This is a genomic window from Mycobacterium sp. 663a-19 (genome assembly GCF_035616495.1).
Taxonomy (GTDB): Bacteria; Actinomycetota; Actinomycetes; order Mycobacteriales; family Mycobacteriaceae; genus Mycobacterium.
Window position 1 is genome coordinate 1 of sequence record NZ_JAPJAV010000005.1, and the last position, 114460, is coordinate 114460.

The window sequence follows — 114460 nt, forward strand, 5'->3', positions numbered from 1 at the left end:
CCCGCAAACGGGGCATACCCGTTGACCAGTGCCCCCAGGCTGGTGGGCGCGGTGGTCTGGCCGGTCAGCAAGTACCACAGCGCCGAATACGACGACGTGGGCGGCCCAGACGTCGCGGCCTTGGGGGTGGCCAGGCTTGCCAGCTGGTTCGGGGTGGAGGTGACCGCCTGCTGCAGCGTGGACTGCGCCGTGCCCGCCGAGGTGGCGCCGGCCGAGGCGGTCGAGGCGCCCTGCTTGGCCGGCGCCGACGGGTCGGAGATCTGCGGCGCCGCGGTATACGGGGTCACCTTGGTCGCCGCCGCCGACTGGCCGGCATAGGTGTACATCGCGGTGGCGTCTTGGGCCCACATCTCGCCGTACTGGGCCTCCAGCTGGGCGATGATCCCGCTGTTTTGACCCAACACATTGGTGGCCACCGCCTGGGCCAGCTGGGCGCGGTTGGCCGCGATCAACGGCGGGGGCACCGTCGAGGCGAACGCCTGCTCAAAAGCCGCCGCGGCCGCGTTGGCCTGGGCGCCGGCCTGCTCGGCCTGCGCGGCGGTGGCGCTCATCCACGCCACATACGGTTGCACCGCGGCGGCCATCGTCGCCGAGGCCGGCCCCAACCACTCCTCACTGGACAACTGGGCCACCACGTTCTCATAACCCAACACCGCCGAATTCAGCTCGGCGGCAAGGGCATTCCACGCCGAGGCCGCCGTCGTCAACGACGTCGACCCCGCACCGGCATACATCCGCGCCGAATTGAACTCCGGCGGCAACGCACCAAAATCAAGCATCACAAACCCCTCAACCCGCCGCCACCGCGTTCGCGGCCTCGGTCAACGCGTACGACCCCGAGCTCATGCCCAGGGTGTTGACGAACATCTCGTGAATCGCCGCCGCCTGAGCGCTGACGGCCTGATACATCTGGGCATGCGCGGCGAATTGTGCCGCGGTCAGCGCCGACACCTCGTCGGCCGCGGCGGGCACCACGCCCGTCGTCGGGGCCGCCGCGGCGGCGTTCTGGGCGCTCAACGTCGAGCCGATCCCCTGCAAGGTGCCGGCCGCGGCGGCCAGAGCCTCCGGCTGCGTCGTCACGAAAGACATGTGATTTCCTCCTCGACAACCTTCCGGCTCAAGACCTTCGGGAATGTGGTTGCTGACAACGTTAATTCGATCGCGGTCGCGGCGCCTCTCCGCCGCGAAATACTCGTTAACGGACGACTATTGTTCATTTGTTGTCCACCGTGAATTTCCCGGTGGTCTGGATGGAACGTCGCTGCGGGCATGGTTTTATCCTGCCGATGGTGGTCGGGTGAGCACGTTGTAGCGGAATCCGTAGCGCACGCCCAGGGCGCCGGCGCGTTGGGCGCCGCGCCCGCCGACCAGCGGCACGCCGCGCATGGCGGCGTTGACGCCGCCACCGTTGGCCGCCTCGGGGTTGCTAAGCAGGGTGGTGCTGACCAGTTTGGTGGCGGCTGGTTCTTCGACGCCGGTGGCGGCGGCCCAGCTCTGCGGCACCGAGAGCCCGCCGATCTTGGTCGCCGACGACAGGCTTGCGGTGGCCGCCGGCAGGGCCGCCGGGTGCCAGGTCCAGCCGCCGGCGCCCAGGGCGGCGAATTGCGGTGTGACGAAGAACGCGCCCTGGGCACCGGCCGTGGTTCCCACCGGGCCGTTGAACAACTGCTGCCCGATGGCCACCCCGAAAGTCCCCAGTCCCTCCGAGAAATAGGGCAGGCCGGTCATCCGTTTGAGGACCGTGTCGTAGTTGGCGGGGCTGAGCTGCCACCACGGCGTCTGGGGGTTGGGCACCCCCAACGCGCCGGTGGCGGTCGTCAACGATCCGGTGGTGGTCGTCGCCGGGGCCTGCGTCGCGGGTGCGGCGGTGGTCGACGCCAGTTGTGGGGTGATGCTCGCGACGGTTTGCCCGGAGTTGCCGGCCGGGGTGGCCTGGGCCTGCGCGACCGCCACGGCCTGGTCGGCCGGGGCCTGCGGGGTGGTGGTGTTCGGCGGTGAGCGAAACGGCGCCAACCGCGAGGCCGCTGCCGACGAGGCCAAATAGCCATACATGGTGGTGGCGTCTTGGGCCCACATCTCCAGGTACTGGGCCTCGGTCGCGGCGATCGCGGGGGTGTTTTGCCCGAAGAAGTTGGTCGCGATCAGCGTGGCCAACAGGACCCGGTTGGCCGCGATCACCGGCGGGGGCACCGTCATCATGAACGCCGTCTCATAGGCGGCCGCGGCCGCGCGGGCCTGGTTGGCCGTCTCCTCGGCCTGCCCGGCCATGGTGTCCAGCCAGCTGACATACGGGGTGACCGCCGACAGCATCGACGCCGACGCCGGACCCACCCAGGGCGCGCCGGTCAACTCCGAGACCACCGAGCCATAACCGGCGGCCGCCGCGGCCAACTCAGCCGCCAACCCGTCCCAGGCCGCGGCCGCGGCCATCATCGGCCCCGACCCCGGACCGGCATACATCAGACCGGAATTGATTTCGGGCGGTAACGCCGCGAAGTCCAACACCGTGTTCTCCTCAGTCGGCCATGATCGCGATTTGGTCGACAGGCGTCATCGCCAATCGCCACGTCGGGGGCTGCGCCAGCCCTAAGCAAGCCGCTGACCCGGTCTTTCGGCTCAGCAAACCGAACGGCCGGACTGCCGGACCATTCGGGCGCGTCCCTCCACCGTGTCCAGATAGGCGGCCCGCCACCGGCGTTCCCGCATATCCGGTCGGGAAAGACGTGCGCATCCTGCCTCGTTCACCCCCACTGTCAGCAACCGAGCGACAGCTCACGTTTTTGCCGAACTGCCGCTCGCACAAGACATTAACTGGTTGTCACCTGGCATGCCGACCGCCAATGCCGACTATTCACAACTGGCCAACCACTATTCATTCGAGGCCAGCTGCTGTTCATTTACGACGGTCGATTGTTCATCTGCAGTTTGCTTTTCGGTGGCGCTCGACAGCCACCTTGCACCCCGCGACGGCAAATCAGCTACAGAGCCGCGCCGTCAGTCCTCTTCGATGATCAGCGCCATTTCCGGGCACGACGCCACGCCGTCGCGAGTCGCCTGCACATCCTCGGGCGCCACCTCGTGCTCCTCGAGGATCGAATAACCCGACTCGTCGATGGGGAACAGTTCCGGATCGACCGCGTAACACTGTGCGTGGCCCACGCATCTGGAGTTTTCGAGACGGACCCTCACAAGGTTTCCTCCCCCGGAATCCGACGGACGCGGTCGCTAAAGTCTAGAAGATTGCGCGCCGTTCGCCGCCGGTGACCGGGAAGCGAAAAACCAACAACACAAGCGGAGATCAGAGCGGATGAGCACCCTCGGCGAGTGGCAGCCAGGCTCGTTCCATCTGCCACGGCTCGAGTTCTCCGAGTTGCCGTTGGCGCAAGACCGCGGGGTGGGATGGAAGGCGCTGCGCGACGCCGGGCCCGTGGTGTTCATGAACGGGTATTACTACCTGACCCGACGCGAGGATGTGCTTGCCGCGCTGCGCAATCCCAAGGTGTTCTCGTCGACGATCCTGCAACCGCCCGCCGATCCGCTGCCGGTGATCCCGCTGGCCTTCGACCCCCCGCAGCACACCCACTACCGCCGGATCCTGCAGCCGTACTTCAGCCCGACCGCGCTGAGTAGGTCGCGGCCGGTGCTGCAGCGGCACGCGACCGAGATGATCGGGACGCTCGCCCCCCGCGGCGGGTGCGAGGTGATGGCGGATTTCGCCAGGCTCTACCCCTTTCAGGCCTTCCTCGACCTCTACGGCCTGCCGCTGCAGGACCGTGACCGACTGATCGCCTGGAAGGACGCGATCATCGGCGACACGGAACACCTCGGCATCGCCGAGATGCAGGCCGCGCAGGTCGGGCTGCTGGAATATCTCGTCGAGGCGATCCAACAGCGCCGGGAAAACCCGGGTTCGGACATGCTGTCGCGGGTGATGACCGGCCCGGGCGAGTTCACCGACCTCGAGTTGCTGGGCATGAGCCACCTGTTGATCCTCGCGGGCCTGGACACCGTGACGGCGATCATCGGATTTTGCCTGTACGAATTGGCGCGCAGGCCCGAATTGCGCGCCGAGCTGCGCGACAATGCCAGGCAGATAAGGGTTTTCGTCGAGGAGATCATTCGGCTGCAGCCGCCCGCCCCGGTGGCGCCGCGGATCACCACCGAGTTCGCCGACGTCGGCGGCATGACGCTGCCGCCGGGGTCGCAGGTCCGGTTGTGCATGGCCGCGATCAACCGCGACGGCAGCGACGCGTGGTCCACCGACGACCTGGTCATGGACGGAAAGGTGCACCGGCACTGGGGATTCGGCGGCGGGCCGCACCGCTGCCTGGGGTCGCACCTGGCGCGGATCGAGCTGACGGTGATCGTCGGCGAGTGGCTCGCGCAGATCCCCGACTTCGAGGCGCCCGGGGACTATGCCCCCGAAATCAAATTCCCGTCGAAATCCTTCGCGCTCAAGTCATTACCGCTGCGCTGGGCCTGATGCCGCCGCCCCCGGCGTCCTGCTCACCAGGTCGGTCGCCGCCACCTGTACGAACACCCCGGTGTCCTCGGCCATCAGCAGGCCCCGGCCGCGGGGCAGCGGGCCGCCCTTCATCTTGCCGCGGATGAAGCCCTCGTCGGGGTCGGCGTCCATCACCAGCAACGGCGCGTTGGCCTGGTGCAGCGCCCGCAGGATGGGGTCGCTGCCCGCCGACGACCAGCCGCCGAACGTGCGTGTCACGATGACGTGCAAGCCGACGTCGGCGGCCCTGGTCACCCACGGGGCGGCCTGGTGCAGCGGCGAATCGAAGCCGGGCGGCAGCTGTTGGATGTCGTCGACGATCAAGAAGATCTCCGGACCGCTCCACCACGACCGCGACAACAGCTCCTCCGCGGACAGGCCGGGCGGGGGCTGGCGGCTGGCCAGCAGGGCCGACAGCTCGCCCATCATGGCCTGCACGCCGTCGAGGTTGTAGGCGAATTTCTCGACGTACTCCGGACCCAGCACGGTCAGCAGCTGGCGGCGCGGGTCGACCAGCCAGACCTGGGCCGACGGCCGTCCCGGCGGGGGCGGCGGGGCGCTGGTGGCACCGGGCGCGTACAGCCGGCCGATCTCGGACATGATGGTGGCCAGCGTTGTGGTGCGCCCGCATTCGCGACGGCCCGTCACCATCAGGTGCGCGTTCTCGGCGAAGTTCAGATAGACCGGCTGCAGGTCCAATTCCGATATCGCCCAGGCGATTCCGCCGACGCCGACGCCCTCGCGGGTGTCCCGGGCCGCCAGTTCGCGCACCTGTTCCACACCGAACCGCGCGGGCAGCCGGCGCACCGGGCGGGCCTGGCCGGTCGCCAGCCGGCTGACCGCTTCGACCACGCTGTCGGATTCGAAGATGTTGTTGGCCGTGTTGTGCAGTGCCGGCCGGGCCACCAGCGTGTGCAGGCCCGCCTGCGGATCGCTGTCGAGCCGGACGTAGTTGACCGCGACCATGCCGCGCCCGGGCTTGGGCGGAACGTCCTTGGCGAACCGCGAGCGCACCAGCTTGGCGTCTTCGACGGCGGCCAACCGCAACTCGACCCGGGAGCCGAAACCGCTGCGCACCGGCGGGCGCAGCTCGGACTCGCGGTCGGCGGTGACCACCACGTGCACCCCGAACGACGGGCCCTGGTTGATGATCAGGTTGACCTGCTCGATCAGGACCTCGTTTTCCTCGGCCAGCGCGCGATAGTTGTCGATCACCAGGTAGACATCGCCGAAGACGTCGGGCACCGGGCCCGGGTCCTCGCCGGACTTGCGCCGCCGGAACACCTCCATCGACGGGATGCCGTATTCGAGGAAGCTACGTTTGCGATCGCGCACCAGCGCCAGCAGTTCGGCCACCGTGCGGCGCACGCCGTACGGGTCCGTCGGGCCGACGACCTCGCCCACGTGGGGCAAGCCGGCGACGGTCGTCAGGGCGGTGCTGCTGTAGGCCAGGCAGTAGAACTGGACCTGCTCGGGGGTGTGGGTCAGCGCGGCCGAACAGATCAGCGTCTGCAGCGCAGTCGTCTTGCCCGAGCCGCCGGCGCCCAGAATCAACACGTTGGAACCGGGCCCGGAGGTGTCGACCGTCCACGGTGGCTGGTCATGCTTGAACGGGCGGTCGATGATCCCGATCGGGAACATCAGGTCCCGGGACGAGCCGTAGTCCCGGTGCCAGTCGCGACCGAGGAACCGGTTGACCAACTCGTCGATGGGGACGGGCTGGGTCAGCGGCGGCTGCCACAACCGGTAGGGCTCGAACTGGATCTTGCGGAGCTGGTCGATGATCACCGTCCCGACCTTCGGCGTCCTGATCCCCTCTTCGTCGTCGTCCTCGCTCTCGACGCCCTCGGCCTCGAGCACCTCGCCGTTCGATTCGACCGGCGCCTCGACATCCGGCCCGCCGACGCTCACCTCGAGCGGGGTGAACGCGTTGGTGAACAGTTGCGGGCGCACGTAGTCGATGCTGTGCACCAACCGGGGCGCCTCCTCGCCGTCGACGTCGACGCCGCGGGGGTAGTAGTCCCGCCACAGGAATTCGGCCTGGAACCGGATGATGTCCTCGAGGCTCTTACGGAAGTAGCCGAGGCCGGCCTGGGCCGGCAGGTTGACCGCGTTGGGCACACCGGCGGCCTGCGCCGCGCCCGCCGTGCGCGCCTTCAGCACCAGGCGATAACCCATGTTCTCCATGAGCTTTTCGGCCCGGCTCTCGATGGTCTGCGAGGCCATCATCAGGTGGATCCAATACGCGCGGCCCTGCCGGCCGATCGAGTCCAGCACGTCGACCGCGGTCGGCATGATGCGGAACCACTCGTAGAACTCGTCGATGACCACCACCAGCATCGGCAGCGGCGGCATGTCCTGGCCGCGGGCGCGCATCCTGGCCCGCACGGCGTTGTACTCCTTGGCGTCGTCGACGCCGGCGTTGTCGCACACCGCCTTTCGGCGGGCGATCTCGCCCCACAGCGCATCCAGGAAGCGCTCCATCAGCGCCTGGTCCTCTTCCAGGTCGGTGATGATCCGCGACACGTGCGGGACGCCGGCGAAGGGCTTCACCGCGGACCCACCCTTGAGGTCGGCCAGCACGAACTGCAGCTCCTCCGGCGGGTGGCTGAGCATCAGCGACTCGATCACGGTCCGCACCAGCGTCGACTTACCCGAACCGGTCGTTCCGGACATGACGCCGTGCGGCCCGTCGCCGCCCTCGTCGAGCGACTTCATGTCCAGGAACAGCAGCTCGCCGTTGTCGGAGCGGTTGCCGAACGGCGCGCGCAGCCGCGACCGGCCCATCGTGTCGGTGCGGCTGCCCCACAGCGCGTCGAAGTCGATTTCGGCCGGATCGTCGATTCCGTAGTAGGACAAGATGTCCCGGGCTCCGATGTGGGCGACCCGCTGGCCGATCTCCTCGTAGGCCTCGGCGAGCCGCCAGCGCGCCATCTTCTGCGCGAACTCCTCGGCCTCCGAGGTGCTGAGCTGGTCGGTGAGGGCGAAGAACCACGGCTTCTCGTCGATCACCATCCAGGTGTCGCGGTCGCGGGGCAGCGCCTCGATCACGCCCTTGTCGTCGAACCGCAACGCCCGCTCCGGTACCGACGCCCACATCGACGAGCCGGTCAGGTCGAAGAACGTCACCCCGTCGACGCCCTCCGCGCTGATCACGTACTCCCATTGGGGATCGACGGCATCGGCGATGATCACCGTGTGGGGGGTCGGGGTCTGCGCCGACGAACTGGCGTGCCGGGGCGTGAAAGAGCCACGGCCGGCGAACAATTCCGCCTGCTCGGCCGCGAATTCACGCACCGACGCATACACCATCCGCGCGTTGCCCGCAGCGTCCTGGCGTCGGGGGTCGCCGAAGTGTGGCAGCCATTTCACCCAGTCCCACTGCTCCAGATCCGAACTGACCACGACCATCTGCACGTGGTCGGGGCCGTGGGAGAACGCCAGCTGGCAGACGATCGCCCGCATCAGCGCCAGCACCTGCTCGCGCTCCCCGATCAGCGAGTACCAGGGTTCGACCAGCAGGGAAATCATCTTGGGCAGGTTGTAGACGACGCTTTGATAGCGCCCGAATTCCTGTAGCGCCTTACCGGTCACCGGCTCCAGCTCGATGTCGGTCGGCATGTTCTGCGGCTCACCCCAGGTCACCTCGGGGCGCGTCATGCCCACGCCGACCCGGACGACACCGAAGTTGAGGTCCTTGCCGTCGGGCTTGCGTTCCCACATCCGCGGCGACCCCACCGCGGCCGCCAGCGTGTCGGGTGCCGGGTGGAACCACCGGTAGTTGGCGTCCATGCTGTCGGCCGACTCGTGCGCGGTCTCGCGCAGCATGTCGAGCATCAACATGAACTGGGCGCGCATCGAGTCCAGCTTCGGCCGGCTCATCTGCTGCTGGCCGCCGAACCGGCCGCTGAACATCATCATCGCGACACCGCCGATCATGAAGATCGGGAAAATCGAGCCGGCGCCGCCGAACACGTGTGAGCCGCTGGCGAAGGTCATGGCCACCATGCCGATCAGCAGGCCGACGACCAGGATCCCGACCACGATCAGCCAGACGGGCTTGCCCTCCGGCGGCGGGATGCTCAACGGCGTTGGGAGGACGATGTTTTCCGGCTTGATTACCGGAGGCTTCTCCGGTGTCGGCCGGGCAAAACCACGCTTCACTTCGGTACCACCAACTCTGCTGGGGACATATCCATCGGTAGGGTGTCGTGCTGAACCAACGCGTCCGCTCGTGACAGCGTCGGCCCCTGCGGCAGCAGGCGCAGCGCCACCCACGGCGCCTGACTCGGTTTCGTCTGCAGGCCCAACGCCTCGCGCACATCGCGGGTGTCGTCCACCCCGAACCGGGCGCCCGCGTCGGTGAGCCACCACAGCGATTCCGTTGTCTTGGCCCCCGGATCGTTGCCGGTGACGGCCACGAAGTTGGCGTAGTTGGGGCCGAAGTAGACCTGGTCGGCCTCGCGGCCGGTGGTGTCGGCCTTCACCAGCGACACCACCTTGTTGGTGTTGGCCTGGGCCACCGGGATGGTCGGCCCGGAGATGACCTCGACCCGGGCCCGGTTCTCGCCGCTGGTCTTCTCCCACCACCAGCAGGTCGCCGGGTTCTCCCGGATGTCCATCACGTTCAGCGGGTTGTCCGGATAGGACGACAGGTCCAGCTTGTTGACCACCGGCATCCTTGCCAGCGCGGCGGGTTCCACCGTCACCGGTTTGGTGTTGCCGGGGCCCCCGGCGTTCTGCAAGATCTGGGCGACCAACGGGGGCAACGTTTGCACGCCATCGGCCAGCACCAGCGAATACTGTTGCGGCCCACTGATTTGCGGCGTGACGAGCACGGTGCCGATGGGTCCGGGTGCGCCCGGGAAGGTCGCCGGCGCCCCCGCGTTCTGGATCTCCGGGACCGTCAGCTCGGGCCCCACCGGCAACGCGTCGTACAGGGCGCGGCTCATCGGCTTGGCCATGCTGACCTGTTCCGGCGTCATGCCGAGCGGCAGCAACACCGCACGGTTCGCCCCGTCGACGCGCGACCGGCGTCCCTGCCGGATGACCCACGCGTCGCCGCCGTAGCTGAGCACCACCGCGTCCGACCCGGTCAGCACCCGTCGGTGAGAGCCGAGGTCCGGGCTACCGTCGATGACGGTCACCGTCACCCCCGACGGCGACCCGGCTCCGGGCGAGGTCACGGTGTCGCACACCAGCCACGACGACGAGGACGGGCTCGTCGGCCCGAAAGTCGATGGCGCGCCCGGGATCCCCACCATCGGGCCGCGCGGAAGCTTGGCGATCTGGCCCGACCGAACCAGGTGCGGGTTGTCGGGCCGCCCCGTGATCAGCCGCGCCGACGCCAGATTCAGTGCCGGGTACAACTTGTCGCCGACGCGGACGTACAGCGCGCCGGAGTCGCGGTCGGCGATGATCGGTGACTCGTTGATCTGGCCCGACGGACTGATGAACGACCACAGCAGCGCGCCCAGGCAGATCACCGCCGCCGCGGAGATCGACGCGACCACGGCCAGGTTCTGCCGCCGCCCCGGCTCGATCTCCATGCGAACCCGCCACCGGGTCAGCGCCATCGCGGTCCGCCGGGCCAGGAACTGGTAGCCGGTCACCTGGGTCCGGGTCGACAACCCGAGGCCGTACCCCGACCCGCGCTGCCCGCGACTTTCCTCCGCCACGCTATTTCACCGTCCGGTCTGCTAGAACGCCCACATATTGCCCGCGCGCATCTCCCGCGCGCTGATCACTTTGATAACGGTAAGGCACCCGCAAAGACATCGCCACGTGGCGAGATTCGTGTTCGCGTTTGCGTATCGATATGTCCCTGATCCGGCCGTCCTCAAGTCGTCGGTACGGCCGCCGGTGGCAGCGCCCGCCCGCATCATTGAGCTGGCAGTTTCCGTCTCCCTCGCTGGTTCCCGGGCGGATTCCCGGTGTCCTCAACGGTCCTCGAAGGTCCTCGAAGGTCCTCGAAGGTCGTCGAAGGGTCCTTAAAGGGCATGGTAGTGGCTGCGGGCCGCCGCGTCCTGTCGAGCGCCGCCCCCGCGTCGCAGCGGCCGGGCCCTGCACGCAAGATGGGCGGCATGACTGAGCCCGCGCCCTCGCTGGTCGAACTCGCCCGGCGATTCGGGATCGCGACGGGCTACGAGGACTGGACCGGACGGCAGGTGCGGGTCGGCGAGGGCACCCTGGTGGCGGTGCTGGCCGCTCTCGGCGTGGCGGCCGGGACCGAGCGGGAGCGCAACGAGGCCATGAGCGCGCAGCTGCGGTCGCATTGGGAACGTGCGTTGCCGGCGACCATCGTGGGGCGCACCGGCGCGCCGACGCGGTTCTGGGCCCACGTGACGCACGGTGACCCGGCCGAGGTGTGGTTGCAGCTCGAGGACGGCACCGTGCACGGCGGCGTGCAGCAGGTCGACAACTTCACCCCGCCGTTCGATCTGGATGGCCGCTGGGTCGGGGAGGCCAGCTTCGTCGTGCCGGACGGCCTGCCGCTGGGCTACCACCGCGTGCATCTGCGGTCCGGCGACTCCGAGACCAGCACGGCGCTCATCATCACGCCCGACTGGCTCGGGTTGCCCGAGCACCTCGGCGCCCGCCGCGCCTGGGGCCTGGCCGCCCAGCTCTACAGCGTGCGGTCCCGGCACTCGTGGGGCATCGGCGACCTCACCGACCTGGCCGACCTCGCGGTGTGGTCGGCCTCCCGCCACGGCGCCGACTACGTACTGGTCAATCCCCTGCACGCGGCCACCCCGACGACGCCGATGGAGCCCTCGCCGTACCTGCCGACGTCGCGCCGCTTCTTCAACCCGCTCTACCTTCGCGTCGAGGCGATCCCGGAATTCGCCGAGCTGACCAAGCGTGGCCGGGTGCGCAGGTTGCGCTCGGAAGTCCAACAGCGGGCCGCCGAACTCGACGCCATCGACCGCGACGGCGCCTGGCGGGCGAAGCGGGCGGCGCTGCGGTTGCTGCATCGGGCGCCGCGATCGGCGGGCCGGGAACTGGCCTATGCCGCCTTCCGTGACCGCGAAGGCCGCGCGCTCGACGACTTCGCCACCTGGTGCGCGCTGACCGAGAAGTACGGCGGCGACTGGCATCATTGGCCCAGTTTCCTGCAGCATCCCACGGGTGCCGGCGTCGCCCGATTCGTCGAAAAGCATTCCGACACAGTCGATTTCCACCGCTGGATGCAGTGGCAACTCGACGAGCAGCTCGCCATGGCGCAGTCGCAGGCGCGTCGGGCCGGGATGGCAATAGGCGTCATGCACGACCTGGCCGTCGGCGTGCATCCCAACGGCGCCGACGCCTGGGCGCTGCAGGACGTGCTGGCACTGGGCGTGACCGCGGGGGCGCCGCCCGACGAGTTCAACCAGCTCGGCCAGGACTGGTCGCAACCGCCGTGGCGACCGGACCGGCTGGAGGCCCAGGAGTATCGGCCCTTTCGCGCGCTGATCAGGGCGGTGCTGCGGCACGCCGGTGGGGTCCGCATCGACCACATCATCGGGCTGTTTCGGCTGTGGTGGATTCCCGACGGGATGCCGCCCACCCAGGGCACCTACGTGCGCTACGACCACGAGGCGATGATCGGCATCGTCGCCCTGGAGGCGCACCGGGCGGGCGCCCTCGTCGTCGGCGAGGACCTCGGCACGGTCGAACCCTGGGTTCGGGACTACCTACTGTTACGCGGCCTGCTGGGGACGTCGATCCTGTGGTTCGAATTGGATCGCGACGGTAACGGCGGTCCGCTGCCGGCCGAGCGCTGGCGGGAGTACTGCCTGTCGTCGGTCACCACCCACGACCTGCCGCCGACCGCCGGCTACCTGGCGGGCGACCATGTGCGGCTGCGGGAGTCGCTGGGGCTGCTCACCCGGCCCGTCGAGGCCGAGCTCGAGTCCGACCGGGCCGAGCTGGCGGCCTGGCTGGCCGAACTGCGCCGGGTCGGGCTGCTGGCCGCCGGGGAGGACAACCCCGAAGAGATCGTCGTGGCGCTGTACCGATACCTGGGGCGGACGCCGTCGCGCCTGTTGGGGGTGGCGCTGACGGACGCGGTCGGTGACCGCAGGACCCAGAACCAGCCCGGCACCACCGACGAATATCCGAATTGGCGGGTTCCGCTGACCGGCCCCGACGGCCGGCAGGTGCTGCTCGAGGACGTGTTCACCGATCGCCGGGCGGCCGCCCTGGCCGAGGCGGTGCGCGCCGGGATCGCGCCTCCGGCCGTCTGAGGTGGCCACCTGTTAGCTTCGGGTGCCATGAAGGTTTCCGTCGTCGCCCCGGTTGCCGACGGCGTCACCGCGGACCCCGGTTGGATGGTGAGCTTCGCGAGTCACCTCGAGCGGTGCGGGTTCGAATCGATTGTCGTCGTGGAGCACACGGTCCTGGTCACCCGCTACGACAGCGTCTATCCCTACGACAGTTCCGGTCGGGTCGGGCTGTCCGCCGATTGCCCCATCCCCGACCCGCTCGACCTGTTGGCGTTCCTGGCCGCCCACACCAGCCGGCTCGGCTTGGCCACCGGCGTTTTGGTGCTGCCCAACCACCATCCGGTGGTGCTCGCCAAGCGGGCCGCGACCGTCGATGCGCTCTCCGGCGGCAGGCTGCGGCTCTGCGTCGGCGTGGGCTGGCTCAAAGAAGAGCTCGAGGCGTGCGGCGTCGATTTCGACAGCCGGGGCAGGCGGGCCGACGAGCAGCTGGCCGTCTTGCGCACGCTGTGGGCCGACCAGCCCGCGGGCGTGTCTCATCACGGCGAGTTCTTCGGCTTCGACGACGTCATGTGCTACCCCAAACCCGTTGCGGGCGAACGACTCCCGATCCACATCGGGGGACACAGCCGTTCGGCGGCCCGCCGTGCCGGCCGATTCGGCGACGGCTTTCAGCCGCTCGGTGTGGCGGACCCGAAGCTCGCATCGCTGATCGCGCTGATGCGCGACGAGGCAGCGGCGGCCGGCCGTGACCCGGCGGCCCTCGAGGTGTCCCTGGGCCACACGGTCACCAAGATCGACGCCGACCGCGCGGGCACCCTGGCCGATCAGGGCGCCGACCGGATCGTGCTGGCGATGCCACCGACCACCGATATCGAACAGGCCAAGGACATGCTGTCGGCCTGTGCCCAACGGCTGTCCCTGCTCCCGTGATCTCGGCGACCGACCGCGCGGCCCTGAGCGATCTGGTGCACCGATATGCGGCCGGTGTCGACGACCGTGAATTCGACGCCGTCGCAGCGCTTTTCGCCACCGACGGCCAGCTGATCGTTCCCGACCCGCCGGGCGAGCTGCGCCCGACGCATCCGCACCGGGGCCGGGAGGCGATCGCGGCGGCGGTTGGCGCGGTCGCGGCCGTGCCGCGCACCGAGCACGCGATCGTCGGCGAGGTCTACGACGTGTATGACGACATGTATGACGACATGTATGACGACGCCGGCCGGCACGGCGCCGCGCGGGGGCGCATCGCCTGCGTCGCGCACCACTGGGACCAGCGCGCCGGCGAAGTCGTCGACGTGGTGTGGCATCTGCGCTACGACGATGACTACAAGTTGACCGACGCGGGTTGGCGGATAGCCCGCAGGGCGCTGACGATCAACGCCATCGAAACCCGGCCGGTCCGACGATTGCTGCCACGCGACTCGGCCTAGCCGAGCTGGCAGGAGAATATGCCCAAACTCACAGCGCCCTTTCAGGTCCGCGTTTGCGGTGGGAATCGAGTGTTCCCGAGGCAGGTGCGGAAAGGGCTATTGGCGGCGGAGCGGGTTCTGCCCTCTGGCAACTGTTGCTGACGACCACACTGCCCCGACTGGGCCGCGGTGGCGGACTTTCTCCAGTCCCACTTGGATTTATCCATGTCTTTTCGTGTATTTTTGGGCGCGTGACGCATGCCGAAAGCAAGCAAGTTGATCCGGTGGGGAATGGCTCAGTCTCGACGTTGACGGTCGGCGCGCCGCTGCTGACGGACCCCGACTTCCGCAGCGAGATACACACCGCCGAGGACACGATCGATGTCGAAACCTACGGCGGCGGCTTCGACCTCACCAGGCGGGCGACCGCTCCCAAGCTGCGCATCGGCCGCGACAAGTGGTTCAACCTGCTGTGGCTGATCCCGATCGGCTTCGCGCTGCTGGTCGTGGCGGTGGCGATCGGCAAGGGGCTGTACAACATGCCCTCGGTGCAGGCGTTCATCCAACGTTATCCGGGCGCCGACATCCCCGAGAAGGTTCCCGGCGTTCCCGCCTGGCTTGGCTGGACGCACTTTTTCAACCTGTTCGTGATGATCTTCATCATCAGGAGCGGGATCCAGATTCTGTGTGACCACCCGCGGCTCTACTTGAGCCGCAATGCCACCCCCGGCAAGGACGAGTGGTTGCGCGTGGGTCCCCCGGTCCCCGACGACGAGCTGTGGACCGCCAACGCCGACACCGTCGCCCTGCCGCCACAGCTCGGACTGCCCGGGTTCCGGCACTCCATCGGGCTGGCCCGCTGGTGGCACCTGGGCATGGATGTTCTATGGCTGGTCAACGGTCTGGTCTTCTACGTGCTGTTGTTCGCCACCGGGCAGTGGCGGCACATCGTGCCGACCAGTTGGGACGTGTTTCCCAACGCCCTGTCGGTGGCCATTCAGTACCTGTCCGTCGAGCACTGGCCGGCGGACAACGGCTGGGTCGCCTACAACGGCCTGCAGATGCTGGCGTACTTCACCACGGTCTTCATCGCCGCGCCGGCGGCGTTGATCACCGGGCTGGGCATGTCGCCCGCGCTGTCGCAGCGGGTGCACTGGCTGAGCACGCGGTTGAGCATTCAGCACGCGCGTTCGCTGCACTTCCTGGTGCTGGTGTACTTCCTGTTCTTCATCATCGTGCACGTCACGCTGGTGTTCGCGACCAGCGCGCTGAGGAACCTCAACCACATGTTCGCCGCCCGCGACGACAACAGCTGGATGGGGTTCTGGGTCTTTGCCGCGGCCATGGTGGTGTGCGCCGTCGCCTGGGTCTGGGCAACCCCGTTCACGATCAAGCACCCGCGCGTGATCCAGCGTGTCGGATACGCACTGGTCGGCCCGTTCCAGCGGCTGCTGGAGCAGTTGAACCCCCGGCCGGGCGCGTTCACCGAGGAAGACATCTCGCCGCATCACTGGCGCAACGGCCGGCTGCCGGAGACCGTCGAGTACAAAGAGTTGGAGGCCAACGACTTCCGTGACTGGCGGCTGAAGGTCTACGGCCTCGTCGAGCACCCGATGGAGTTCTCGCTCGACGACCTCAAGGCGCTGCCCTACCACGACCAGATCAGCCAGCACTTCTGCATCCAGGCCTGGTCGGGTGTGGCCAAATGGGGTGGCGTGCAGATGAAGACGATCATGGACATCGTCAAGCCACTGCCCGAGGCGAAATGGGTGGTGTTCTATTCGATGGGCCTCGGCGCCACCGGCGGCATCTACTACAACGCCCATCCCCTCGACCAGATGGGCAACCACATGACCATGCTGGCCTACAACATGAACGACCAGCCGCTGCCCTACATGCACGGCAAGCCGCTGCGGTTGCGCAACGAGTTGCAACACGGCTTCAAACTGGTCAAGTGGATCAAGGGCATCGAGTTCGTCGCCGACTACCACGACATCGGTAGCGGCTATGGCGGCTACAGCGAAGACCACAAGTACTTCGGGCGCCACCAGACCCTGTAGGGGTCCTCGAAAATCCCTCCCTCGAAAACCCCTGTGGTATCGGGATTTTCGGCCTACCGGAGCGCGGCCAGATTGTTCACCGATTTGCGCACGTCTGATCGCACCACCCTGGCGACGACCCGTCCGAGCGGCCCGGAGAGCACGCCGCCCGTCAGGTCCGCGGTGAGGTTGAAAGTCGACCCAGGATGGTTGTCGGCGACGTCCATCGCCACCGCGATGCGGATTCCGCCGCGGCCCCGCCCCTGCAGTTCAATCGATTTCGGCTCGTCGTACCGGGTGACCGTCCAGTGAATGATGTTGCGAAAGCCCTTGACCTTGACGCACGACGAAACCCGGGTGCCCTCCCCGATCGTCGACGGCACCTCGCTCCGCCATCCGCCGAAGATCGTCATCCACTCGTCGAGTCGACTCAGGTCTGACGCCAGCTTCCAGGCCGCTTCCGGTTCCAGGTCCGACGACGTCGAAACATCCACTCGTGCCAAGGCTTACCCCCGCTTTTCGCTTGAGGGGTTGCATACCCGGGTGGGCGCGGCCGATAAACGCGGCGGATGTGTGGCTCCCTAGGGCCAGGCCTTGTCCAACTGGTGCGCCACGTCGATGACCTGCGCGGCCTGCGATTGCGGCGAGTCGATCTCCTCGGCGACGTACTGGGCGATGAATCTGCGGATCTCACCGTCGACGCCGGCAAGGATGCGCAGCACCTCGCCGCGGAAGGACTTGGACGACACGTTGACGGTGATGTCGGACGGCCGCGGCTTCGCGACGTCGACGATCAGAAGCAGCGGCTCGGCGGCTCGTGCCGTGGCGCGCAGGGCGATGTCCCCGGACACCACGAATCGCTGCTTGTCGAGTCGCAGGTCCAGGAGCAGGTCGATGGACAGCGGGATGTGTATGACGAACGTGATGGCCTCACCCAGGCGCCGCGTGACGCGCGCATCGTGGATCTTGACGTTGGCGCTGACCTTGGCGATGCCACCGGGCCCCTGAGCGATCGGCTCCATGGCGAACTCGTTGCCCGCGATGTCGGCAAACGCGGCGGCGACGCGCTCGGGCGTCACGGCGACCTCGAAGAACCTGCGGCCGAACTCCTCGTAGGTGACATAATCGTGGGTCTGCATAGGCTTATACAGTCTCACGTCACCCGCCGGAACGGCCGCTGATCTGCTCGCGTCGCAGGAATTTCGCGTCAGACGCAGGCCGACGGGGCCCGCGGCGTCGGCCTGCGTCTGTGAACAACACCACACCCAGTCGCTTCGATTCGGTGTGTCGGCCGGCGGCCTGGGAGGCTTGGAGGAGTTGGAGGTGTTTGGGAGTCCTATGAGCGCCCACGAGGTTATTGAGTCGCGCTCGGCCGCGTCCCGGGTCGCGGGGATGCTCACCTGGCTCGGCGGTGGGCACCGGCCCGAACTCGCCGAGCGTCACGAGCGGTCCACCCATGCCGTGGCCGGCGCCGTCGTGCTTTTCGGGGCCCTGCTGGCCTGGCTGGTGGCGAGCCTGGCGGTTTCCGGGTCGACGAGCTGGCCGGTGCCGGCCATTGTGACGCTGACCCTCGTCTTCGGCCTGCTGGTCGGCGCGGTGACGCGCAGCATCGCCGGCGGGCCGCACCGCGGGTGGGCCGGCATCGCGGGCCGTGCGGGCGTCGCGCTTGCCGTCGGCGCCGTCGTCGGCGAGCTGGCCGCGCTCGTGGTGTTCTCCGCCCCGATCGAGCGTCGCCTGGACGAGCGGGCCCTGCGCGCCGCCGAGTCGTCGCCCGCGGTGGCGCAGGCGTCGGCGGCGCTGCAGCAGACGCGGGATGCGCGCGCCGCGCTCGACAACGCCGTCGAACAGGCCCGCCTGCACCAGGACCAGGCCCTGGTGGTGGCGCGCTGCGAATTCAATCCCACCCCGGCTTGCCCGCAGACCCGCATCACCGGGGTTCCCGGTGCCGGGCCCGAAACACGAACGGCGAACCAGCTTCTCGCCGACGCGCAGCGCGAGCTGGACAACGCGCTGGCGGCCCGCGACCGCCAGGCCCCCGGGCTGGACGCCGAGATCTCCCGCGGGCAGCAGGCGCTTGCCGTGGCCCGCCGGCACGTGGTGGCGGACGCCGGGCGAGGGCTCGGTGCGCGCTGGGTCGCGATGAACGACGTCACGTTCGTCGGCGCCGGCGCCCTGACGCTGCGGCTGCTGACGATCGGGTTCTTCGCGCTGCTGTATCTGCTGCCGCTGATCCTGCGGCTGTGGCGGGGCGAGTCGACCCAGGATCGCCGCGCGTCGGCGCGCGCCGAGCGCGAGCGCGCCGAACTCGACGCGGACACCGCGATCGCGATCAAGCGGGCCGAGGTTCGCCGTGAGGCCGAAATGCTTTGGGCCGAGCACCAACTCACCCAGGCCCGCCTCGCCATCGAGGCCCAGGCCCAGATCGACCGCGAGCAGCAGCGGCGCCGGGTCGCGGAGGCCCTGGATGCCCCGGTGCGCGCGTCGGCGCGGCGTACCTTCGAGCCAGTGGAGGAAGACATGTACCTGCCGATCGCCGCGGAAGCCGAGGCGGCCAGCCGCGCACTCACCCAATTGCCCGCCGGCGCACCGGAAGAGCGCACCGGCGACGAGCCGGGTCGCGAGGTCGAAGTCCACGACGAGCGCGGTGCGCCGTTGATCCCGTCGATTCCGGACGCGACCAGGGCCGCGGCCCGGTGGATTCGCCCGCTGGTGCCGCCCATCGTGGCGCGGGTGATCGACAACACGACCCAGCCCCTGCGCACCGCGCGGCAGGTGTTCGAAGAGGTTGAGGAGATCACGTTTTCGCTCAAGCGCACCCGCAAGGTCACGGTCGACTCCGAGACCTCCGAGGCCTCCGAGATCTCGGAGCCCGCGGACGAGCCGTCGCACCCAAGCCGGATTCATTCGTCGCGCGCGGGTCGCCGCCACGACGAGTCGTCACACCGGGCCCACCACGGGGTGGGGCGCCTGTCCGCCGGCGACGACCAGGACCGGTCGCTGGCGGAGCGCGACCGCGGTCTCGAGTTGACGGAGCGCGGCGGGTTCCGCGAGGTCCGTGCGCCCGAAGGCCCCCGCGAACTACCGCCACCGAAATGATTGCGAGATAAGCCGCTTCAGCCCACGGCCAGCTCGAGCCGGTCCAGGCGGCGCACCAGGATGCTCGGCAGCCACCGGCCCACGTCGACCGCCGCGATCTCCGATGTGCGATCCAACAGCAGGCGCAACACGATCCGTGCCTCCAGGCGTGCCAGGGCGGCGCCGACGCAGAAGTGCGCTCCCTTTCCGAAGCTGATGTGCCCCTTGGCTTCTGCCCGGTCGAGGCGGAACTCGCCGGGCGTCTCGAAGTGAGCCGGGTCCCGGTTGGCCGCCCCCCCACAACAGCAGCAGGCGCGAGCCGGCCGGCAGGTCGACGCCGCCCAGGGTGGCGTCGTTGCGCACGTGCCGGTAGTGGCCGCGGAACGGCGGTTCGTAGCGCAGGGTCTCCTCGATGAACGCCGCTAGCAATTCCGGCCTTTCGCGCAGCTGCCGCTGGACGTCGGGCCGCTGCGCCAACATCCACGCCGCGCTGCCCAGCAGCGACGCGGTGGACTCTCCGCCCGCGGCGAACAGGATCACCAGCATCGCCTGGGCGGCGAAGCTGTCCAGCTCGCCCGAGGCGCAGGCGCGCGCAAGCTTGCCCAACAGATTGTCCTGCGGATCGTCCGTGGCGCGCGCGAATTGCTCGCCGATGTAGCCGCTGAGCTCCATCACGGAGACACCCGCGGCGGCGAGTTGCTCCTCGCTGACCAGACCCTCGACAAACTGGGTCGCCGCGTACCCCCATTGCTCCAGCTTCGCGACGTCGACGTCGGGCACGCCGATCAGCTCGGCGACGACCATCATGGGCAGCCGGTTGGCCATGGCGCCCATCCATTCGATGCGCCCGTCACGAAGCCCGTCGCTCCACAGCCGCTCTGCGGTCTGGGTGGCGAACCGCTCGAGCGCGCCGATGCGCCTGGCGGCCAGGTGGCGCGCCAACAGCTTGCGATGAATCGCGTGGGCGGGATCGTCGGCGGTGGCCAGCACGTGGGTCGGGCCGCCGAGGGCGTCCATCTCGAACGCCTTGACTGCCCCCTCGGGCGTATACGTCATGGTTGCGGTCAGGTTCGACGAAAAGTCCTCGGGCCGGTTGATGACGTCGTTGATCGCGTCCCAATCGCACACCGCATAGAACCCGGAGTCACCGATCCGGTGCACCGGCCCGGCCGCGCGCATCCGCTCGTAGAGCGGGTACGGATCCTGCAGGGATTCGGCGCTGAAGAACGCGTCCGCGGCGACTGTCACACTCCACAGCGTGCTGGCCGTGATATTCGCACGTCAACGCCGCCGCGCGAGGTTGAAACCCGCCGGCCGGAGCCGGTGGCCCCGGCCGTCTCAGCATGGGTCCCGGAGCTGCGGCTAAGCTGAGAAAAGTAGCGGAATCTGTCTCACAGTGAGATCGCGATGTGGGTGCTTCTCGAGCGGGAGGTCAAGTGCCGGGTAACGACTGGTTGGTCGGGGGCGATCGCCGCGAGGTCGCCGTCGAACGCATCTATGCCGCCGCCACCGACATGATCACCCGCGAAGGCCCGGACGCCTTCGACATGGACCGGCTGGCCAAGCGGGTGCACTGTTCCCGGGCCACGATCTACCGCTATGCCGGCGGAAAGGCCGCCATCCGCGACGCGGTCGTCGCCCGCACGGCGTCGCGCATCATCGAAGCGGTGCGCCAAACCGTCGACACGATGAGCGGGCCCGAGCGAGTGGTCACCGCAATCACGGTGGCGCTCAGGCTGATCCGGGCCGATCCTCTGTATCCGCTGATGGTCAGCTCGGTGCGGGCCAACGAGATGCTGTGGCTCACCGGGTCGCCGCTGTTGGCGCGTTTCGCCACCGAACTGACGGGGCTGACCGACCGCGACCCTCAGGCCGCCCTGTGGGTGGTTCGCGTTGTGCTGTCGCTGATGTACTGGCCCGTCGGCGACGACGAGACCGAACGCCAACTCGTGCAACGATTCGTCGCGCCGGCCTTCACCTGAGCCCGTCGGTGCCGAGCGCGTCGTACAGCTCGGGCAGGAAACCCGCCAGGTGGTTCATCTCCTGCGCGCAGTGCACCAGCAGATTGCGGGCGGTGGATTCCGAGCCGCCGAGTACCCGCGACGCGAGGGGACGCACCGCCCGCGACGCCAGGCCGGGAGCCTGGCGCACCGCGATGTGCGGCCCGCCCATCCAAAACCGTGACCGCATTTCGGCCCCGCCCGCCGTCGACCGGATGTGATGGACGAACCAGCCGGCTTCCACCGGGGCGTCACCGGACCCCAGCCGCGCGCAGATCGACACGGCATCGTCGCTGTCGGCGGGTAAACCGACGCTGGCCGGCGCGACGAATTGGATTGCCGCACTGACCATGGTCGAGCCGATGTACTCCCTGATCATCGACGCCCGCCCGATGTAGCGCTGCCCGCCCCGGCCGCCGTCGTTCCAGCGGGCGGACAGGTGCGCCCGCGGATGCCACAGCTTGTAGCGGCGGGTGTCGCCGCCATGCCAGCCGAACCACCACACCCACATCGCGGGGGTTACCCCGGGCATGTCGGTGCGCACGGAGACCTGCATGCTCCCGTCGTCGAGCATTCCGTAGCCGTTCTCGGTCCGGTGGTAACCCTCGTCGGCGAGGCTCGCCGTGTCGTCGAAAGCCAGCAGCGCCGGCCCGGCCTGCGGGCCATGGTGTAACGCGTCGACGACATGGCTTGGCAGCGCAGCCATCTCGGGTTTGAAGAACTTGCCGAACGGTGTCTGGGCGTCGTCGCCGCGGTAGCCGAGGTAGAGCTCGCCGGCCATCTACAGTCGTCCCATCCAGCTGTGGAACAGGCCATCCGGGTCGTAGGCGGCCCGCACCCGGTCCAGGCGAACCATGGCTTTGTCGGTGGCGAACCGCGCCGGCCGCTGACCGAGGTTCTCGTCGGCGAGCTGAATTCCGGTGGCCAAGTGGGACATCGCCGCCATGTTCGACCGCGCCCAGTCGCCGTACCTCTCGTCGTCGGCCGCGTTCTTCCATCCGCCGTAGAGCGCCAGGTAGACCTCGTCCTCGAGGCTGTAGGCCATGTCCGGGCGCGGCGGGGACGGTCCCCAGTTCAGCCACAGGAAGTGCGACGGGTGGTCGGGGATCGTGTCGATGATGTCGTGGATTCCGGGCAGCAGGTCTTCGGCGGAGGCCGACGTCCACATGTTGTCCGCGGCGTAGCGATGGTCGGGCAAATAGTTGCCCATCACGGCGTCGTACCAGGTGGGCATATCGGTTGGCATATAAGGAATCTTGACCAGAGTCCGGTCGACGACCGGGACCCTGCCGAAGATCGCCAGGGCCTTCTCAGCTTCCCTCTCGGAGTCGGCGAATGCCGGGGACGCGAACGTGATGGCCGGGCTGTCGATGTTCATGTTCGGGACGCTCTTGGTCGCGACGATTTGCATCTCGACGCGACGGTCCACCTCGGCGCTGACGTTGCGGGCCCAGGTGTAGATCTCGTCGGCGAGCTCGATCGGGTAGATGTAGAAGCTGGTGCCGCAGGCGGCCGGGCGTGGGTAGAGCTTCAGGTGGAACGACGTCACCACGCCGAAGAAGCCGGGGCCCGCGCCGCGTGCTGCCCAGTACAGGTCGGCGTGATTGTCTGCGTCACAGTGGATTTGCTCGCCGTCCGCGGTGACGACGTCCAGGCCGACGACGTTCTCGCACGCCGGGCCCCAGACGCGGCTGTTCCAGCCGTAGCCGCCCTGCAGCAGGTAGCCCCCGACGCAGACGCCCCTGCAGTGCCCCGCGGGAAAGAACAGGTTCTGCGCCTCCAGCTCGTTCATGAGCACGCTGCCGCCCTTACCCGGACCGACCACCGCCACTCCCCTTTCGGCGTCGATCCTCGCGTGGTCGATGCGGCTCACGTCGAGCAGCACCGCCCCGTCGCGCAGATGGTTGGCGGCCCAGCTGTGCCCGCCCGACCGGATGCTGACCTTGAGGCCGTTGGCCTTGGCATACCGCAGGGCGTTGACGACGTCGTCGGCGTCGACCGCCTGAACGATCACGTCCGGGAATCGCGGGGGAACACGCTGGTTCCACACGGTGGCGCGGCGAGCCGCTTCATACCCCTCGTCGCCGCGGAAGTAGTGCCGTCCCGCCGGCAGTGACGCGGGGCCGACGGGGGTCACCGGAAGAAGCCCACCGCGGGATCGTCGATCACGGACGAGATTTTCGCACCTTTTCGGTGGTGCCTGATGCCTCGCGATCGCGCCGGCCAGTGCAGGCGGAGCGGGAAAACATCGTGCTCCGAGGGCCTTTGGTCGACGGCGGGTCGATGAGAGTTGGCAACGGCCGCGGCACCCCCCGGGACCCCGGCCGTGCCAAGTTTCTCATCGTCACTCAACAGGTCACCACTCAACAGCTCACCGCAGACGACTCGGCGAACAGCGGTCCCCACTCGCGGCGGGCCGCGGACTGCGCATCGGTGAAGCTGGTCGTCTTCTCGCCGTCGCCGGCCAGGTGAACCAGCGCCCACGCCATCGCGAACACCGGCACCCTGTGACGCACTGCCGCGCTGTGCAATTCGTCGAAGGCCGCGTCCGAGCGGCAGCGCCGAAGTCCGATGAGAATGCCCCTCGCGGTGTCGAGAATGCGACCGGAGTTCGGGCCGCACGTAGTCTGGGCGGGAACCCAGTTCGCCATCATGCTGTGGATACCTCCTGTTGACGCCTTGACGAAATCCGCCAACCCACATAGCGGAGCCGAGATCACCGCGAGTCCCCGCAACTCGCGACCCGATCCCGAAAAGGTGCCCTGTGCAATGATTTGTGGATCGAACCCGTTGTGCCAGACCGTCGCCCGCATCGATACGCGGTTGTGATCGTGTTGAGATCGCCCGGAGATTTCGGTCGCCGGATTGCGCCCGTCAACGATTATTCGAAGGTTATTCGAATCAGCCTGTAAGCGAGAGCAATTCGTCGAAGCTGGCAACGAGGGCGTCATGGAAGACGTCGTAGTCGGGTATCGCCGCGGTGTCCACGTTGATGCCCAGGGCGCACACGTCGACGTAGGTGAGCAGTGTGACGTTGACCGCGGAGCCGATGGTCGGGCCGAACGCGTACTGCGCGCGAACGGGGGCGCCCCCCAGGAAGACCGGGACCGGGACGCCCGGCACGTCGCTGGCCACAAAGTCCACGTGGCGCAGGACCGAACCGATGTACCACCGCGGCACCAGGTTCAGGGCGCCGGCGATCAACTGGGTGAACGGCAGCGACCTCTCGTCGCGCACCGCGGCGGTGCGCTCATGTATCGCCCTGATCCGCGCGGCCGGGTCGGCCTCGCCGACGGGCACGTCGAACCGCATCAGCGTGATCCGGTTGCCGCCCATCTCGTCGCCCTTTGCCCGCAGGCTGATCGGCATCGAGAGGTGCAGGTCGCCGACCTCGACGCCGTGCTTTTCGTGGTATCGGCGCAACCCGCCGGCCACACCGGCGACAAACGCGTCGTTCAGCGCCCCGCCGCACCGGTGCGCCGCCTCCCGCAACGGCGGCATCGGCACTTCGTGCACCCCGAGGCGCCGGATCAGGCCGCGATCCGAGATCAACGGGGACCCGGCCCGGCGTATCGGCCGCACCGTGCGGTACACCGACGCCCCGGTGGCCGCGGCCGAGCGGATCGTCGCGGCGGGCCGGCGCACGCTGTCGTACACGACTCGCGGGGCCAACTTGGCCGCGGCGGTCACGGCGCCACCGAGTAAGTGCGCGTCGTATCGCCAGCTGTCGCGGTAGCCGCCGAGCAGCGGGGGCCTGGACGGCTCGGGCGCCGGCGGCAGGGGCTCGCGCTCGTGGAGATCCTCGGAGAGGTGGAAGAGGTTCATCGCTATTTGGACGCCGCCGATTCCGTCGGTGAGCGCATGGTGGAACTTGCAGACCATCGCCGCGGCGCCGTTCTCCAGCCCATCGATGAACGTCGTCTCCCAGAGCGGCCGCGCCCGGTCGAAGTCCTGCATCTGGGCCAGCCGGGCCAGCTCGAGGACGTCGTCGAACGCCCCGGACCCCGGAGCGGCGGCGCGCCGGATGTGGTAGTCCAGGTCGAAGTCCCGGTCGTATTCCCACCGGGGCGGGGCCGGCGGCGGCGACGGCACCACCCGCTGCCGAAACACGGGCAGTTTGCGGCTGATCCGGTCGAAGCGGTCGCGCACCCAACCCCACTCGGGGGATCGGTCCAGCACCACGACGCTGACCACGGTCGATCGCAGCCGTGGATCGTCTTCCATCGCCCAGGTGAAGGCGTCGCTGTTGCGCATGAATGCAGTCATGGTGTGCTCCACGCACAAACCTACGACCGGTCGGGGCAAAGGTCAGTAGCTTATTGGCAGCCAATGACTTTGGTCCCCACGAATGGTGTCATTCGTCGCCCGCGCCGGGGACCGACGGGCTACGACGGCGCGGCGTCCGCGAATTCGCGGAATGCGGTGTAGGCCCGGGCGCCGTAAATCGTGGCGGGTCCCCCATGCATCAGGATGGTGACACCGATCGCCTCGGCGGCCTCCTCCGCCGTGGCGCCGGCCCGCGCGGCCGCCTGGGCGTGCGACGCGATGCAGCCGTCGCAGCCCTGCACGACCCCGATCGCCATCGCCATCAGCTCCTTGACCTTGCGGCTGAGCGCTCCGTCGGCCAGGGCGGCGCCGCTGAGGGCGGCAAACCCCTGGTAAACGTCGGGGATCTGCTTGCGCAGGGCGCGATGCTGGGACAGTAGGTCGTCGAGGACCTCATGATGCTGCTGCTGTTCCGACATGATCCCCCGGGGCTACTTTCTGGCGCTCGCGGTCTCGCTGTGCTTCAGCGAGTCGATCGCCGCCTGCAGCCTGCCGGTGACCTCCTCGGCGACGGGGCGCAGCTTCGGCTCGCCGCTGACCTCCACCATCAGCTCGGGGTTCATCGCCTCGACCAGCACCGTGCCGTCGTGGTCGGGGTCGGTCCGCACGACGACGTTGCACGGCAGCAGCAGGCCGATCTGCCGGTTCGCCTCCAGCGCGCGATGCGCCAGCGGCGGGTTGCAGGCGCCGAGGATCAGATAGTCCTCCATCTCCTGGCCGATTTTGGCCTTCAGCGTGGCCTTCACGTCGATTTCGGTCAACACGCCAAAACCCTGCTCCGCGAGTGCCTCCCGGGTCCGCGCGACCGCGTCTTCGAACGAGGTGTGCAGCGGCGTCGCGATTGCGATGTCCATCGTGGTTTTCCCTTTCTGGTCGTGTTCTCGTCGTGTCCCCCGGCCTCAGGCGAGCGCGAGGAACAGCTTCTCCAGCTCGGCCTCGCTCATGGGTGGCCCGCCGTCGGCCGTGACACCCGTGAGGCATTCCCTCAACCCGGTCGCCACGATCTTGAAACCGGCCCGGTCGAGGGCGCGCGAAACCGCGGCGAGCTGGGTGACGACGTCCTTGCAGTCGCGGCCCTGCTCGATCATCGAGATCACCCCGGCAAGCTGTCCCTGGGCGCGGCGCAGCCGGTTCAGCACCGCCGCGATGCTGTCTTGATCAGCCGTCACTGGATCCTCCGTATCGTTGTACCACTGCCATGGAATATACCCCCATGGGTATCAGTTGTCACCTGTACAGGTCCGTACCGGCCCTGAGTGGGCCCAAACAGCTAAGGAAGCAAGGTGACGACGACCAACCTGACGCAAGAGACGTTCGAGTCGACCATCACGGAGAATCCCATTGTGCTGGTTGACTTTTGGGCCGGATATTGCCGGCCCTGCCAGGCGTTCGCGCCGGTCTACGACCGTTCGGCGCGGGCGCACCCCGACGTCGTGCACGGCAAGGTCGACACCCAGGCCGAGCCCGGGCTGGCGGCCGCGCTGGGGATTCGCTCCGTGCCGACCATCATGGCGTTTCGCGACGGCGTGCTGGTCTACAGCCAGGCCGGCGCGATGGCCCCGGCCGTGCTGGACAACCTGATCAGCCAGGTGAAATCGCTCGGCATGAACGCGGTGCGCGCCAAGATCGCCGCCCGCCGCGCCGGCGCGGCCCGCTGAAATTCGGCGACCGGCCGACCATCAGAGGATGGCCCGCAGGTCCTTCGCCCTGGCGATGTCGTCCCAGTCGACGTCCAGCTCGAGCAGGATCTCCTCGGTGTGCTGGCCGTGCTCGGGCGCCCGCGCGGGGCGCGGCGGGGTTTCGTCGAACTGGATCGGCGCCGCGACGATCCTGTATTTCTCGCCGTGGTCGTCGACGTTGGTGATCACGTACCCGTTGGGTTCCACTTGCGGGTCGTTGAGCGTCTCGCGCGGGGTGGCCAGCGCGCCCCACACCCCCGGCTCGTCCTCGAGCACCTTCTGCCAGTGCGCAAGGTCGTGGGCGGCGAAGGCGTTGGCCACGATCTCGGTCGCCGCTGCGGCGTTGGCGATCAGGTTGCTCGACGGCACAAACCGCTCGTCGGTGGCCAGTTCGGGCAGGCCGATGCGCTCGCAGAAGCCGGCCCAGAACTTGTCGGGTTGCAGGAAGACCAGCTGAATCCACCTGCCGTCCTTGGTCTTGTACCGGTTCACGAGCGGATTGATGGCCAGCCCGGGCGGCGCGCCTGGAATGCCGTCGATGTCGAAGAAATCGGCCGCGCAGATCGAGGGCGCGATGGCCCACATCGCCTGGGCCAGCAGCGAAGAGTCGACGATCGTCGGCTCGCCGGTCCGCTCCCGGTGGAACAGCGCGGCGCACACACCGCCGGCCAGGGTCGCCCCGCCCTGCAGGTCCCCGAATCCCGGCCCCTGGACGGCGGGCGTCTCGGACCCGAACGGGGTCAGCGTGTACGCCACCCCGCCGCGCGCCAGGTAGGTGGCGGCGTCGAAACCGCCGCGATCCCGGTGCGGGCCGCGCACCCCGAGCCCGGTGCCCCGCGCGATGATGATCTTCGGGTTGAACGCGCGGATGTCCTCGACGGTGAGCCGGGCCCGTTCCAGCGCCCCCGGCAGCCAATTGGTCAGAAACACATCCGCACTGGCCAACAGCCGGCCGAACAACTCCCGCCCCGTTTCGGACTTGATGTCGATGGCGATGCTGCGCTTGCCGCGGTTGCCCAGCTCGAGGATGAAGTCGGCGTCCGGGCGCGCGGCTTCGCGGGTGAAGCCGCCGACCACCAGCGCCCGTCCCGGATCCCCGGAGGCGACGCCTTCCGCCTTGATCACGTCGGCGCCCCAGTCCGCGAGGGCGGCGCCGGCCGACGGCACGTATGTCCACGACGCCAGCTCGACGACCCGGACACCTTGGAGGACACCGCGGACCCCTGACATCGTCGACCCCCTGCCGCGACCATTTCTTGCTATTTTAAGTATTCTAGCTACTCTAAGGGATATTGATAGCCCGGCCGCAGCCACGGGCAGTTTTCGTGGCGGGGATGCGATGGAGCCGACCGTTGGTCCGATTCGAACGACGTTGGGCCCCAACGGGGGTCGTTGACACAGCCGCTGGCATAGACGCGCGAACGAGGGGCGGGCGATGGGAAGGGTAGCCGGCAAGGTCGCCGTCATCAGCGGCGCCGCGCGCGGTCAGGGGCGATCGCACGCGCGGATGCTGGCCGCCGAGGGCGCCGACATCATCGCGGTGGACCTGTGCGCGGACATCGAGACCAACGAGTACCCCTTGGCGCGGCCGGAGGATCTGGAAGAGACGGCGCGGCTGGTCGAGAAGGAGGGGCAGCGCGCGCTCACCGCGATCGCCGACGTCCGCGACCGGGTGGCGCTGGCCAAGGCGATCGACGACGGCGTCGCGGACTTCGGGCATCTCGACGTCGTGGTCGCCAACGCCGGCATCTGCCCGCTCACCGCGGGCCTACCACCCCAGGCGTTCGCCGACGCGGTGGACGTCGACCTGCTCGGCGTGCTGAACCTGGTGCACGCGAGCCTCAAACACCTGCACGCCGGGGCGTCGATCATCGTGATCGGTTCCAACGCGGCGTTCATGTCGTCGATGAACACCAGCGGGATCGACGGCGGCCCCGGCGGGGCCGGGTACGCCTTCGCGAAACTGGCTGCCGCACACTACGTCAACGACTTTGCCTTGGCACTGGCCAAGTTCTCCATCCGGATGAATGCCGTGCACCCGACGAACGTCAACACCGACATGCTGCACAGCGCCCCGATGTACCGGGCCTTCCGGCCCGACCTGAAGGACCCGAAGCGCGAGGACGCCGAACCGGTCTTCCCGGTGGTGCAGGCGATGCCCATCCCCTACGTCGAACCCGAGGACATCAGCGAGGCGGTGGTGTTCCTCGCCTCCGACGCGGCCCGGTACATCACCGGCCAGCAGTTGCGGGTGGACGGCGGAGGTTTCCTCAAGGTCAAGCCCTGGTCGGGTGCGTGACGGCAGTGGCACCAATCGGACCGCACCGCAACGGAACTCCGCGATGACCGACGCCGTGTCCCCCGACGTTCAGCGCGACATCTATGCGCTCATGGTGCTGATGAAGGCCGCCGACGATCGGCTGTCCAAGGGCATCGGCACCGGCGAGTTCATGTGCGTGTACTGGCCCTCGCGCGGCCAGGAGGCGATCGCCGCGGCGATGGGTGTGTCGCTGCGGCCCGACGACCAGCTGGTGACCACCTACCGGGGCCTGCACGACCTGATCGGCAAGGGGGTTCCGCTCGAGGAGATCTACGGCGAGATGATGGGCCGCACCGTCGGCGCCGGCCGCGGCAAGGGCGGCACCATGCACATCGCCAAACCCGACAGCGGCGTGATGCTCTCGACCGGGATCGTCGGCGCCGGTCCGCCGGTGGCCGTCGGGCTGGCGATGGCCGCCAAGCGCAAGGGCATCGACCGGGTCACGGTGGTCAGCTTCGGCGACGGCGCCACCAACACCGGCTCGTTTCACGAGGCGGCGAACATGGCCGCGTTGTGGGACCTGCCGCTGGTGTTCGTGTGCCAGAACAACCTCTACGCCGAAATGACGCCGACGTCGGACACGATGAAGCTCGAGCGCGTCGCCGACCGGGCCGCCGGCTACGGCATGCCCGGCGTCCGGGTCGACGGCAACGACCCGCTCGCGGTGAAGTCCGCGCTCGACGACGCGCTGCGGCGGGCCCGCGACGGCGCCGGCCCGACCTTCATCGAGTGCGTGACGTTCCGCTTCCGCGGCCACTATTTCGGCGACCGGATGCCCTACATCCCCAAGGAGCAGCTGGCCGCGGCGATCGACGCCGACCCGGTGCCGCGGTTCCGCGCCCTCCTCGCCGAAACCGGTGTCTGCGGCGAGGACGAGCTCGGCCGCATCGACGAGGAGGCCTCGCGGACAGTGGAATCCGCGCTGCAGGCCGTCATGGGTGCCGACTCCCCATCGATCGACGAACTCGACCGCGACGTGTACGCGACGCCGATCAGGTTCCCGGTATGAATGCGCAAGAGAAAGAGATGACGATGCGCGAGGCGCTGAACCTCGCGCTGGACGAGGCGCTGCGGGCCGACGACCGAGTCTTCCTGCTGGGCGAGGACATTGCCGACCCCGGGGCGTCGGGCCCCACCGCGGGACTGTCCACGAAATACGGCCACGACCGCGTCCTCGACACCCCGATCTCGGAGGCCGCGATCGTCGGCGCGGCGATCGGCGCGGCCATCGACGGGCTGCTGCCGGTGGCCGAGATCATGATCATGGACTTCATCGGGATCGCCGCCGATCAGCTGATCAACAACGCGGCCAAGCTGCGCTTCATGACCGCCGGGCGCACATGCGCGCCGATCACCATCCGCACCCAGGTGTACGCGGGGCTGGCCACCGGCGCCACGCACTCGCAGAGCCTGGAGGCGTGGTTCATGCACATCCCCGGGATGAAGGTGATCGTGCCCTCCACCCCCCGCGACGGCAAGGGCCTGCTGACCTCGGCGATCTTCGACGAGGACCCCTGCCTGTTCGTCGAGACGATCCGCCTGCAAAGCAAGAAGGGACCCGTCCCCGTCGACCCCGGGTTCTCGATTCCGCTCGGGCGGGCCGACATCAAGCGACCGGGATCCGACGTGAGCCTGATCGGCTACGGACGTGCCGTGCACGACGCGCTGGCGGCGGCGGCCACGCTGGCCGAGCAGGGGGTGAGCGCGGAGGTCGTCGACCTGCGCACCCTCGTCCCGCTGGATGTCGAGACCGTCGTCGATTCCGTGCGCCGCACCCGCCGGGCCGTGATCGTCCACGACGCGGTGCAATTCGCCGGGCCCGGAGCGGAAGTCGCCGCGATACTGCAATCGGAGCTGTTCGGCGAGCTGGCCGCGCCCGTCGAGCGGGTCGGCGCCAGGTTCGTCCCCAACCCGGCCGCGGCCGCGCTGGAGGCGCAGGTGTACCCGTCGCCGGCCCGGATCGTCGCGGCCGCGCAGCGAACCCTGGATAGGGCGGAAGCCCGTGGCTGACTTCATCATTCGCATCCCGCGGGTGTCGGTGGCCGTCTCGGAGGCCGAGCTCACCGACTTCCTGGTCGACGCCGGTGAGCGCGTCGAAGAGGGCACCCCGATCTACGTGATCGCCACGGAGAAGGTGGAACAGGAGATCGAGGCCGGGGCGTCGGGCATCGTGCAGTGGACGGGCCAGATCGGGGCCACCTACGACATCGGCGCCGAGATCGGCGTCATCACCTCATAATCAGAAAGCGATCAGAAAGCGAAAGGTAAGGGCAGACAATGGATCTCAACGAGACCCGCGAGAGAATCATCTACGAAAAGGAAGGCCCCATCGCCCGCGTCACGCTGAACTGGCCCGAGAAGGCCAACGCCCAGGACCAGAAGCTGGCCGAGGAGGTCGACGCGGCCCTGCTGGACGCGGACCGCGACTACGACATCAAGGTGCTGATCCTCAAGGCCAACGGCAAGGGCTTCTGTTCCGGGCACGCCATCGGCAACAACTCGGTCGACTACCCGGAATTCGTTGCGGGAGCAAAGGTCATGGGTACGCCCTGGAAGCCGCAGACCGACCTGTTCGTGAAGCCGATCCTGAACCTGTGGGAGTTCTCCAAGCCGACGATCGCCCAGGTGCACGGCTACTGCGTCGGGGGCGGCACCCACTACGGCCTCACCACCGACATCGTCATCGCCTCCGAGGACGCCTACTTCTCCTACCCGCCGCTGCAGGGCTTCGGCATGCCCTCGGGCGAGTGCTCGATCGAGCCGTGGGTCTTCATGAACTGGCGGCGCGCCGCGTACTACCTGTATCTCGCCGAGGTCATCGACGCCAAGAAGGCGCTGGAGGTCGGCCTGGTCAACGAGGTGGTGCCCCGAGAGCAACTCAACGACCGCGTCGAGGCCATCGCCCGTCACATCGCCCAGGCACCGATGACGACGCTGCTGGCCACCAAGGCGAACCTCAAGCGGGCCTGGGAGCTGATGGGCATGCGGGTGCACTGGCAAAGCTCCAACGACCTCGTCGCGCTGGCGTCGATCAGCAAGGACGTGCAGGAGCTGATCCAGCAGGTGTTCAAGGACAAGGTGCTGCCATCCGAGCAGGCCCGGCGCCAGGCCGCGGCGGCCGCCCAGACCGACGGCGCCCCAGCAACTTAGGCCCGCCGGTGAACATCGCCGATCACGCGAGCACCGACCCCCGCGCGCCGGCCTTGATCATGTCCGGGGGCGGCACGGTCTCGTTCGGCGAGCTGCACGCCCGCAGCCTGCGGGTCGCCGCGCTGCTGCACGGCGCCGGACTGCGCCGCGGCGACGGGGTGGCACTGGTCCTGCCGAACCGGCCCGAGTTCCTCGAAATCACCTGGGGCTGCCAGCTTTCCGGGCTCTACTACACCCCGGTCAACACCCACTTCACCCCCGAGGAGGTCGCCTACGTCATCGACGACTCCGACGCGAAGGCGGTGTTCGTGGACGCGTCGAAGGCCGACCTCGCGTCCCACGTCCGCGACGTCAACGCGGCGGTGGGGGTCCACGTAATTGTTGGGGACGTCGTCGGGGGTGACCTGCCCGGCTGGCGGGCCTACGAGGACGCGCTGGCCGGGGCGGGCGATCCGCCGCCGCTGTCGGACGGCTCGGAAATGCTGTACTCGTCGGGAACGACGGGGCGGCCCAAGGCCGTTCGCCGGCCGCTTCCGACCGACGGCAACGGCTCGTGGGCCCAGTCGGTGCTGGAGCGGGCGCTCACCCACAAGTACGGGATGGGCCCGTCGAGCGTGTACCTGTCCCCCGCGCCGCTCTACCACGCCGCCGGGGTGAACTACACCATGGCGATCAATCGGGTGGGCGCCGCGTCGATCGTCATGCCCAAGTTCGACGCCGAAACCGTGCTGCGGCTGATCGAGACCCACCGCGTCACCCACGCCCAGTTCGTGCCGACGATGTTCGTGCGGATGCTCAAGCTGCCCAGGGCCGTCCGGGAAAAATACGACGTCTCGAGTCTGCGGTGCGTCATTCACGCCGCCGCGCCCTGCCCGGTGGACGTCAAGCACCACATGATGAAGTGGTTCGGGCCCATCATCCACGAATACTACGGCGGTACAGAGGGATTCGCCGGCACCACGATCGGGCCCGAGGAGTGGCTGGCCCACCCCGGCTCGGTGGGCATACCCATGAGCCCGGTGCACGTCCTCGACGAGGACGGGCGGGAGCTTCCCATCGGAGAGCCCGGCGAGCTTTACTTCGAGGGTGGCCCCGACTTCGAGTACTTCAAGGACCCCGCCAAGACCGCGTCGGTCTACAACGACCGCGGGTGGCGCTCGCTGGGCGACGTGGGTTACGTCGACGAGGACGGCTACATGTATCTGACCGACCGATCGACGTTCATGATCGTCTCCGGCGGGGTGAACATCTACCCGCAGGAGGCGGAGAACGTGCTGATCATGCATCCCAAGCTGGTGGACGCGGCGGTGTTCGGCGTCCCCAACGACGAGTTCGGCGAGGAGGTCAAGGCCGTCGTGCAACCCGTCGAGGGCGTCACACCGGGTCCCGACCTCGAGGCCGAGCTAATCGAATACTGCCGAGCGCACCTGGCCGGCTACAAGTGCCCGCGCACAGTCGATTTCGAGCCGGAGTTGCCCCGGGACCCGAACGGAAAGCTCTACAAGAGGCGCATCCGCGAACGCTACTGGCAGGGGCGGGTATCAGGGATCCTATGAACGAGGAATGGCCATGAGTATGGACGTGCACTGGGCGCCGCTGCCGGTGCCGTGGGCAGTGCAGACCGCCGACCGGATTCCCAAGCAGCGCTACTACGACCCGGAGTTCTACGCGCTGGAGAAGGAGATGTTCTGGCCGCGGGTGTGGCAGATGGCCTGCCGGCTCGAGGAGATCCCCAAGCCCGGCGATTTCGTGGAGTACGAGATCCTCGACGAGTCGATCATCGTGGTGCGAGTCGACGCGCAGACCGTCCGCGCCTACCACAACGCCTGCCGCCATCGCGGGGTAAAGCTGGTGGAGGGCAACGGGAATCGGCGCACGTTCGTCTGCCCGTTCCACGGCTGGTGCTGGGGCATCGACGGCCGCAACACCTTCGTGCTGCGGCCCGAGGAGTTCGCCGAGGAGAACCTACGCCCCGACGACCTGCAGCTCGTCCCGGTCCGGTGCGAGCTCTGGGGCGGGTGCGCGTGGATCAACCTCGACGACGGCGCGCCCGCGCTGCGCGACTGCATGGAGCCGTTCGCGTCGACCTATGACGCCTGGAAGGTGGAATCCCTGCGCGTCGAGTGGTGGCAATCCTGTCGGCTGCCGGTGAATTGGAAGCTGGCGACGGCGGCGTTCATGGAGGGCTACCACGTCCCGCAGACCCACCCGCAGTTGCTGCCGTCGGCGCAGACCGGCACGCCGTCCGAGGCGGTGCATCCCGTCGTGGCCAGCAGCCTGTACTTCATGCGCACCCTCGGCGACGGCATGGGCGGCATGACCCACGAGAACGACGTCCGCATCGCCGAGGGCCTGCAGAACATCACGCTGCCGTCCGATCCTGCCGAGGCGATGACCGCCTGGCGCTCCGCGCTCAACGACGCCGTCGTCGCCTGGCACCGCGCCCGGGGCAGCGACATGCCCGACCTCAACGAGCTGGTCCGGCGCGGCATCACCGACGCGATCGGCTTCTGCTTCCCGCACCACTTCATCCTGCCCACCTACAGCAGCGCGTCGTCGTACCGGATCCGCCCGCTGGGGCCCGAGGAGACCCTGTTCGAGATCTGGTCGCTGACCCGATTCCCCGGCGACCGCTCCGCGGGCAAACCCACACCCCCGGATCCGATGGCGCCCGACGATCCGCGCTGGCCGCCGATCCCCGCCCAGGACTTCTCCAACCTGCCGCGGCAGCAAAAAGGGCTGCGCTCAAGGGGATTCGAATACATGCGCCTGTCGGACCGGATCGAGGGGCTGATCTCGAACTTCGAACGCGTCGTCGACGGCTTCCTCGCCGGCCTGCCGTACGAGTCGCTGGTGCCCGCGATCCAGAAGACCAACACCACCATCGACGTGCCGGTGGCCGACCTGGGATTCGGCTCGGAGGCACGATGACGACCCGCTGGGACCGCTCCGTCGACCTGCTGATCGCGGGCAGCGGCGGCGGCGGCATGGTGGCCGGGCTGGCCGCGCTCGACTGCGGGCTCGAGCCGCTGATCGTCGAGAAGCAGGCCCTCGTCGGCGGTTCGACCGGGCTTTCGGGCGGCATCGTGTGGCTCCCGAACAACCCGCTGATGCGGGCCGACGGGATCGCCGACACCCACGAGGACGGCCTGGCCTACCTGGCCGACGTGGTAGGTGACGTCGGCGCGGCGTCGACGCCCGCGCGCCGCGAGGTCTTTCTCACCGTCGGCTACGAGATGATCAACTTCCTTGTCCGCAAGGGTGTTCGGCTGATCCGGTGCGCGGGCTGGAGCGACTACTACCCAAATCACAAGGGCGGCAACGAGGCCGGCCGGGCGGTCGAGGGGATTCCGTTCGACGCCGCCGAGCTGGGGAGCTGGCGCGACCAGGTGCAGCCGCCGCTGGCCAAGAACTACGGGTACGTGGTGCTGACCAACGAGCTGCGCTCGGTTCAGTATTTCAACCGCTCACCGCGCGCATTCGCGGTCGCGACAAAGGTGTTCCTGCGCACCGCGGCGGCGCGGGCGCGCCGCCGCCAGATCCTCACCAACGGCGCCTCTTTGATCGGGCAGATGCTGAAGGCGCTGATCGAGCTGGGTGACGGCCGGCCACCGCTGTGGACGAACACGGCGATGGAAGACCTCGTCGTCGAGGACGGCCGGGTGGTCGGCGCGCGCGTCCGCCGCGACGGCGAGACGCTGAACATCGAGGCGCGCAGGGGCGTGCTGCTGGCCGCGGGCGGCTTCGGCCACAACAAGGAGATGCGGCGCCGATACAGCGGCGACCAGCCCAACGAGGGGCAATGGTCGATCGCCAACGCCGGAGACACCGGCGAGGTGCTGCAGACCGCGATGCGGCTGGGCGCGAAGACCGATCTGCTCGACGAGGCGTGGTGGCTGCCTTCGGTTTTCATCGCCAACGGCGGCGCCGCCGCGGCGTCGCTCGGTTCGGGACGACAGCGGCCCGGGGCCATCTACGTCGACTCGACGGGCCGCCGGTTCTGCAACGAGTCCAACTCCTACGTCGAGGTCGGCAAGGCGATGTACGCCAACAAGGCGGTGCCCTGCTGGATGATTTTCGACGACGGCTACGTGCGCCGCTACGTCACCAGCGCCAACCCGTTCAAGCGCAATCAGCACCTGCCGCCCGGGCTGATCGACAGCGGCGCGGTCAAACGGGCCGACACCATCGGCGACCTGGCCCGCCAGATCGACCTTCCCGCCGAAGAACTCGCGCGCACCGTCGAGCGGTTCAACCGGTTCGCCGCCAAGGGGCTCGACCCCGACTTCGGCCGCGGGCAGTCGGCCTACAACGACTGCCTCGGCGACCCCGGGTATCGGCCGAACGCCGCCGTGGGCCCACTCGACCGGGCGCCGTACTACGCGACCCGTGTTTTGCCGGCGGACGTCGGCACCTGCGGGGGCGTGATCACCAACGAGCACGCGCAGGTGCTCGACGAGGACGACTGCGTGATCGACGGCCTCTACGCCACCGGCAACACCACCGCGACGGTGATGGGCCGAACATATCCGGGCGCCGGGGCCAGCATCGCCAACTCGATGGTGTTCGGCTATGTCGCCGCGCGGCACGCCGCGGGCCGCAAGATCGCCGGCGAGAAAGGTCGCCAGTAACCGCGAGCAGACGTAAAAGCCCCTATTTCGTGCCGAAATTGGGGGCTTTTACGTCTGCTCACCCTCGTCGCGGCCGACGAATTCGCGCGGCTTCATGCCCGACTGCATCAGCTCGGCCCGCCGCGCCTGAACATCGGACGCGGCGCCGACCATGTTGGTCAGGATGTGGCTGACCTGCAGGTGCACCCGCATGCCCATCAGCTCCCAGGCCCGCTTGACGTTGCTCTTCACCGCCATCAGCGTGGTCAACGGGATCTGGGCGATCCTGCGCGCCATCTCCTCGACGGTGGCCTCGAGGTCTTCGCGTGGCACCACCCTGTTGAGCAGACCCCAGTCGAGGGCCTGCTGCGCCGACAGGGTCGGCGCCAGCAGCAGCCAGTCCATGGTCCGGTGCCAGTTCATCATCAGCCACGGCTCGATCATGGTGTGACCGCCGGGCTCCCCGAGGCTTTGGGCAAGGGGCATCTGGAAATACGCGTCCTCGGACGCCACGCAGAAATCGGTCAGCAGCCCGAGGTAGATCCCGCCGCCCATGCAATACCCGTGTATCTGCGAGATCGTCGGCTTGGGGAACTCCCACAAATACAGCGTCGGCCACAGGAACAGGTCGGCGGTTCCCTTGTACAGGTCCTCGAACGTATCCCCGAAATCCGGATACGGGTTTTCCTCCGGACCCCAGCGGGCCACGTGGCCGCCGCAGAAGCCCTTCCCGTTGGCCTTGAGGATGACGACCTTGATCTCCTTGTCGCGGTCCGCCTCGTGCAGGCAACTGTCGACTTCGGTGACCAGGACGGCATCCTTGGTGTTGGCCTTCTCGGGCCGATTCAGAATGATCCGCGCAATCGGCGGTTCGCGTTCGTAGATGACCGCTTCGAGCTCGCGCCGCTCCATCTTCGTGACCCTACCGGACCGCGGAATCCCCTTAGTGGTTGCGCGATCTCGCCGCTAGGAGTGAGCTATATCCGACGCGACCGACGACGAATGGAGCGCGATGACGACTCCGCGGGAGCGGGTGGCCCATCTGGACCTGGTTGCCCGCCTCAAATCCTCGTACCCGGAACTTCCCGACGCGCCCCCGCCGGATCTGATCGACCATGAGCGATTCACGGCCTACACCAAGACCCCGCACGACGTCGGCGGCGAGCCGGATGCGCCCATCCCGTGGGAAAACAAGCAATACGAGGCGTGGGAAGAGAACACCTACGTCATGTGCGAGGTGCTCGGCTGGCGCGGAATCTGGCTGTCCGAGGAACGACGCCGGATGGGCAACGTCGACGTGGGCCGCACGATCTATCTCGGGCTGCCCTATTACGGAAGGTGGCTGCTCGCCGTCGCGCGCGTCCTCGCCGAGAAGCACCACATCGGGCTGACCGAGCTGGCCGAACGCATGACCGAGGTCAGGGCGCGCTACGACGGCGGCCTGCGGGGCAAGCGCCTGGAGGCCAAGCCGAAGTTCGAGGGCGATCCCGCCAGGGTCAACCGCAACCGGCACCACGAGCACGCGGTGGGCAAGGGCGACCCGCAGGTGTATGCCGGACAGGCGGGCGAACCGAAGTTCCGCGTCGGCGACAAGGTTGTCGTTCGGGAACTTCCCGTCCTGTTCTACACCCGCACCCAGGAGTACGTCCGCGGCGCCACGGGCGAGATCGCGGTCGTGTCGTACGAGAGCCCCGTCGCCGAGGACGAAACCTTTGACGGGCCCGACCAAAAGCCCGAGTGGTTCTACATCGTTCGGTTCAACCTCGCCGAGCTGTGGCACGGCTACACCGGGCCGGACAACGACACGGTGCAGACCGAGATCCCCGAGCGGTGGCTGGAAGCGGCACGGCCAGAAAGGAACCCGGCATGACCGCTCACGACGACGACCACGACCACAACCATGACCGCACCGCCGCCCCGATGGTGGACGAGATCACCGACTTCGAGGTTCTCGAGATCGCCCTTCGCGAATTATGCATCGAGAAGGGGATTTTCACCGCGGAGGACCATCGCCGCTTCACCGAATTCGCCGAGCAGATCGGCCCCACCCCGGCGGCACGCCTGGTCGCCCGGGCATGGCTTGATCCCGAGTTCAAGAAGCTTGTCCTCGCCGATCCGATGGCCGCCAGCAAGGAAGTCGGCGTCGACTGGCTGCAGCCGACGGGTTTCGGAACGCCGAGCGATTTCACGGCCTTCCACATCCTCGAGGACACCCCCACCCTGCACCACGTCATCGTCTGCACGTTGTGCTCCTGCTACCCCCGTCCCATTCTCGGCAATTCGCCCGAGTGGTACCGGACACCCAACTTCCGCCGCCGCATCGTGCGCTGGCCGCGGGAAGTGCTCGCCGAGTTCGGGCTGTACCTGCCCGAAGAGGTCGAGATCCGGGTGGAGGATTCCAATCAGAAGCATCGCTTCATGGTGATGCCCGTGCGTCCCGACGGCACCGACGGCTGGACGGAGGACCAGCTCGCCGAAATCGTCACCCGCGACTGCCTGATCGGCGTCGCATTGCCCAGAGTCGGGGTGACGACGAACGCGATCACCGCGACCCGCCCGGCCATCCATCCCGTGGAGCACCGATGAGCACCGGGATTTCTCCGTTGGCCAAAATCGTTGAGCGCGACCAGGTCTGGAGTCGCATGGCGGCCAAGTACGGCGTCGACAACCCCGTGCCGCCGTGGAAGACGAGCCTCGACGGCATATGCGATGCGCTCGATCAAAGCGCCTGCGGCCCAGAGATACTCAGCCTCGTCGACCGGCGCAAGGAAGAGGACATGCTGTCGGCCACCGTCTATTCGGAGCTGCCGTACCCGGAGAACCGGCTGGTCGCGCTGGCGCACTCGCTCCTGGCCCGCGGCGTCATCGACGAAGCGGAGCTCGAAGCGCGAATGGCGATCGTCCGGGCCAGGCTGGAGGCCTGAACCTCAGGCCCGCGCCAACAGCCAGGCGCAGCCCTCCCCTTCGTCGGCGGCGATCACGTCCAGGCCGGCGAAAGCCGCCGGCAGCTCGCCGGCCGCCGCGCGGAACGGACCGGGGGCGGCCCCGACCTCGCTGAGCACCGCGATCGCGAGTAACCCGCCCGGCGCGAGCCGCCCCATCATCGCCCGGTCCAGGCGCCGGTCCCGGAACTTGTGGCACAGGATGACGTCGACGGGCGGCCCGTCGGGCAGGCCCCCGTCGAGGTCGACCACGTCGAACCGGCAGCGGTCGGCGACGCCGTTGCGCTCGGCCAGATCCCGCGCCTGGTCGATCGCCACGGCGGAGACGTCCACTCCCCAAACGTGCAAGCCGCGCCGGGCAAGCCAGACCGCGCCGCGCCCCTGGCCGCACGCCACGTCGAGGGCCCGCCCCGCGGTGGGGAACTCCTGGGCGTGGCCGGCGAACACCGCGGGCGGCTCGACCGCGCCGGCGGGTGCCGGGCCCTGACTGGTGTGCCGCTCGTCCCAGCGGCGCCGGTCCTCCCAGGTCACGCCCACAACCCTAGGACCCTTCCGGGCAGCGATCACCCGAAGCGTAGCCGGGGTTACGTTTATCCAAGCCGACGTCGAACCGAGAAGGAGTTGACGTGACCGGTCTGGGACAAATCGCGCTGAACAGTGCGCCGGTTTTCGGCGGCGCCATGCTGGCCATTGCGGCCGGGCAATTCAGGGGACCGGACTATCGAGGGCTGATCAAGCAGGACATGGACCTGCTCGATCGACTGCCGCCGGAAGCCGCCCAGCGGCGCGCCGAGCTGCAGCGGACGATCGATGCGCGCATCGACGACCTGGTGGAGGCCGCCGACCGGGGCCGTAGGCTGCGCCGGGCCGCGATGTCCTACCACGGCAATTGGCGCGACGTCGTGCTGTTGCTCTGCGTGCTGTTGTTCATGGTCATCTGGTGGGACGTCGACCACAGCCGGGCCAATTGGCTGCCGATGTTCATCCTGCTGATCCTGCTGTCGGTGGTGGCCGCGGTTTACACACTGCGCGGCCTGCTGCGGACCGCCCTCTCGCCCACGAGGTGGCGGCGTCGTCACGACCGGCCCTAGGCGCCGACGTACCGTAACGGCCGAATGTGTTGCGCTGCCTGACGATTCCGGCCCGCCATCAGAAGCGCGGCGCCGCCTCGAGCACCTCGAGGGCCGCATCGATGTTGGGAAGTATCGTCGGGCCGTAGCTGCCCGCCACCTGCCCGAGCGCGCGGGCGATGTGCGGACCGACGGCGCCGGCGGCAAGAACCTCCTCGGCAAGCACGATGCCGTTCACCACGTGGGCCGCGCCGAGCCGGCCGTCGGCGGTGAGCTCATACCGCCAGTCGCCGATCTGGATCCGCTCCGGCTGCGACCGGAAAACGCCCCGCCGCGCCGGGGTCAGGATCACTCCCGGAACGCCGCAGAACACCCTGACCACCAGCCCCACTCCCCCGGGACCGGCCAGAGCCGCTCCGATGGCACGGCTGACCCGCTCGTGGTCGAAGCCTGTCATCATTCACCCATCATTCACTCATCGGCAGAACGAACGACGGTGTGATGGTTTGCGCTTCGCCGTTGCGGCGCACGGCGGTTCCCGCGACATAGAACTCCACGGTGTGATGCCCCCAGGCGTAATTCGAGATGGCGAAATGCACGCCGACGACACCGCTGCCGCCGTCTCGCTCGGCCTCGCTCTGCATGCGTGACATCGCCAGTTCACGGGCTTGATAACTGCCCTGCGTCCACTGCGGCATCTCCGCGTTGCGGCCCACCTGACTGAGAGTTCGCAGGAATCCCTGCACGGCGATGTGGAACACGCAGTTGCCCATCACGAAAGCGACCGGCGCATACCCGGACCGCAGCAGCGTGGTCAGATCCTGCCCGGACAGGTGGCTGGTGAATGCTTGACCGTTGGCGCGGCGAAACGCCCCGGGCTTGGCCGTGAAGCGCACGGCCGTACCCACCGCGATGAACTCGAGGTGTTCGCCCTCCCCTTGATGACGCCATTCGAGGCGGACACCGACCACGCCGTCGGCGCCCAGCGAATCGGCCTCGGCCTGCATCCGCGACATCGCATTCCAGCGCGCGCGGTACGTCGCGTCGGTGAGTACGGGCAACTCCGACTGCTGCCTGATGCCGGTGAACTGGTAGCCGACGTGATAGACGGAGACGCCCATCACCAGCTCGATCGGTTCGAATCCCGCCCCGTGCAGCAGCGCGAATTCGTTGATCGACAGGTCGGACGTGAACACACTTCCGGCGTGCGACAGTCGTTCGCTGGCGACGGGGTCGAGCGGGTTCGGTTGCATCGTTGAATACCCTCCTGAGGTCCCGCACAGCGTAGGACGCGGGAGCCCGCCGCACACCCGTAACGCGCAACGTCAGCAACCACCCCGGCATCGGGCAGCCCGGCTCAGGAATCCGGCGGAACCCCACCCTCCGAACGGCCGATGCGGCATTCCAGCAGCTCCTTGAGCGCGTCGGGAAAAGCATCGGCGATCCCCCACAGGTCCGGCAGCAGCTCGGAACAGGCGATGATGCCGACGCCGAGCGCCCCGTTGAGCGACATGACGGTGATGTTGAGTCCCGCGCCGCCGAGGATCGGACCCAGCGGATACATCGCGTCGAGCTTGCAGCCCAGGAAGTACAGCTGGGCCTGCGGGCCGGGCACGTTCGACAGGATCAGGTTGTAGACCGGGCCGTGGCTGATCGGGATCCGCGGCAGGATCCGCATGGCGGTGCCGAACATGGTGGGGTTGCCGAACTGGGTCCAGTCGTGCAGCAGGTTGGCGCCCAGCGCCGCGGTGTGGTCCTTCGCGGCGGCGTTTCCGGCGGCGATCTTGCGGATGCGCTCGGCGGGGTCGCCGATCTGGGTCTCCAGCCGGCAGAACATCCAGGTGGTCTGGTTGCGCCCGGGCCGGCCGGACTTGCCACGCACCGACACCGGCACCGTGGCGATCAGGGGGTCGGCGGGCAGCTCGCCGCGCTCGAGCAGGAATCGCCGCAACACCCCGGAACACATCGCGACCACCACGTCGTTGACGGTCACCCCGAAGCGGTCCTTGACCCGCTTGACGTCGCGCATGTCGAGCTGGGTGTAGGCGATGTTGCGGTAGGCGCTGACGGTGCCGTTGAACGGCGTGGGTGGCGCCGAGAACGGCGCGGCCATGGTGCGGCCGTCGCGGGCGCGAAGAGCCGTCCGGGCCAGCGTCAGCATCGTCGCCGGCAGCACGGTCGCCAACCGCAACGGCCGCATCGCGAAGCCCATCAGCCCGCTCGCCGCGATTTGCAGCGGGTTGCCGCCGCCCGCGCCCCGGGCGGCAGCACGCGGCGCCGGCGCGCCGGGCTCCAGGCTGCACAGCTGCGCCAGCAGATTCGCCCCGGCAACGCCATCGACGACGGCGTGGTGGACCTTGAGCAGCACCGCCAGCGTGCCACCGCGGGCGCCGCCTTCCAGCACCCACATCTCCCACAGCGGGCGGTCGCGGTTCAGGGGCAGTCCGGCGATGTAGCCGCAGATCTCGGCCAGCTCGCGGCGGCCGCCGGGCGCCGGCACGCCGACCCGATGCAGGTGGTGCCTGAGCTGGAAGTTCTCGTCGTCCACCCACACCGGGTGATCCAGGTTCAGCTGGGTGTCGGCGAGCCTCATCCGGAATTCCGGCACCGCGTTCACGCACTGTGCCAGCGCGGCACGGTATCGGCCATACGTGTAGCCGCCCGGCATCGTCGAGGTGTCCAGCTCCAGGACACAGCACACGTTCAGTGGCTGTGTCGGCGTCTCCAGGTAGAGGAAAAACGCGTCAAGTCCACTCAGCCGTTCCATAGCCGCCTGCTCGACCAGGACTTCGGGAACTGTCTGCCCCCGTAGCGAGTTTAGGTGGCGCAAAAGTGGAGATCCACACCCCGACAACGTTTTTCGCGGCAGATATCGCGGGCGCCGGCGTGCATCGGGCACGACGAACTCCCGGGTGCGCCCCGCACTCAGTCGATGGCGCACGGTGTTCCCCGGACGGCGGGGAGGCTAAACCTCGCCGCCGGCGGCCCGCCGTCAACAGCTTGCTGAACCGATCGCGGCCAGAACTCGTTATCCCCGATATCAGCGGCTCCGACATCAGCGGCTTGGGGCCACCCGCGGGAGGATCATGTCCAGACGAGCCGACACCCGCGGTCCCAAGCACAAACTGCTGACCATCGACCTGCTCGACGTGGTGCGCGAGTACCGGGTCGGCGGCCAGACCGTGCGCGCCCTCGACAGGGTCAGCCTGCGGCTCGAGGGTGGGCAGTTCGTGTCGATGGTCGGGCCGTCGGGCGCGGGCAAGAGCACCCTGCTGCATTTGCTCGGCGCATTGGACTCCCCCGATTCCGGGTCGATCGAATTCGACGGCGACGAGATCGCCCACCTCGGCGACGAGCAGCAGTCGGAGTTTCGCCATCACCGGGTGGGCTTCGTATTCCAGTTCTTCAACCTGTTGCCGACGCTGTCGGCGTGGGAAAACGTGGCGGTCCCGAAGCTGCTCGACGGGGTCCGGCTGGGCAGGGCCAAACCGGATGCCATGCGGCTGCTGGAGCGGGTGGGGCTGGGCAACCGGGCCGAGCACCGGCCCGCGGAGCTGTCCGGCGGCCAGATGCAGCGGGTTGCGGTGGCGCGCGCGCTGATGATGGACCCGCCGCTGATTCTCGCCGACGAACCGACCGGGAACCTCGATTCGGCGACGGGCGCATCGATCTTGGCGCTGCTGCGCGAGGTGGCGCACGAGCCCGGCCGCGGCCGGCTGGTGGTGATGGTGACCCACAACCCGGAGGCCGCGGAGGCGACCGATCGGGTGATCGCGCTGCAGGACGGTCGGGTCGTCACCCCCGAGCGCTCGGCGGTGCTGGTGTGAGAACGGGGCCCGCGATCGGCGCCGCGGCGAGCCGGCTGCGCGTGTTCAGCCTGCGCGAACTCGCCGTGCATCGGCGCCGCACGATGGCGTCGATCGCCGTAATGGCCGTGTCCGCAATGTATTTGGTCGCGGTGTTCGGCATCTTCGGATCGATCACCGGTTCGGTCAACCGCCTCGCCGACGGGATCGCCGGCATCGCCTCGATCGAGGTGTCGGGCATCACCGACGCGGGTTTTCCCGACGCGGTGGCCTCCGACGTCGCCGCGGTTCCCGGCGTGGCGGTCGCGGCGCCGATGATCCGGACGTCGGCGTCCACGACGTCGGGCCCGGTCCTGCTGTTCGGCGCCGACGACCGCATCGCGGCGCTGGGCGGCGCCCTCAAGGACGCGTTGAACCGCGGCGCAACGGGACAGCCGCCCGGTCCGCCGGACGGGGTCCGCGTCGGGCCGGGCATCGGTCACGCCAGGGGCGAGACGTTCCAGCTCGGCTCGGGTTCTGTCACCGTCACCGAGGTGCTCGACGGCAAGCGGGCCGCCGCCCTCAACGGCGGGCACTACGTGCTTGCCCCACTTGCGTTGGCGCAGAGCGTCACCGGGCGTCAGGGCCGGCTCGACTCGATCCTGATCACCGTCAAACCCGGCGTCGACCCGGCCCGGGTGCGCGCCGCGGTCGGCGCCGCGGTGAACGGCCGGGCCATCGTCGCCGACCCCAGCATGAGGGCAACCCGCGCCGGCGACGGCGTCAAGCTGATGAACTACATGGCCCTGATGGGCGCGATGGTCGCGCTGATGGTCGGCGCGTTCCTGATCTACACCACGATGACCATGGCGATCACCCAGCGCCGGCCGGTCATCTCGATGCTGCGCGCGATCGGCGGCCGACGCACGGTCATCGTTCGCGACATGCTCGCCGAGGCGGCGATCCTGGGAACGATCGGCGGGGCCATCGGGTCGGCCGCCGGAATTATGTTGGGCCGCATCGCCATTGGCCGGCTGCCGCCGGCCATGACCCAGGGGCTCGAGGCGCGCGTCGAGTACTGGCTGCCCGGCTACGCGATACCGGTCGCCGTCGCGGCCACCGCGCTCACCAGTGTGATCGCAGCGGCGATGGCGGCGCGGCAGGTGTACAAGGTCGCACCGATCGAGGCGCTGGCGCCGGTCGGGGTTTCCGCGGCGGACCGCGTGCCCCGCTGGTTGCGGATCGCGACGGGGGTCGGCGCCGTCGTCGTGTTCGCGGTGGCGCTTTTCGCGGTCATCACGCAACGGGGCGTGGTGGCGTTCGTCGCGATGGCGGCGGTGTTCTCGGCCGAGGTCGCGCTGGGCTTCGCCCTCACCGTGCCCATCGTCAACGCCGCCGCCGCGACGGCGCGAGCCTTCGGCGCCGTCGGGGCGCTGGCGGCGGCGACCATCGAGCGCGCCCCGCGGCGGGTGTGGGCGACGGTGATGACCGTGCTGATCGCGGTCGTCACCACGGTCGCGATCACCGGCACGAACAACGACATGATCCAATCCGCGAGACGCATCTTCGCCCCGGTCGCCGATGTCCCCGTGTGGGTCAGCGCGAATCCGCCCGACAGCTTCCCCACCGACGCGCTGCCGCAAGGCCTTTCCGAAAAGCTGGCCGAGCTGCCGGGCGCCGGCCGCGTCACCGAGGGCGCGTTCGGATTCGCCCAAGTGGGAAGCACGCGGGTGATGCTCGACGGGTTCACCGCCGGAACCGCCGACCCGCTCTTCCGCGCGCTCGACGACCGGGTGCGCGAGCAGGTGCTCGGCGGCCGGGGCGTGGCGCTGTCGGCGAACCTGGGCACGGTGCTGCACGTGCGGGTGGGCGACCAACTGCGGATGCAAACGCCGCACGGCCCGCAGCAGGCGACGGTGCTGGCGCTGGTGCCGTACTTCTCGACGGTCATCGGCACGGTCGGGATGGGGCTCGATCAACTGCGGGCCTGGTTCGACCGCCCGGTGACGACCACGCTGCAGATCACCGCCGCCCCGGGTGTGGATCCCGGCCGCCTGCTGGCCGACGTCCGCCGCGCGGTGCCCGCGCCGAACCATGTGTACGACGGCCGCACCGAGCTCGCGGGCCTCGAGGCGCCGATGCGGCAGAGCATGTTCATCGCCAACGCCGTGTGGATCATCGTCGTGTTCGTGGCCGCGGTGGCGCTGTTGAACACGTTGACGCTCTCGGTGCTGGAACGACGCCGCGAAATCGGTGTGCTGCGGGCGATGGGAGCCAGCCGACGATTCACCCTGCGGATGGTGCTGGTCGAGGCGACCGGCATCGGCGTCGTCGGCGGCGCGTTGGGCCTGGCGTTCGGGTGCGCGGACCAGTGGCTGTTCAGCCTCGTCAGCGGCGACATGATGAATTTCCAGGTCGCGTTTCGGCCGAGTTCGATGGCGGTCGCCTTCACCCTCGGCGCACTGGCGATCAGCCTGCTCGGCTCGGCGCCGCCCGCCCGCCGCGCGGCCCGGCTGAACATCATCGAAGCGGTGAGCGTCGAATAGCGGACTATTCCACCAGCGTGGCGAATCCCTGCAGATGCGGTTTGCACGGGAACGGCACCGGGGTCCGGATGCGGCGCAGTCCCCCGATATCGAAGCCGGCCGCCCTAATGGCGTCCGCGGTTCGGCGGTTCGGCTCGCACCCTCCGGCCAGCCATGACCAGGGCCCGGCGACCAGGTCCTGGAATCGACCCACGGCGCCCTCGCCTCGGACATGCTCGAGGACGACCAGTCTGCCTCGCGGCACCAGCACCCTGCGGATCTCGCTCAGCGTCGCGGCCACATCGTCCACCGAGCACAGCACCAGCCCGACGTGGGCCGAGTCGAAACTGTTGTCCGGGAACGGGATCGACTCCCCGGTCCCGCCGACGATGTCGGCCTCGATGCCGTGGCGAGCCGCGAGACGAGACGCCATCCGCCGGAACGCGGCCACCGGCTCCACGGCCGCGACCGAGGTCACCGCGGGCGGCAGAAACTTCAAGTCGGTCCCCGGCCCGAGACCGACCATCAGCAACCGACCGGTCGCGTGTGCGATTGCCGCGCGACGATACCGGTTGTAGAACAGACGGTCGAAGAATGGCTGCCCCAACCGATATACGTAGGGGAACAAGGGATTATCGCGCGTTATCGGCTACCTGGCTCATCGACCGCCGAGATCCATTCGGAACGGCGGATACTCGTCGCTCATCAGCGAAACATACACCGCCACCCGGTAGCGCCACCGAACGATGCCCATGAGCAGATCGAACATTCCCGGCGGGATCGTCCCGGTGCACAACAGGGCCACCGCGGCGATGACGGTGAGCACCTGCAGCAGGGGTTCCATCGCCCAGCACAGCAGGATCTGCGGGAGCGCCAGCAACCACCACTTCACCAGCACCGCCCACCTGCTGAGCCGCTCCGGATAGTCGACTTCAAGATCGCCCGGGTAGTACGGCCGGGCCTTCAGGGTGAAGGGCGGGTACCTGTCGGTGCTGTTCATCGGGAACCGATAATTCATCACCCGCCACGACCAACGCAGCACCCCGGCGTTGAAGTCGAAGATGGGCCGCGGATAGCGCCCGGTGAACAGGATCGCGACGCCGGCCGCGACCGTCAGCGGCGGAAACACCAGGTACAGCAGAATCAATATCGGGTAGTGCGGAACGGCCAGCACACACCACTTGACGAGCCAGAGCCAGCGCGACGGCGCGTCGAAATCGCACCGGACCCGTACGGTCATGGCCGGCAGGCCGGGATAGCACTGCGGGCGCCGAGGCCGCGGTCGATTTCGATGGACATGCGGCGGTGGCTGGTCAGGCGCAAGAACGTCGTCAGCGCCCAGGTGTGCAACCGGTCCGAGATCAACGTCGCCGGCCGCAGCGCCCCCTCGCCGTGGGCCACCTGCAGCGACGCCACCCGGGACACCGCCCTCACCCGACGTCGCCGGGTGTTCTCGTACCAGCGCAGCGCGCCGGAGAGGCCGGCGCCGTTGCTGGTCGTCCCCGCGCGGAAGCCCGAAAGCGCCTTGCACAACACCATCGTGTCCAGCAGGGCCTGGTTGGTGCCCTGCGCGAGCGTGGGCGGCATGGTGTGCGCGGCATCGCCGAGCAACGTCACCGCGCCGGCCTCCACCGGCCGGGGAATCGGGTGCCGAAAGTGCGGATACGGCGAGCCGGCCAGATCGTCGTCGGTCAATTTCGCGAGCACCAGGTCGACCGAATCGGACCAGCCGCCGAAATTGGACCGGATCACCTCGATCGGGCTGCGCGGCCGCACGAAGTCATCCGACCACGGCAGGTCGAACCACCACTGCACGGTGGCGCCGCCCGCCGGCCACACGCCGGTGTTTCCGTTTCGGCCGATCACGATGAGCGCCGCGCTGTTGTCGGGCAGCTCCGGAACGTCGACGAGTCCCTGCCAGCTGCACCACCCCGTTGGTTCCGCGGTGCGCGCCCCGACGACGTCCCGAACCATCGAGTGCAGCCCGTCGGCGCCGATCAGCAGGTCGCCCTCGGCCACGCTGCCGTCGCCGAATCCGACCCGCACGCCGTCGGATGTGGCGGCGACGCTCGTCGCGCGGGCGCCGCACCGGATGCGATCGGCCGGGAACCCGGTCAGCAGCCTTTCCTGCAGCACCTGTCGGGGAACCATCCGGACGGGCGCCCCCAGCCGCCGCACCACCGCGGCCACGTCCACCGTGGCGATGCGGTGACCGCGGGACGTCATCACCTGCACGCTGGAAAGCAGTTGACCGGCCCCGTCCATGTCGACGCCGAGCTGCCGCAGCACCGTCTCGCCGTTGGACCAGGTGGTCACGGCGCCGCCGCCCGCCCGCGTGTCCGCGCGCCGGTCGAACACCGTGACGTCGTGGCCGTCCCGCAACAATCCCCTGGCCACGGAAATCCCGCTCACGCCGGCGCCGACGACAAGGACCCGAAGCGGCCGGCCGGGTTCCAAGCTTGCGCTCGTCACTCTGTGAAAACGTAACCGCGCGCGAATCGGTTCAAGCGCTCATCGCGTGGCCGCGCTGACCATCTCGTGCACGTCGGCGATCGACCACGGTTCGGCGTCGTGGTGGTCGCGGTAACCCAGCACACGCGGCGTCGGCCGATCGAAGCGGCCGACGAATCCGCCTGCGGCAACGAAGATCTGACCCGTCACGTCACGCGCCAAGTCGCTGGCGAGGTAGGCGTAGACGGGAGCCACGAACGCAGCCGGCGCGCTGTCCAGGGATGCGCGCATGGTCACCTCGTCGAGCAGCCCGCGCCGGTGCAGGTCCTCGATGTGCTTCTCGTAGTCGGCGCCGGTCGACAGCCGCGTCCGCGCGCCGGGGCACACCACGTTGGCCCGCACACCATGGGCCTTCAGTTCCGCGGCGATGGCCATCGTCAGCGCGTTCACGGCGCCCTTGCCCGCCGGGTAGCCGGTGCCGCCGTAGTCGCCGAGAAACGCCACGGAGCTGGTGTTGACGATCGCCCCGTGCCCCTGATCCGCCATGACCCGGGCCGCGACCCGGCAGGTGTGAAACACCGTGCCCAGGTGCGCGCCGATCAGGCGGTCGAATTCGGCGGGCGAAATGCTCAGGATCGAGGAACCCGGCGGCTCGGCGATCCCGGCGCAGTTGATCAGGATGTCCAGCCGTCCGAACGCCGTCCTGCATTCTTCGACGAGCGCAGCGGCAACGCCCTCGTCGTCGGCCGCCCCGACCACGGAGGTGGCGCGGCCTCCCGACGCGGTGATCGCCACGACGGTCTCTTGCACCGCGTCGGCGTCGCGCCCGTTGACCACGACGCCGGCGCCGAGGTCACCGAGCAACTCCGCGACCGCGCGCCCGATGCCACGGCTGCCACCCGACACCACCGCACCACGCCCGGCCAGCAGACCCCGGAATACGTTGTGCGAGCCCGCTTCTCGATGGCCCGGCGGCGTGGGCGGCTCGGCGCGCCTGATGCACATCAGCCGTACAGTACCCAGTCGGCGGCTGAAACGAGAACCCGCCCGGTGCAAGGGCGGCGGCACGACCGTCACCGCCCGTGAGCGGCGAACCGAAACCGGCGATCGCGGGCACCCGCGTCAGGCGGTAGTATCGGAGGCGACGTCCGTTCTGGACACGTCGCCGTTTAGCGGAAAGCGGCCAATCAGCCCACACGGCTGCAGGGCTTGCGTGGCTTCGGCGATGAACCTCCGGTCACCCTCCCCAGCACCGCGTGTGCTGTTGACAACCGACCCGTATGGAAACGGGTGTAGTGGTAGACGACTGCGCGCACAGTCTCGTCGACGTCACTCGGAAGGAGTGGCTGCCGGCAATACAAACGCGTTCGCGCGCAAGCGTTTTCGCCACTAGCTGAGTCTGCAGGAGGCGGTTCAGCAGATGACCGACGTAATTGCTCCACCCCGCCCCGCCCGGGCGACCACCACGCAATCCGACGATTCCTACGACGACGTCGTCGGCATGTTTCTGGCTCTGCGGCAGCTGCCCGCGGAATCGCACGAATACCGGCGCCAGCGGGAACGCATCGTTTCCCGATGCCTACCGCTGGCCGACCACGTGGCCCGTCACTTCGGGCGCCGCGGCGAAAGCCTCGACGACCTGACCCAGGTGGCGCGCCTGGGGCTGATGAACGCCATCAACCGGTTCGACCCGGCAAAGGGACCCAGTTTCATCGGTTTCGCGATTCCCACCATGATGGGCGAGGTCAGGCGCTATTTCCGGGATTACAGCTGGGGCATGCGCGTCCCGCGCCGGCTGCGCGAGTTACACATCCAGATCAGCAGGACGACGGGTGAGCTGGTCCAGACGCTCGGCCGGGCGCCCACCGCCTCGGAGCTGTCGCAGGCGCTGGACGTTCCCCGCGAGGAGATCATCGAATGCCTCGTCGCGGGCGACGCCTACCAGCTCGAGTCCCTGGACGCGCCCCTGGGTGGGGACGGCTCCGACAAGCCGCGACTGGTCGCCGACGCGCTCGGCGCGATCGACCCGCAGATCGAGCACATCACCAACCGGGAAGCGGTGCGCGTGCTGGTCTCCGCGCTGCCGCGGCGCGAACGCGAGGTCTTGCATATGCGGTTCTTCGAATCGATGACCCAAAGCCAGATCGCGGAGCGCATCGGGGTGTCACAGATGCAGGTCTCGCGCATCCTGGCCGGCACCCTGCGATCGCTGCGGGACCAACTCGAGTAACCCGCCCGTCGCCACCGGGTCCTTTATCGACACGCGCACTGTACTGTGCGGTTCGGGCGGACGAAGTCGAACGTGTCGCCACGAGCAGCCCGGAAGGAGCAAGTGCGATGAGGATTTCCCGGATGGTGGTCGCCGGCGTGGCAGCGGCAACTGCGCTGACGGTGTCGGTGACCGGATGTGGCGGCAACAAGACGTCTACCGGCCCGGGGCACGGCTCGACGACCAAGTCGGGGTCGGGCACCTCGGTTACCAGCAGCTCAGGGCCGGCTTCCTCGGCGCCGGTGCAGCCCTCCGACTACGCCGGGCTGCTGATCCAGGCGAGCGACATCAACGCGCCTGAGCAGTTCACGGCCAGCCCGCCGGTCAACAACCCGAACGGGCAACCCGGCGTCGCGACGACGTTCAGCACCCAGGACAGCAGCCACGTCATCAAGGACACCATCCAGGTGCTGAGCGACCCCGCCGCCGCCACGAACGCATTGAACGCGGCAAAGGCGTCGGCGGGTAGCGGCATCAACAACCCGCAGACGGGCACCGCGAACGTCGGCACCGGCGCGACCACGCTGTCGGGGAACGCGCCGGACAGGTCCAAGGGCGTGCTGATACTGCTGTTCACCGAGGGCCGGGCGTTCGTCACGCTGGAATTCGACGGGCCGACCGACTCGCTGCCACCGGACGACTTCGTCAACGATGTCGGCCAGAAGCAAGCCGCGGCGATCAAGAAGGGGCTGGGCGGCTGAGCCGCCGCCGGTCACACCACCCGCACGGGGACGCGGGCCCAGGCATTGTTGCCGTATCCGCGCGGGTTCCACAGCGACGCCGCTGACTCCGGCTGCAGCGCGCCGGTGTCGTCCCAGGCGCGCGCGACGATGCTCAGCGGCCCGCTTTCGACCGCGACGGTCAGCGACCACGGCCGCCAGGACCACTCGCTGGGCGCCCGGTGCAGGTCGGCCTGCCGCCAGGTGAGGCCGTCGTCGACGGAGACGTCGACGCGCTCGACGCTGCGGCCCTCGCCGGCGATGCCGTAGCCGCGGATGGTCAGCTCACCCGCCGGCACCCGGTCGCCGTCGGTGGGGTCGAGGATGTCGCAATTGAGGGCCAGCGCGGACAGCGGGATGCCCTCGCCCGGGGCGGCCGCGTCCGCGTCGGCCTCCGGCGGCAGGATGCGGTAGTCGCGGGCCTGAAAGTAGTTGTCCGACGGTCCCGGTTGCACCCGGATGCCCGTCACCCACTTGACGCTGCGGGCGCCGACGTAGCCGGGCACCACGATGCGGACCGGTCCACCGTGGGCGCGCGGCAGCGGCTCGGAGTTCATCTGGAACGCCAGCAGCACCTCCTGCGACAGCGCCTTGCTCAGCGGGATCGAGGCGCCGTATGCCTGGACGGGCCGCGCCTCCGGGGCGACGTCGGGGGCCTCGAACGCCACGTGCAGGCCGTCGTCGCGGTGCACACCCGCGGCCGCCAGGACGTCCGACAGCCGCACGCCGCCCCACTCCGCGGTCGAAATCGCCCCGTGCGCCCATGGCTCCTTGCCCGGGATGGGCCGCACCCGCAGCAGCTCGGCCCGCCGATTGCCCGCGCATGCCAGCGTCGCCACCACGTTGTGCCGGTCGAACTCGGTGGTCAGCCGGTCGTAGGTCAGGACGAGCGGCTCGTCCACGCGCCCGTCGATCCGCAGCCGCCATTGCCGCGGCGAGATGTCGGGGAACGGGCCGTGATTGCGCGCATAGAACGCATCGATCGGGGTGATGGCGCCACTCGCCAACACCGCGGCCGGTGGCTCGGCGTTGTACGGCAGCTGCCCGCGCACGATCATGTCGTCGCGCTTGCCGCACAGCGCCGCGGGCTTCGTCATGGCGATCATTGTCACCGTCTTCTGCTCGGTCGGATGGCTTATTGATCACAAGCTTTACTTGCGCCCGCACGAGATCCCACAAGGCCGGCTTGTAGGTGCGGCGGGAGGGGCTGTTATGCCGCTGAGCGCTCAAATGCCCAAACTGTCGCCGTTCGAGGTTTTCCTGGCGATAACTCGGCTGGTTCAGCACACGCCGAGCGTGAAGCTGTTGCGAAGATCCGGCCGGAAAGTCGCAACAGTTTCACTTTCGACGTCGGCCGTCGGCGGCGGGTGCCGTTAAATGAATTGCTTGATTTAATCCGCCCGCCCGGTGTTCACTGGGGCGGTGAAAGCCGAGCGGGCGGTTCGCTCTCAGCGGTCGACGGGCACCCGGGAAGCGATCCTGTCGGCGGCGGAGTGGTTGTTCGCCGAGCGCGGCATGTACGCCGTGTCCAACCGGCAGATCAGCGAGGCGGCCACATCGGCGTGAGCCAGCCGAAGTGCCCCAGCGAGGTCAACAGCGTCGCGGTCGCCATGATGGTCAACATCGACTCGTTCCGGGAGATGTTCTCCAAGTACATCTTCGGCGGCATCCTCGACCGGCATCCGCGGCTGCGCGTCGGCTGGTTCGAGGGCGGAATCGCCTGGGTTCCGCCGGCTCTGCAGGACGCGGAGCACGTGCTGGCCTCCTATCGGCACATGCTCAAACACCACCCGGAACACGACATCCGCCACTACTGGGACACCCACATGTGCTCCTCGTTCATGGTCGACGGCCTGGGCCTCAGCCAGATCGACGAGATCGGGATCGACAAAGTGATGTGGTCCTCCGACTATCGGCACAACGAAAGCACTTTCGGCTATTCGGAGCGGTCGCTGGCCGCGGTGGTCGACGCCGTCGGCCCCGAGGACGCCGTTCGCGTCGTCGGCGGCAACGTCCGCAACTTCCTGGGCATCGACCAATGACGCACTCCCTCGCCGCCCGCGGCCCGGTTCTCGACATCCCCGACGAGCCGGACTGGGCCCGCATGCGCGCCGAGACCGGCGCCCGGCTGCGCTCCGCAATGGCCGACCACGGCGTCGACGCGCTGATCCTGTTGATGAATGGCTACGTCACGTACGCGACCGGTGTCAGCTGGCCGCTGCTGGATGCCGGCCTCTCGCACGTCGAGCGCCCGGTGGCCGTCGTGCTCGCCGACGACGAGCATCCGCATCTGTTCATGCCGTTCCGCGGTGGCGCGTCCGCACAGTCGCCGGTGCCCGACGACCACCTGCACGGCCCCGCCTATCTCGAATTCGACCGGGGCGTCGACCATTTCGCCGCCCGGTTGGCCGAGTTGGTGCCCGCCGGAGCGAACGTCGCGGTCGACGAGCTGACCGGCGCGATGCGTCGGGCGGCGGGCAGGCTGTTCCCGGCGGGTGCGCCGACGGACGCGGCGATCGTGGTCGCGGCCGCGCAATTGGTCAAGACGCGCGACGAGCTGTCCTGCCTGCGCCGGGCGTCCCGCATTACCGAACGCGCCATCGTGGACGTGCAGCGGGCGTTGGCGCCGGGCGTGCGGCAGATCGACCTGTCGGCCACGCTGGTGCGTAGCGCTTTCGAGCTGGGCGCCACCACCAACATGCTGGAGGCGATCTGGCAGGTGATGCCCAGTTCGCGGGAAACCGGAGTGTGGACGACGCACGGCGACCTCGCGCTGCCGCTGCTGCCCACCGATCGCGAACTGGCCGCCGGCGATGTGCTGTGGACCGACATCAGCATCACCTACGCCGGATACTGCTCGGACTTCGGCCGCACCTGGGTGGTCGGGCAGAAACCCACTGCGCGGCAACAAGACCAATTCCATCAGTGGCGCGCGATCCTGGAGGCCGTGCTCGCGGTGACGAAAGCCGGTGCCACGTCCGGGGATCTGGCGCGGGCGGCGATCGCGGCCAACGGCGGCCGCAAGCCGTGGTTGCCCCACTTCTACCTGGGCCACGGCATCGGCACCTACCCCGCCGAGGCCCCCATGATCGGCACGGACCTCGGCGAGGAATTCGACGACAACTTCGTCTTTCCGCCCGGCATGGTCCTGGTCCTGGAGCCCGTCGTCTGGGAGGACGGCACCGGCGGCTACCGCAGCGAGGAGATCGTGGTCATCACCGAGGACGGCTACACGCCGATTACCGACTACTCCTACTCCCCCTATGGCGACCCTTATGGCGACTGAAGTATCGCCGGACGCGCGGGCCTTGCGGACCGGACGCCGGGAGCGGGCGCTGGCCCAGATGGACGCGCACAACCTCGACATCCTGGTCCTCGGCCGGCAAGCGAATATTCGGTATGTCACCGGGGCCCCGCAGCTGTGGATCGCCGGGACGCGGCCGTTCGGGCCGATGTGCGTCATGGTGCGCGCCACCGGCGACATCTACCTCAACAGCACCGACGACGAGGGCGTCCCCGAAGAGATCGGCCACGATCACCTCTACGGGCTGGCCTGGAATCCGATGACGCTCATCGACGTACTGAAGAAGATCGACGGCGCCGAGGCGGCGCGCCGGGTCGGAACCGACGCGATCACACCCACTTTCGCCGCATTGTTGCCCGACGCGTTTCCCAACGCTGACATCGTCGACGCCGAGCCCGCCATGCGTGCGGCGCGCCGCATCAAGACGGCCGACGAGATCGCCGCGATGGGCCAGGCGCTGCGCGTCGCGGAGGCCGGGCTCGCCGCCGCCGTCGGCGAATTGAGCCCGGGGGTGTCCGAGCGGACGTTGACCGGGGCCATGCTGGAGGCCATGGCCGCGGGCGGGGTGAGCACCCCGGCCACCCAGGATGGTGCGTGGGTCACGTCGCGGGACCAGCCGTGGCGGCGCGCTCACGGGGGCGAGGTGCGGCAGGGTGATCTTGTCGCGTTCGCCGCCGGCGCGCTGGCGGGCGGTTATGTCGCCGAGGTGGGCCGGACGTGGCCGGCCGGCGACGCCGGCGGAGGGGTTCGCGACCTGTTCGGGCGGTCAAAGACGTTGTACGACAAGATGCTTGCCGCGTGTCGCCCCGGCGCGTCGACTAGCGAGCTACTCGCCGCCTACGAGGCCGCCGGCGAGCCGGTGCCGCCGATGCCCGTCGCGCATGGTCTGGGATTGGGGTTCGACCCGCCGGTGGTGTCCGAGCCGCTCTGGGCCGCCGGCGAACACGACCGCCTCCAGGCCGGGATGGTGCTGGCCATCACCGGCTACGTGTGGCAGCAGGGCGTCGGGGCGGTGTTCCGCAGAGACAGCGTCCACATCACCGACGATGGTGCCGACGTGTTGACCACCAGCCCATCGTGGTCGGACACGGCAGATGACCAGCGCAGATAGCGCTACGCTGCTGTGTCGTGGAAGGGACACGCCTCGACACAGCTCGGATCCGGGCCGCCCGCCGGGTAATTGACCCGGTTTTTCTGGACACCCCGCTGTACCGCTGCGAGGCGCTGGAGCCCGACCTCGGGTGCGCGGTGAGCATCAAGCTTGAAACGGCGAACCCGGTGCGCAGCTTCAAGGCCCGCGGCGCAGAGGTCGTCGCAAGCCTGCTCGCGGACAATGGCTCGCCCGCCGTGGTGTGTGCCAGCGGCGGCAACCTCGGCCAGGCCCTCGCTTGGTCTGGTCGCCGGAGGGGTCTGGCCGTCACGGTCGTGGCGCCGCGGTTTGCGCCCAAGGTCAAGCTCGATCGCATGCGCGCACTGGGCGCCAGATTGGAATTAGTCGAGGGCCCCGAAATGGCCCGTGCGCGAGCGGCAGCCATCGCGCGGCATGACGGCATCCGGTTGCTCGAAGACAGCTTGGACATCGAAACCTGTGAGGGCGCGGCGACCATTGGCCTGGAACTGGTGGACGCTGCATCGTCGTTCGACGCCGTACTGATCGCTCTGGGCGGCGGAGCGCTGGCTACCGGCGTCGGGCATGTGCTGAAGGCCTTCGCGCCCGCGGTGGAGGTGATCTGCGTTCAGCCAGCCGGTGCGCCGGCGATGACACTTTCGTGGTGCCAGCGGCGCGTTGTCACCACCGAGTCGTCTGACACCATCGCAGATGCTGTCGTCGAGCGGCGTCCATTTCCGGCTGTCCTGAACGACCTCCTGCTGGTTGCCGACGACGCGGTCTTGGTGCAGGAGGCATCGATCGTCGCGGGCATGCGGGTGCTGCTCGAGGGCGCTGGCCTTGTCGTGGAACCCTCGGCCGCGCTCGGTGTCGCGGCGGTCCTCGAAGACCGCGACCGCTTCGCTGGCCGACACATCGTCACCATCGTGTGCGGCAGCAACGTCGACCCAGACAATTACCGTCGCTGGGTCGGCGTAACCCCTGTCCCCAGGCGCGACCGAGAGGGTTCCTAGCAGGCGCGCCAAGTGGCCGGCCGGGCGCAACGTCTGCTCCGTCAGCAAAAAAGGTGCGACACTGGGTAGGTGACGACAACGCGGCCATCAGGGGGCCACAGAAGGAATAACTGATGAACAAGGCAATACTGCGCGTGTCGGCGGTGGCTATAGCACTGGCATCCATCTGCATTCCACCGGCACAAGCACGCACCGACGACCCCTGTATCGGCATCACCGATCCCGCTGCCCACGACGCTTGCATCCTCGACTACATCCAGAGACGCGAAACGGCCCAGTGCGATGCGAGCTCCAATCACGGACCGATAGGCCAACTTTGTGGGTAACTTCCGCGTCCGAAAGGTGACCAAATCGCGCTAGCCGACGTCTGGTACGTCTTGTCGAAGGATGAACTCGTGCATGCCAGGCACGGTGAAGGCCAACATGCCGCGTTCGGGGGGGTAGACCAGGCCCTTCTTGATTAGTTCGTTGCGGGCGACAGACAGGTCGCTGGCGCGCGATTTATGCATCCGAGAAGCCAAGGCGGACACCGTTGCCGGACCATCGCCGGCTAGGTCGGCGAGCGCGCGCAGCAGGTCGCGTTGGGCGGGGGTGGCGCGTTCCCAGCGGGAGCGGTAGAGACCGTCGTCGACCTCCCGGCGGGCCTCGTGTAGTCCGACTCGTACGTCGTCGGCACTGATCGGGGAACTGATCGCGTTGTCCCACACATGTTTCCCGATCGCTTGCAGGAAGTACGGATATCCGCCGGCGACGTCGGCGGCCATCGTCAATGCCCCGTCGTCCCAATCGACTGCAAGCGCCTGCGTGGGGATCGTCAAGGCGGCCGCCGCGGCGGGCTGATCAAGCAGCCCGATCGGGCGGTAGTCATAGAGCCGCTCAGCATAGCTGGTGGCGTCGGCCAGCAGAGCTGGCAACGAGGGCAGACCAGCCCCGACGAGCATCAGAGGCAACGGTGTCTCGGCCTGGCCGAGCTGGTGCAATGCCGTGTTGATCGCCGCCAGCTCGGTCGCGTCGGCCTCTTGCAGTTCGTCGACGAGGATGAGCACACCGATGCCGAGCTCGCGTGCGGCCTCCCCCATCACCTCGAACAGGGCCGCTAGATCGTCTGCGAAGCGTCCCGAATCTGCCACACCGCCGATCGGCTCGACTTCCACACCGAGTGACACCATTCCTGTCGCGTCGGCCTTGATGCTGAATGCCTTGAACACCCCCAGCATGCGGCGTAGCCGCGACTCTGGATGCCGCCCTGTTGCCGTGCGCATTCCCCGCACCAACGCGTGCGACAACGCGACCGGCAGGGATTCGCCTGCGCCCGCCTCCACTTTCGCGGTAATCCAATCTCGCTCGCCTGCCCGCCGGAGTAGCTCGTTGAGCAATACGGTCTTGCCGACCCCGCGTAACCCGTTCAGAATCCAACCGCGATCACCCTCCCCCAAGTCTTCACAGCGCCGCATTACCACGTCGAACGCAGTTAGCAGGGCATCACGACCAGCCAGTGCTGGCGGGCGCCGCCCAGTACCAGGCCGATACGGGTTCTGCACAGGATCCATAATCAGACTCTATCAGAGAGTATAACGTATTATATTATACGTAGTTAGAGAATGTTATAGTTTGCTGCGTGGGCGTCGCCCTGCACGCACGGATCACCAGGTTTGTTCCGCCGCGCGCACCAGCATCTGATTCACCGCCACCCGGCGGTCGCGAGTCACCATGTACAGCACCGCATCCGCGATGTCCTCCGGACGCAACTTGACCATGCCGGCGGTTCGCTCTTCGAACGCCTCGCGCGACGGCGCGGACAGATGGGTGAAGATCTCGGTGTCGACGGTCCCCGGGCCCACCACGCCCACGCGGACCCGCTTCCCGAGCAGCTCCTGCCGGATGCCCTCGCTGAACGCGTTCACCCCGAATTTGGTCAGCGAATAGACCGCGGTGCCGGGACGGGCCACCCAGCCGCCCGTCGAACTGATGGTGACCAGGTCGGCCACGCCGCGCGGGGAGTCGGCAGCCGCGTCGATCAGGTGCGGAAGCGCCGCGCGGGTGGCGTAGAGCACGCCTTGCACGTTGACCGCGACCATGTCGTCCCAGTCCCGCAGTGCCGCCTCGGCCGCGGGCCCCGGTTGCATCAGCCCGGCGTTGTTCACCAGCGTGTCGAGGCGTCCCAACTCCGCGACGGTGCGCTGCACGGCGGAGGCGACCTGCTCGGCGTCGGTCACGTCGGCGGGCACGACAAGCGCTGTGCCGCCGACGGATTCGATGTCTCGTTTCAGCTCGGTCAGCCGGTCGGCGCGACGGGCGAGCAGCGCCACCGCGGCGCCCCGCCCGGACAGCGCCCGCGCCGTCGCCGCGCCGATACCGCTGCTGGCGCCGGTGACCAGCGCCGCCGTGCCCGCGAGTGCGGCCGTCATGATGTGAGTATCTCCCGCAGCACGTAGTCGGTGTCCTCGCCCAGATCGGGTGCGCCACGCGCGATCCGGGCCGGCGCCCGCGCCAGCCGCCATGACGGCCCCAGGATCGGGCGTTGGCCCTCGCGGTGATCGCTGACGAAGCGGTACAGCCCGCGGTCCCACAGCCGCCGATCGCCGATCACGTCGATCGCGGTGGCGCTCTTGGTCGCCGGCACGCCCGCCGCGCGCAGACGCTGCGCCAGTTGTTCGGCGTCGTGGCATTGGGTGAGCACAGCGAGGTCCGCGTCGAGCGCCTCGGCGTGACGATGCCGCGCCGTCATCGTGCCGTACCGCGGATCGGCGGCCAGTGCCGAAGCGTCGAGCACCTCGCACAGCCGGCGCCACTCGTCGTCGTCGGCGACGGCCACGGCGACCCAGGCGCCCTCGGCGCAGGGGTAGCAGCCGTGCGGGCACATGTCGGGGTGATGGTTGCCGTCGGGCCCGAGGCGCATGCCGGTGAGGCTCTGTTCGAGGAGGCGGTCCCCGATCATCGACGAAAGCGTCTCCACGGCGGACACGTCGACGAATTGTCCCTCGCCGGTGAGTTCGCGGTGCAGCAACGCCACCACCGCGGCGTACGCGGCGGCCGCCCCGACGGTGGAATCGCCGTAGCGCATGCTCGTCCCGAGCGGAGGCCCGCCCGGATAGCCCACCAGTGACGCGAGGCCGGCCAGCGCGGCGAAGCACGGGGCGTAGCCGGTCTGGTGCCCGAGCGGTCCGTCGTTGCCCCACATCTTGATCGACACCGAGACGATGTCCGGCTTGATCGCCGCGAGCTGTTCGTAACCAAGACCCTGGCGCTCCATCGCGCCCGGGCGAAGGTTGTTGATGACGATGTCGCTGCGGGCGATGAGTTCGCGCAGCCGCGCCATGTCGTCCGTCGATTTGATGTCGAGATCGACGCTGAGGATCTCGGGGTTGATGCTCAGAAAGTATGGGGCCTGGTTGATGTCGGTGCCGCCGTAGGCGCGCATCTCCTCGGGGCTGGCGGCGGTTTCGACCTTGATGACCTCGGCGCCCAGCAGGGCCAGCAGCTTGCCCGCATACGGACCGGCCCACACCTTGGTCAGCTCGACGACGCGCACCCCTTCGAGGGGGCCACCGCGCGGGTTGCCGGGCGGCTTGAGTTGCGGCGACTTCACCGCCGCCACCGCCCGCGGCGCATCGAGGCACCCCATCACCGCGGCGGTGTGCTGGCCGAGAGTGGGTGCGGCGGCAGTGATTTCGGCGGGCGAAGCGCTCAGCACGTACGGCACCGTGGGATACGCCGCGCGACCCAACACCGGATGTGTCACGTCCCGGAAGAAGCCGCGATGGCGGTATTGCGGCGAGCGGCGCAGGTCCGCGGCGTCGTTGACCGGGACCAGCGGCACGCCGGATCGCTGGGCCCGTTCCGCCGCATCCTCTTTGGCGAAGTCCCGGACCCACTCCGCGAATCCCCGCTGGAACGCGGCGACCTTTTCCGGGGTGACCGAGAACTCCAGCCAATCGTCGTCAAATGCGTCGAGCCATTCCGGATGCCCCATGAGCGTCTTGACGCCGCGCCAGTGCGCGCGACTGGTCATGTACAGATACACGAAGCCGTCGGCGCACGGGAAAAACGCTGCCGGGCCCTGCTGGTCGTAGTCGTCGCGGGTTCCCGCCGCCGGAACCTCGCCCGTGATGAAGCGGCCCAGGATGCAGTCGGCGCGGGAGGCCAGCACGGCATGTGCGGAGATGTCGATCGACTCGCCCCGGCCGGTGTGCAGGCGACCGAACAGCGCTGACGCGATGCACAGCGCCGCGTCCAGCCCCGCCTCGTAGTCGGCGAGAAACCGGCCCGGTCCCTGCAGCGGCGGCCGGCACGGATCGGCGTGGCTGGGGGTGTGGTAACCCCAGCCGCTGGCGTGGAACACGTTGATGCTCTTGGCGTTGTCGAACTCGGCGGGCGCACCGAGGCCGAAGGGCGTGATCGAGCAGAACACCACATTGGGGTGTCGTTCCGACAGGTCCGTCGCGCGGTCCTCGATGACCGCGTCGGCCGTGACGATCAGCTGATCCAGTTCGCCCGAAGCGAGCTCGACCGAGCGCTTGTTCGTGTTGAGGTAGGCGAACAGCGCGCTGGCCTCGCGCCCGTCGCCGAGGATGGGCGCCATCGCCCGGGTGCGGCTCCCGCGGCCCGGCGCCTCGACCTTGACGACCTCGGCGCCGAAATCGGCCAGCAGCTTCCCGCAGTACTCCCCCGCGACCGACTCGGCCAGCTCGACGACCCGAACGCCCTTCAGCGCCGACATGCGCGAACTCGCAGGACGGTCAAGGCTTCTTGCGTCCCGAACGACTCAGCCGCCACTCCGGCGGGAAGTTCAGGTCGTTGTCCTTGACCACGTTGTTGAGCCCCTTGCCGAAGGTGCCCTCGGTGAGGTCGACCTCATTCTCCTGGTCGTTGGAGATCAGCGGCAGCATGCCCTCGACCAGGCCGGTGAGCAGGCTGCCGAAGTACTCGCCCTTGTGCTGCTTGTACAGCTCCAGGAACGTCTTCTGCACGGCGACGGTATCCGTCGGGCGGGAGCGGGCGCACGCCATCGCGTACTTCAGCGTCTCGTCCTCCAGCTTGTCGCGGGGCACCACGCTGTTGATGAAGCCGCACTCGTACATTTCCTTTGCGCTGAAAGGCCGCCCGGTGAAAAGCATTTCGGAGAACTTTCGCAGGCCCATCGTCTCGGCCCACCACCACAGGCGCGGGCCCCAGCCCACGTAGCGGAACGCCGGATGCCCGAACAGGGCGTCGTCGGAGGAGATCACCAGATCGGCGTCGCCGGCCTGGTAGAAGTGCCACCCGTAGCAGTAGCCCTTGGCCTCGACGATGCTGATCTTCCGGAGTTCCTGCAGCGGACGGTTTCCCGCGCGCGCCTTGGCGTAGAAGTCGGTGACTGTGGACAGGTATCGGTACGACCCTCCCGGCGGGTACTTGACGTCGTCGTCGTTGATCGCGAGCTCATGCAGCAGCGGCAGGCCGGGGTTCTCCAGCATCGGGCGCTGCTCGGGCAGGTCGCCACCGCTGCCGAAATCTTCGCCCTCCCCGCGGATCACGACCACCTTCACGTCGTCGTCCACGTTGCACTTGTGGATCAGATCGGCGTAGTTCTGCCGCATCCCCAACGTGGTGGCGTTCTGCGCGTCGGGCCGGTCGAAGGTGATGTAGGCGATTCGGTTCTTCTTGTCCTTCTCGAACTTGATGTACTGCTCGGCTTCCTTCTTCAACTTCTGGTAGTCGTATTCAGGCATGGGTTCTCTCCAGTTCGGCTATTTGAGCAAGGCGCCCGCGTCGACGGGCAGGGAAACGCCGGTGACATAACGAGATTCGTCAGAGGCGAGAAACAGGACGGCGTTGCTGATATCGATGGCCTCCACCCAGGGCACCGGCAGCGTGTGCGTCATCTGCGAGAACGGGGCGAAGTCGTCGGGCCCGGGATTTTCCAGATCCGGCCGGAACAGCTTGAACGTCACGTCGTTCATGGTCATCGGCGTGTTGACCTGGCTGGGGTGCACCGAGTTCACCCGAATCAGGTGCTGGCCCAGCTCGACGGCGAAGCTGCGCATCAGCCCGATGACGCCGTGCTTGGCGGCGATGTAGTGGCCGGTGTAGGCCATGGCCTTGTGCGATCCGACCGAACCGGTCAGCACGATCGAGCCGCCGCGTTCGCCGGCGATGATATGCGGCACACCGGCTTTCACGGTGTGCCACACGCCGGAGAGATTGACGTCGATCATGTCCTGCCAGACCTTCTCGCCGATCTTGTGCAGCTTGTTGCCGAAGGTGCCGATGCCCGCGTTGGCGACGATGACGTCGAGTCGGCCGAGCTGCCCCACGCCGCCATCCACCGCGGCCTTGAGCGCCTCGTAGTCGCGCACGTCGACCTCGGCGGTCACGATGCGCCGGTTCTGGGCCTTTACCAGGTCGGCGGTTTCGGCCAGATCGGCGGGGGTGGAGTGCGGGTAGGCCAGGTTGTCGATCGGCCCGCAGATGTCGACCGCGATGATGTCGGCGCCCTCCTGCGCCAGGCGCACCGCGTGGCTGCGGCCCTGCCCGCGGGCGGCGCCGCTGATGAACGCGACCTTGCCCTCGACCCGGCCGGCCATCACGCCACCACCGTGGGCAGGGTTTCCCAGCCACGCACGGTCGACGTCGGGCTGAGCTTGGCGTTGGCCAGATCGAGCTCCCACTCCGGGAACCGTTTGAGGATCTCCTCGAGGGCCACCCGGCCTTCGAGGCGGGCAAGCGCCGAGCCCAGGCAGAAGTGGGTGCCCACGCTGAACGCGAGGTGTGGGCGGGCCTCGCGATGGATGTCGAACCTGCCGGCGTCGGGCCCGAACTGGCGCTCGTCCCGGCACGCCGACCCGAGGAGCATCAGCATCACGCTGCCTTCGGGCACCGTCCGGTCATAGAGAGTGACGTCGCGGGTCACATATCGCGCCATGTGCGGAGCGGGCGGCTCGTAACGCAGCAGCTCCTCGACGGCCTGCGGGATGAGCCCCGGATTGTGCACCAGATCGCTGCGCTGGTCGGGATGCTCCGCGAGAACCTTTCCGGCCCAACCGATCAACCGCGTCGTCGTTTCGTTGCCGGCGCCGGCCACGACGTTGAGGTACACCAGTATCTCCTGTCTCGTCAGCCGTCGTGTCGTGCCGGTTTCGTCGACGAACTCGACGTTGAGCAGATCGGTCATGATGTCGTCGGACGGATGCTCGGCGCGCCAGTCGATGTAGGCCTCGAACTGCTCGCCGACGGACAAGCCCTGCTCGACGGCCTTCATCGGCTTGCCCGCCTCGGTGCGCAGCTGCGCGTTGGCGCGGTCGCGGATGTATTCCTGATCGTCCTCGGGGATGCCGAGCAGCATGCTGATGACCTTCATCGGCATGATCGCGCCCAGATCCTTGACGAAGTCGAATCGCCCCGATCCCACCAGCGGATCCAGGAGTTGCGCGCAGAAGTCGCGGATCATCGGCTCCAGCGCGTTGATCTTTCGCGGGGTGAACATTCGCGACAGCAGCTTGCGATGCACGTCGTGGATCGGCGGGTCTTCGAAGATCAGCATGCCCGACGGGATTTCGAGGTTGGCCTTGATCAGCTCCAGGATCACGCCCCGCGCGGAGCTGTAGGTGCGGTAGTCGATCACGGCCTTGTTGACATCGGCGAACCGGCTCACCGCGAAGAAGTCGTATTCCGCGTTGTAGTAGAGCGGTGCCTCGTCGCGCAACCGCTTGAACATGGGATACGGGTCGGCGATCAGCTCGACGTCGTATGGATCGAAGTATGGATCGAAGTACGGGTCGAAATGAACCTGGCTATCGGTGCCGGCCGTCACGAAATCCCTCCTGAGGTCAGGCGTCCCTTGTCCGGGCTCTTCAGGATGCCGGCGGCGATCGCGGCCAGAATCCTGTCGAGTTGTGCTGGGCTGTCGATGATCCGGTCGCCCTGGACGAATCGCAGCAGCAGGCCGTTGATGAACGTCAGCGTGATGTTGCTCAGGTCTTCGACGACCGCCGACTCCAATTCGGCGCCGCGCGGCATGAGCTGCACCAGGATCTCGCGGTGCAGTTTGGTGAAGCCGTCGGTGGCTTGCTGCAGGATCGCGGCGATCGCGGGATCGCGGGCGGCCTGCATCGTCAGCTCGTACCTGGCCTTCGTCCGGGACAACTGGGGCGCGGTGCCCGCTTGAATCACCACCTGAGCCAGCCGCGACGGCGACGGATGCTCTCCCGGCCCGCCGGCGCTGTCGGCGACGGACTGCAACGTCGCGAGGTCCAGCTCGGCCAGCCGCTCGGCGACGGCGCGCAACAGCGCCGAGCGGGTCCGGAAATAGAACGAGGTGGTGCCGTCGGGAACGGCGGCCTTGCGGTCGACCTTGAGATGGCTCAGCCCCTTGGCCCCGTCGTCGGCCAGCAGCTGAATCGCGGCATCGCACAGGTCGCGGCGGCGCTCCGCTGGATTGGGCTTGCGGCGTTTCGCCGCGGCGGGTGTGTATCGGGCCATGAGACGGACGACAATACTCTATGTTCGTAGTGTCAGTAAAGGAGTCGGTAAGGGAGTTGCCGCGCTTCGGCGAGGGCGACGCGTGCCGGACGCGACCGCGAGCTACCCTGCTTAATCCGGTTGATCTGCGAAAGGGGGCGCGATGCATAGGGCCAAGAACGCGTTGACGAGCATCGTGCTGCTCGGCGCGGTGACGTGCGGGTGCCACACCGCCCAACACCCGGCCTCGCCCGCCACGTCGACCGCCAAGACGTCGACGACGACGCAACCGCCGGCCCCGGCCGTCAACATTCAGCCGCTGCCGGTTCGGCCGGTGCGGAACTCGCAACCGAGTACGCCCGACAAGTGCCCCGCCACGAATCCGGGTGCGCCCGCGGCGCCGGACAAGGTTCTCACCACGTGTGACGTTGCCCGGACCACTCTGTACACGTTGGGGCCGGAGGCGATGCGGCTCGGGCTGACTCACGTGGACCCGCCCAAGTCGCTGACCGCGGGTTTCTATGAGGTGTTGCTGACGCTGGACCCGCCATCGGCGACCGCCTGGGCGTCGTTCACCGCCGCGAACCTGCACGACCATGTCGCCTTCACCCGTGACGATCTCGTCCTGGAAGCACCGCTGATCGAATACCAGGTCGCCTCCGGTCAGATCGCGCTGACCACGCAGACGATTCAGGCCGCGGACCAGTTGGCCCAGCTGGCGGGCCGCCCCGGGTGACCGAGCTCGCGGTCGGCCTGCTCAGCGTATTCGCGCTTCCGCCAGTGGAATTCGTGGGCATCGCGGCGGACCTGGGCTGCCGGCACATCTCGACCGTGGTGCGGGGGCGGCCGTTGCTGCCGCTCGGCTTTCCGCCGTTCTCGCTGAAGGACCCCGCGCTGCGCAGGGAGCTGCTCGCCGCGATGAGCGACCGCGGCGTGACGATCTCGCTCGGCGACGGCTTCCTGGTGCAACCCGGTGCCGACATGCGGGATTTCCGTGCCGATCTCGACGTCCTGGCCGAGCTCGGCGTTCCGCGGATCAACACGGTCAGCCTCGACCCCGATCTCGGTCGCACGTTCGACCAATGCGGCGCGCTGGCCGAATTGGCTACGCAGCGCAACATCGAGACGAACGTCGAACCGGTGCCGGGATTGACCGTCGGCGACCTGCCCACCGCGGTCGCCGCTGTGCGACACGTCGGGCGTCCCGATTTCCGGCTGTTGATCGACACCATGCATCTGGTGCGCTCGGGGGCCGGCGCCGCGGACCTTGCGGCGTTGGACCCGGAATGCATTGGCTACGCCCAACTCAGCGACACGACGCTGGAACCTCGCGTGGACAACTCCATCCACAACTACATGGAGGAGGCCATGTATGAACGCATGGTTCCCGGTGAGGGCGAACTGCCGCTACCCGACATCTTGTCCGCGCTGCCGCCCGGCGTCGTGATCGAGCTCGAAGTGCCCCGGCGGTCGCTGGCGGTGGCCGGCGTCGGTCCCTTGGACCGGCTTCGCCCGTGTGTCGATGCGGCGCGCCGTCTGCTGGCCGAAGTGTCAAGTGGGTCAACGGGTTAGCGTTCAGCTCGGCTCGCGCAGCGGAAGGCCGGCGGCGCGATAGATCGCGTCGACGACGGTCATGTTGTCTATCGCGTCCTGCGGGGTCGTCTTGATCGGTTCGCCCCGCAGCACGGCGGCGGCGAAAGCATCGAGCTGGTACGCGTAGGAGGCGCGGCGCGGGAATCGCTCCGCACGTTTCCCGTCGGGCCAGCGGACCGAGAGCCGATGGTAAATCTGGGGCATCACGGGATTGAATGCGCGTAGCTCGCCGCGGTCGCCAACCACCGTGGCACTGATCTGCAGCAGGCGCGTCGACCACAGCGAACAGTGGATGCGGCCCGTATGCCCGCCGGCAAACCGCAACTCGGCGGTCATGGCCCGGTCGACGCGAGGATCGCGCAATTTTGCTTGCGCCGAAACGACTTCCGGGGTCGAACCACCGAACGTGCGCGCCATATTCACGGCGTAGCAGCCGGCGTCCATGGTCGCGCCGCCGGCGAGCGAATAGTTGTAGCGGATGTCGGAGAACTTCGGCAGCGGGAAGCACAGGGCGGCCTCCACCCTCTCGAGCCTGCCCAGCTCCCCGGACGCGATGATCTCCTCGATCCGCAAGGTCAGCGGGTGATAGCGGTAGTGGAATGCCTCCATCACCACCCGATCCGATTTCGCGGCGAGTTCGGCAATGTCGCGGGCTTCGGCGGCGTTGGCGGTGAGTGGCTTTTCGCACAGCACGTGCTTGCCGGCGGCCAGAGCGGCGCGAGTCCACTTGCCATGCAAGCCGTTCGGCAGCGGGATGTAGATCGCGTCGAGATCGGGATCGGCGATCAGCTTGTCGTAGTCGTCGTGCACCCGGGCGATATTGTGCTTGGCCGCAAAGGCTTGCGCGCGCGACGCATCCCGCGCCGCCACGGCGGCCACCACGACGTCGGCGTTCTTCCTGGCCGGGTTGACGAGCGCCATCGGTGCGATGCGGGCGGCTCCCAGAATGCCGATCCGCAGCCGGGCCCCACGATCAGACCGATCAGACACGAATCCGACGCTAGCACTTGGCCATATCCGCCGCGCGGCATCGCCGAAACCGACGTTAGCGTGCGGCTCACTCGCAGTTTTCCACGCCATCGTCGATCTCGGCGGCAGCGTCAGCGACGCGCGAATGCGGGCGCGTGCTCGGGACGGACCCCGACGCCGACGAAGTACGCGGGCACCACCGACAGCCACGGCAGCCGCTGCATCAGGCCCAGCAGCGCGTCCGGCGGGGTGGGGTCCGCGCCGCGAAGCAGCGGGCCGAGCAGCGCCCGCTGCAACATCATTTGCACCGCCTGGGTCACCACCGTGGGAAAGACGCGGCGCCGCCGGACGGCGGCCAGGTCGCGATCTGTGACCCGGTGCCGCCGCAGCGGTTCGGCCAATATCGTGGCGGCCGCGACGGCGTCTTGAACCGCCAGATTGATGCCGACACCGCCCAGCGGAGACATCGCATGCGCCGCGTCGCCGATGCACAGCAGCCCGTCGGTGTGCCAGCGGCGCAACCGATTCACGTGGACGTCGAGGTGTTTGACGTCGTCCATCGAAGTGAGCGCCGCCACCGACTGGTCCGCATCGGGCAGCAGCGCGCCAATGTCGCGCCGGAAGGCCTCGATGCCGCGCGCGCGCAACTGCGCGTCGGCCCCCTTGGGCCCGAGGTAGGCAATCTGGTCGTAGCCTTTGCGCGGGATCATGACGAGGGCCTTACCCGGGGCCAGGCGAGGCAAGAAGGTGAATTTCTCGTCGCCGTCCCGCGGCAATCTGAACCACCACACGTCGAAGTTCACCGGGAATTCTCGGGTTTCCAGTCCGGCCTCACGCCGCGCGATCGACCACCGACCGTCGCACGCCACCGTCAACTCGGCCCGCAGTTCACCCGGGCCGTCGGGCCCGTCGTAACGCACTCCGGTGACCTTGGCGCCTTCCCGCAGCAACCCGGTGACCTCGGTGTTCATCCGCAGCGTGAAGCTCGGCTCGGCCTGGGCGGCCTCGGCGAGCAGGTTCAGCAGGTCCCATTGCGGCACCATGGCGATGAAGGGATGGGGCTGGCGCAACCGCTCGAAGTCGACGTACGTCACCGAGCGGCCATTCGAGTCGATCCGGGCCTTGCGGACCTCGCTATAGCCCAACTGCGAGAAGCGTTCCCACAGGCCCAGCTCGTCGAGCAGCCGAAGCGTGGTCGGGTGCACTGTGTCGCCGCGGAAGTCGCGCAGGAAGTCGCCGTGCTTCTCCAGCAGGGTGACGTCCACACCAGCCCGAGCCAATAACAGCCCGAGGACCATCCCGGCCGGGCCGCCCCCGATAACCGCGCACGTGGTTCTGTCGACCATCAGCGCTCAGCGTACGTGGTGGTCTCAGCCGAGCAGTTGCGTGTCGATCTCGAAAACCGAGACGGGATCCAGGATCACGCCGGTTTCCTCGACGTAGCGGTCCCACAGCTCGAGGAGTTCGGCCAGCTTGTCCGGCCGGGACGCCGCCAGGTCGACGATCTCACCGGGGTCGGCCGACAGGTCGTAGAGCTGCCAGGCGCCCGGGCCGTACGGGGCGGGCAGATGCAGCGCCTTCCAGTCACCCTGGCGGATGGCGCGGCGGCCGAACAATTCCCACCCGGTGCCGGCGGCGGCGGCGTGTACCGCCTCGGCGGCGCCCGACAGGTACGGGACCAGGGACTCACCGCGCATGGGTTCGACCCGACGGCCGCGGTAGGCGGTGCCGGGATGCGCGGTGCCCGCGAGTTCGAGCACGGTCGGGGCGATGTCCATCACCGTCGCGAAGGCCGTGCCGATCTGGCCCTGCCGTTGGAAGCCGGGCCAGGTGATGAACCCGACCACCCGGATCCCGCCCTCGGTGGTGAACGCCTTGTGCAGCCGCGACGGCGCGGTGGCGGCCTGGGCCCAGCGCGGCCCGTACCAGATGTAGGAGGTGGGCCGGCCGAGGTTGTCGAGGCTGTTGTCGTAGTACTGCTCGATCTGCGCGGCGATCCGGGGCCCATGCAGCGGCATCGCCTCGACGATCGCGCCCTCGGCGCCGTTGTCGGACAAGAAGATCACCACCGTGTTGTCGAGCTCACCGGTGCCGGACAGGTAGTCGATCACCCGGCCGATGTTCCAATCCATCCGGTCCACCATCCCCGCGTAGACCTCCATGCTGCGGGCCGACCGCGCGCGCTCGTCGTCGCTCATGTCGGCCCACTCCGGGGCGCCGTCAGCGACGACGGGGTGCGCGGCGACATCGGGCGGGCACAGGCCGAGCCGCTCGAGCGCCGCCAGGCGCGCCTCGCGCAGGGCGTCCGGCCCGGCGTCGTAGCGGCCGCGATAGGCCGCGACGGACTCGTCGGGCGCCTGCAGCGGCCAGTGCGGCGCCTGGAAGGGCAGGTAGGCGAAGAACGGTCTGTCGTCATCGGCGGATCGCTCGCGGAGGTAGCGCAGCAGGGTGTCGGCGTAGAAGTCCGAGGAGTAGAAGTCGTCGCCGACCGTGACGAAGTGGTCATCCTCGGTGTAAAGCCTTGGCGCGGGCGGGAACCCGCCTGCGGCGGGGCCGTAGTGGCTGGCGCCGGCGGGCAACAACGCGAACGACCGCTCGAATCCGCGGGCCCACGGCGAGGTCTCGATCGTGTCGCCCAGGTGCCACTTGCCCGACATGAGCGTCAGGTAACCGGCGTCGCGCAGCAGCTCGGGCAGCGCCACCACCCGATCGTTCAGGTGGCCCTCGTAGCCGGGTGCGCCCCGAAATCCGGGGATCGCGACCTCCAGCATCGTCCCGATGCCGGCGATGTGGTGGTCCGTTCCGGTCAACAGCATCGCCCGGGTGGGCGAGCAGGCCGGCGCCGAATGAAAGTCGGTGAGCCGGATCCCGGCGTGGGCGAGCCGGTCGAGGTTGGGCGTGTTGATTTCACCGCCGAAGGCACCGATGTCGGAGAACCCCAGATCGTCCGCCACGATCACCAGGAAGTTGGGCCGCGTCACGGTGAAGCATCCTGTCATGAACGGCTCAGAATTCGAAGCGGTTCAGCAGGTCGTACGTGCGGCCGGGAGTCGCCCACGTCAACGCGTAAATCAACCGCACCGGAGTCGATTTGATCTTTGTGTAGCCGGTCAGCGCCGGCGATTGTTCGAGGAATCGCAGCTTGGGGTTCCACGTCTCGATCTCGCGCGCGTCGCGGATGCCCCACTTGATGATGCCCCTGGTGAAGACCTTCGACAGCTTGGGCGCCAACGCCGAGAGCGTGTCGAAGTGCAGTTCCCCGTGGGTGAATCGGTCGGTCAAACGGTCCAGCAACTGCCGGACCTCGCTTTCGGTCAGGTACATCAGCAGGCCCTCGGCGACGACGAGTGTGGGACGACCGGTCGGGATCTCGTCGAGCCACCCCGGATCGGTGACCGACGAGCCGATCATCCGGTACCCCTCGGTGTCGTCGTACAACCGGCGGCGCAGCTCGATGACGCTCGGCTGATCGACGTCGAACCACAGCACCGACGGCGGCACGCCGATCCGGAATGCGCGGCCGTCGAGCCCGCAGCCCAGGTGCAGCACCACCGCGTCGGGATGGCGCGCCAGGAAATCGGCGGCCCAGTCGTCGAGCTGCTTGGCGCGCAACGCGACCAGGTACTGGTTGGACGCCGGCAGCGAGGACCGATGTATCCGTTTGAAGTCGTAGTCGATGCGGTCCACCGCCTCCGCGGCGGCGCGGTCGCCCAGAATCGGGTGCTGCGAACGGCTTTCATACGCCCGCAGGTACAGGGTTACCAGGTTCGTCCACTCAACCGAGCCCCAGCGGACGGAATTGAAATCGACCTTGGCCGTCGTCATGCTCCCCCTCCTGCACGAGTGTTCAGAATGCGTCGGGATCCCGCTGCACTTCGACCGGCACCGGGTGCCGGTACAAACGCGAGGCGTTCTCCCAGGTGAACTTGCGGATCGCATCCTGCGGCAGGTCGCCGATCTCTTCGTGGATCGTCTGCTGAGTGTGCGGCCAGGTCGAGTCGCAATGCGGATAATCGGCTTCCAGCATGATGTTGTCCACACCGATCCGGTCGCGCTGCACGAAAGACGACTTGTCCTCCACCGCGCAGAACCAGAAGTTGCGGGTGAAAACCTCTGCGGGAGTGAGGCTTTCACCGAGCGCCTGCCAGGTGCCGTACATCGCGTGATAGCTGAGCATGTGATCGAGGCGGTCGAGCAGCCCCGCGACCCAGCCGATTCCGCCTTCCGACAAACAGATCTTGAGATCCGGAAACCTGCTGGGCAGGCCGGAGTACAACCAGTCGACCGCCGCCGAGATGGCATAGGCGAAGAACAGCACGCCCTGCACGTCCGGCGGCGCGTCGTCGGTGGTCGACGGCGACGAGCCCGAGGAACCGATGTGCAGGTTCACCACGGTGCCGGTTTCGGCGCACGCCGCCATCATCGGATCCCAGTGGCCCGAATGGATACTGGGCAGTCCGAGCATCGCGGGATTCTCGCTGAACGTCACCGCATGAAACCCGCGCTCGGCGTTCTCGTAGATCATCCGGGCGCCCAGCTCCGGATCCAGCAGCCACGGCAGCTGGCAGGGGATGATCCGGTCGGGATACGACCCCGCCCACACCTCGAGGTGCCAGTCGTTCCAGGCCCGGACGGAGGCCAGCGCCAGGTCACGATCCTTGGTCAGCTGCTGCAGCCGCTGGCCGGCGAAGCCGGGCAGGAACGAGGGAAAGTTGAGCGAGGCGTAGATGCCGTTGAGATCCATGTCTTTGACGCGTTCGTGAATGTCCCACGCGCCCTTGCGCATCTCGTCGAACCGGACCGGCTCGAAGCCGTACTCCGCCACCGGCCGTCCCACCACGGCGTTGAAACCGACGTTGGGCAGTACCTGCCCGTCGTAGACCCAGGTCTGTCCGCCGTTGTCGGTGTCGACGACCTTCGGCGCGCGGTCCGCGAGCCTGCGGGGCAGGCGCCCGGTGAAGGTGTCCGGCGGCTCGACGATGTGGTCGTCCGCCGAGATCACCGTGTAGCGCCGTGGCGCCCGGGGCGGGTCCGGAAGGAACGTGACGGAGCGGTCCGCGCCCGTCTTGGCGGTGGTGAAGTTCGGGTTCGCGGCCAACTCGTCGATGGATTTCATGATTCACCTGAGCACGTCGGGATCGGCCTTGATGGTCATCCGGGCCGCGCCCGCCCAGTACACGTCGGCGGCCCGCTCGATCAGCGACCGCTGCATGCCCGCCATGTCCGCCCAGTTCATCTTCACCGGTTCCTTGCCGGTGAGCATGACGTCGTGGGCCAGCTTGCACACCCGCTCGATCGACGCCGCGCGGTAGACGGCCTGGGCCAGGTTGGTGCCGGTCGCGATGACGCCGTGGTTGGCCAGGATCGTCAGGTTCGCGCCGCCGATCCGGGTGGCCAGCTCCGCCGCGCGCGAGGGGCCGTCGATTTCGCCGTCGTAGGTGTCGATCAGGCACAGGTCGTCCAGGAACAGCGACCCGGTCTGGTGCACCAGGTCGGGCAGCCTGCCGAGCGCGGCGAGCACACAGACGTAGTGGGGGTGGTTGTGGATGACCACGCGGGCGTCTTCGCGGACGCGGTGCAGTTCGGTGTGGATGTGGATCGCCGGCGTCACGTCCCAACGGCCCCGCACCACCCGCGCGTCGCTGTCCACCACGCAGATGTCCGAGGCGGTGAGCTCCTGCCACCACAGCCCCCACGGGTTGACGAGCATGTCGGTCTGCCCGTCGGGCTGCCAGGTGATGTGTCCGGCCATGTTCTCGGCGAACCCGATGCCGGCCAGGTGGCGGAAGGCCACCGCGAGCGCCTGCTCGTCGGACAGGTCCGGGATCGGGGGCACCACCGACGGCGCCCACACCTCCAGGCCGCCGGGTCGTGCGTCACGAGCGTTCATGATCGGTCTCCATCCTTGCTCGGATATCTTGGCGGAGCTCGCCTTTGGCGATCTTTCCCCCGGACGACCGGGGCAGCTCGTCGACAACGATGAGCCGCTCGGGCAGCAGTTCCTTGGAAACCCCCAGCGCCAGCAGGTGACTGACGAGTTCGGGCAACTCGATGGCCCGCGAGTCGGTGAGTTCGGCGTAGAGGCAGACCTTTTCGCCGAACACCGGATCGGGCATGGCGACCGCGGCCGCCAGCGCGATCGCGGGGTGCGTCATCACCGCGTCCTCGACCTGGGCGGCGCTGATGTTCTTGCCCCCGCGCAGGATGAAGTCGGATGTTCGGCCGGTGACGCTCAGATAGCCGTCGGCGTCGATCTCGGCGATGTCGCCCATGCGCATCCATCCGTCGCTGGTGAACAGCTTGTCGTGGTCGGCGCCGCGGAGATAGCCGAGGCTGGTCGCGGGGCCGCGGCAGGCGGGTTGGCCTCGCCCCGTGTCGGTGACGTCGTCGTCGCCGTCGAAGAGTCGAACCGCCATCTCGGGGACGATCCGGCCGCAGGTGCGGAGCCGGCGTTGCAGCGGGTCGTCCAGCGTGGTCCCGCTGAGCAGCCCGGTCTCGTTGGAGCCGTAGAACTGCAGGATCCTTGCGCCGGTGAGTTGCTCGAACTCGGCGGCGGGCCGGTACGGTAACGCCTCGCCGCCGGCGAACACCACCCGCAGCGTGCTGAGGTCGTAATCCCGGCACGCGGCGTCGGCCATCAGCATCGTCAATTGCGTGCTGACACAACATAATACGGTGACCCGGTGCCGGGCTATTGCCTCACACGCCGCCTTCGCCGTGAAACGGTCCAGGATCACCGCGGTGGCACCGAGGTAGATCGGGGTGCTGTGGCTGGTCCATATCCCGAAGCCGAAAGGCATCGGGATGACCGGCAGGAAGACGTCGTCCGACGTCAGGTGCCCGTTGGCCACGGCCTTCTGGTGAAAGTAGTACCAGCGATTCTGGGTGTGCACGACGCACTTGGGCAGGCCGGTGGTCCCGGACGTGGAGTTGATCAGGAAGACGTCGTCGGAGCCGAGCGCGGATTCGGGTGGCAGGGGTTTGGGCTCGACATCGACGTTCAGGCGCGGGGCGCCGGCGGGGTGACCGAGGACCATCGCCTCGACCGAGGACTGCGCCGCGGCCTGCGTCGCGACAGCGCGGCGCTGGTCGTCGCTGATCAGGACCTTGGGTCGCGCGTCGCGCAGGATCGCGGCGGCCTCGCGGGCGCCGGCGCGCGCGCCGATGCCGACGACGACGGCACCGCAGCGTTCGATCGCCACGAACAGCACGTGGATAGCGGCGGAGTCGCCGTGCCACACCGCGACCCGATCGCCTCGCGCTATGCCGACGCCGGCGAGTTGTTCAGCGAGAGTGGTTGCCGCGCCGTCGAACTCGCGCCACGTCAACGAGAGGCCGGGGTGGTCGACATAGGCGGGGTGGTGCGGCGCCCGGACGGCGTTGCGGCGTACCGCGTCCGACAGCGTCGAGTCGGACCACCAGCCGGCCGCACGAAACCGGGCCCGGTCCTCGTCGGTGAATGCCGGCGAGCCCACGGTATCCAGCCCGCCGGCGCTCATCCCCAAATCATAGGAAGGCGCACGCCGTCGCCCGCGGTGAGGACGGGTTTTGGGATCGGTAGCGGCATCACAGGTTTTCACTTGCGTGCAAGGAGGAAGCCTGGAATGAAAACGAAGGTCGTGGTCCTGTTGTCCGGGGCTCTGATCGCGATGCTGCTGCTGTCGCGCTATTTCGCACTGAGCCGGGCGGGCATGCCGCTGGGATGGATGCTGTATCTCGGGTTGCCCATCACCGCGGTCGGCGTTCTGTTCGCGCTGCGGCTGATCAACCTCGGCGCGGGCTGGGGCACCACGGGCGACCACCTCGAGCACAGGCCCCTCCACGCTTCCGAGCGCCTGAAGGAGCTTCAGGCCCTGCGCGACAATGGCGCGATCTCGGACATGGAATACAGCGCGCGGCGCCTGCAGATCATCTCCGAGATGTGACCCCACGTCACGGTTGCGTTTCTCGCCGGAGCTGTGACCTGGCCGGCGACGAGTTATCCACAGTCAGCGCTTTATCCACAGATTGCGCGATTGGCGATGTCGATTCGCACAGGTGTTCGATAGATTGGGGGCATGGGTGCGGGCAGTCGTGAGGAGATCGTCGAGGCCTTCGGCGCGCTCGACACCGCCCTGGACCGCCTGGGCGAGTTGTCCTTTGAGGTGTTGACCACCCCGGAACGACTGCGGGCCCTCGAACTGCTCGAATCGGCGGCGCGGCGGCTGCGCGCCCCGCAACACACCTTGATCAACCAGATCGGCGCCCACGCCTGCGCCGAAGAGCTGGGCGGCACCCTGCGCACCGCGCTGGCCGAGCGGCTGCGCATCACCCGGGCCGAGGCCGGGCGGCGCATCGACGACGCCGACGACCTGGGTGAGCGCCGCGCGCTGACCGGCGAACCGTTGGCGCCGCGGTTGGCCGCGACCGCCACCGCCCAACGCGCGGGCCTCATCGGCGACGGGCACGTGCGCGTGATCCGCGGCTTCTTTGCCCACCTGCCCGCCGAGGTGGATTTGTCTATCCGGGAGGCCGCCGACGCGGATTTGGCCAAGCACGCCGCCCACTACCGCCCCGATGAGTTGGCCCGCTACGCGCAGCGGATCATGGACTGGCTGCACCCGGATGGCGACTTCAGCGACACCGAGCGGGCCCGCAAGCGCGGCATCAGTTTGGGCGCCCAGGAATTCGACGGCATGTCGCGGATCAGCGGCATGATCACCCCCGAGCTGCGGGCCGCGATCGAGGCCATGTTGGCCAAGCTGGCCGCCCCCGGCGCCTGCAACCCCGACGACCAGACCCCGATCGTGGATGCGGCCCCGGATGAGGAGGCGGTGCGCCGCGATCACCGCACCGCAGCCCAGCGCAACCACGACGCGTTGCTGGCCGCCCTGCGTGGCTTGTTCGCCTCCGGAAAGTTGGGGCGGCACAACGGGTTGCCGGTGTCGATCATCGCGATGGCCACGCTGCGGGAGTTGGAGGCCGCCACCGGCAAGGCGCTGACCGCCGGCGGCACCCTGGTGCCGATGGCGGATGTGATCCGCTGGGCCGGCCACGCCCACCACTACCTGGCGCTGTTCGATGGCGCCAAGCCGCTGGCGCTGTATCACACCAGGCGGTTGGCCTCCCCCGCGCAGCGCATCATGCTGTACGCCAAGGATCGCGGGTGCAGCAGGCCGGGTTGTGATGCCCCGGCCTATCACAGCCAGGTCCATCACGTAACAGGATGGACGAACACGCGGCGCACCGACATCACCGACCTCACCCTGGCCTGCGGCCCGGACAACAGGTTGGTCGAGAAGGGCTGGACCACCCGCACCAACACAAGAGGCGAAACCGAATGGATACCGCCGCCGCATCTCGACCGAGGCCAGCCCAGAACAAACAGCTTCCACCACCCCGAACGATTCCTGCGCGGCCAAGACGACGACGAACCCCATTGACGCTTAGTCGGCCGCCCTACCCGTGCAGCGCGTCCTCGACCACCACGCTGTAGCTCGTCCCGCGCGCCGGGCGCGCCCACAGCACGCCGCCCTGGGCGCTGATTCCTGCGGCGATCAGCTCACGTTTGAGGATCTTGTTGGTCGCCGTGGCCGGGAGGTCGTCGTTGATGCGCACGTAGCGCGGCCACGCCTTCGGCGACAGGTCCGGTTGCGCGGCCAGGAACTGCTCGAGATCGGCTGGCCGCAAATCCATCCCGCGGCGAATCACGAGCGCGGCCATCACCTGGTCGCCGACGTGCTCGTCGGGCACGGCGTAGACGGCGACCTGCCCGACCTGCGGCAGCCGCTCCAGGATCCGTTCGATCGGCGCCGCCGCCAGGTTTTCGCCGTCCACCCGCATCCAGTCGGCGGTGCGACCGGCAAGGTAGATCCAGCCGTCGGCGTCGCGGTAGGCCAGGTCGCCCGACCAGTACATGCCGTGCCGCATGCGCTGCGCCGTGGCGGCGGGATCGTTGTAGTAGCCCGCGAACGGCCCGGCGCCCTGGGTGTTCACGAGTTCGCCGACGGCCTCGTCGAGGTTGGTCAATGCGCCGTGTTCGTCGAACTGCGCGATGGCGCACTCCGTCAGCGTGGCCGGGTTATAGATGCTCACCCCGGGGTACGGCTTGCCGATGGAGCCGGGCGGGGTGCCGTCCTCCCGGACGACGATCACCGCGAACTCGCTCGAGCCGAAGCTGTCGACCACGCGGCAGCCGAAACGCCTTGCGAATTCGGCGATGTCGCGATCGGTCGCCTCGTTGCCGAACGCCATCCGCAGCGTCGTATTGGCGTCGTCGGGGCGCTCCGGGGTGCCGAGGATCAGCGCCAGCGGCTTGCCGACGTAGTTCCAATACGTGACGCCGTAGCGGCGGACGTCGTCGAGGAACCGTGTCGGCGAGAACCGGGCCGGGGCCATGGTGGCGCCGCTGCCGATGGCGACCGCCCATCCGGCGGCGACCCCGTTGGAGTGAAACAGCGGCATCGACAGGTAGCAGACGTCGGCGGCGGTGACGTCGTACTGAAAGATCAGGCTGGCGCCGCACATGATCGCCATCCCGTGCGCGAACCGGACCGCCTTCGGATCGCCGCTGGTGCCGGAGGTGAAGATCATCATCAGCGTGTCCGCGGCACCGACCTCGCGGTGGGCCACCAGCGGTGGCGCCGCGGCGACCGCGTCGGCGTAGCGCCCCCCGGTCACGTCGAGCACCTCGAGGCCGCCGAGGTCCAGGCCGTCGAGCAGCCGTCGGTGCTCGGGATCGACGAGAAGGATCTGGCAGTCGGATCGCCGGACGTCGGCGAGCAGCCCCGCTCCGCGCCGGGTGGTGTTGATGCCGCACAACACGTAGCCGCCGAGCGCCGCGGCGGCCATCGCCCGAAGCATCTCCGGTGAGTTGCCCAGCAGCGCCCCGACGTGCAGCGGGCGCGCCGGGTCGGCGACGGCGATCAGCGCCGCCGCCTCGGCCTCCGCCTCGGCCAGATGCTCTCGCCACGTCCAGGTCCGGTCACCGTGGACGAGCGCCCGGGTGTCGTCGTGCCTGCGCTGCCGCAGCAGCTGCTGGACTGTCTCGATCATCTGGTGGTCAGCACCAGCCCGGCGTAGTCGTTGCGGGCCACCTCGTCGCACTGGCACCGGTAGTTGCCGAATCCCCCTGTGTAGGGCATGAATACGCGTTTCTTGCCTTCGATGTTGGCACCCAGATACCACGAAGACGCCGCCTTGGGGAACAGGGTCTGCTCGGCGGCCTGGGCGACGTGGTCGGTCCAGGCGCGCGCGGCGTCGCGGCGCGGCTCGACCTCGCTCAGCCCGCGGCGCCGGGCGGTCAGCACCAGGTTGACGGCCCAGTCGACCTGAACTTCCGCGTGCAGCACCATGTTCGACAGCACCGACGGGCTGCCGGGTCCGCTGATGGTGAACAGGTTCGGTAGGCCCGGCACCATCAGGCCGAGGAACGTCAGCGGGCCGTCGGCCCAGATGTCGCGCAGCCGCTCTCCCCCGGGCCCGACCGGATCGATGCGGGTCAGCGCCCCGGTCATCGCGTCGAACCCGGTCGCGAAGATCAGCACGTCGCAGCGATAGAAAGCGTCGCTCGTTCGTATTCCGTCGGCGGTGATCGCTTCGATGGGCTCGCGGCGCAGGTTCACCAGCCGGACGTTGTCGCGGTTGAAGGCCGCGTAGTAGCCGCTGTCGGTGCAGATGCGTTTGGTGCCGATCGGATGATCGACCGGGATGAGGTCGGTCGCGACGACGGGGTCGGTGACGATCTCCCGGATCCGGTCCTCGGCGAACGTCCGCGCGATGTCGTTGGCCGCCGGGTCGACATTCTGGTCGGGGAAGGTCTTGCCGAACAGGACGCCGCCCTGGCGCCAGCGCTGCCATAGCGCCGCCGCGCGCTCCGCCGGATCGGTGTCGACGGCGTTCTTGTGGTAGGTGCCGTGCGGCGTGCCCGCCGGCGCGTAAGCCGCGACCCGCCGGCGCTCGGGATATTCCTCGCGGATCCGCTGCTGCTCCGCCTTGGACCACGGGCGGTTGGGCATCGGGATGCTGTAGTTCGCCGATCGCTGGAACACGACGAGCCTTTCGGCTTGCTCGGCGACGATCGGGGCCACCTGGATCCCGGACGAACCCGTGCCGATCAGGCCGACGTGTTTCCCGCGCAAGTCGGGATCGTCGCGCGGCCAGGCGGCGGTGAAGTACGTGTCCCCGGCGAAATCGTCGATGCCGGGGATGTCGGGGCGGTTGACCGCCGACAGGCATCCCGTCGCGCACACGAGAAACGGCGCGGCGTAGTCCTGACCGGCAGCGGTGCGCACCAGCCAGCGGCCTTGGTCGAAGGCGGCGCCGACGACGTCGACGCCGAATCGGTAGTGGCGGCGCAGGTCGAAGCGGTCGGCGACGTGGCGCAGATAGGCCAGGATCTCCGGTTGCGCGGCGAATCGTTCGCTCCAGGTCCAGCTCTGCTGCAGCTCCTCGTCGAACGAGTAGGAGTAGTCGACGCTTTCGACGTCGCAGCGCGCGCCGGGATAGCGGTTCCAATACCACGTGCCGCCCACGTCGGGGGCCGCCTCGAGGGCGGTGACCGACAGGCCTGCCGACGCGAGCCGGTGCACCGCGTAGAGCCCAGCGAATCCGGCGCCGACGACGATGGCATCCGTCACCTCGGTCATTTCGGCCGGCTCCCACGGTGATTCGGCGCCAGCAGGCGGCGCAGGTCACCGCACACCAGGTCGCGCGCCGATGCCCCGGGTGCGAAGCCCTGGATCGTCACGAAGCCGTGGAACAACCCGGGAAAGTCCCGGTGCACGACGGGCACGCCCGCGTCGCGCAACCGCCGGGCGTAATCGCAGCCCTCGCTGTGCAGGGGGTCCAGGCCGGCGGTCACGATCACGGCGGGCGGCAGGCCCGCATGGGATTCCGCGCGGGCCGGGGCAACGAGGTGGGGCGGGCCGAAATCACCTGCACCGCGTAGGTATTGGTGCCAGTACCATTGCATCGCGGCGCGGGTGTTGAAGTAGCCGGTGCCGTAGCGGCGGTAGCTGTCCGTCTCGAACGAGTAATCCAGCGCCGGATACAGCAGGACCTGCGCGGCGGGCCGGGCGACTCCATGCTCGCGGCACAGTACCGCGGTGACCGCGGCGAGGTTCCCGCCGGCGCTGTCGCCGGCGACGGCGATCCGCCCCGGGTCGACCTCCAGCTCGGCCGCGTGTTCGGCCACCCAGCAGAAGGCCGCGAACGCGTCGAGAGCCGCCGCGGGCGCGGGGTGTTCCGGCGCGAGGCGGTAGTCCACCGACACCACCACGGCCTCGCAGCCTCGGGCCAGGGCGCGGCAGAACCCGTCGTGGGATTCGATGTTGCAGAAGACAAATCCGCCGCCGTGGGTGAACACGATCCCTGGGCGATCGTGTGACGGCTCGCCGTGCGGGTGGTAGATCCGCACCGGGATCGGTCCGGCGGGGCCCGGGATCGAGCGGTCGACGGCTTCGCGAACGTCGTCGAGATTGTCGACGGGAACCCGCCGTTCGGCCACCGCGGCGCGGGCCTGCGGGCCGGTCATTTCCTCGACGCGCGGGAATCCGGCGTTCAGTTGGTCCAACATCGCGCGCACGCCGTCGTCCATGTGCAGCGCGCCGGTCATGCGGGGCGGTATTTCAGTAGGGTGACCCCGGCGTCGGGCATGTCGAAAAACACCGGGCTGACGGGCATTCCGATCCGGATGTCGCCCGGATCGACGTCGACCAATTCGGTGCTGATCCGTGGTCCGGCATCCCACTGCACCACCGCGAGGAGCTGCGGCACCGCGTCGGCCCAGGGCGGGCCGGTGGGCCGGCGAGCGACGGTGAAGGTGTAGAGCACCCCGGCACCGTCGATCTCGCGCCACTCCAGATCGTCGGCGAGCATTCCCGGCGCAAGGGTGCGCGGATAGAACACGTAACGGCCCAGCGAGGGCGAGTACTGCACCAGGATCCGGTGCTGCGCCAGGGCATCCCAGAAGGGCCGCGACACCGGGGTGGGCTCGGGAACCGGGAGCGCTTCGGCCGGAGTCTCGGTCATGGCTAGTCTCCCCGCATCAGCAACGCGACCTGCTCGCTCATGATCCCACCGTTGCCGGTGACGAACGCGGTGTGGCAGTCGGGCACCTGCGCGTCGCCCGCCCGCCCCATGATCTGGCGGGCGCCGTCGACGACGTGGTGCATGCCGCCCGCCATCCCGGCCTGGCCGTAAGACAGTTGACCGCCCGCGGTGTTGAGCGGAAAGTCGCCGCGGAAGGTCAGGTCGTGCTCGGTGATCCAGGACATGCCCTTTCCCTTCGCGCAGAACCCGGCGTCCTCCAGGGTCATCAGCACGGTGATCGTGTAGCAGTCGTAGATCGAGGCGACATCCACCTCGGATCGGCTGAGCCCGGACATCGCGAACGCCCTGTCGGCGGCGCGCGCGATCGGCGTGCACAGCAGGTCGTCGGCATAGGTCGGGGTCTTGAAGGCGATGTGTTCGCCGAAGCCGGTTATCCACACCGGACGATGGCGGCCGCGCCGCGCGATGTCCGCATTGGCGATCAACACGCCGACTCCCCCATGCACGCGCATCACCGTCTCGAGCATGTGGATCGGGTCGGCAATCATCGGGCTCGCGAGGACGTCGTCGACGGTGATCGGCGTCCCGTGGAAAACCGCGCCCGGATGCGCGCACGCGTTGGCGCGCTGGTCGACCGCGATCTTGGCGACCGCGGCCGCGTCGTAACCGAACTGCGCAGCGTACCGCTGCGCGATCTGCGCATAGGGCGCATTCTGGCCCACGTTGCCATACGGGATCTCGAATTCCGCCTGCGGCGACCCGTACGTGTTCGACGACGCCCCATACCAATTCGGGGCGGGCGGCGGGCCCTTCCGCGACCGCGGCACCGACGCCGAGCCGGGCACCACCGCCAGTACCGCGTCGCACACGCCGAGTTCCACCGCGGCCGCCGCGCGCCACACCATGCCCGCGGACGTCGCCCCGCCCAGGTCGACGCGCTCACCGAAATCCAAGGCCAGGCCCAGGTATTCGCACAGGGTGGCCGGCGCGAACATCGCCGATTCAGCCACGCCGTGGGTGAGCAGGCCGTTGATGCGGCCGGGATCGACCCCGGCGTCCTCGACGACCATCTTGGCCAACCGGGCGTACTGGTCGAGGGTGAACCTCGGCGGCCCGCTCGGGCGGCGTTCGCCGGGCAGCTCGGCGATGCCGACGATGGCCGCCTCGCCGCGCAGCCCCGTCACGGCGCCGCCCCGCGCCGGGGAAGCTCGACCGTCGCCGTTCCCGGCATCAGCACGGTGTCGTCGCGGCGGCCGCTGATGTCGAGATCGACCAGCCCGCCGCCGCTTTCGGTGAGGCGCTTGCCCGTCACCGTCCCGCCGAAGCTGAGCCGTTGGCCCGGGTGGGCGACCGCGCGGTTCTGCACCGCGAAGGACACCAGCCGGCCGCGCCCGCCGATCCAGTCGCCGATCGCCCGGGCCAGCAGCGCCGCCTGCAGCGGGCCGTGCACCAACACGTCGTCGTAGCCTTCGACCGTGCGGGCCCAGTCCTTGTCGTAGTGGATGCGGTGGCCGTTGTAGGTGGCGGCACTGAAGAAGAACAGCTGCGTTTCGTCGACGGTCACCGTGAGCGTGGGAATCTGTTCGCCCACGCCGACGTCTTCGAAATAAATTTGGTAAAACACTTGCTGACCGGTCATCGCGCTCCTAGGGCCGGGCGATCATCGAGGTCGACGCTTCGGCAACCAGGTCGCGGTGCTGGTTGCGGTACACCGTGTGCCAGCTGACCAGGACGAATCTCCCGGAGCGGCCGTGCTTTTCGACGATCGACTCGATGGTGCGGACCATCTCGATCTCGTCGCGATGATAGGCCGGCAGGTGAAAGGTGAAGCGCTCCCCGCCGGCCATCCGCTTGGGGGCGCGGGGAAACGCGAGGCCGCCCGAAACAGCACCGGAGGACCCGTCGGGCCGCAGCGCATCGAGGCGGGTGACGCCGAGCACCGCGTACTGCAGGAACAGCGGTGGGCAGACGATGTCGCGAAAGCCGTTGGCCCGGGCGTAATCCGGGTCGAAGTAGAGCGGGTTGTGGTCACCGACGGCGGCCGCCCACCGCTGCCAGTCGCGCCGGTTCACCTCGCCGGTCGCCGACGCCGCGACAGTGCCCACCCGCGACGCCGATTCCGCGTCGATCAGGCTGTCCTCGCTCACCGGGGCTCCCTCATGGTTTCCTCCAACCAGGACGCGGCGACGTCGGCGCCGCCGCCGAGTGTGGAGCCTAGCCTTGCCCGTTCGCTCCACAGGTGCAGGTCCGTCTCGGTCACGTAGCCGATCCCGCCGTGCAGTTGATGCGCGTCCAGGGTTATCAGCCTGGCCGCGGTCGCCGCGTGCATGCGCGCGATGGCCGTCTCCCTGGTCGCCGTGTGACCGCGGGCGATCCGGAAGACCGCCGAGTGCGCGGCCAACCGCGCCGCGGACAACGCGATGTGCATGTTGGCGACGAGGTGCTGGGCCGCCTGAAAGGATGCGATCGGCCGGCCGAACTGGTGGCGCAGCTTGGTGTATTCGACCGTGCGGTCCAACACGGCCTCCCCGACGCCGACCAGGTCGAGCGACCCCAGCGCCACCGCCGCATTGGCGACCCGGCGCAGGTCGGAATCGGCGACGTCGCCCAGCAGCCCACCGGCCTCGGCGACGACGTCGTCGAAGCGCACGGTGAACGCCCGGTGCCCACCCGCCATCGCCAGCGGTTGCATGGTCACCCCGGCCGCGCGAGCGTCGACGACGAAGACCAGCGTGCGCTCGGCCGCGCCGGCCGACACCACGATCAGGTCGGCGACGTCCGCGTCGGCGACGTAGTCCGCGGCTCCGTTCAGGCGCCACCCGGTCGACACGGAATCGGCTTGCAGCACACCGGAAACGACGGCCGCGTCGCGCGCGCTCCACAGCGCCGTGGTACCGCGAACGTTGCCGCCCGCCAGCGTGGGCAGCCACGCGGACTTGGCGTCCGGCGAGCCCAGCTGGTCGATCGCCAGGGCGGCCGCGAGGGTGCTGTGCACCGTCGTCGGGCACAGCGCGCGCCCGGCCTCGGTGTAGAAGACGGCGAGGTCGTCGAGCGAGCCGCCGGAGCCGCCGTATTGTTCGGCGATGGCGAGGCCGAACACGCCGGCGTCGGCCAGCGCCTTCCACAGCGCCGGGGTGCTGCGATCGCCACCGCGTGCCAGGGCCACCGGGTTCTCCGCCGACAGCAGCGCGCGCAACGCCGAGGCGAACTCGCGCCGCTCTACCGTGGGCCTAACGTCCATACGAGGGCATTCCGTGGCCGCGCTGGGCGATGATGTCGCGCAGCACCTCGTTGGCCCCTCCCCCGAAGCGCATCAACGGCGCGGCCCGATACAGCCGCTCGAATTTGCCCGCCAGGGGCGCGTTTTCGCTGCGATGCGCCAACAGGCCGTCGGGCCCGAGCACGTCGAGCGCGAGATCGGCGATGCGCTGGCGCAATTCGCTGGTGAACACCTTCTCGACGCTGACCTCCACGGTCGGTATTACGCCGCCGTCGAGCAGCGACGCCGCCTCGTAACCCATCAGCGTGGCGACCTCGACGTCGGCCTCGGCCTGCGTCAGGCGGCGGCGCAGGGCCGCGTCGTCCCACGGCACGGTGCCGTCGCGCCTCGGCTGTCGCGCGAGCTCGGCCAGGTCGTCCACGGCGCGCCGCAGGTCGCCGGCGTTGGTCAGCGCGCCACGCTCCAGGTCCAGCGCACCGGTGATGTAGGTCCAGCCGCGGTTGACCTCGCCCACCAGGTTGGCGAGCGGCACCCGGACGTCGCGGAAGTGCACCTCGTTGGTGCGGTAACCAGACCACGCGTACAGCGGGCGGATCTCCACGCCGGGACTGTCGATCGGGACGATGATCACCGAGATCCCGCGGTGGCGAGCGCTGTCGGGATCGGTGCGGACGCACAGCCACTCGTGGGTGGCGCGCTGCGCCCCGCTGTTCCAGATCTTGGTTCCGTTGATCACCCATTCCCGGCCGTCGCGCACGGCGCGGGTCCGCAGGTTCGCCAGGTCGGTTCCGGCCTCGGGCTCGGAATAGCCGACGGCGCAGATCATTTCGCCCCTGGCGATCAGCGGCAGCCAGTCGGTCTTGTTCTGCTCGGTGCCGTGCCGCATGATCATCGGCGCCACCGATGTCACCGTCAGGTCCGGGCCGGGCACACCCCAGTATTCGAACTCGCTCATCAGCAGGTGCTGATACACGGCACCGAGGCCCCCCTTGCCAGCAAGGCCGCCGTACTCGCGCGGCCAGTTCAGCCCGAACCAGCCCCTCTCCCCGATCTTGCGGCGAAACCGCGCCACCTCGCCGTCGGGAAGCTCCAGATCGTGCCGGGCCAGCTCGGCCCGCAACTCCGCGGTGACGTTGTCCCGGAGGAATTCGCGAACCTCGGTCAGCCAGGCGCATTGTCCGGCATCGAGTTCGAAATCCATTCCGGCCTACCCTTTCCGTCCCGGCCGCGCCAGCGTAACGCCGCTGCGAAATTCCGCCCGCCGATGCGCACTGACGTTACGCTCGGCGCCGCTGCGCGGCGGGCGTTGTGCCCCAACTGTAAAAACGCTGTCAAACTCCCGTTAAAACACATCGGTGCCGTCGCGGATTCGGGACGAGGCTGCGAAAATTTGGACACGCCTGATCTAGACCTGGAGAACTCATGGCCACCATCGAGACGCGTCTCCGCCAGGAGTTGCGCAACTACGCCGTTGAGTTACGGCGGCTCGCATACACGGTGCCCAATGGGGTGGGCGAGCATGATCTCCTCCAGCTGTCGAACCGGATGCACGCCGCCGCCGACCAATTGGTCCGCAAGGGGGCCTAGCCTCCCTAGCCTCCCTAGCCTCCCTTGAGGCGGATCTTCCAGCGCACGAAGCTGAGATAGAAGACGCTGATCACCACCAGCATGGCCATGTCGAACCACCAGGTGCCGGCGTTGTGATGCCAGTGCGCATCCTTCGGCACCTGGGGACCGGGCTCCAGATGGGTCAGGTCGATCGTCGAGGCGGACGCCGCGAAACCCCATCGCGCCGGTGTGGCCCAAGACATCTGGTCGAGCCCGATGCGAGCGGTGACGGGAATCATGCCGCCGGAGAACACCAGCTGCGACATGACCGCCACCACGAGCAGCGGCATGATCTGGTCGTTGGACTTGGCGATGGCCGACAGCGCCAACCCCAGCATGGCCGAGGCGACCGTGGTCGCCGCCACGTCGACGAACAGCTCCAGCCCGGGCTTGCCCAGCGCCGCCGCGCCCTGAGTCGGTCCGCCCTTGCCGAGCAGCGTGATGGCGGTGACGATCGCCGACTGGACGATCGCGAACACCGTGTAGACGCAGACCTTCGCCAACAGATACGCGGAGGTGGACAGGCCGACCGCCTGCTCGCGCAGGAAGATCGGGCGCTCACCGATGAGATCCCGGATGGTCAGCGCCGTCCCCATGAACACCGCACCGACGTTGAGCAGCACCAGGATCTGCCCGGGCTCCGTCGGCGCGTCACCCATGGGGTTGGGGATGCCGAAGCCGACCGTGCCGGGCACCGACATCGACAGCGAACCCATGATGAACGGCAGCAGCGCCAGGAACGCGAAGTAGCCGCGGTCGGAGACGATCAACCGGATCTGTCGCCGCGCGATCGTGGAGAACTGCCGCATCAGGCTGGTCTGCGGGGGGTCGCCCAGCTCGGCCGGCTTCTCCGCCGGTGGTGGCGGCGGGGGTGGGCCCGTCTGCGCCAGGTAGCGCGCCTTGGCTGCGTCCGGGTCGCCGGCGACCGTGCTGAAGATGTCGGCCCAGTTGGTGGTGCCCATGGCCGAGCCGATTTGACTGGGCGGACCGCAGAACGCCGTCTTTCCGCCGGGGGCGAGCAGCAACACCTGGTCGCACACGTCGAGGTAGGTCAGCGAGTGGGTGACGACGAGGACCACGCGACCGGCGTCGGCCAGCTGCCGCAGCATGGTCATGACCTGCCGGTCCAGGGCCGGGTCCAGACCTGACGTGGGCTCGTCCAGGATCAGCAGCGACGGCCCGGTCAGCAACTCCAGGGCCACCGACGCGCGCTTGCGCTGACCGCCCGACAGCTTGTCCACCCGCGTGTGCAGGTGCTGGCTCATCTCGAGTTCCTCGAGCACCCGGGCCACCACCTGGGCGCGGTCCTCCTTGGTGGTGTCGGGCGGCAGCCGCAGCTCGGCGGCATACATCAGCGCCTGCTGCACGGTCAGCTGGCCGTGCACGACGTCGTCCTGCGGCACCATGCCGATCCTGCTGCGCAGCGAGGCGTACTCGGCGTGCACGTTGTGGCCCTCGAAGGCGACCGTGCCGGTGGTCGGGCTGGTGTATCCGGCCACCAGCCTGGCGAACGTCGACTTGCCGGCGCCCGACGGGCCGATCACCGCCGTCAGCGTCCCGGGAAGCGCGCCCAGCGAGATGTCGTCCAACAGCGTCTTGTTGTTGTCGATCGTCCAGCTGACCCCGCGCACGTCGAGGCCGCCGGTGCGCGTCGCGGTCGCGGTCTCGTCGCGGCGTGCCAGCGTGCCGCCCGCGAAGACGAGGTCGATGTTGCCGATCGTGACGACGTCGCCGTCGCGCAGCACCGCCACGTCGACCCGGGACCCGTTGACGAAAGTGCCGTTGATGCTGCGGTTGTCGTGGATTTCGGTGCCGCGCGGCGTCGGGATGAGTGTGGCGTGGTGCCGCGATGCCAGCACCTCGGGGATGACGATGTCGTTGTCGTTGGCCCGGCCGATCTTGATCGCGCCCGGCATCGACTCGACCGCTTTGCCCGGGCGCAGGATCTTCATCATCGACGTTGCGAGGTTCGACGCGTCGGCGCCGACGCGCGCGGTCTCGGGTCCGGCCGCCGGGGCCACCTTGGCCGGCTGTGCCCGGTAGATCTGCGGCGCCGATTGGGGCCCGCTGGGCGGAGCCGCCGGTTGCGGGCCGGTTGGGTGGCGCGGCTGCGGGCCGGAGGGCTGACTCGGCAGCGGGCCCGACGGGTGCACGGGCTGCGGCCCGGTGGGCGGATGCGCCGGCTGCGTACGCAATGGACCCGACGGGGTTTGCGGCTGGCCCGGCCAGGAGGAGGGCCCGGTCGCCAGCGGCGGCGGCGCCGCGCCGCTCGGTCCGCTGGGCGGATTGACGATCGGGATCGACGTCGTCAACGGCGGCCGCCCGGCCGAACCCTGATGCCGACCGACCTCGAACGTCAGCGCGGGGCCGTCCGGGTTTCCGATGTTGACCCGCAGCCCGTCCAGGATGTCCACGGCCGGAACCCGCCGGTTGTTGACGTAGAGCCCGTTGAGGCTGCCGTTGTCGATGGCGACCCATCGGCCCTGGTCGAATCGCACCACCAGGTGTGTCCGGGAGATCAGCGGGTGGGCGACGCGGACGTCCGCGCGCAGGTCACGCCCGATCACTACGTCGTTGCCTGCCGCGAAGGTGCGCTCGGCTCCGTCATACCGCACGGTCAGCACAGGCGGGGCTGGTCGGCTCATCACGCCAACTTTATCGGCATGAGCGCCGATTGCAGGTCAAGTCGTCGCACCGGTTTTCAATGCCGCGGTGGCGGGTAATCCGCCGTCCATGCAGGACAGCGACAATGACTTCCCCGACGACGTGCCCGTCGCGGATGCCGTTGACCAACACCGGCCGACCTCCGATTTGCCGGACGAGGATGACGACGCCGCATCCTGGGAGGACGACGGCGACGTGCCCCTGGAGGCGGCTGCGTCCGACTGGCAGGAGCAACGCGAGACCGTCCTGATAGACCCCGAATTCGACGAGCCCGAGCAATACGAATAACGGCGACAGGCCGAGACGGTTCCCGAATAATTTTCCGAATAAGCTTGCGCCGCAAACGCTTTCGCGGCGCCGACGGCGGTGGCGCTATCCCGCGGTAGCGGCGAGCGGCTCGCGCCAGCCGACGCCGGTGTCGGCGGTGACGTCCTTGACGAAGTCCCCGATGTACCGGATGGCACGCCTGCCTTCGGGCAGGATGTCGGCGGCCAGCGGGAAGTCGTGGACCTGTCCGTCCCAAAGATGTAGATCGCAGCGAATTCCACTGGCTTCCAGACGTTTCGCCATCAGCTCGGCGTCCGGCAGCAACAACTCGTCCGAACTCGCGTGGATGGTGACCGGAGGCAGCGAGGACAGGTCGGCGTCCACCGGTGAGACCACGCGGGCCCGGGAGCTCCCCCGGCCCGTCGGCAGCTGTACCTCGCCGAGGTAGCGGGCGAACATCGACAAGGCCCCGCGGGTGAACATCGAACACTTGCGCGCGTTCCGGTGCCTGAGCTTGCGCTCCGGATCCGGGTCTGTGAAGGGCGAAACCGTGGCGATTCCCGCCGGCCTCGAAAGATGTGTACGGATCGCGGCGAGCGTGGTCATGAACGCGAGGTAACCCCCGGCGGAGTCACCCGCCACGACAATTTGGTCGTCGTCATAGCCGCACTGCCGCAACCAGCGCATGCCGCTTATGCCGTCTTCGATCGCATCGGCTATCTGATGCGAGGGCAGCTTCCGGTAGCCGACTGTGAGAACACCGGCGTCGGCCGCCTTCGACAGGCGGCAGACCACCGAGCGGTGGGTGTTCAACCCGCAGGTCAGGAACGCGCCGCCGTGCAGGTAAAGGATCGCGCGGCTCGACGATGCGCCCCGCGCGCGGATCCATTCGGCGGCACAGTTTTCGAGTTGTACCGGCTCTATCCTCGCCGACGATCGAAAGCGCGGCAGCAAACCGGCCATGCTGTCCACGTATTCCAATGGCCAGTGCAGATTCGGCTGAATCGCCCAAGCGCGGACCGCGTTCTTCACGATCAGCCGGCTGGCCAACGACACCGCGACCGATTGCGGGCTGTGACCATGGTGAATGCGCCGCTTGCTCCCCCCGCGGCGGGACCGACGATGGCGATCCTCCGGATCCTTCGTGCTGTCCATTGCACACAACTCCTATTTGCCGATCGGGTACCCCGGCGGTGCAGCGCAAAACGGTGAGTAAAACCGCTGGCAAAGTCGCGTTCGTCACTGTTTACCCGCCCGAAGAATGGGTACCACTGCGCAAATTCCGACCGCGGCCCAAGGTGGCCCAAGGTATGGCCCAAGATATGGACATGGAGCCAATCGATGGCCGACTGCTGGCCGACCGGGTCACGGTGGTCACCGGTGGCGGCGGCGGCATCGGCGCCGCGACAGCGCGGCTGTTCGCGCGGCACGGCGCCCACGTCGTCATCGTCGACATCGACGCCGATCTTGCGCAGCAGACCACCGACGAGATCAGCGCGTCCGGCGGGTCGGCCCTAACCGTCGTCGCCGACGTCCGCGACGCCGATGAGGTTGCCGGCTTGGCGCGAACCGTCCTGGACCGCTACGGCAGGGTGGACGTGCTGGTGAACAACGTCGGGCACTGGCTGCGTCACCCGGGCAACTTCGTCGACACCGACCCGCAGCTATGGGACGAGCTCTACCGGATCAACCTGCACCACGTCTTCCTCGTCACCCACGCGTTCCTGCCGGCGATGATCGACCGGCGCGCGGGCGCGATCGTCAACGTGTCGTCCGTCGAGGGTTTGCGCGGCTATCCGGAGGATCCGGTGTATGCCGCCTTCAAGGCGGCCGTCATCCACTTCACCCGCAGCCTCGCGGTCCAGGTGGGCCGCGAGGGTGTGCGGGTCAACGGCGTCGGCCCCGACGTCACCGAATCGCTGCAGGTGCCCTATTCGCAGTGGCTCTCCGCCGAGGAGCAGGCGCAGTGGCCGCAGTGGGTTCCGGTCGGTCGGATGGGCCTGCCCGACGACCAGGCCAGAGTGATCCTCTTCCTCGCCTCCGACCTGTCCGGGTTCGTCACCGGCCACACCATCCCCACCGACGGCGGCACCGGTGCGGCGGGCGGATGGTTCCGCTCGTCGCGCCGCGCCGACCGGGAATGGACGAATCGGCCCATCGCGCCGTGATGACTCGGGCGTGACGACGACTCGCTCGACGCGCCGAAACTTAAACGTCGCACACCCTTTTCGGCGCGTCGTGTGCGTGGTTTCAGTGTCGCGCAAGGCTCAGGCGGTTTGCCCGGCGCGAAATCGCGCGTGGTCGCCGATCAGCGTCACCGGGATGCCGTTGAGAGCGCCATTGCCGGACGGCTCGTCGACGAACGTCGGCGGGGACAGCACGTTGGTGTTGGCTCCGGGCGACCCGTTGGCCACCGACATGCGGGTGCCCGGCTTGCCGTGCCCCCAGCCGTGCGGCATCGACACCACGCCGGGTTTGATCGCGTCGGTTATCTCGACGGGCACCCTGATCTCGCCGGCCTCCGACTTCACTGTGACGACGTCGTCGTCGGCGACGCCGAAGCGGGCGGCGTCGTCGGGGTGGATCAGCAGCGTGCACCGGTCCTTGCCCTTCATCAGCGCGGGCACGTTGTGCATCCAGGTGTTGTTCGACCGCAGGTGCCGCCGGCTCACCAGGACCAGCGGCTCGGCGGGCCGCTGCAGGCGCGCGGCCAGCCGCGGCAGGTCGTCGAGCAGGTATTGCGGGGCGAGCCGGATCTTCTTGTCGGGGGTGGCCAGGATGTCGGGCAGCTGGGGCACCATCGGCCCGAAGTCGATCCCGTTCGGGTTGGCCTTGAGCATGTCCAACGTGAGCCCGCCCGGGTTCTGGCCGTAGCGGTCCCCGAAGGGGCCGGTGCGCAGCGTGAGGTCGAGGATCCGCTCCGGGCCGCCGTGATCGTAGAGCTTGCGGAGCTCCGCGCCGTCGAGGCCGCGGGTGAAGGCCAGGTAGTCGAAGAAGCCGTCGTCGATCGCCGCCACGTCGACGTCTTCGGCGGGTGTGCCGGTGCACAGGCCGGTCAGCCGGATCAGGATCTCCCACTCGTGGGGGCGATCGCCCGGGTCGAACACCGGGGCGGAATAGTTCGCGATGCTGCGGATCGCGAACAGCAACACGAGGTCGTCGTGGTGCGGCTGCTCCAGCGGGGACAGCCCGGGCAGTATCACGTCGGCGTGCCGCGTTGTCTCGTTGAGCCACAGGTCGATCGAGATCATCGCCTCCAGCATCGGCAGCACCTCGTCGAGCCTGTCCCCGCCCGGCGTGGACAGCACCGGGTTGCCCGCGACCGTGATCAGCGCCTTGAGTTGCCCGTCGCCCGGTGTGGCGATCTCTTCGGCCATGCACGACACCGGGGCCTGTCCGAGCACCTCCTTGGCGCCGCGAACCCGCGTGTGCCAGCGGCCGAATTCGGCGGCGCCGCCCTCCAGCCCGGGCAGCGGCTGCGAGGTGATCGACCAGGCCGCCGGCCGGGGGAACATCGCCCCGCCGGGCGTGTCGAAGTGGCCGATCAGGATGTTGATCACGTCAACCAGCCAGCTGGCGAGGCTGCCAAACTCCTGGTTGCACAGGCCAATTCGGCCATAGATGACGGATCTTTCCGTCCCGGCAAGCTCGCGGGCCAGCTGGCGGATCCGATCCGCGTGGATGCCGGTGGCTGCACTGACCCGCTCCGGCGGCCAGTCCGCCGCGACCCGTCGCATGGTTTCGACCCCGTCGACGTGCGGCCCGGGATCGATCAGGTCCTCGTCAAAGAGCGTGTGCGCCACGGCCATCAGCAGCGCCGCGTCGGTGCCCGGGACGATCGGAAGCCACTCGTCGGCGCGGGCGGCGGTGCGGGTGCGCACCGGGTCGATCACGATCACGTTGCCGCGCTTGCGGATCGCGTCGATCAGGCCCATCACGTCGGGTGCTGCCAGCAGCGAGCCCTGCGATGCGGCGGGGTTGGCGCCCATGATCACCATCAGGTCGGTGCGTTCGATGTCGGGCACCGGGAAGTTCCACCACAGCCCGTACATCAGGTGCGACGACAGGTTTTTCGGCCACTGGTCGACGGTCCCCGGCGAATAGGTGACCGGCATTCCCGACATGCCCATCAGCACACCCGCATACCGGGCCAGCGAGAACGAATGCGCCAGCGGGTTACCGGTGTAGGCGGTGACCGCACCGATCCCGTACTTCCGGATGACGGGCGTCAGCAGCTCGGTGCAGCGGCGAAACGCGGCGTCCCAGCTCACCTCCCGCCAGCGGCCGTCGACCTTGATCATCGGTTGGCGGATGCGGTCCGGGTCGTCGTGCAGCGCGCCGAGCGTCACGCCCTTGGGGCAGATGTGTCCGTGGCTCCAGACGTCGTCAGGATTGCCGCGGATGCTGGTGACCCTTCCGTCTTTGGGGCTGCCCTCGACGTGAATCTCCAAGCCGCACATGGCTTCACACAATGGACAGGTACGCAGATGCCCGCTGCCGTTGCCGGTCGTCACCCACCCACTGTATTCCGCTACCGCCCGTAGCGGAAGTGGCAGAATGGAGGCATCCGTAAGCTCTCGACGATGGAGATGTGGGAACTGGTCGCCCGTGAACGGATCCGCGACACGCTCGCGCGCTACAACTGGTCGGGCGACGCCGGCCGGGTCGACGGGCTCGCCGAAACATTCTGCGCGGACGGTGTTCTCGAGATCCGCGGGGCCGAACCGCTGCGCGGCCGCTCCGAGATCGCGGAGTTCCTCGGCGGCGTCACCGGAAACGTCGCCGGCAACGCCGACGTCAAGCCGGTGGTGCGGCACAACGTCGCCAACGTGCTGTTCACCGGCCTGACCCCGCGCGAGGCCCACGTCTCGTCCTACTTCACCGTGGTCACCCATGTCGGGCTCGACCATTTCGGGCGCTATCGCGACATTTTGGTGCCCGACGGCGACGCCTGGCTGATCAAGCATCGCAAGGTGTCGACCGACTGGGCGGCCCCCGACTCCGTCATGGCCCGGCCGGCGCGACCCCGATCGTCATGATGTTGAGCCGGCAGCCGTCGGGACCGGCGCGCCAGGCGTGGTCGACGCCGGTGACCAGCAAGCGCATGCGCACAGACTGTAGACCGCCGTGCCGGTCAGCGGTACACCGCTCCCGTCCGCCGCGGCGGCATGGCAGGGTGACATCCGTGGCCAACACCGCGAAACAGATCGTCGAGAGCGACCTGCGTGAAATCAGCACCCCGAAGGGCACTCTGCGCTACTACGACTGCGGCCCCGATTCCGCACCGGTGCTGCTGTTCCTGCATGGCTCGGGCCCCGGTGTCACCGGCTGGCGCAACTTTCGCGGGGTGCTGCCCAGCTTCGCCGAGCGCTTTCGCTGCCTGATCCTGGAATTCCCCGGCTTCGGCGTCAGCGACGACTTCGGCGGCCACCCGATGGTGACGGCGTTCGGCACCGTGTCGCCGTTCCTGGACGCGCTCGGCGTCGACAAGGTGCACATCGTCGGGAACTCGATGGGCGGCGCCGTCGGCATCAACTTCGCCATCCAGAATCCGGACCGGATCGGCCGGCTGGTGACCATCGGCGGCATCGGGACGAACATCTTCAGCCCCAGCCCCAGCGAGGGCATCCGGCTGCTGCAGGAGTTCGTCGAGGACCCGACCCGGCAGCGGCTCGTCGACTGGCTGAAATCGATGGTGTACGACCAGGCGTTGGTCACCGACGAACTGGTCGAGGAGCGCTGGCAGCTGGCCACCGATCCCGCGACGCTGGACGCCGCGCGCCGCATGTACGGCAAGGCGGCATTCGCCGCGATGAACGCCGCGATGGCGGCCTCGGACCGGCCGATGCCGTGGGCCGTCATGCACAAGCTGACCGCGCCCACGCTGCTGACGTGGGGCCGGGACGACAGGGTGAGCCCGCCCGACATGGCGCTCATCCCGATGCGCACCATCCCCAACGCGGAACTGCACATCTTCCCCAACTCGGGGCACTGGGCCATGATCGAGGCCAGGGAGGCGTTCGAGAGCACGGTGCTGGGCTTTTTGTCCCGCTAGACGGCGCCCGCGAGGCCCTTCGTCAGCAAGGCGCGCGCGTCGGGATTGCCGTCGAGAATCCGGCTGGTGCGGGTGGTGATCTGCCACCGGCCGTCGATCCGTCGCAGCGCGAAGTGGTGCGCGGTTGCCCGCCACACCCGATAGCCCGCGTCGCCGGGGCCGTCGCGGACCAACACCAGGGATTCGCACACCGCCACCGCCTCGTCGCCGGTGACCGTCACGACGCACGGCCCGAGGAAGTGACAGCAGCCCTTGGCCACCAAATCCTGGTGGGCCGTCGAATTCACCATGGCGCGAATGTCCGCGCGGCCCTGCATGCGCCACCCGTCGACGTCATAGACGCCGTCCCTCGACCACAGGCGCGCGGCGGCATCCGGGTCGCCGGCGTCGACCGCGGGGCCGTACGACGCGATCAGCTGCCTGATGTCGCGGTCGTCCTCGAGGCGGCGCAACCGGGCCACCAGATCGTCGATGTCGGTCACCGCGGTCCTCCTCCGAATATTCCGAATATTCTGCGACGCAAGCTCGTTGGCCAGACTGCGCCGTCACGGACGTCCCGGTCAACGGACACTTCGGGCGAGTCGTCCCGGCCACCGGGCGGGCGCGCTCGCCCGGCCGTGCCGATCGCGGACCATCGGCTCATGCCAGAAATCGCCCACGCCGACGTCGAGCTGGACGGCCGGCGGCATCGTCTGCGCTGGCCGCGCGGTCAGACACTGGTCGACGCGTTGCTGGACGCGGGGATCGACGCACCGCATTCCTGCCGGGAGGGCCGCTGCGGTTCGTGCGTGGCGACCGTCGTCGCAGGCGAGGTCGACATGGCGGCGTGCGACATCCTGGGCGCCGACGACCTGCGGGACGGCCTGATTCTCGCGTGCCAGGCCCGGCCGGCCAGCGCCGATCTCCACATTACGTTTTGACCGCATTTGCGTCCGCTCACCGGGATTGCCTTCAGGCCGGGCGCCGACTGCGGTAGACCATTACCAAGCCCCCACACGTTAGGACGAACGATATGAGCGAGCGGGTACTCGACCGGGTGATGGCGATGGCCGACCAGTTGCGCGACCAGGCGGCCGAGGCCGAAAGGATCGGCCGGCTCACCGACGACACCGTCAAGCTGATGAAGGGCGCCGGCCTGATCCGGCTGCTGCAGCCGAAGGCCTACCAGGGATTCGAGGTGCACCCCCGCGAGTGGGCCGAGACGGCGATGGCCACCGCGGCGCTGGACCCGGCCGCCGGCTGGATCGTCGGCGTCGTCGGCGTGCACCCCTACCAGTTGGCCTATGCCGACCCCAAGGTGCCCGCCGAGGTCTGGGCCGACGACGCCGACACCTGGATGGCCTCCCCGTACGCGCCGCAGGGCGTGGCAAGGCCCGTCGACGGCGGCTACATCTTCAACGGCCGCTGGCAATTCAGCTCGGGCACCGACCATTGTGACTGGATCATCCTGGGCGCGATGCTGGGCGACGACAAGGGCATCCCGTTGATGCCGCCCCAGATGCTGCACATGATCCTGCCGCGCAAGGACTACGAGATCGTCGAGGACTCGTGGAATGTGGTGGGGCTGCGCGGAACCGGCTCCAAGGACGTCATCGTCAAGGACGCGTTCGTCCCGACCTACCGGACCATGGACGCGACGAAGGTGATGGACGGCACCACCCAGCGCGAGGCCGGCATGACCGAGCCGCTCTACCTGATGCCGTGGTCGACGATGTTCCCGCTGGGCATCTCCGCGGCGACGATCGGCATCGCCGAGGGGGCGCTCGCCGCGCACCTGGACTACCAGCGAGAGCGCGTCGGGGCCACCGGAACCGCGATCAAGGACGACCCCTACGTCATGTACGCCATCGGCGAGGCGGCGGCCGACATCAACGCCGCGCGCCAGGAGCTGCTGGCCAACGTCGACCGCATCTACGACATGGTCGCAGCGGGCAAGGAGGTGTCGTTCGCCGATCGCGCGGCCGGTCGTCGCACGCAGATTCGCGCGGTGTGGCGCGCGGTGTCGGCGGTGGACGAGATCTTCGCCCGCTCGGGCGGCAACGCCGCGCGGATGGACAAGCCGCTGCAGCGGTACTGGCGCGACGTGCACGTCGGGCACCTGCATGCGATCCACGTTCCCGGCACCACCTACCACGCGTCGGCGCTGAGTTCGCTGGGCATCGAACCCCCGGAGGGTCCGCTGCGGGCGCTGATTTAGGAGTTACGGTGAGCGACCTGAAAAGCCTTGGCTACATCACCATTTCGACGAGCGACATCGATCGCTGGCGGCGGTTCGCCTTCGGCGTCCTCGGCTTCGCGGAGGGTAAGGGGCCAGATCCGTCGGCGCTGTACCTGCGGATGGACGAGCGCGCGGCCCGGCTGATCGTGGTGCCCGGCGAGGCCGACCGGGTGCTCACCGTCGGCTGGGAGGTCCGCGACCACCCCGCCCTGCAGCGGGTCAAGGCGACCCTCGACGGCGCCGGGGTCGCGTTCAAGCAGCTGTCCACCGACGAGGCCGAGGCGCGCCGGGTGGAAGAGGTGATCACCTTCGAGGACCCCGCCGGCACCACGCTGGAGGTTTTTCACGGCGCGGTGCTAGACCACAGCCCGGTGGTCACCCCGTTCGGCGCGAGATTCGTCACCGGCGATCAGGGGCTGGGCCACGTCGTCGTTCCCGCGATGGATCCCAACGGGTTGTTCGACTTCTACACCGAGGTGCTGGGTTTCCGCTCCCGGGGAGCGTTCCGGGTGCCGCTGCCGAAGGAGTTCGGCCCGGTGCGGGTTCGCTTCCTGGGCATCAACGAACGACACCACAGCATGGCGATCGTCCCCGCCGCGCATCAGCGCGACCCGCGCCTGGTCCACATCATGGTCGAGGTCGACACCCTCGACGCGGTCGGCCAGGCCCTGGACCGGGTCAACGCCGAGGGCTTCCAGCTGTCGTCCACCCTCGGGCGGCACACCAACGACAAGATGATCTCGTTCTACGTCCGCGCCCCCGGCGACTGGGACATCGAATTCGGCACCGACGGCATGCGCGTCGACGAAACCAATTACACCGCAGAGGAAATCACCGCCGACAGCTACTGGGGTCACCAGTGGGTCGGCGAGATGCCCGCCGCGATGCGGCTGTGATGCGGTTATGAAGCCCGACGCCGACGTCCGGCCGGTGCCCGCCGCGTCGATCGCCTCGTGGGACGACGAGGCCGACGTCGTCATCGCCGGCTACGGGGTCGCCGGCGCCGCCGCGGCGGTCGAGGCGGCCCGCTCCGGGGCCGAGGTGCTGGTTGTGGAGCGTACCGGCTCGTGGGGCGGCGCGGCGGCGATGGCGGGCGGCTTCATCTACCTCGGCGGCGGCACCGCGCTGCAAAAGGCCTGCGGCTTCCGCGATTCCGTCGATAACATGGCGGCGTTCCTCAACGTCGCGATGGGGCCCGGCGCCGACGAGGACCGGATCGCCGATTACTGCGCCGGCAGCGTCGCCCACTACGACTGGCTCGTCGGGTGCGGCGTGCCGTTCAAGGCGGAGTTCTTCTCCGAGCCCGGCTGGGAGCCGATGGGCGACCAGGGCCTGATGTACAGCGGCGGCGAAAACGCGTACCCGTTCAACACCATTGCCACCCCGGCTCCACGCGGGCACGTCCCGCAGATGTCGAACAAGAAGCAGGGCGAGGCCAGCGCCGGCTACATGCTGATGAAGCCGCTCGTCGAGACGGCCACCGCGGCCGGCGCGCGGGCGCTCTACGACGTGCGGGTGCAGTCGCTGATCGTCGAGCCCGACGGCAGGGTGGTCGGCCTGCGCGCCCGCCGGTACGGCAGCGAGCTTTCGATTCGGGCGCGCTCGGGCGTGGTGCTCGCGACGGGCAGCTTCGCCTACAACGACGCGATGGTGGCGCAGTACGCCCCGCGCATCGCCGGACGGCCGGCCGCGTCGATCGAGCAGCACGACGGGCAGGCGATCCGGATGGCCCAAGCGCTGGGCGCCGACCTGGCGCACATGGACGCCACCGAGGTCGCGATCTTCATCGACCCGCAGCAGCTGGTGCGCGGCATCCTGGTCAACGGGCGCGGCCAGCGCTACGTCGCCGAGGACACCTACCCGGGCCGCATCGGCCAGCTCACCCTCTACCAGCAGGACAACACCGCCTACCTGATCATCGACGACGATGCGCAGCAGGAGGCGATGGCCTCGTGGTCGCCCAAGTTCATGCTGCGGCCGGCGACCTGGGTGGCCGACACCGTGGCGGACCTGGAGCGCGACATGGGCCTGGCGCCGGGTTCGCTGCAGGCGACCGTGGCCGCCTTCAACGAGGGCGCCGCCCGCGGCGACGACCCGCTGCTGCGCAAGAAACCTGAGTGGTTGAGGCCGATCGGCTCGCCCGTCGGCGCCATCGACCTGCGGGAGAGCACCGGCGGCTTCACCCTGGGTGGCCTGCGCACCTCGCTGGACGCCGAGGTGCTGCACGTCAGCGGTGAGCCGATTCCCGGGCTCTTCGCCGCAGGCCGTTCGACCGCGGGGCTGGCCGCCTGGGGCTACGCCAGCGGCATCTCGCTCGGTGACGGCAGCTTCTACGGCCGCCGCGCGGGCCGGTCGGCCGCAAAGGACTGATTCCCGCGAGAAGACGCAAAGGCCCCCGGAGACTCGGCGTGTCGGGGGCTATTGCGTCTGCTCGCCAAGCTGCTATATTCCTAATAGGAATATAGCAGCCAGATACACCACACCGGGATACCCCGCAGCCTTGGAGGGCCGATGACCGTTGACACCGTCGAACCAGCCACCCCCACGGCCGTCATCGACCGCATCTCCCTGGTCCTCGACGCGTTCGACGGGCCGGGCCGGCTGACGCTCGCCCAGATCGTGCGGCGCACCGGCCTGCCGCGCTCGTCGGCGCATCGGATGCTCGAGCGCCTGGTGCAGCTGCGCTGGCTGCGACGCAGCGGCCGCGACTACGAGCTCGGCATGCGCCTGGTGGAGCTGGGTTCGCTGGCCGTGCACCAGGATCGCCTGGTGCGGGCGGCCGGCCCACTGCTGGGCGAATTGCACCGCGCCACGGGGCTTGTCGTGCACCTCGCGGTCCTCGACGGACCCGACGTCGTCTACCTGGACAAGATCGGCAACCAGCGGATCCCCACCCGGGTTGGGGCCCGCCAGCCCGCGCACTGTACGGCCCTCGGCAAGGCGATCCTGGCCTACCGCGACGAAGACGCCGAGCTTGATCTGCAGGTTCGCAAGACGAAGTACTCGATCTCCAGCAGCGCGCAGCTCGCCGTCGAATTGGCCAGGGTGCGCGCCCACGGCGTCGCGTTCGAGCGCGAGGAGTCGCTGCCCGGATTCGGTTGCGTCGCGGCCCCCATCGGCAGCCCGGGCGAGGCTCAGGGAGTCATAGCGGCGGTGTCGGTGTGCGGCCCGATGAATCGCATGATGTTCGATCAGCGCCTGGCCGCCCCGGTGCGCATGACCGCGATGGCCATCTGGCGCAACGTCGAAGACGGCCCGCGGCGGGTCGCGCCGACCCTGCAGCCGCCGCGGCCGTTGCGGCTTGCGCGTCCCGCGTCGCAGCCCGCCCTGCAGTACGCCTGAGTCTCGCGCTCATGGCCGGCGGCCAAGTGTTCGTCATCGACCGCGTGGTGACCCGGCCGGGCTGCGCGCGGCGTTTCGTCGACACCTACCTCGCCGAGTACGCCCCGGGCGCGCGCGATCGGGGAATGACCCTGCGCGACGTCCTCGTCAGCCCGCCGATCTGGTTCGATGACCACAACACCGTCACGATCACCTGGACTCTGCCCGACGTTCGGGCGTGGTGGGAGATGACGTGGAAAGGCAGGCCGGATCCGGCCCTGGGCGAATGGTGGTCGCAAATAGGCGAATTGGTGCAGGAGCGGTCCCGATCGTTCGCCGCCGCCGCGGATGATGTGGACGGCCTCTGCGATGTATAGCGTGATCAGATTGCTCGATGTGGCCCCCGCCGATCGTGACGTACTACTCGCCGAATTACGCACTGCGGCTGCCGAAGCCGGGGCTATGCGCCGGCTCGTGCAGCCAACGCTGCCCGGGGCGCGCAACGGCGGCGACATCCTGGTGCACCTACGATTCACCTCGGAGGACCACTGGCTCTGTGTGGCAGAGAAATTCGCCGCGCTGATGGCCCGGCCCGGGGTGAGTCGAGTCAATGGTGCCGGCTATTCCGGTGAACCCGAACGCCGCGCCGATGCGCCGGGCACGGTTTACCGGGCGCTGTTACTCCGGGTGCTGCCCGACACCGCCGCGGCCGCCGTCGCCCGCTTCGAGCACGAGCTGTCGTTGATGCCGCGCTACATCCCGGCGATCCGGGCGTGGCAACTGAGCCGGGTGCAGGACAGTCTCGGCACCTCGGACTGGACCCACGTGTTCGAGCAGGAGTTCGCTGACGTCGACGGGCTGATGGGTTCCTACCTCATGCATCCGATCCATTGGGCGGTGGTGGACCGCTGGTTCGACCCCGAGACCACCGACGTGATCGTCCGCGACCGCGTCTGCCACAGCTTTTGCCCGATGGCCGAGCGGGTGCTGAGCTGACTAGACCCCCGCGGGCGCGATGTGTGGGTTGGCCGTCGCCGGCGGTTTCAGCGGTGGCAACAACCGCGTCCCGTCCAGGCTGTGCACCGGCAACCGCTGCGACCACGGATAGTGCAGGCTGAACGCGACCAGGCCGGTGCGCTCGGCGGCGGGCAGGTGACACATCGCCAGCACCGTCTCGGCCAGGTACTCCACCGGCTCGGTGGGAAAGGAGTCCGGGATCAGCTGTGCCGCACCGGGTGTGCGAACCGCCGTCGAGGGGCCGACGCAATTCACCGCGATGTTGGCGTCGAGCAGCTCGGCGGCCACACCCTGGGTGAACCGGTGCAGCGCGGCCTTCATCGACGCGTAGATCACGTCGCCCGAGGTCTTGTTGTATGCCCGGTACGGCCGCACCGGCGCCAGCCCGGTCACCGAGCCGATGTTGACGATCCAGCCCGCCCCTTGCCTGCGCATGTGCGGCACCGCGGCCTTCGTCAGGACGAAAGGCGTTCGCAGATAATGCTCCACCGTGCGATCGAACGTCTCCAGGCTCATGTCCTCGACCAGCGAGTAGTCGGCGAAGCCCGCGTTGTTGACCAGGATGTCGATGCGGCCGGCGCGGTCGAGCACCCGGCCGAGCAGGCCGTCGCGCTGCTCGGGATCCTCCAGGTCGGCCGTCACGCCGAACGCCGCCCCGCCCGCCGCCTCGATGAGATCGATCGTCTCGCCAATGGTGCCCGGCAGGGTTGAGGTTGCGCCGGCGCGCGCCGACGGGGACGGTGTGGGCGACCGGGCGGTGACCGCCACCGTGGCGCCCTCGGCGGCCAGTCGCCGGGCGATCGCGCGGCCGATCCCCCGGCTGCTGCCGGTGACCAGAGCCGTTCTGCCCGCGAGCAATTCGGTCACCGCAGCGTGAAGTCCTCTTCGATGGGAGCGCGATGGCTGCGCCACACGTCGACCAACCGATACGGGAACGCGATCACGATCCGCCCGCCGCGCGAACGGTAGTACGTGTGCGCGGTCGGGGTGTGACACCAGACGGTGCCGGCCATGGTCCGGTCGATGTCGGCCACGTAGTCGTCGTAGGCGCGTGGCGTGACCTCGATGGCGGATGCCTTTCGCAGCGCCATCAACTGCAGGCATTCCATGACGTAGTGCACCATCACCTCGACACCGAAGTTGTGCCCCGCGCCGTGCCCCGGGCTGTAGTTGGGCGCCGAGGAGATGAACAGGTTCGGAAACCCGGGCACCGTTCCGCCGCGGTAGGCGCGCGGGCTGTCGCCCCATTCGTCGGCCAGCTTCCTGCCGTCGCGGCCCCGAATGTCGATGGTGGACAGGAAGTCCAGGTGGTAGCCGGTCGCGTAGATGATGACGTCGAGATCGAGCTGGCGGCCATCGGCTGTCACCATGCCCGCCTCGTTGATTCGGGCGGGCTCGGCGGCCTCGACGTCCACGTGGTCGCGCGCCAGCGCCGCGTAGTATCCGCCCGGGTCGCGGATGATCCGCTTGCCGTACGGCGCGAAGTCCGGGGTGACCTTGCGGGCGAGCTCGCTGTCCGCGCCGAAGGCCCGGTCGATGTAGTCCAGGCACAGTTGCAGCAGCACGTCGTTGGCGGGCGAGATGGATAGGTGCTCGCCCGCCCATTGGGCGTCGCGCAGGATCACCGGATAGTTGTTGTCGGCGGTCCCCCAAAACGACTTGAGCCGAAGCCAATTGGCGTAGTACGGGAGATGGGTTCCCAGCCATCGCTGGTGATCCGGAACGTCGTCCGAGGGGCGCCGCCGGGGCGCCACCCAGTGTGGCTGACGCTGAAACACCGTCAGGTGTGCGACTTGGTCGACGCACGCGTCGACGATCTGAACCGCGGTGCAGCCCGCCCCGATGATGGCGACGCGTTTGCCGGTCAGCTCCAGCTCGGGATCCCATTGCGCCGAATGGATCTCGACCCCCGAGAACGTCCCCCGCCCGGCCAGCTCCGGCCAGCGCGGCCGGTTGAGGTAGCCGGCGGCGGGGATCACCACGTTGGCGTGGCCGACGTCGCGGGTGCCGTCGGGTCCGACCGCGTGGATCTCCCACCGCTTGCGTTCGTCGTCCCACCACAGGGCATCGACCTCGGTGCCGAACCTGGTGCGCCGACGGATATCGTTCTTGTCGGCCACGCTCACCAGGTAGGACTGGTACTCCGCGCCCATCGGGTAATAACTGGACCAATCACCGTTGATGTCGCGCGACAACGAGTAATACGCCGACGGGGTGTCCACGCCGATGCCCGGATACGTGGTGGTGTACCAGGTGCCGCCGACCTCGTCGTTGCGGTCGAAGATCTGGTATTCGATGCCGGCGTCCGCGCACGCCAGCGCGGCGGTCAGCCCGCCGATGCCCGCACCGATGATCGCGACCCGGAAGCCGTCGGGGAGCCTGGCGGTGCGCGGCAGCACCGGCTGTGGCGGCTGGAATCCGCCCTGCTCCAACAGCAACGGGAGGTACTCCGCGCCGACGACTCCCCCGAGCGCCACCGGCGCGATTCGTGCGAACAGCCCCGGGTCATCGGCGGGCAGGGCGGCCGCCGGGCGCGGCGATCGCGCCGCGACGGCCACGGCCTCGACGAGCGCTGCCGCGGTCTCGGGATCGGTGACACCCGCCCGCTCCGGCGGGTCGGGCACGTGGGTGATCTTCGGCGCGAAACGGTCGACGACCCCGTGATCCCCGGTCAGTTGCGCCAACACCGCGACAAGGACGCCGGGGTCCGCGCGGCGCAGGTTGGCCCGGAGTTCACCGGGATCCACCGGGGCGCCAGCGCTCATGGCACGAGTATCGAGGCGTTTCGGCGCCGGGTGCGCGGCGGTGTCTACTCAGCGGGACACGATCGGGCACACGGTGTTCCACTGAACGGGCATCGCCGGTATTTTTCGGGCCGCATCGGAGTTGACTCCCAGGTCATGAGCAGCGAGATCACGTTGTCCGAACTGCAGGAGTTCATTGCGGCCTTTTGGTACCACTACGACGAGGCGCACTACGACGAGCTCGCGGCGCGCTTCGCCGCGGATGTGCACTACGTGACCAGGAGCGATTCGGGCGCCAGTCCCTTCGAAGAACTGATGTCGCCCGAACTGCACGGCCGCGACGCGGTGCTGGAGTGGCTGTCCGATCATCGCGAGCACAGCCCATACCCGTTGCGTCACCACGCCACCAACGTGCATCGGACCGGCAGCGACGGCGAGGTCACCCACGGGCGTTTCTACATATTCGTCAACCAGATCGCGAACTTTGTGCCGTTCGCGGTGTCCAGCGGCGTCGTCCACGTCGCCGTCCGGCGCGAGGCCAACGGACTTGTGTTCACGGGGATGGAGGTGGTGCTGGACACCCGGAACTCGGTCCTGCTGTCCGAGCTCACCGCCGCCGGTTCGTAGCCCGTGAGCGTCCGCGAAACGTTTTCCGGCGGCGACGCCGTCATAACCGCAGCCGACATGACAACCCCCGCACTCGATCCCGACGCCGCCGCGCGGGTCGCATCGTTCGGCGACGTACCGCCGATGCGCCGACGGGGCCTGTCCGCGGTGCGCGCCGCGCTCGAGTCGGCACCGCTTCCCGATGTCATGCACCAGATGTCCGACATCACCGAGGTCGCCGTCCCCGGGACGGGTGGGCCGATTCCGGCCCGAATCTACCGCCCCACAGGCGAATCCAGGCCACCCGCGGTCGTGTACCTGCACGGCGGTGGGTTGGTGATGGGCTCCAACCACTCGTTCGAACCGCTGGCCCGCGCGCTGGCGTCGGCCTCCGGGGCGACCGTCGCGGCCATCGACTACCGGCTGGCCCCGGAGTCGCCGCCGCCCGCGCAGTTCGACGACGCTTACACCGCGACCGAGTGGCTATCGCGGAACGCCGACGAGATCGGGGTCGACGCCGACCGGCTCGCGGTGGCCGGCGACAGCGCGGGCGGTTCGCTGGCGGCCGCGGTCGCGCTGGCGGCCCGCGACCGCGCCGGGCCGCCGATCCGCGCGCAGGTCTTGCTGTATCCCGGCCTGGATCGCGACATGGCCGCCGCATCGATCACCGCGCTCGCCGACGCCCCGATGCTCACCCGCGACGACATTGACTACCTGCACGCCCTGTGCGATGGCGCCGGGGCACTTCCCCGCGACCCATACCTCGTCCCGGCGTACGCCCGCGACCTGTCCGGCCTGCCGCAGGCGATCGTCGTCACGGCGGGCTGCGACCCGATCCGCGACTGGGGTGAGCGGTACGCGGCCCGGCTGCGCGACGCGGGCGTGCAGACCACCATCACCCGTTATCCCGGTATGTACCACGGCTTTCTGATGCGCTCCGACGCGACCGCACGCGGTCGGCTGGCCATCGCCGAGATCGGCGCCCTGTTGCGGGCGAAGTTCGCCCACCCGCTGCCGTTTTGACACGTCCACGCCACACCCCGCAGAGGAGACAACACATGCTCACCGATCAGCGCCGGATGGAGCTTTCCGACGTCTTGCGGCCGGCCGCGCCGCCGCGGGAGATCGACAACGTGTACACCGATGATCAACGCGACCGCCTGCTCGACGTCGTGCGCACGCAGGGGCCGTGGAAGCTGATCATCGCGCAACACTTCGCGTCGGCCGACGAATTGATCGCGACGATGAGCGGGGCCTTCCCCGAAGGGTTCACGCCGTCGCTGGATTTGTTTCTCACACCGACATTCCGCGGCTATCTCGCGAACTACGGCGCGGTGCTCTACCCCCAACTGCACGACTGCTTCTACAACGCGGAGTTCCTGGCGATGGCCAAGAGCTACTGGAACGCCGAGTACGCCAAGCCGCAGTTGATGCTGTTCAACATCAACGGGCCGTGCGCAAACCGCGATCCGGGGCACCTGGATTCGCCCAGCTTCCGCGGCGTGCGACACGAGAACGCGCCGACCTGGCTCACCAGCGTGATGGGTAAGTCCGGGCTGTTCCGGGACTATCTGATCAAGATGGCCCAAGTCATCACCTGGTTTTCGCTGGACGCCGGCAGCGGATTCACCTATTGGCCCGACGGCCCGCTGCGGGCGCCCAAGCGCGTGCTGCCGCCGGTCTACAACCGCGGGGTGGTGGTGCAGAACGAGATGATGATGCACCGCGGCGAGGCGAACGGGCCACTGGACCAACAGATTCCAGCCGGCTTGGCCTTCGACACCGTGTTCACCGGTGATCCCGAGGACCGCGATCATTGGCTGCTGAAGAACGGCGACATGCCGATTGCCCGCCACCACACCGACGAGCTGCGCTTCCTGGTGCACTGGTCGGCCGAGGTGTTCTCCGATTTCGACGAGCTCAAGAAGAACATGGACGGCACCGACGACCTGACCATCGAACGGGCCATCGACATGATGGTCGACGACGTCCATGCCCGCGGTATCAAGCTCGACGTGCCCAGCGAACCACTGCACGACCCCGCATTCATCGGTGCGCTCAACTCCGCGTACGACCTGGGCGGGCCGGCCGGCTACCCGGAGGAGGCGCCGATCAGCGCCTTCCAGCCGGCCTGAGCGAACGGCGTATTTCGTCTATTTCGTCTATTTCGTCCATTCCGTTCATTTCATCGACGACGGCCAACTCGCCCCGCCGCACCGCGTCCAGGATCGACTCGGTCAGCGCCGAGCACGCCAGGAACACGCCCCGGCCACCCGGCGCCGATAGCCGCTGCGCCGCGGCGCGCTCGGCGCACCGGGCCGTAGCGTCGGCGTTCCATTGCACGCTGGTCTGGTTCCAGCTGCTTTTGCGCGCCAGCACCCGCGCCCCGCAGTCACGGCACGCGACGGGCATCATCGGCATCTCGTCGAGGCGATTGTCTCGCCGGACCGCTGAATTCGACGTCATCGCACCGGATTCGGCTGTGCCGCCATGTTGGCCTCGACCTCTTTCATCCACGCCTCGCACGGCCGCGTCGTGTCGAGCTCGAACTCGAAGCGGTCCACCATATCCGGTTGCACGTCGGCGGCGTCGACATAGAACTGCTGGTACCAGCGACGCAGCTGGTAGACGGGCCCATCCTCCTCGACCAGCAACGGGTTGTCGATGCGCGCCTTGTGCCGCCAGATCTCCACATCCTGCTCGAAACCGAGCTTGACGAAGTCGCCGAGCGTGATCGCGGTCTTCATGGCCTCATCGTCGGGCAGCGCGTCTGATTTCTTCACCATGATGCCGTACTGCAGCACAAACGAATTCGAGTCGATCGGGTAGTGGCAGTTGATCAGGATCGTCTTGGCGTCGCCGTGCTCGTAGTGGTAGGTCAGGTCGTCGATCATGAACGACGGGCCGTAATAGGACGCCACCGACGTCGTGCCCAGCAACTGCGAACCCGCGGTGCCGCCGAGATCGGGTCGGCTCCCCCCGTTCATGTACTGCGTCGCCACGTGGCCTTCGAAGATGTTCTTGAAATAGTTTGGCAGCGAGCCATGGATGTAGAAGAAGTGCGCCATGTCCACGACGTTGTCGATGATCTCGCGGCAGTTGCTGTTCACCGCCGTGGTGTACCAGTGCCAGTCGGTCCACTCGTCGCTGCCGGCGCCCTCGATACGTGGGATGGTGACCTCCGCCGGTGGCGGGTTGCGCTCGGGATCGTTCCAGACGAACAGCATGCCGTCCTGTTGCAGCGTGGTCCAGGCTTGCGTGCGGGCCAGTTTGGGTGCGCGCCTGCTGTAGGGCACCTGCTTGCAGCGGCCGTCGCCGCCCCAGCGCCAGTCGTGGAACGGGCACGCGATCTCGTTGCCCTTGACCTCACCCTGGGAGAGGTCGCCGCCCATGTGCCGGCAATAGCCGTCGAGCACGTTGATGTTGCCGTCGCCGCTGCGGAAGACGACGAGCTTTTGCCCGAACGCGTTGATCGCGTGCGGCTTGCCGTCACCGAAATCTCTGATCAGGCCCAGGCAGTGCCAGCCGCGGGCGAACCGCGTCGGCGCGGCCTGCGCTTCGATGAGCCGAACTTCGTCGGCGCGAGTCTGCGACGTCATACGCCCGTTCTAGCCGCCCGGCGCGGCCCATCGGGTGCCCTGTTCCACTCATCAGGACGGCTCTTCCCGCGTGGCGCCGCCGCGACATACCGTTTTCGGAGTGAGCACCCACAGCGCGACCATCCCCGCCGGGCTTCGGGTTGCCGACACGACCGTCGACCTGCTGGTCGTCGGCTCGGGCACCGGCATGGCCGCGGCGCTGGCCGCCCACGAGCTCGGGCTGTCGGTGCTGATCGTGGAGAAGTCCCGCTACGTCGGCGGTTCGACCGCCCGGTCCGGCGGCGCGCTGTGGCTGCCGGCCAGCCCGGTGCTGCGGGAGGCCGGCGCCGACGACACGACGGAGCAAGCCGGCGCCTACCTGGACGCGGTGGTCGCGGGGTCGGCGCCGCGGCAGCGTTCGACCGGGTTTTTGGAGCATGTGTCCGCGACGGTCGAGATGCTGCGCCGAACGACGCCGCTGCGGCTGTTTTGGGCCCGCGACTATTCCGATTACCACCCCGAGGAGCCCGGCGGCAGCGCGGCGGGCCGCACCTGCGAGTGCCTCCCTTTCGACACCTCGGTCCTCGGCGAATACCGCACGCGGCTGCAGCCCGGGCTGATGGAGTCGAACGTCCCGATACCGACGACGGGTGCCGACTACCGCTGGATGAACCTGGTGGCCCGGGTGCCGCGCAAGGGCATTCCGACTTTCGCCAAGCGCCTGGCGCAGGGCGTCGGCGGCCGGCTGCTCGGCCGGCGCTACGCCGCGGGCGGCCAGGGCCTGCTGGCCGGGCTGTTCGCCGGTGTGCTGCGCGCCGGAATCCCGGTGTGGACCGGCACAACGCTGCTGCGTCTCTTGAATGATCCGGCCGACGGCCACCGCGTGACCGGCGCCGTGGTCGGCCACGACGGGCGCGAGGTGACGATCACCGCCCGGCGCGGCGTGGTGCTGGCCACCGGCGGCTTCGACCACAGCATGGAGATGCGGTGGAAATTCCAGTCGGAGTCGTTGGGCGCCAACCTGAGCCTGGGCGCGCACACCGATACCGGCGACGGTATCCGCGCCGGGCAGGAAATCGGCGCCGGCATCGATCTGATGGATCAGGCGTGGTGGTTTCCGGCCGTCGCGCCGCTGCCCGGTGGGGCGCCCGCGGTGATGCTGGCCGAGCGGTCACTTCCGGGCTGCCTGGTTGTGGACCAGAACGGGCACCGGTTCGCCAACGAGTCGTCGGATTACATGTCGTTCGGTCAGCGGTTGCTCGAGCTGGAGCGGTCCGGAAGCCGGGTCGAGGCGATGTGGATCGTCTTCGATCAGCAGTACCGCAACAGTTATGTCTTTGGCGCCGTGCTCTTTCCGCGGATGCGTCTCCCGCAGTCGTGGTACGACGCGGGCATCGCGGCACGGGCCGACAGCCTCGCCGGGTTGGGCGGGCGGATCGGTGTTCCGGTGCCGGAGTTCGTCGCCACGATGACCCGCTTCAACGAAAACGCCGCCGCCGGTGAGGATCCCGACTTCGGCCGGGGCCGCAGCGCCTACGACCGCTATTACGGCGACCCGACGATCAAGCCGAATCCCAACCTGCGCCCGCTGACCAAGGGCCCGTTCTACGCGGTGAAGATGGTGTTGTCCGATCTGGGGACCTGCGGCGGCCTGAGGTCTGACGAGCGGGCGCGGGTGCTGCGCGAGGACGGCAGCGTCATCGCCGGCCTGTACGCGATCGGCAACACGGCCGCCAACGCGTTCGGCACGACGTATCCGGGCGCGGGCGCGACGATCGCGCAGGGGCTGGTGTACGGGTACGTCGCGGCGCGCGACGCGGCCGGCGCCCGTTAGTCGGCGTGCCGCTTCGCCTCGACCTGCTTCTCGACTTCGCGCCAGTAGCCGGGCCGCGGGCGCGGTTGCCCGAAACCGCCCTTTTCGGCCCGCTTCATGATGGCGTCGGCCTCGTCGATGTCCTTCATCAGCTCCAGGGCGAACTCCCGCTCCGCGGCGTAGTACTTCGCCGCCCAACGCAACGCGATCACCGAATAGGCCCACGCGGGTTCGGCCTCCGCCCCCTCGGCGTCCTCAACGGCCTTGCGGTGCCGGGCTTCCGCGTACGCCACATGCTCCTGCAGCAATTCCTTGAGCCGGGCCGGGTTGCTGAGATGGCCGAACGTCACCCGCAACAGCACGCTGTGCTTGAGCACCGGCGGGTCCACCGGCGCGTCGTTGGTCCACTCCGTGACGGCGTGCATCCCGGCGGGCGTGATCTTGTACAGCCGGCGGCTGCGGGTGCCCTCGTCGCGCTCGACGCGCGATGTCACCAGGCCCAGCCCCTCGAGCTTCTTCAGCTCGGTGTAGATCTGGCTGTACGACGGGCTCCAGTAATAGAGGTCGACGCTCCAGTCGATCCACTTTTTCAGGTCGTAGCCGGAGACTTCTTCCTCGTAGGACATCATGCCCAGCAGCGCCCAGCTGGTGGCCGCGAGCGCCGCCTTAGCCGGTTTGTCCCTGGGCTCGTCCATTTCGCCAGGTTAACAACCCGGGGCGGCGGATTGCGTGAGGCTGACCGCTGGCCGGGACACGCTAGTACGCGGGTTCACCCACTAATCCTGGCCCCACCTCATGTCGAGTTCGACATCGTCGCCCTCGACCTTCGTCACCTTCATGTGCGAGGTCACGGTCGACCCGTCGGGGCCGGTGAAGTGACAGTCGAACGTCGTGCCGACCTTGGCCTTGACCCCGGAGGGACATTTCGCGTCGGTCGGGGTGAAGCCGTTCTGCGTCGACACCGCATTGGTCAGCATTTTCGCGGCCTTGTCGGGCACGATGGTTTTGTCGTTCAACAGGAGCACAAACACCAACACCCCCACCACCGCCAGCACGCCGACCACGGCCAGGACGGCGACAACCAGAAGCGCGGTCCGTGATCGTCGCGGCGCCACCCCGCCGGGGGGTTGGCCCGGCGGGAGCCACTGCGCCTGTTGGCCCGGGGGCCCGAGCGGGGGCGGCGGCATGGCCGGGGGTCCGGCCGGTTGCGGCGCGGGTTGCGAGACCCCCTTTTGCTGACGGTGCGGCGTCCACTCTCGGCCATCCCAGTAGCGCTGTACGGTCGAGTCCTCGGGATCGTCATACCAGCCCGCAGGTGTCGTCACGATCGGATCCTCCCTTCGATGAACTGCACCCGACGCGGCGAGAATGGAGAATCCAACCTCGGGGTTAGGTGCGGGTAATTATTGTCTTTGCCGAAGCGATCGGCAAGGATCGCTTCGGCCGCTACCGCTTTCGGTGGGCCGTTTTCGAAATCCCAGACGGTTCAAGCATTTCGACAAATCCACCCACCCGGTTTTCGACGCATGGGAGGCTTGAATGCAGGCGGGCACCACCGATGGTCGATCCCGATGACAGATAAGCGGGGACTCCGATCTTGGCCGCGCGCCGCGATCGTCGCGATCAGCATCCTCGCCGTGGCCGTGGTCGCCGGCGGCATCGCCGTGGGTCTTCGGCTGGGCCGCACCCAGCACGCCGCTTCGTCGCCACCGCCCGGTAAGGGCGTGTCCTCCCCCGCGCCGCCGGGTTGCGACATCTCGTCGTTGCTGGCGTCGATGTCGCCCCGCGACAAACTCGCGCAACTGCTGATGGTCGGCG

The 114460-nt window shown here is 68.6% G+C and carries 107 protein-coding genes and 3 pseudogenes (1 of these 110 cut by a window edge); 50 read left to right on the forward strand and 60 right to left on the reverse strand.

The genetic code is table 11. The annotated features are described in order from the left end of the window. The 4 genes from OQ968_RS10500 to OQ968_RS10515 all read right to left on the reverse strand — a co-directional run. On the reverse strand, window positions 1-779 hold a 779-nt coding region (locus tag OQ968_RS10500), incomplete at its 3' end, for a PPE domain-containing protein (protein WP_324677430.1). Between the two features lie 10 nt (window positions 780-789). After that, complete coding sequence (locus OQ968_RS10505) at window positions 790-1089, reverse strand: PE family protein (RefSeq protein WP_324677432.1); 300 nt, start codon at window positions 1087-1089, stop codon at window positions 790-792. Window positions 1090-1275: 186 nt separating this feature from the next. Beyond that, the gene (locus tag OQ968_RS10510) at window positions 1276-2505 is read right to left on the reverse strand and encodes a PPE family protein (RefSeq protein WP_324677434.1); all 1230 of its coding nucleotides are present in this window, start codon (window positions 2503-2505) and stop codon (window positions 1276-1278) included. A 489-nt stretch (window positions 2506-2994) separates the two neighbouring features. Then, window positions 2995-3189, reverse strand: coding sequence for a ferredoxin (locus OQ968_RS10515; protein WP_324677436.1), 195 nt, complete (start codon window positions 3187-3189; stop codon window positions 2995-2997). A gap of 118 nt (window positions 3190-3307) precedes the next feature. On the opposite strand from OQ968_RS10515, the gene OQ968_RS10520 reads away from it, so the two are divergent. Beyond that, on the forward strand, window positions 3308-4483 hold the full coding sequence (locus OQ968_RS10520; RefSeq protein ID WP_324677437.1) for a cytochrome P450: 1176 nt from the start codon (window positions 3308-3310) through the stop codon (window positions 4481-4483). On the opposite strand, the gene eccCa is transcribed toward OQ968_RS10520, so the two are convergent. Continuing rightward, window positions 4463-8668, reverse strand: coding sequence for a type VII secretion protein EccCa (gene eccCa / locus OQ968_RS10525; protein ID WP_324677439.1), 4206 nt, complete (start codon window positions 8666-8668; stop codon window positions 4463-4465). The genes OQ968_RS10520 and eccCa overlap by 21 nt on opposite strands. After that, complete coding sequence (gene eccB, locus OQ968_RS10530) at window positions 8665-10182, reverse strand: type VII secretion protein EccB (RefSeq protein WP_324677442.1); 1518 nt, start codon at window positions 10180-10182, stop codon at window positions 8665-8667. Before eccB ends, eccCa begins: the two co-directional genes overlap by 4 nt. Before the next feature lie 405 nt (window positions 10183-10587). Between eccB and malQ the strand changes: the two genes are divergently transcribed. The 4 genes from malQ (at window position 10588) to OQ968_RS10550 (ending at window position 16174) form a co-directional block, all read left to right on the forward strand. Next, the gene (gene malQ, locus OQ968_RS10535; protein ID WP_324677444.1) at window positions 10588-12729 is read left to right on the forward strand and encodes a 4-alpha-glucanotransferase; all 2142 of its coding nucleotides are present in this window, start codon (window positions 10588-10590) and stop codon (window positions 12727-12729) included. A gap of 27 nt (window positions 12730-12756) precedes the next feature. Continuing rightward, window positions 12757-13638 (forward strand): LLM class F420-dependent oxidoreductase, encoded by an 882-nt coding sequence (locus OQ968_RS10540; protein ID WP_324677446.1) that lies wholly within the window; start codon window positions 12757-12759, stop codon window positions 13636-13638. Next, entirely contained in the window at window positions 13635-14135 is a 501-nt protein-coding gene (locus OQ968_RS10545) for a nuclear transport factor 2 family protein (protein WP_324677448.1), read from the forward strand. Before OQ968_RS10540 ends, OQ968_RS10545 begins: the two co-directional genes overlap by 4 nt. A gap of 263 nt (window positions 14136-14398) precedes the next feature. Continuing rightward, on the forward strand, window positions 14399-16174 hold the full coding sequence (locus OQ968_RS10550) for a molybdopterin-dependent oxidoreductase (protein WP_324677450.1): 1776 nt from the start codon (window positions 14399-14401) through the stop codon (window positions 16172-16174). A gap of 53 nt (window positions 16175-16227) precedes the next feature. Here the strand turns inward: OQ968_RS10550 and OQ968_RS10555 are convergent, their stop codons facing one another. Continuing rightward, on the reverse strand, window positions 16228-16656 hold the full coding sequence (locus OQ968_RS10555; protein WP_324677451.1) for an SRPBCC family protein: 429 nt from the start codon (window positions 16654-16656) through the stop codon (window positions 16228-16230). Window positions 16657-16734: 78 nt separating this feature from the next. Then, window positions 16735-17292: a hypothetical protein gene (locus OQ968_RS10560; protein ID WP_324677453.1), complete on the reverse strand. Its 558-nt coding sequence runs from the start codon at window positions 17290-17292 to the stop codon at window positions 16735-16737. Window positions 17293-17491: 199 nt separating this feature from the next. Between OQ968_RS10560 and OQ968_RS10565 the strand changes: the two genes are divergently transcribed. Then, the gene (locus OQ968_RS10565) at window positions 17492-19249 is read left to right on the forward strand and encodes a DUF4407 domain-containing protein (protein WP_324677455.1); all 1758 of its coding nucleotides are present in this window, start codon (window positions 17492-17494) and stop codon (window positions 19247-19249) included. Window positions 19250-19266: 17 nt separating this feature from the next. Here OQ968_RS10565 and OQ968_RS10570 read toward each other — a convergent pair. After that, a pseudogene (locus OQ968_RS10570) lies at window positions 19267-20476 on the reverse strand (cytochrome P450). Window positions 20477-20664: 188 nt separating this feature from the next. On the opposite strand from OQ968_RS10570, the gene OQ968_RS10575 reads away from it, so the two are divergent. Then, window positions 20665-21210, forward strand: coding sequence for a TetR/AcrR family transcriptional regulator (locus OQ968_RS10575; protein WP_324677457.1), 546 nt, complete (start codon window positions 20665-20667; stop codon window positions 21208-21210). Here the strand turns inward: OQ968_RS10575 and OQ968_RS10580 are convergent. The 7 genes from OQ968_RS10580 to OQ968_RS10610 form a co-directional block, all read right to left on the reverse strand. Continuing rightward, the gene (locus OQ968_RS10580; protein WP_324677459.1) at window positions 21203-22009 is read right to left on the reverse strand and encodes a DAPG hydrolase family protein; all 807 of its coding nucleotides are present in this window, start codon (window positions 22007-22009) and stop codon (window positions 21203-21205) included. The two genes, OQ968_RS10575 and OQ968_RS10580, sit on opposite strands and share 8 nt — an antisense overlap. Further along, on the reverse strand, window positions 22010-23365 hold the full coding sequence (locus OQ968_RS10585; protein ID WP_324677461.1) for an FAD-binding oxidoreductase: 1356 nt from the start codon (window positions 23363-23365) through the stop codon (window positions 22010-22012). A 226-nt stretch (window positions 23366-23591) separates the two neighbouring features. Then, a complete protein-coding gene (locus tag OQ968_RS10590; protein ID WP_324677981.1) occupies window positions 23592-23882 on the reverse strand; it encodes an ANTAR domain-containing protein in 291 nt (96 codons plus the stop codon). A gap of 247 nt (window positions 23883-24129) precedes the next feature. Continuing rightward, window positions 24130-25494 (reverse strand): wax ester/triacylglycerol synthase domain-containing protein, encoded by a 1365-nt coding sequence (locus tag OQ968_RS10595; protein ID WP_324677463.1) that lies wholly within the window; start codon window positions 25492-25494, stop codon window positions 24130-24132. Window positions 25495-25613: 119 nt separating this feature from the next. Continuing rightward, window positions 25614-25973, reverse strand: a complete 360-nt coding sequence (locus tag OQ968_RS10600; protein ID WP_324677465.1) for a carboxymuconolactone decarboxylase family protein — start codon at window positions 25971-25973, stop codon at window positions 25614-25616. 12 nt (window positions 25974-25985) lie between these two features. After that, window positions 25986-26408: a DUF302 domain-containing protein gene (locus tag OQ968_RS10605; protein ID WP_324677467.1), complete on the reverse strand. Its 423-nt coding sequence runs from the start codon at window positions 26406-26408 to the stop codon at window positions 25986-25988. 45 nt (window positions 26409-26453) lie between these two features. After that, window positions 26454-26723: a metal-sensitive transcriptional regulator gene (locus OQ968_RS10610; protein ID WP_324677469.1), complete on the reverse strand. Its 270-nt coding sequence runs from the start codon at window positions 26721-26723 to the stop codon at window positions 26454-26456. A gap of 114 nt (window positions 26724-26837) precedes the next feature. Between OQ968_RS10610 and OQ968_RS10615 the strand changes: the two genes are divergently transcribed. Then, on the forward strand, window positions 26838-27212 hold the full coding sequence (locus OQ968_RS10615; RefSeq protein ID WP_324677471.1) for a thioredoxin family protein: 375 nt from the start codon (window positions 26838-26840) through the stop codon (window positions 27210-27212). A gap of 21 nt (window positions 27213-27233) precedes the next feature. Here OQ968_RS10615 and OQ968_RS10620 read toward each other — a convergent pair whose 3' ends face one another. Further along, a complete protein-coding gene (locus OQ968_RS10620; RefSeq protein ID WP_324677473.1) occupies window positions 27234-28463 on the reverse strand; it encodes a CaiB/BaiF CoA-transferase family protein in 1230 nt (409 codons plus the stop codon). A 205-nt stretch (window positions 28464-28668) separates the two neighbouring features. On the opposite strand from OQ968_RS10620, the gene OQ968_RS10625 reads away from it, so the two are divergent. From OQ968_RS10625 to OQ968_RS10660, 8 genes are read left to right on the forward strand one after another with little or no spacing between them, the layout of a single operon-like run. Continuing rightward, window positions 28669-29532, forward strand: coding sequence for a mycofactocin-coupled SDR family oxidoreductase (locus OQ968_RS10625; protein ID WP_324677475.1), 864 nt, complete (start codon window positions 28669-28671; stop codon window positions 29530-29532). 43 nt (window positions 29533-29575) lie between these two features. Beyond that, window positions 29576-30562: a thiamine pyrophosphate-dependent dehydrogenase E1 component subunit alpha gene (locus tag OQ968_RS10630; protein ID WP_324677477.1), complete on the forward strand. Its 987-nt coding sequence runs from the start codon at window positions 29576-29578 to the stop codon at window positions 30560-30562. After that, the gene (locus OQ968_RS10635; RefSeq protein WP_324677479.1) at window positions 30559-31563 is read left to right on the forward strand and encodes an alpha-ketoacid dehydrogenase subunit beta; all 1005 of its coding nucleotides are present in this window, start codon (window positions 30559-30561) and stop codon (window positions 31561-31563) included. Before OQ968_RS10630 ends, OQ968_RS10635 begins: the two co-directional genes overlap by 4 nt. Continuing rightward, window positions 31556-31792: a lipoyl domain-containing protein gene (locus OQ968_RS10640; RefSeq protein ID WP_324677481.1), complete on the forward strand. Its 237-nt coding sequence runs from the start codon at window positions 31556-31558 to the stop codon at window positions 31790-31792. The genes OQ968_RS10635 and OQ968_RS10640 overlap by 8 nt, the downstream gene beginning before the upstream one ends. Before the next feature lie 38 nt (window positions 31793-31830). After that, window positions 31831-32703, forward strand: coding sequence for an enoyl-CoA hydratase-related protein (locus OQ968_RS10645; RefSeq protein ID WP_324677482.1), 873 nt, complete (start codon window positions 31831-31833; stop codon window positions 32701-32703). Window positions 32704-32711: 8 nt separating this feature from the next. After that, complete coding sequence (locus OQ968_RS10650) at window positions 32712-34259, forward strand: acyl-CoA synthetase (RefSeq protein WP_324677484.1); 1548 nt, start codon at window positions 32712-32714, stop codon at window positions 34257-34259. 19 nt (window positions 34260-34278) lie between these two features. Then, complete coding sequence (locus OQ968_RS10655; protein ID WP_324677983.1) at window positions 34279-35634, forward strand: aromatic ring-hydroxylating dioxygenase subunit alpha; 1356 nt, start codon at window positions 34279-34281, stop codon at window positions 35632-35634. Continuing rightward, complete coding sequence (locus tag OQ968_RS10660) at window positions 35631-37334, forward strand: FAD-binding protein (protein WP_324677486.1); 1704 nt, start codon at window positions 35631-35633, stop codon at window positions 37332-37334. The genes OQ968_RS10655 and OQ968_RS10660 overlap by 4 nt, the downstream gene beginning before the upstream one ends. Before the next feature lie 48 nt (window positions 37335-37382). Here the strand turns inward: OQ968_RS10660 and OQ968_RS10665 are convergent, their stop codons facing one another. After that, a complete protein-coding gene (locus tag OQ968_RS10665) occupies window positions 37383-38225 on the reverse strand; it encodes an enoyl-CoA hydratase-related protein (protein WP_324677488.1) in 843 nt (280 codons plus the stop codon). A gap of 100 nt (window positions 38226-38325) precedes the next feature. On the opposite strand from OQ968_RS10665, the gene OQ968_RS10670 reads away from it, so the two are divergent. The 3 genes from OQ968_RS10670 to OQ968_RS10680 are packed head-to-tail and all read left to right on the forward strand — an operon-like array spanning window position 38326 to window position 40237. After that, entirely contained in the window at window positions 38326-39183 is an 858-nt protein-coding gene (locus tag OQ968_RS10670; RefSeq protein ID WP_324677490.1) for an SH3-like domain-containing protein, read from the forward strand. Continuing rightward, entirely contained in the window at window positions 39180-39899 is a 720-nt protein-coding gene (gene scnC / locus OQ968_RS10675; protein WP_324677492.1) for a thiocyanate hydrolase subunit gamma, read from the forward strand. Before OQ968_RS10670 ends, scnC begins: the two co-directional genes overlap by 4 nt. After that, window positions 39896-40237: a thiocyanate hydrolase gene (locus OQ968_RS10680; protein ID WP_324677494.1), complete on the forward strand. Its 342-nt coding sequence runs from the start codon at window positions 39896-39898 to the stop codon at window positions 40235-40237. Before scnC ends, OQ968_RS10680 begins: the two co-directional genes overlap by 4 nt. A 3-nt stretch (window positions 40238-40240) precedes the next feature. Here OQ968_RS10680 and OQ968_RS10685 read toward each other — a convergent pair whose 3' ends face one another. Further along, complete coding sequence (locus tag OQ968_RS10685; protein WP_324677496.1) at window positions 40241-40786, reverse strand: class I SAM-dependent methyltransferase; 546 nt, start codon at window positions 40784-40786, stop codon at window positions 40241-40243. 149 nt (window positions 40787-40935) lie between these two features. Between OQ968_RS10685 and OQ968_RS10690 the strand changes: the two genes are divergently transcribed. Continuing rightward, a complete protein-coding gene (locus OQ968_RS10690) occupies window positions 40936-41346 on the forward strand; it encodes a hypothetical protein (RefSeq protein WP_324677985.1) in 411 nt (136 codons plus the stop codon). A gap of 58 nt (window positions 41347-41404) precedes the next feature. Here the strand turns inward: OQ968_RS10690 and OQ968_RS10695 are convergent, their stop codons facing one another. From OQ968_RS10695 to OQ968_RS10705, 3 genes are all read right to left on the reverse strand, one after another. Continuing rightward, a complete protein-coding gene (locus OQ968_RS10695; protein WP_324677987.1) occupies window positions 41405-41782 on the reverse strand; it encodes a DUF5073 family protein in 378 nt (125 codons plus the stop codon). Window positions 41783-41792: 10 nt separating this feature from the next. Then, window positions 41793-42578: a heavy metal-binding domain-containing protein gene (locus OQ968_RS10700; protein ID WP_324677498.1), complete on the reverse strand. Its 786-nt coding sequence runs from the start codon at window positions 42576-42578 to the stop codon at window positions 41793-41795. 104 nt (window positions 42579-42682) lie between these two features. Then, a complete protein-coding gene (locus OQ968_RS10705) occupies window positions 42683-44092 on the reverse strand; it encodes a wax ester/triacylglycerol synthase family O-acyltransferase (RefSeq protein ID WP_324677500.1) in 1410 nt (469 codons plus the stop codon). Window positions 44093-44411: 319 nt separating this feature from the next. On the opposite strand from OQ968_RS10705, the gene OQ968_RS10710 reads away from it, so the two are divergent. Continuing rightward, window positions 44412-45152, forward strand: coding sequence for an ABC transporter ATP-binding protein (locus tag OQ968_RS10710; protein WP_420715885.1), 741 nt, complete (start codon window positions 44412-44414; stop codon window positions 45150-45152). After that, window positions 45149-47656 carry an ABC transporter permease gene (locus tag OQ968_RS10715; protein ID WP_324677502.1) on the forward strand — a complete coding sequence of 836 codons (2508 nt, stop codon included), beginning with the start codon at window positions 45149-45151 and terminating at the stop codon, window positions 47654-47656. Before OQ968_RS10710 ends, OQ968_RS10715 begins: the two co-directional genes overlap by 4 nt. A 4-nt stretch (window positions 47657-47660) precedes the next feature. On the opposite strand, the gene OQ968_RS10720 is transcribed toward OQ968_RS10715, so the two are convergent. Genes OQ968_RS10720 through OQ968_RS10735 form a run of 4 tightly spaced genes read right to left on the reverse strand, consistent with a single transcriptional unit; the run spans window position 47661 to window position 51091 of the window. Further along, window positions 47661-48281: a class I SAM-dependent methyltransferase gene (locus OQ968_RS10720; RefSeq protein WP_324677990.1), complete on the reverse strand. Its 621-nt coding sequence runs from the start codon at window positions 48279-48281 to the stop codon at window positions 47661-47663. Between the two features lie 12 nt (window positions 48282-48293). Then, on the reverse strand, window positions 48294-48875 hold the full coding sequence (locus OQ968_RS10725; RefSeq protein WP_324677504.1) for a DUF4389 domain-containing protein: 582 nt from the start codon (window positions 48873-48875) through the stop codon (window positions 48294-48296). Then, window positions 48872-50107, reverse strand: coding sequence for an NAD(P)/FAD-dependent oxidoreductase (locus OQ968_RS10730; RefSeq protein ID WP_324677506.1), 1236 nt, complete (start codon window positions 50105-50107; stop codon window positions 48872-48874). The genes OQ968_RS10725 and OQ968_RS10730 overlap by 4 nt, the downstream gene beginning before the upstream one ends. A gap of 39 nt (window positions 50108-50146) precedes the next feature. Then, window positions 50147-51091 (reverse strand): SDR family NAD(P)-dependent oxidoreductase, encoded by a 945-nt coding sequence (locus OQ968_RS10735; protein ID WP_324677508.1) that lies wholly within the window; start codon window positions 51089-51091, stop codon window positions 50147-50149. A gap of 415 nt (window positions 51092-51506) precedes the next feature. On the opposite strand from OQ968_RS10735, the gene OQ968_RS10740 reads away from it, so the two are divergent. Both OQ968_RS10740 and OQ968_RS10745 read left to right on the forward strand, forming a co-directional pair. Next, complete coding sequence (locus OQ968_RS10740; protein ID WP_324677510.1) at window positions 51507-52316, forward strand: SigB/SigF/SigG family RNA polymerase sigma factor; 810 nt, start codon at window positions 51507-51509, stop codon at window positions 52314-52316. Window positions 52317-52423: 107 nt separating this feature from the next. Beyond that, complete coding sequence (locus tag OQ968_RS10745; RefSeq protein WP_324677511.1) at window positions 52424-53056, forward strand: hypothetical protein; 633 nt, start codon at window positions 52424-52426, stop codon at window positions 53054-53056. A gap of 11 nt (window positions 53057-53067) precedes the next feature. On the opposite strand, the gene OQ968_RS10750 is transcribed toward OQ968_RS10745, so the two are convergent. Continuing rightward, entirely contained in the window at window positions 53068-54171 is a 1104-nt protein-coding gene (locus OQ968_RS10750) for a sulfite oxidase (protein ID WP_324677514.1), read from the reverse strand. Window positions 54172-54481: 310 nt separating this feature from the next. Here OQ968_RS10750 and OQ968_RS10755 point away from each other — a divergent pair. From OQ968_RS10755 to OQ968_RS10775, 5 genes and pseudogenes are all read left to right on the forward strand, one after another. Next, window positions 54482-54628: pseudogene (locus OQ968_RS10755) on the forward strand (TetR family transcriptional regulator); the annotation flags it as partial. Then, window positions 54628-55116 (forward strand): annotated as a pseudogene (locus tag OQ968_RS10760) (amidohydrolase family protein); the annotation flags it as partial. The pseudogenes OQ968_RS10755 and OQ968_RS10760, both read left to right, overlap by 1 nt. Continuing rightward, window positions 55113-56360: a Xaa-Pro peptidase family protein gene (locus OQ968_RS10765; RefSeq protein WP_324677516.1), complete on the forward strand. Its 1248-nt coding sequence runs from the start codon at window positions 55113-55115 to the stop codon at window positions 56358-56360. The pseudogene OQ968_RS10760 and the gene OQ968_RS10765, both read left to right, overlap by 4 nt. Beyond that, entirely contained in the window at window positions 56350-57489 is a 1140-nt protein-coding gene (locus OQ968_RS10770) for a M24 family metallopeptidase (RefSeq protein WP_324677518.1), read from the forward strand. Before OQ968_RS10765 ends, OQ968_RS10770 begins: the two co-directional genes overlap by 11 nt. A 17-nt stretch (window positions 57490-57506) precedes the next feature. Further along, window positions 57507-58499, forward strand: a complete 993-nt coding sequence (locus tag OQ968_RS10775) for a threonine ammonia-lyase (protein ID WP_324677520.1) — start codon at window positions 57507-57509, stop codon at window positions 58497-58499. 356 nt (window positions 58500-58855) lie between these two features. Here OQ968_RS10775 and OQ968_RS10780 read toward each other — a convergent pair whose 3' ends face one another. The 7 genes from OQ968_RS10780 to OQ968_RS10810 all read right to left on the reverse strand — a co-directional run bounded on the left by OQ968_RS10780 (window position 58856) and on the right by OQ968_RS10810 (window position 66959). Further along, entirely contained in the window at window positions 58856-60049 is a 1194-nt protein-coding gene (locus tag OQ968_RS10780; RefSeq protein WP_324677522.1) for an ATP-binding protein, read from the reverse strand. Between the two features lie 93 nt (window positions 60050-60142). Beyond that, complete coding sequence (locus OQ968_RS10785; RefSeq protein ID WP_324677524.1) at window positions 60143-60907, reverse strand: SDR family NAD(P)-dependent oxidoreductase; 765 nt, start codon at window positions 60905-60907, stop codon at window positions 60143-60145. After that, entirely contained in the window at window positions 60904-63219 is a 2316-nt protein-coding gene (locus OQ968_RS10790; protein ID WP_324677526.1) for a CoA transferase, read from the reverse strand. The genes OQ968_RS10785 and OQ968_RS10790 overlap by 4 nt, the downstream gene beginning before the upstream one ends. A gap of 19 nt (window positions 63220-63238) precedes the next feature. Further along, complete coding sequence (locus OQ968_RS10795; protein WP_324677527.1) at window positions 63239-64210, reverse strand: enoyl-CoA hydratase/isomerase family protein; 972 nt, start codon at window positions 64208-64210, stop codon at window positions 63239-63241. Between the two features lie 18 nt (window positions 64211-64228). After that, window positions 64229-65065, reverse strand: a complete 837-nt coding sequence (locus tag OQ968_RS10800) for a mycofactocin-coupled SDR family oxidoreductase (protein WP_324677992.1) — start codon at window positions 65063-65065, stop codon at window positions 64229-64231. After that, entirely contained in the window at window positions 65065-66291 is a 1227-nt protein-coding gene (locus tag OQ968_RS10805; RefSeq protein ID WP_324677529.1) for a cytochrome P450, read from the reverse strand. The genes OQ968_RS10800 and OQ968_RS10805 overlap by 1 nt, the downstream gene beginning before the upstream one ends. Next, entirely contained in the window at window positions 66288-66959 is a 672-nt protein-coding gene (locus OQ968_RS10810) for a TetR/AcrR family transcriptional regulator (RefSeq protein WP_324677531.1), read from the reverse strand. The genes OQ968_RS10805 and OQ968_RS10810 overlap by 4 nt, the downstream gene beginning before the upstream one ends. Before the next feature lie 142 nt (window positions 66960-67101). Between OQ968_RS10810 and OQ968_RS10815 the strand changes: the two genes are divergently transcribed. Beyond that, a complete protein-coding gene (locus OQ968_RS10815; protein WP_324677533.1) occupies window positions 67102-67674 on the forward strand; it encodes a preprotein translocase subunit SecD in 573 nt (190 codons plus the stop codon). Further along, complete coding sequence (locus tag OQ968_RS10820; protein ID WP_324677535.1) at window positions 67671-68510, forward strand: sugar phosphate isomerase/epimerase family protein; 840 nt, start codon at window positions 67671-67673, stop codon at window positions 68508-68510. The genes OQ968_RS10815 and OQ968_RS10820 overlap by 4 nt, the downstream gene beginning before the upstream one ends. A gap of 3 nt (window positions 68511-68513) precedes the next feature. Here the strand turns inward: OQ968_RS10820 and OQ968_RS10825 are convergent, their stop codons facing one another. The 7 genes from OQ968_RS10825 to OQ968_RS10855 form a co-directional block, all read right to left on the reverse strand. After that, window positions 68514-69491 (reverse strand): Gfo/Idh/MocA family protein, encoded by a 978-nt coding sequence (locus OQ968_RS10825; protein WP_420715894.1) that lies wholly within the window; start codon window positions 69489-69491, stop codon window positions 68514-68516. A 140-nt stretch (window positions 69492-69631) separates the two neighbouring features. Beyond that, the gene (locus tag OQ968_RS10830; RefSeq protein WP_324677536.1) at window positions 69632-70846 is read right to left on the reverse strand and encodes an FAD-dependent oxidoreductase; all 1215 of its coding nucleotides are present in this window, start codon (window positions 70844-70846) and stop codon (window positions 69632-69634) included. Between the two features lie 24 nt (window positions 70847-70870). Then, window positions 70871-72481, reverse strand: a complete 1611-nt coding sequence (locus OQ968_RS10835; RefSeq protein WP_324677538.1) for an arylsulfatase — start codon at window positions 72479-72481, stop codon at window positions 70871-70873. A 25-nt stretch (window positions 72482-72506) separates the two neighbouring features. After that, the gene (locus OQ968_RS10840) at window positions 72507-73325 is read right to left on the reverse strand and encodes a class I SAM-dependent methyltransferase (RefSeq protein ID WP_324677540.1); all 819 of its coding nucleotides are present in this window, start codon (window positions 73323-73325) and stop codon (window positions 72507-72509) included. A gap of 22 nt (window positions 73326-73347) precedes the next feature. Next, entirely contained in the window at window positions 73348-74616 is a 1269-nt protein-coding gene (locus OQ968_RS10845; protein ID WP_324677542.1) for an amidohydrolase family protein, read from the reverse strand. A 3-nt stretch (window positions 74617-74619) separates the two neighbouring features. Beyond that, window positions 74620-75390 carry a class II aldolase/adducin family protein gene (locus tag OQ968_RS10850; RefSeq protein ID WP_324677544.1) on the reverse strand — a complete coding sequence of 257 codons (771 nt, stop codon included), beginning with the start codon at window positions 75388-75390 and terminating at the stop codon, window positions 74620-74622. Continuing rightward, the gene (locus tag OQ968_RS10855; protein ID WP_324677546.1) at window positions 75377-76999 is read right to left on the reverse strand and encodes a class I adenylate-forming enzyme family protein; all 1623 of its coding nucleotides are present in this window, start codon (window positions 76997-76999) and stop codon (window positions 75377-75379) included. Before OQ968_RS10855 ends, OQ968_RS10850 begins: the two co-directional genes overlap by 14 nt. A gap of 105 nt (window positions 77000-77104) precedes the next feature. Here OQ968_RS10855 and OQ968_RS10860 point away from each other — a divergent pair, with 105 nt between their 5' ends. Beyond that, window positions 77105-77425: a hypothetical protein gene (locus OQ968_RS10860; protein WP_324677548.1), complete on the forward strand. Its 321-nt coding sequence runs from the start codon at window positions 77105-77107 to the stop codon at window positions 77423-77425. 132 nt (window positions 77426-77557) lie between these two features. Beyond that, window positions 77558-78922 (forward strand): HNH endonuclease signature motif containing protein, encoded by a 1365-nt coding sequence (locus OQ968_RS10865; protein ID WP_324677550.1) that lies wholly within the window; start codon window positions 77558-77560, stop codon window positions 78920-78922. 16 nt (window positions 78923-78938) lie between these two features. Here OQ968_RS10865 and fadD1 read toward each other — a convergent pair whose 3' ends face one another. Genes fadD1 through OQ968_RS10910 form a run of 9 tightly spaced genes read right to left on the reverse strand, consistent with a single transcriptional unit; the run spans window position 78939 to window position 87952 of the window. After that, window positions 78939-80534: a fatty-acid--CoA ligase FadD1 gene (gene fadD1, locus OQ968_RS10870; RefSeq protein ID WP_324677552.1), complete on the reverse strand. Its 1596-nt coding sequence runs from the start codon at window positions 80532-80534 to the stop codon at window positions 78939-78941. Next, on the reverse strand, window positions 80531-82126 hold the full coding sequence (locus tag OQ968_RS10875) for an NAD(P)/FAD-dependent oxidoreductase (RefSeq protein WP_324677554.1): 1596 nt from the start codon (window positions 82124-82126) through the stop codon (window positions 80531-80533). Before OQ968_RS10875 ends, fadD1 begins: the two co-directional genes overlap by 4 nt. Continuing rightward, window positions 82123-83094, reverse strand: coding sequence for an alpha/beta hydrolase (locus OQ968_RS10880; RefSeq protein WP_324677556.1), 972 nt, complete (start codon window positions 83092-83094; stop codon window positions 82123-82125). The genes OQ968_RS10875 and OQ968_RS10880 overlap by 4 nt, the downstream gene beginning before the upstream one ends. Beyond that, window positions 83091-83510, reverse strand: a complete 420-nt coding sequence (locus OQ968_RS10885) for a Zn-ribbon domain-containing OB-fold protein (protein ID WP_324677558.1) — start codon at window positions 83508-83510, stop codon at window positions 83091-83093. Before OQ968_RS10885 ends, OQ968_RS10880 begins: the two co-directional genes overlap by 4 nt. 2 nt (window positions 83511-83512) lie before the next feature. Further along, window positions 83513-84715, reverse strand: a complete 1203-nt coding sequence (locus OQ968_RS10890; protein ID WP_324677560.1) for a thiolase family protein — start codon at window positions 84713-84715, stop codon at window positions 83513-83515. Then, window positions 84712-85170 (reverse strand): MaoC family dehydratase, encoded by a 459-nt coding sequence (locus OQ968_RS10895; protein WP_324677562.1) that lies wholly within the window; start codon window positions 85168-85170, stop codon window positions 84712-84714. The genes OQ968_RS10890 and OQ968_RS10895 overlap by 4 nt, the downstream gene beginning before the upstream one ends. A 7-nt stretch (window positions 85171-85177) precedes the next feature. Further along, window positions 85178-85678, reverse strand: a complete 501-nt coding sequence (locus OQ968_RS10900) for a MaoC family dehydratase (protein WP_324677564.1) — start codon at window positions 85676-85678, stop codon at window positions 85178-85180. Continuing rightward, the gene (locus OQ968_RS10905; protein ID WP_324677566.1) at window positions 85675-86772 is read right to left on the reverse strand and encodes an acyl-CoA dehydrogenase family protein; all 1098 of its coding nucleotides are present in this window, start codon (window positions 86770-86772) and stop codon (window positions 85675-85677) included. Before OQ968_RS10905 ends, OQ968_RS10900 begins: the two co-directional genes overlap by 4 nt. After that, window positions 86762-87952 carry an acyl-CoA dehydrogenase family protein gene (locus OQ968_RS10910; protein WP_324677568.1) on the reverse strand — a complete coding sequence of 397 codons (1191 nt, stop codon included), beginning with the start codon at window positions 87950-87952 and terminating at the stop codon, window positions 86762-86764. Before OQ968_RS10910 ends, OQ968_RS10905 begins: the two co-directional genes overlap by 11 nt. A gap of 221 nt (window positions 87953-88173) precedes the next feature. Between OQ968_RS10910 and OQ968_RS10915 the strand changes: the two genes are divergently transcribed. Next, window positions 88174-88338 (forward strand): hypothetical protein, encoded by a 165-nt coding sequence (locus OQ968_RS10915; RefSeq protein WP_324677570.1) that lies wholly within the window; start codon window positions 88174-88176, stop codon window positions 88336-88338. 14 nt (window positions 88339-88352) lie between these two features. On the opposite strand, the gene OQ968_RS10920 is transcribed toward OQ968_RS10915, so the two are convergent. After that, on the reverse strand, window positions 88353-91004 hold the full coding sequence (locus OQ968_RS10920) for an FHA domain-containing protein (RefSeq protein ID WP_324677572.1): 2652 nt from the start codon (window positions 91002-91004) through the stop codon (window positions 88353-88355). A 67-nt stretch (window positions 91005-91071) separates the two neighbouring features. Between OQ968_RS10920 and OQ968_RS10925 the strand changes: the two genes are divergently transcribed. Next, window positions 91072-91311, forward strand: a complete 240-nt coding sequence (locus tag OQ968_RS10925) for a hypothetical protein (protein WP_324677574.1) — start codon at window positions 91072-91074, stop codon at window positions 91309-91311. 84 nt (window positions 91312-91395) lie between these two features. Here the strand turns inward: OQ968_RS10925 and OQ968_RS10930 are convergent, their stop codons facing one another. Continuing rightward, window positions 91396-92445: an alpha/beta hydrolase gene (locus OQ968_RS10930; RefSeq protein WP_324677576.1), complete on the reverse strand. Its 1050-nt coding sequence runs from the start codon at window positions 92443-92445 to the stop codon at window positions 91396-91398. Window positions 92446-92612: 167 nt separating this feature from the next. Here OQ968_RS10930 and OQ968_RS10935 point away from each other — a divergent pair, with 167 nt between their 5' ends. Next, the gene (locus OQ968_RS10935; protein WP_324677996.1) at window positions 92613-93458 is read left to right on the forward strand and encodes an SDR family oxidoreductase; all 846 of its coding nucleotides are present in this window, start codon (window positions 92613-92615) and stop codon (window positions 93456-93458) included. A gap of 99 nt (window positions 93459-93557) precedes the next feature. Here the strand turns inward: OQ968_RS10935 and OQ968_RS10940 are convergent, their stop codons facing one another. Next, the gene (locus OQ968_RS10940) at window positions 93558-95804 is read right to left on the reverse strand and encodes a molybdopterin-dependent oxidoreductase (protein WP_324677578.1); all 2247 of its coding nucleotides are present in this window, start codon (window positions 95802-95804) and stop codon (window positions 93558-93560) included. 69 nt (window positions 95805-95873) lie between these two features. Between OQ968_RS10940 and OQ968_RS10945 the strand changes: the two genes are divergently transcribed. Continuing rightward, window positions 95874-96329 (forward strand): nuclear transport factor 2 family protein, encoded by a 456-nt coding sequence (locus tag OQ968_RS10945; RefSeq protein WP_324677580.1) that lies wholly within the window; start codon window positions 95874-95876, stop codon window positions 96327-96329. A gap of 137 nt (window positions 96330-96466) precedes the next feature. Continuing rightward, entirely contained in the window at window positions 96467-97345 is an 879-nt protein-coding gene (locus OQ968_RS10950; protein ID WP_420715886.1) for an alpha/beta fold hydrolase, read from the forward strand. Here the strand turns inward: OQ968_RS10950 and OQ968_RS10955 are convergent. Continuing rightward, window positions 97342-97827 (reverse strand): nuclear transport factor 2 family protein, encoded by a 486-nt coding sequence (locus OQ968_RS10955; protein ID WP_324677584.1) that lies wholly within the window; start codon window positions 97825-97827, stop codon window positions 97342-97344. The two genes, OQ968_RS10950 and OQ968_RS10955, sit on opposite strands and share 4 nt — an antisense overlap. Before the next feature lie 159 nt (window positions 97828-97986). Between OQ968_RS10955 and OQ968_RS10960 the strand changes: the two genes are divergently transcribed. The 7 genes from OQ968_RS10960 to OQ968_RS10990 all read left to right on the forward strand — a co-directional run bounded on the left by OQ968_RS10960 (window position 97987) and on the right by OQ968_RS10990 (window position 103880). Then, on the forward strand, window positions 97987-98265 hold the full coding sequence (locus OQ968_RS10960) for a 2Fe-2S iron-sulfur cluster binding domain-containing protein (protein ID WP_324677586.1): 279 nt from the start codon (window positions 97987-97989) through the stop codon (window positions 98263-98265). Between the two features lie 92 nt (window positions 98266-98357). Beyond that, window positions 98358-99542 (forward strand): acyl-CoA dehydrogenase family protein, encoded by a 1185-nt coding sequence (locus OQ968_RS10965; RefSeq protein WP_324677588.1) that lies wholly within the window; start codon window positions 98358-98360, stop codon window positions 99540-99542. 8 nt (window positions 99543-99550) lie between these two features. Beyond that, window positions 99551-100459: a biphenyl-2,3-diol 1,2-dioxygenase gene (gene bphC, locus OQ968_RS10970; protein ID WP_324677590.1), complete on the forward strand. Its 909-nt coding sequence runs from the start codon at window positions 99551-99553 to the stop codon at window positions 100457-100459. 7 nt (window positions 100460-100466) lie between these two features. Beyond that, window positions 100467-101933, forward strand: coding sequence for an FAD-dependent oxidoreductase (locus tag OQ968_RS10975; protein WP_324677592.1), 1467 nt, complete (start codon window positions 100467-100469; stop codon window positions 101931-101933). A gap of 141 nt (window positions 101934-102074) precedes the next feature. Beyond that, window positions 102075-102905 (forward strand): IclR family transcriptional regulator, encoded by an 831-nt coding sequence (locus OQ968_RS10980; RefSeq protein WP_324677594.1) that lies wholly within the window; start codon window positions 102075-102077, stop codon window positions 102903-102905. An 11-nt stretch (window positions 102906-102916) separates the two neighbouring features. Continuing rightward, window positions 102917-103261: a hypothetical protein gene (locus tag OQ968_RS10985; RefSeq protein WP_324677595.1), complete on the forward strand. Its 345-nt coding sequence runs from the start codon at window positions 102917-102919 to the stop codon at window positions 103259-103261. After that, on the forward strand, window positions 103254-103880 hold the full coding sequence (locus OQ968_RS10990) for a Dabb family protein (protein ID WP_324677598.1): 627 nt from the start codon (window positions 103254-103256) through the stop codon (window positions 103878-103880). The genes OQ968_RS10985 and OQ968_RS10990 overlap by 8 nt, the downstream gene beginning before the upstream one ends. Here the strand turns inward: OQ968_RS10990 and OQ968_RS10995 are convergent, their stop codons facing one another. After that, on the reverse strand, window positions 103881-104768 hold the full coding sequence (locus OQ968_RS10995; protein WP_324677600.1) for an SDR family NAD(P)-dependent oxidoreductase: 888 nt from the start codon (window positions 104766-104768) through the stop codon (window positions 103881-103883). Continuing rightward, window positions 104765-106666 (reverse strand): NAD(P)/FAD-dependent oxidoreductase, encoded by a 1902-nt coding sequence (locus tag OQ968_RS11000; RefSeq protein ID WP_324677602.1) that lies wholly within the window; start codon window positions 106664-106666, stop codon window positions 104765-104767. Before OQ968_RS11000 ends, OQ968_RS10995 begins: the two co-directional genes overlap by 4 nt. A 135-nt stretch (window positions 106667-106801) precedes the next feature. On the opposite strand from OQ968_RS11000, the gene OQ968_RS11005 reads away from it, so the two are divergent. Genes OQ968_RS11005 through OQ968_RS11015 form a run of 3 tightly spaced genes read left to right on the forward strand, consistent with a single transcriptional unit; the run spans window position 106802 to window position 109386 of the window. After that, on the forward strand, window positions 106802-107272 hold the full coding sequence (locus OQ968_RS11005; protein ID WP_324677604.1) for a nuclear transport factor 2 family protein: 471 nt from the start codon (window positions 106802-106804) through the stop codon (window positions 107270-107272). Between the two features lie 57 nt (window positions 107273-107329). Further along, window positions 107330-108274 (forward strand): alpha/beta hydrolase, encoded by a 945-nt coding sequence (locus OQ968_RS11010; protein WP_324677606.1) that lies wholly within the window; start codon window positions 107330-107332, stop codon window positions 108272-108274. A 35-nt stretch (window positions 108275-108309) separates the two neighbouring features. Next, a complete protein-coding gene (locus OQ968_RS11015; RefSeq protein ID WP_324677608.1) occupies window positions 108310-109386 on the forward strand; it encodes a hypothetical protein in 1077 nt (358 codons plus the stop codon). On the opposite strand, the gene OQ968_RS11020 is transcribed toward OQ968_RS11015, so the two are convergent. Further along, window positions 109364-109717 (reverse strand): ferredoxin, encoded by a 354-nt coding sequence (locus tag OQ968_RS11020; protein WP_324677609.1) that lies wholly within the window; start codon window positions 109715-109717, stop codon window positions 109364-109366. The genes OQ968_RS11015 and OQ968_RS11020 overlap by 23 nt on opposite strands. Then, window positions 109714-110850, reverse strand: coding sequence for a Rieske 2Fe-2S domain-containing protein (locus OQ968_RS11025; protein ID WP_324677611.1), 1137 nt, complete (start codon window positions 110848-110850; stop codon window positions 109714-109716). The genes OQ968_RS11020 and OQ968_RS11025 overlap by 4 nt, the downstream gene beginning before the upstream one ends. 100 nt (window positions 110851-110950) lie before the next feature. Here OQ968_RS11025 and OQ968_RS11030 point away from each other — a divergent pair, with 100 nt between their 5' ends. Next, the gene (locus tag OQ968_RS11030; RefSeq protein ID WP_324677613.1) at window positions 110951-112663 is read left to right on the forward strand and encodes a 3-ketosteroid-delta-1-dehydrogenase; all 1713 of its coding nucleotides are present in this window, start codon (window positions 110951-110953) and stop codon (window positions 112661-112663) included. Here the strand turns inward: OQ968_RS11030 and OQ968_RS11035 are convergent. Next, window positions 112660-113337: a PadR family transcriptional regulator gene (locus OQ968_RS11035; RefSeq protein ID WP_324677615.1), complete on the reverse strand. Its 678-nt coding sequence runs from the start codon at window positions 113335-113337 to the stop codon at window positions 112660-112662. The genes OQ968_RS11030 and OQ968_RS11035 overlap by 4 nt on opposite strands. 81 nt (window positions 113338-113418) lie before the next feature. Then, window positions 113419-113967, reverse strand: a complete 549-nt coding sequence (locus OQ968_RS11040; protein ID WP_324677617.1) for a DUF2510 domain-containing protein — start codon at window positions 113965-113967, stop codon at window positions 113419-113421. 246 nt (window positions 113968-114213) lie between these two features. On the opposite strand from OQ968_RS11040, the gene OQ968_RS11045 reads away from it, so the two are divergent. Further along, on the forward strand, window positions 114214-114460 hold the 5' end (the start) of the coding sequence (locus OQ968_RS11045) for a glycoside hydrolase family 3 N-terminal domain-containing protein (protein WP_324677619.1). Its footprint extends 956 nt past the window's final position; the window shows 247 of its 1203 coding nt (coding positions 1-247); it begins with the start codon at window positions 114214-114216; its stop codon lies off the right edge, out of view.

Excerpts from the sequence above, each read along its gene's own strand:
- OQ968_RS10505 (WP_324677432.1), bottom strand. The coding sequence starts at position 1,089 with ATGTCTTTCGTGACGACGCAGCCGGAGGCTCTGGCCGCCGCGGCCGGC.
- OQ968_RS10520 (WP_324677437.1), top strand. The coding sequence starts at position 3,308 with ATGAGCACCCTCGGCGAGTGGCAGCCAGGCTCGTTCCATCTGCCACGG.
- malQ (WP_324677444.1), top strand. The coding sequence starts at position 10,588 with ATGACTGAGCCCGCGCCCTCGCTGGTCGAACTCGCCCGGCGATTCGGG.
- OQ968_RS10540 (WP_324677446.1), top strand. The coding sequence starts at position 12,757 with ATGAAGGTTTCCGTCGTCGCCCCGGTTGCCGACGGCGTCACCGCGGAC.
- OQ968_RS10560 (WP_324677453.1), bottom strand. The coding sequence starts at position 17,292 with ATGCAGACCCACGATTATGTCACCTACGAGGAGTTCGGCCGCAGGTTC.
- OQ968_RS10565 (WP_324677455.1), top strand. The coding sequence starts at position 17,492 with ATGAGCGCCCACGAGGTTATTGAGTCGCGCTCGGCCGCGTCCCGGGTC.
- OQ968_RS10580 (WP_324677459.1), bottom strand. The coding sequence starts at position 22,009 with ATGGCCGGCGAGCTCTACCTCGGCTACCGCGGCGACGACGCCCAGACA.
- OQ968_RS10590 (WP_324677981.1), bottom strand. The coding sequence starts at position 23,882 with ATGATGGCGAACTGGGTTCCCGCCCAGACTACGTGCGGCCCGAACTCC.
- OQ968_RS10595 (WP_324677463.1), bottom strand. The coding sequence starts at position 25,494 with ATGACTGCATTCATGCGCAACAGCGACGCCTTCACCTGGGCGATGGAA.
- OQ968_RS10600 (WP_324677465.1), bottom strand. The coding sequence starts at position 25,973 with ATGTCGGAACAGCAGCAGCATCATGAGGTCCTCGACGACCTACTGTCC.
- OQ968_RS10605 (WP_324677467.1), bottom strand. The coding sequence starts at position 26,408 with ATGGACATCGCAATCGCGACGCCGCTGCACACCTCGTTCGAAGACGCG.
- OQ968_RS10620 (WP_324677473.1), bottom strand. The coding sequence starts at position 28,463 with ATGTCAGGGGTCCGCGGTGTCCTCCAAGGTGTCCGGGTCGTCGAGCTG.
- OQ968_RS10625 (WP_324677475.1), top strand. The coding sequence starts at position 28,669 with ATGGGAAGGGTAGCCGGCAAGGTCGCCGTCATCAGCGGCGCCGCGCGC.
- OQ968_RS10630 (WP_324677477.1), top strand. The coding sequence starts at position 29,576 with ATGACCGACGCCGTGTCCCCCGACGTTCAGCGCGACATCTATGCGCTC.
- OQ968_RS10635 (WP_324677479.1), top strand. The coding sequence starts at position 30,559 with ATGAATGCGCAAGAGAAAGAGATGACGATGCGCGAGGCGCTGAACCTC.
- OQ968_RS10645 (WP_324677482.1), top strand. The coding sequence starts at position 31,831 with ATGGATCTCAACGAGACCCGCGAGAGAATCATCTACGAAAAGGAAGGC.
- OQ968_RS10655 (WP_324677983.1), top strand. The coding sequence starts at position 34,279 with ATGGACGTGCACTGGGCGCCGCTGCCGGTGCCGTGGGCAGTGCAGACC.
- OQ968_RS10660 (WP_324677486.1), top strand. The coding sequence starts at position 35,631 with ATGACGACCCGCTGGGACCGCTCCGTCGACCTGCTGATCGCGGGCAGC.
- OQ968_RS10665 (WP_324677488.1), bottom strand. The coding sequence starts at position 38,225 with ATGGAGCGGCGCGAGCTCGAAGCGGTCATCTACGAACGCGAACCGCCG.
- OQ968_RS10670 (WP_324677490.1), top strand. The coding sequence starts at position 38,326 with ATGACGACTCCGCGGGAGCGGGTGGCCCATCTGGACCTGGTTGCCCGC.
- scnC (WP_324677492.1), top strand. The coding sequence starts at position 39,180 with ATGACCGCTCACGACGACGACCACGACCACAACCATGACCGCACCGCC.
- OQ968_RS10680 (WP_324677494.1), top strand. The coding sequence starts at position 39,896 with ATGAGCACCGGGATTTCTCCGTTGGCCAAAATCGTTGAGCGCGACCAG.
- OQ968_RS10690 (WP_324677985.1), top strand. The coding sequence starts at position 40,936 with ATGCTGGCCATTGCGGCCGGGCAATTCAGGGGACCGGACTATCGAGGG.
- OQ968_RS10695 (WP_324677987.1), bottom strand. The coding sequence starts at position 41,782 with ATGACAGGCTTCGACCACGAGCGGGTCAGCCGTGCCATCGGAGCGGCT.
- OQ968_RS10700 (WP_324677498.1), bottom strand. The coding sequence starts at position 42,578 with ATGCAACCGAACCCGCTCGACCCCGTCGCCAGCGAACGACTGTCGCAC.
- OQ968_RS10705 (WP_324677500.1), bottom strand. The coding sequence starts at position 44,092 with ATGGAACGGCTGAGTGGACTTGACGCGTTTTTCCTCTACCTGGAGACG.
- OQ968_RS10710 (WP_420715885.1), top strand. The coding sequence starts at position 44,412 with ATGTCCAGACGAGCCGACACCCGCGGTCCCAAGCACAAACTGCTGACC.
- OQ968_RS10725 (WP_324677504.1), bottom strand. The coding sequence starts at position 48,875 with ATGACCGTACGGGTCCGGTGCGATTTCGACGCGCCGTCGCGCTGGCTC.
- OQ968_RS10735 (WP_324677508.1), bottom strand. The coding sequence starts at position 51,091 with ATGTGCATCAGGCGCGCCGAGCCGCCCACGCCGCCGGGCCATCGAGAA.
- OQ968_RS10740 (WP_324677510.1), top strand. The coding sequence starts at position 51,507 with ATGACCGACGTAATTGCTCCACCCCGCCCCGCCCGGGCGACCACCACG.
- OQ968_RS10745 (WP_324677511.1), top strand. The coding sequence starts at position 52,424 with ATGAGGATTTCCCGGATGGTGGTCGCCGGCGTGGCAGCGGCAACTGCG.
- OQ968_RS10750 (WP_324677514.1), bottom strand. The coding sequence starts at position 54,171 with ATGACGAAGCCCGCGGCGCTGTGCGGCAAGCGCGACGACATGATCGTG.
- OQ968_RS10765 (WP_324677516.1), top strand. The coding sequence starts at position 55,113 with ATGACGCACTCCCTCGCCGCCCGCGGCCCGGTTCTCGACATCCCCGAC.
- OQ968_RS10770 (WP_324677518.1), top strand. The coding sequence starts at position 56,350 with ATGGCGACTGAAGTATCGCCGGACGCGCGGGCCTTGCGGACCGGACGC.
- OQ968_RS10780 (WP_324677522.1), bottom strand. The coding sequence starts at position 60,049 with ATGGATCCTGTGCAGAACCCGTATCGGCCTGGTACTGGGCGGCGCCCG.
- OQ968_RS10785 (WP_324677524.1), bottom strand. The coding sequence starts at position 60,907 with ATGACGGCCGCACTCGCGGGCACGGCGGCGCTGGTCACCGGCGCCAGC.
- OQ968_RS10790 (WP_324677526.1), bottom strand. The coding sequence starts at position 63,219 with ATGTCGGCGCTGAAGGGCGTTCGGGTCGTCGAGCTGGCCGAGTCGGTC.
- OQ968_RS10795 (WP_324677527.1), bottom strand. The coding sequence starts at position 64,210 with ATGCCTGAATACGACTACCAGAAGTTGAAGAAGGAAGCCGAGCAGTAC.
- OQ968_RS10800 (WP_324677992.1), bottom strand. The coding sequence starts at position 65,065 with ATGGCCGGCCGGGTCGAGGGCAAGGTCGCGTTCATCAGCGGCGCCGCC.
- OQ968_RS10810 (WP_324677531.1), bottom strand. The coding sequence starts at position 66,959 with ATGGCCCGATACACACCCGCCGCGGCGAAACGCCGCAAGCCCAATCCA.
- OQ968_RS10815 (WP_324677533.1), top strand. The coding sequence starts at position 67,102 with ATGCATAGGGCCAAGAACGCGTTGACGAGCATCGTGCTGCTCGGCGCG.
- OQ968_RS10830 (WP_324677536.1), bottom strand. The coding sequence starts at position 70,846 with ATGGTCGACAGAACCACGTGCGCGGTTATCGGGGGCGGCCCGGCCGGG.
- OQ968_RS10840 (WP_324677540.1), bottom strand. The coding sequence starts at position 73,325 with ATGACGACGGCCAAGGTCGATTTCAATTCCGTCCGCTGGGGCTCGGTT.
- OQ968_RS10845 (WP_324677542.1), bottom strand. The coding sequence starts at position 74,616 with ATGAAATCCATCGACGAGTTGGCCGCGAACCCGAACTTCACCACCGCC.
- OQ968_RS10850 (WP_324677544.1), bottom strand. The coding sequence starts at position 75,390 with ATGAACGCTCGTGACGCACGACCCGGCGGCCTGGAGGTGTGGGCGCCG.
- OQ968_RS10855 (WP_324677546.1), bottom strand. The coding sequence starts at position 76,999 with ATGAGCGCCGGCGGGCTGGATACCGTGGGCTCGCCGGCATTCACCGAC.
- OQ968_RS10860 (WP_324677548.1), top strand. The coding sequence starts at position 77,105 with ATGAAAACGAAGGTCGTGGTCCTGTTGTCCGGGGCTCTGATCGCGATG.
- OQ968_RS10865 (WP_324677550.1), top strand. The coding sequence starts at position 77,558 with ATGGGTGCGGGCAGTCGTGAGGAGATCGTCGAGGCCTTCGGCGCGCTC.
- fadD1 (WP_324677552.1), bottom strand. The coding sequence starts at position 80,534 with ATGATCGAGACAGTCCAGCAGCTGCTGCGGCAGCGCAGGCACGACGAC.
- OQ968_RS10875 (WP_324677554.1), bottom strand. The coding sequence starts at position 82,126 with ATGACCGAGGTGACGGATGCCATCGTCGTCGGCGCCGGATTCGCTGGG.
- OQ968_RS10880 (WP_324677556.1), bottom strand. The coding sequence starts at position 83,094 with ATGACCGGCGCGCTGCACATGGACGACGGCGTGCGCGCGATGTTGGAC.
- OQ968_RS10885 (WP_324677558.1), bottom strand. The coding sequence starts at position 83,510 with ATGACCGAGACTCCGGCCGAAGCGCTCCCGGTTCCCGAGCCCACCCCG.
- OQ968_RS10895 (WP_324677562.1), bottom strand. The coding sequence starts at position 85,170 with ATGACCGGTCAGCAAGTGTTTTACCAAATTTATTTCGAAGACGTCGGC.
- OQ968_RS10905 (WP_324677566.1), bottom strand. The coding sequence starts at position 86,772 with ATGGACGTTAGGCCCACGGTAGAGCGGCGCGAGTTCGCCTCGGCGTTG.
- OQ968_RS10910 (WP_324677568.1), bottom strand. The coding sequence starts at position 87,952 with ATGGATTTCGAACTCGATGCCGGACAATGCGCCTGGCTGACCGAGGTT.
- OQ968_RS10915 (WP_324677570.1), top strand. The coding sequence starts at position 88,174 with ATGGCCACCATCGAGACGCGTCTCCGCCAGGAGTTGCGCAACTACGCC.
- OQ968_RS10920 (WP_324677572.1), bottom strand. The coding sequence starts at position 91,004 with ATGAGCCGACCAGCCCCGCCTGTGCTGACCGTGCGGTATGACGGAGCC.
- OQ968_RS10930 (WP_324677576.1), bottom strand. The coding sequence starts at position 92,445 with ATGGACAGCACGAAGGATCCGGAGGATCGCCATCGTCGGTCCCGCCGC.
- OQ968_RS10935 (WP_324677996.1), top strand. The coding sequence starts at position 92,613 with ATGGACATGGAGCCAATCGATGGCCGACTGCTGGCCGACCGGGTCACG.
- OQ968_RS10945 (WP_324677580.1), top strand. The coding sequence starts at position 95,874 with ATGGAGATGTGGGAACTGGTCGCCCGTGAACGGATCCGCGACACGCTC.
- OQ968_RS10960 (WP_324677586.1), top strand. The coding sequence starts at position 97,987 with ATGCCAGAAATCGCCCACGCCGACGTCGAGCTGGACGGCCGGCGGCAT.
- OQ968_RS10965 (WP_324677588.1), top strand. The coding sequence starts at position 98,358 with ATGAGCGAGCGGGTACTCGACCGGGTGATGGCGATGGCCGACCAGTTG.
- OQ968_RS10975 (WP_324677592.1), top strand. The coding sequence starts at position 100,467 with ATGAAGCCCGACGCCGACGTCCGGCCGGTGCCCGCCGCGTCGATCGCC.
- OQ968_RS10980 (WP_324677594.1), top strand. The coding sequence starts at position 102,075 with ATGACCGTTGACACCGTCGAACCAGCCACCCCCACGGCCGTCATCGAC.
- OQ968_RS10985 (WP_324677595.1), top strand. The coding sequence starts at position 102,917 with ATGGCCGGCGGCCAAGTGTTCGTCATCGACCGCGTGGTGACCCGGCCG.
- OQ968_RS10990 (WP_324677598.1), top strand. The coding sequence starts at position 103,254 with ATGTATAGCGTGATCAGATTGCTCGATGTGGCCCCCGCCGATCGTGAC.
- OQ968_RS11000 (WP_324677602.1), bottom strand. The coding sequence starts at position 106,666 with ATGAGCGCTGGCGCCCCGGTGGATCCCGGTGAACTCCGGGCCAACCTG.
- OQ968_RS11005 (WP_324677604.1), top strand. The coding sequence starts at position 106,802 with ATGAGCAGCGAGATCACGTTGTCCGAACTGCAGGAGTTCATTGCGGCC.
- OQ968_RS11010 (WP_324677606.1), top strand. The coding sequence starts at position 107,330 with ATGACAACCCCCGCACTCGATCCCGACGCCGCCGCGCGGGTCGCATCG.
- OQ968_RS11015 (WP_324677608.1), top strand. The coding sequence starts at position 108,310 with ATGCTCACCGATCAGCGCCGGATGGAGCTTTCCGACGTCTTGCGGCCG.
- OQ968_RS11020 (WP_324677609.1), bottom strand. The coding sequence starts at position 109,717 with ATGACGTCGAATTCAGCGGTCCGGCGAGACAATCGCCTCGACGAGATG.
- OQ968_RS11025 (WP_324677611.1), bottom strand. The coding sequence starts at position 110,850 with ATGACGTCGCAGACTCGCGCCGACGAAGTTCGGCTCATCGAAGCGCAG.
- OQ968_RS11035 (WP_324677615.1), bottom strand. The coding sequence starts at position 113,337 with ATGGACGAGCCCAGGGACAAACCGGCTAAGGCGGCGCTCGCGGCCACC.